This is a genomic window from Minwuia sp. IMCC3060, assembly GCF_029909435.1.
Classification (GTDB): Bacteria; Pseudomonadota; Alphaproteobacteria; order Minwuiales; family Minwuiaceae; genus Minwuia.
This window is the reverse complement of sequence record NZ_CP123782.1, coordinates 1,997,225-2,110,670: the sequence shown is the minus strand read 5'-3', so window position 1 is coordinate 2,110,670 and position 113,446 is coordinate 1,997,225. Positions and strand designations below refer to the sequence as shown.

General features: G+C 64.5%; 107 protein-coding genes, 3 tRNA genes and 2 pseudogenes (1 of these 112 only partly in view). 59 read left to right on the top strand and 53 right to left on the bottom strand.

The window, feature by feature from the left end; all coding sequences use genetic code 11:
* Positions 1-775, bottom strand: partial view of a zinc-binding dehydrogenase gene (locus tag QGV54_RS09915; RefSeq protein ID WP_281016996.1) — the 5' portion only. Its footprint begins 338 nt before the window's first position; the window shows 775 of its 1,113 coding nt (coding positions 1-775); it begins with the start codon at positions 773-775; its stop codon lies off the left edge, out of view.
* Between the two features lie 305 nt (positions 776-1,080).
* Here QGV54_RS09915 and QGV54_RS09910 point away from each other — a divergent pair, with 305 nt between their 5' ends.
* The gene (locus tag QGV54_RS09910; RefSeq protein ID WP_281016997.1) at positions 1,081-1,770 is read left to right on the top strand and encodes a hypothetical protein; all 690 of its coding nucleotides are present in this window, start codon (positions 1,081-1,083) and stop codon (positions 1,768-1,770) included.
* Between the two features lie 34 nt (positions 1,771-1,804).
* Complete coding sequence (locus QGV54_RS09905) at positions 1,805-2,938, top strand: Ldh family oxidoreductase (RefSeq protein ID WP_281016998.1); 1,134 nt, start codon at positions 1,805-1,807, stop codon at positions 2,936-2,938.
* 87 nt (positions 2,939-3,025) lie between these two features.
* Here QGV54_RS09905 and QGV54_RS09900 read toward each other — a convergent pair whose 3' ends face one another.
* The 17 genes from QGV54_RS09900 to QGV54_RS09820 all read right to left on the bottom strand — a co-directional run bounded on the left by QGV54_RS09900 (position 3,026) and on the right by QGV54_RS09820 (position 22,166).
* Positions 3,026-4,249, bottom strand: coding sequence for an alkyl sulfatase dimerization domain-containing protein (locus QGV54_RS09900; protein WP_281016999.1), 1,224 nt, complete (start codon positions 4,247-4,249; stop codon positions 3,026-3,028).
* Positions 4,250-4,397: 148 nt separating this feature from the next.
* Positions 4,398-5,462, bottom strand: a complete 1,065-nt coding sequence (locus QGV54_RS09895) for a TAXI family TRAP transporter solute-binding subunit (RefSeq protein ID WP_281017000.1) — start codon at positions 5,460-5,462, stop codon at positions 4,398-4,400.
* A gap of 302 nt (positions 5,463-5,764) precedes the next feature.
* Positions 5,765-6,481, bottom strand: coding sequence for a helix-turn-helix domain-containing protein (locus QGV54_RS09890; RefSeq protein ID WP_281017001.1), 717 nt, complete (start codon positions 6,479-6,481; stop codon positions 5,765-5,767).
* 96 nt (positions 6,482-6,577) lie between these two features.
* Positions 6,578-8,113 carry a carboxyl transferase domain-containing protein gene (locus QGV54_RS09885; RefSeq protein ID WP_281017002.1) on the bottom strand — a complete coding sequence of 512 codons (1,536 nt, stop codon included), beginning with the start codon at positions 8,111-8,113 and terminating at the stop codon, positions 6,578-6,580.
* 28 nt (positions 8,114-8,141) lie between these two features.
* The gene (locus tag QGV54_RS09880; protein ID WP_281017003.1) at positions 8,142-9,779 is read right to left on the bottom strand and encodes an AMP-binding protein; all 1,638 of its coding nucleotides are present in this window, start codon (positions 9,777-9,779) and stop codon (positions 8,142-8,144) included.
* Positions 9,780-9,873: 94 nt separating this feature from the next.
* Positions 9,874-11,421 (bottom strand): carboxyl transferase domain-containing protein, encoded by a 1,548-nt coding sequence (locus QGV54_RS09875; protein WP_281017004.1) that lies wholly within the window; start codon positions 11,419-11,421, stop codon positions 9,874-9,876.
* 6 nt (positions 11,422-11,427) lie between these two features.
* On the bottom strand, positions 11,428-11,640 hold the full coding sequence (locus QGV54_RS09870; RefSeq protein ID WP_281017005.1) for an acetyl-CoA carboxylase biotin carboxyl carrier protein subunit: 213 nt from the start codon (positions 11,638-11,640) through the stop codon (positions 11,428-11,430).
* A gap of 28 nt (positions 11,641-11,668) precedes the next feature.
* Positions 11,669-12,319: a TetR/AcrR family transcriptional regulator gene (locus tag QGV54_RS09865; RefSeq protein ID WP_281017006.1), complete on the bottom strand. Its 651-nt coding sequence runs from the start codon at positions 12,317-12,319 to the stop codon at positions 11,669-11,671.
* 94 nt (positions 12,320-12,413) lie between these two features.
* Positions 12,414-13,073 (bottom strand): TetR/AcrR family transcriptional regulator, encoded by a 660-nt coding sequence (locus QGV54_RS09860; RefSeq protein WP_281017007.1) that lies wholly within the window; start codon positions 13,071-13,073, stop codon positions 12,414-12,416.
* Between the two features lie 26 nt (positions 13,074-13,099).
* The gene (locus QGV54_RS09855; RefSeq protein ID WP_281017008.1) at positions 13,100-14,740 is read right to left on the bottom strand and encodes an AMP-binding protein; all 1,641 of its coding nucleotides are present in this window, start codon (positions 14,738-14,740) and stop codon (positions 13,100-13,102) included.
* A gap of 63 nt (positions 14,741-14,803) precedes the next feature.
* Positions 14,804-16,111 carry a TRAP transporter large permease gene (locus QGV54_RS09850; protein WP_281017009.1) on the bottom strand — a complete coding sequence of 436 codons (1,308 nt, stop codon included), beginning with the start codon at positions 16,109-16,111 and terminating at the stop codon, positions 14,804-14,806.
* Positions 16,112-16,681, bottom strand: a complete 570-nt coding sequence (locus QGV54_RS09845) for a TRAP transporter small permease (protein WP_281017010.1) — start codon at positions 16,679-16,681, stop codon at positions 16,112-16,114.
* A gap of 31 nt (positions 16,682-16,712) precedes the next feature.
* Positions 16,713-17,834, bottom strand: a complete 1,122-nt coding sequence (locus QGV54_RS09840; RefSeq protein ID WP_281017011.1) for a C4-dicarboxylate TRAP transporter substrate-binding protein — start codon at positions 17,832-17,834, stop codon at positions 16,713-16,715.
* A gap of 318 nt (positions 17,835-18,152) precedes the next feature.
* Entirely contained in the window at positions 18,153-19,313 is a 1,161-nt protein-coding gene (locus QGV54_RS09835) for a phytanoyl-CoA dioxygenase family protein (protein ID WP_281017012.1), read from the bottom strand.
* Positions 19,314-19,412: 99 nt separating this feature from the next.
* Positions 19,413-19,718 (bottom strand): SCP2 sterol-binding domain-containing protein, encoded by a 306-nt coding sequence (locus QGV54_RS09830; RefSeq protein ID WP_281017013.1) that lies wholly within the window; start codon positions 19,716-19,718, stop codon positions 19,413-19,415.
* Positions 19,719-19,805: 87 nt separating this feature from the next.
* Entirely contained in the window at positions 19,806-20,309 is a 504-nt protein-coding gene (locus QGV54_RS09825) for a L,D-transpeptidase family protein (protein WP_281017014.1), read from the bottom strand.
* A gap of 15 nt (positions 20,310-20,324) precedes the next feature.
* Complete coding sequence (locus tag QGV54_RS09820; protein ID WP_281017015.1) at positions 20,325-22,166, bottom strand: ABC transporter transmembrane domain-containing protein; 1,842 nt, start codon at positions 22,164-22,166, stop codon at positions 20,325-20,327.
* Positions 22,167-22,470: 304 nt separating this feature from the next.
* On the opposite strand from QGV54_RS09820, the gene QGV54_RS09815 reads away from it, so the two are divergent.
* Positions 22,471-22,674 carry a hypothetical protein gene (locus QGV54_RS09815; RefSeq protein ID WP_281017016.1) on the top strand — a complete coding sequence of 68 codons (204 nt, stop codon included), beginning with the start codon at positions 22,471-22,473 and terminating at the stop codon, positions 22,672-22,674.
* 42 nt (positions 22,675-22,716) lie between these two features.
* On the opposite strand, the gene QGV54_RS09810 is transcribed toward QGV54_RS09815, so the two are convergent.
* Positions 22,717-23,019 (bottom strand): acylphosphatase, encoded by a 303-nt coding sequence (locus QGV54_RS09810; RefSeq protein ID WP_281017017.1) that lies wholly within the window; start codon positions 23,017-23,019, stop codon positions 22,717-22,719.
* Positions 23,020-23,139: 120 nt separating this feature from the next.
* On the opposite strand from QGV54_RS09810, the gene dapF reads away from it, so the two are divergent.
* The 18 genes from dapF (at position 23,140) to QGV54_RS09720 (ending at position 39,025) form a co-directional block, all read left to right on the top strand.
* Entirely contained in the window at positions 23,140-23,979 is an 840-nt protein-coding gene (dapF, locus tag QGV54_RS09805; protein WP_281017018.1) for a diaminopimelate epimerase, read from the top strand.
* Positions 23,976-25,220 (top strand): tRNA (N(6)-L-threonylcarbamoyladenosine(37)-C(2))-methylthiotransferase MtaB, encoded by a 1,245-nt coding sequence (gene mtaB / locus QGV54_RS09800; RefSeq protein WP_281017019.1) that lies wholly within the window; start codon positions 23,976-23,978, stop codon positions 25,218-25,220. The genes dapF and mtaB overlap by 4 nt, the downstream gene beginning before the upstream one ends.
* On the top strand, positions 25,220-26,155 hold the full coding sequence (ftsY, locus tag QGV54_RS09795; RefSeq protein ID WP_281017020.1) for a signal recognition particle-docking protein FtsY: 936 nt from the start codon (positions 25,220-25,222) through the stop codon (positions 26,153-26,155). Before mtaB ends, ftsY begins: the two co-directional genes overlap by 1 nt.
* 5 nt (positions 26,156-26,160) lie before the next feature.
* Positions 26,161-26,610, top strand: coding sequence for an HPr kinase/phosphatase C-terminal domain-containing protein (locus QGV54_RS09790; protein WP_281017021.1), 450 nt, complete (start codon positions 26,161-26,163; stop codon positions 26,608-26,610).
* 8 nt (positions 26,611-26,618) lie between these two features.
* Positions 26,619-27,500, top strand: a complete 882-nt coding sequence (gene rapZ / locus QGV54_RS09785) for an RNase adapter RapZ (protein WP_281017022.1) — start codon at positions 26,619-26,621, stop codon at positions 27,498-27,500.
* Between the two features lie 40 nt (positions 27,501-27,540).
* Entirely contained in the window at positions 27,541-27,948 is a 408-nt protein-coding gene (locus tag QGV54_RS09780) for a PTS sugar transporter subunit IIA (protein ID WP_281017023.1), read from the top strand.
* On the top strand, positions 27,945-28,223 hold the full coding sequence (locus QGV54_RS09775) for an HPr family phosphocarrier protein (RefSeq protein WP_281017024.1): 279 nt from the start codon (positions 27,945-27,947) through the stop codon (positions 28,221-28,223). The genes QGV54_RS09780 and QGV54_RS09775 overlap by 4 nt, the downstream gene beginning before the upstream one ends.
* Positions 28,220-29,968 (top strand): phosphoenolpyruvate--protein phosphotransferase, encoded by a 1,749-nt coding sequence (ptsP, locus tag QGV54_RS09770; RefSeq protein ID WP_281017025.1) that lies wholly within the window; start codon positions 28,220-28,222, stop codon positions 29,966-29,968. Before QGV54_RS09775 ends, ptsP begins: the two co-directional genes overlap by 4 nt.
* Positions 29,955-30,899: a methylmalonyl Co-A mutase-associated GTPase MeaB gene (gene meaB, locus QGV54_RS09765; RefSeq protein WP_281017026.1), complete on the top strand. Its 945-nt coding sequence runs from the start codon at positions 29,955-29,957 to the stop codon at positions 30,897-30,899. The genes ptsP and meaB overlap by 14 nt, the downstream gene beginning before the upstream one ends.
* Entirely contained in the window at positions 30,896-32,062 is a 1,167-nt protein-coding gene (locus QGV54_RS09760; protein ID WP_281017027.1) for a pyridoxal phosphate-dependent aminotransferase, read from the top strand. Before meaB ends, QGV54_RS09760 begins: the two co-directional genes overlap by 4 nt.
* 117 nt (positions 32,063-32,179) lie before the next feature.
* The gene (locus QGV54_RS09755) at positions 32,180-33,622 is read left to right on the top strand and encodes a HAMP domain-containing sensor histidine kinase (protein WP_281020145.1); all 1,443 of its coding nucleotides are present in this window, start codon (positions 32,180-32,182) and stop codon (positions 33,620-33,622) included.
* Positions 33,623-33,700: 78 nt separating this feature from the next.
* On the top strand, positions 33,701-34,702 hold the full coding sequence (locus tag QGV54_RS09750; protein ID WP_281017029.1) for an NADP-dependent oxidoreductase: 1,002 nt from the start codon (positions 33,701-33,703) through the stop codon (positions 34,700-34,702).
* A gap of 5 nt (positions 34,703-34,707) precedes the next feature.
* Positions 34,708-35,349 (top strand): CoA pyrophosphatase, encoded by a 642-nt coding sequence (locus QGV54_RS09745; RefSeq protein WP_281017030.1) that lies wholly within the window; start codon positions 34,708-34,710, stop codon positions 35,347-35,349.
* A 217-nt stretch (positions 35,350-35,566) separates the two neighbouring features.
* Positions 35,567-35,643: transfer RNA gene (locus QGV54_RS09740), tRNA-Pro, on the top strand.
* A gap of 70 nt (positions 35,644-35,713) precedes the next feature.
* Positions 35,714-36,007, top strand: a complete 294-nt coding sequence (locus tag QGV54_RS09735) for an ETC complex I subunit (protein WP_281017032.1) — start codon at positions 35,714-35,716, stop codon at positions 36,005-36,007.
* A gap of 47 nt (positions 36,008-36,054) precedes the next feature.
* A tRNA-Arg gene (locus tag QGV54_RS09730) sits at positions 36,055-36,131 on the top strand.
* A 134-nt stretch (positions 36,132-36,265) separates the two neighbouring features.
* A complete protein-coding gene (locus tag QGV54_RS09725; protein ID WP_281017034.1) occupies positions 36,266-37,150 on the top strand; it encodes a MaoC/PaaZ C-terminal domain-containing protein in 885 nt (294 codons plus the stop codon).
* Positions 37,151-37,243: 93 nt separating this feature from the next.
* Complete coding sequence (locus tag QGV54_RS09720; protein WP_281017035.1) at positions 37,244-39,025, top strand: SLC13 family permease; 1,782 nt, start codon at positions 37,244-37,246, stop codon at positions 39,023-39,025.
* A 9-nt stretch (positions 39,026-39,034) separates the two neighbouring features.
* Here QGV54_RS09720 and QGV54_RS09715 read toward each other — a convergent pair whose 3' ends face one another.
* Positions 39,035-40,753, bottom strand: coding sequence for a D-aminoacylase (locus QGV54_RS09715; protein ID WP_281017036.1), 1,719 nt, complete (start codon positions 40,751-40,753; stop codon positions 39,035-39,037).
* 320 nt (positions 40,754-41,073) lie between these two features.
* Here QGV54_RS09715 and QGV54_RS09710 point away from each other — a divergent pair, with 320 nt between their 5' ends.
* The 4 genes from QGV54_RS09710 to QGV54_RS09695 all read left to right on the top strand — a co-directional run bounded on the left by QGV54_RS09710 (position 41,074) and on the right by QGV54_RS09695 (position 45,939).
* The gene (locus QGV54_RS09710) at positions 41,074-43,173 is read left to right on the top strand and encodes a DEAD/DEAH box helicase (protein WP_281017037.1); all 2,100 of its coding nucleotides are present in this window, start codon (positions 41,074-41,076) and stop codon (positions 43,171-43,173) included.
* A gap of 259 nt (positions 43,174-43,432) precedes the next feature.
* Positions 43,433-44,023 (top strand): MFS transporter, encoded by a 591-nt coding sequence (locus QGV54_RS09705; protein ID WP_281020144.1) that lies wholly within the window; start codon positions 43,433-43,435, stop codon positions 44,021-44,023.
* A 51-nt stretch (positions 44,024-44,074) separates the two neighbouring features.
* A protein-coding gene (locus QGV54_RS09700) for an IS3 family transposase (protein WP_281015974.1) occupies positions 44,075-45,213 on the top strand; the annotation gives its coding sequence in 2 pieces (ribosomal slippage) (positions 44,075-44,339 and positions 44,339-45,213; 1,140 coding nt in all).
* A 90-nt stretch (positions 45,214-45,303) separates the two neighbouring features.
* Positions 45,304-45,939 carry an MFS transporter gene (locus tag QGV54_RS09695; protein ID WP_281020143.1) on the top strand — a complete coding sequence of 212 codons (636 nt, stop codon included), beginning with the start codon at positions 45,304-45,306 and terminating at the stop codon, positions 45,937-45,939.
* Here QGV54_RS09695 and QGV54_RS09690 read toward each other — a convergent pair.
* Together QGV54_RS09690 and QGV54_RS09685 are read right to left on the bottom strand one after the other, a co-directional pair.
* Positions 45,936-46,775: a fumarylacetoacetate hydrolase family protein gene (locus QGV54_RS09690; protein WP_281017039.1), complete on the bottom strand. Its 840-nt coding sequence runs from the start codon at positions 46,773-46,775 to the stop codon at positions 45,936-45,938. The two genes, QGV54_RS09695 and QGV54_RS09690, sit on opposite strands and share 4 nt — an antisense overlap.
* A gap of 38 nt (positions 46,776-46,813) precedes the next feature.
* On the bottom strand, positions 46,814-47,248 hold the full coding sequence (locus QGV54_RS09685; RefSeq protein ID WP_281017040.1) for a nitroreductase family deazaflavin-dependent oxidoreductase: 435 nt from the start codon (positions 47,246-47,248) through the stop codon (positions 46,814-46,816).
* Between the two features lie 86 nt (positions 47,249-47,334).
* Between QGV54_RS09685 and QGV54_RS09680 the strand changes: the two genes are divergently transcribed.
* Positions 47,335-48,324 carry an aldo/keto reductase gene (locus tag QGV54_RS09680; protein WP_281017041.1) on the top strand — a complete coding sequence of 330 codons (990 nt, stop codon included), beginning with the start codon at positions 47,335-47,337 and terminating at the stop codon, positions 48,322-48,324.
* A 40-nt stretch (positions 48,325-48,364) separates the two neighbouring features.
* Here QGV54_RS09680 and QGV54_RS09675 read toward each other — a convergent pair.
* The 8 genes and pseudogenes from QGV54_RS09675 to QGV54_RS09640 all read right to left on the bottom strand — a co-directional run bounded on the left by QGV54_RS09675 (position 48,365) and on the right by QGV54_RS09640 (position 52,721).
* Positions 48,365-48,441 (bottom strand) — tRNA-Pro (locus tag QGV54_RS09675).
* Positions 48,442-48,616: 175 nt separating this feature from the next.
* Positions 48,617-48,841: pseudogene (locus tag QGV54_RS19830) on the bottom strand (MerR family transcriptional regulator); the annotation flags it as partial.
* Positions 48,842-48,911: 70 nt separating this feature from the next.
* Entirely contained in the window at positions 48,912-49,229 is a 318-nt protein-coding gene (locus QGV54_RS09665; protein WP_348638778.1) for an integration host factor subunit alpha, read from the bottom strand.
* Between the two features lie 122 nt (positions 49,230-49,351).
* Entirely contained in the window at positions 49,352-50,323 is a 972-nt protein-coding gene (locus tag QGV54_RS09660) for a beta-ketoacyl-ACP synthase III (protein WP_348637619.1), read from the bottom strand.
* Entirely contained in the window at positions 50,320-51,366 is a 1,047-nt protein-coding gene (plsX, locus tag QGV54_RS09655) for a phosphate acyltransferase PlsX (RefSeq protein ID WP_281017044.1), read from the bottom strand. The genes QGV54_RS09660 and plsX overlap by 4 nt, the downstream gene beginning before the upstream one ends.
* Positions 51,367-51,395: 29 nt before the next feature.
* Entirely contained in the window at positions 51,396-51,581 is a 186-nt protein-coding gene (gene rpmF / locus QGV54_RS09650) for a 50S ribosomal protein L32 (RefSeq protein ID WP_281017045.1), read from the bottom strand.
* A gap of 37 nt (positions 51,582-51,618) precedes the next feature.
* Positions 51,619-52,173: a DUF177 domain-containing protein gene (locus QGV54_RS09645; protein ID WP_281017046.1), complete on the bottom strand. Its 555-nt coding sequence runs from the start codon at positions 52,171-52,173 to the stop codon at positions 51,619-51,621.
* Positions 52,174-52,175: 2 nt separating this feature from the next.
* Positions 52,176-52,721 (bottom strand): ubiquinol-cytochrome C chaperone family protein, encoded by a 546-nt coding sequence (locus QGV54_RS09640; protein WP_281017047.1) that lies wholly within the window; start codon positions 52,719-52,721, stop codon positions 52,176-52,178.
* A 139-nt stretch (positions 52,722-52,860) separates the two neighbouring features.
* On the opposite strand from QGV54_RS09640, the gene bamE reads away from it, so the two are divergent.
* Complete coding sequence (gene bamE, locus QGV54_RS09635; RefSeq protein ID WP_281017048.1) at positions 52,861-53,304, top strand: outer membrane protein assembly factor BamE; 444 nt, start codon at positions 52,861-52,863, stop codon at positions 53,302-53,304.
* A gap of 6 nt (positions 53,305-53,310) precedes the next feature.
* On the opposite strand, the gene QGV54_RS09630 is transcribed toward bamE, so the two are convergent.
* The 8 genes from QGV54_RS09630 to QGV54_RS09595 form a co-directional block, all read right to left on the bottom strand.
* Positions 53,311-53,703, bottom strand: a complete 393-nt coding sequence (locus QGV54_RS09630; protein WP_281017049.1) for a helix-turn-helix domain-containing protein — start codon at positions 53,701-53,703, stop codon at positions 53,311-53,313.
* Positions 53,700-54,395 carry a Smr/MutS family protein gene (locus QGV54_RS09625; protein WP_281017050.1) on the bottom strand — a complete coding sequence of 232 codons (696 nt, stop codon included), beginning with the start codon at positions 54,393-54,395 and terminating at the stop codon, positions 53,700-53,702. Before QGV54_RS09625 ends, QGV54_RS09630 begins: the two co-directional genes overlap by 4 nt.
* 4 nt (positions 54,396-54,399) lie before the next feature.
* A complete protein-coding gene (locus QGV54_RS09620; protein ID WP_281017051.1) occupies positions 54,400-55,110 on the bottom strand; it encodes an LUD domain-containing protein in 711 nt (236 codons plus the stop codon).
* A gap of 121 nt (positions 55,111-55,231) precedes the next feature.
* Complete coding sequence (locus tag QGV54_RS09615; protein WP_281017052.1) at positions 55,232-57,478, bottom strand: response regulator; 2,247 nt, start codon at positions 57,476-57,478, stop codon at positions 55,232-55,234.
* 228 nt (positions 57,479-57,706) lie between these two features.
* The gene (locus QGV54_RS09610) at positions 57,707-58,264 is read right to left on the bottom strand and encodes a DUF2889 domain-containing protein (protein ID WP_281017053.1); all 558 of its coding nucleotides are present in this window, start codon (positions 58,262-58,264) and stop codon (positions 57,707-57,709) included.
* 154 nt (positions 58,265-58,418) lie between these two features.
* Complete coding sequence (locus QGV54_RS09605) at positions 58,419-59,645, bottom strand: cytochrome P450 (protein WP_281017054.1); 1,227 nt, start codon at positions 59,643-59,645, stop codon at positions 58,419-58,421.
* 60 nt (positions 59,646-59,705) lie between these two features.
* Positions 59,706-60,365, bottom strand: a complete 660-nt coding sequence (locus QGV54_RS09600) for an HAD family hydrolase (protein ID WP_281017056.1) — start codon at positions 60,363-60,365, stop codon at positions 59,706-59,708.
* A complete protein-coding gene (locus QGV54_RS09595; RefSeq protein ID WP_281017057.1) occupies positions 60,362-61,582 on the bottom strand; it encodes a hypothetical protein in 1,221 nt (406 codons plus the stop codon). The genes QGV54_RS09600 and QGV54_RS09595 overlap by 4 nt, the downstream gene beginning before the upstream one ends.
* A gap of 153 nt (positions 61,583-61,735) precedes the next feature.
* On the opposite strand from QGV54_RS09595, the gene QGV54_RS09590 reads away from it, so the two are divergent.
* The 10 genes from QGV54_RS09590 (at position 61,736) to QGV54_RS09545 (ending at position 72,021) form a co-directional block, all read left to right on the top strand.
* A complete protein-coding gene (locus tag QGV54_RS09590) occupies positions 61,736-63,253 on the top strand; it encodes a DHA2 family efflux MFS transporter permease subunit (RefSeq protein ID WP_281017058.1) in 1,518 nt (505 codons plus the stop codon).
* Between the two features lie 57 nt (positions 63,254-63,310).
* A complete protein-coding gene (locus QGV54_RS09585) occupies positions 63,311-63,997 on the top strand; it encodes a transglutaminase family protein (protein WP_281017059.1) in 687 nt (228 codons plus the stop codon).
* A 214-nt stretch (positions 63,998-64,211) separates the two neighbouring features.
* The gene (gene guaB, locus QGV54_RS09580) at positions 64,212-65,678 is read left to right on the top strand and encodes an IMP dehydrogenase (RefSeq protein ID WP_348637706.1); all 1,467 of its coding nucleotides are present in this window, start codon (positions 64,212-64,214) and stop codon (positions 65,676-65,678) included.
* A gap of 18 nt (positions 65,679-65,696) precedes the next feature.
* Positions 65,697-66,995: an RsmB/NOP family class I SAM-dependent RNA methyltransferase gene (locus QGV54_RS09575; RefSeq protein WP_281017061.1), complete on the top strand. Its 1,299-nt coding sequence runs from the start codon at positions 65,697-65,699 to the stop codon at positions 66,993-66,995.
* Between the two features lie 48 nt (positions 66,996-67,043).
* Positions 67,044-67,529: a tetratricopeptide repeat protein gene (locus QGV54_RS09570; RefSeq protein ID WP_281017062.1), complete on the top strand. Its 486-nt coding sequence runs from the start codon at positions 67,044-67,046 to the stop codon at positions 67,527-67,529.
* A gap of 67 nt (positions 67,530-67,596) precedes the next feature.
* Positions 67,597-69,144: a glutamine-hydrolyzing GMP synthase gene (gene guaA / locus QGV54_RS09565; RefSeq protein ID WP_281017063.1), complete on the top strand. Its 1,548-nt coding sequence runs from the start codon at positions 67,597-67,599 to the stop codon at positions 69,142-69,144.
* 485 nt (positions 69,145-69,629) lie between these two features.
* The gene (locus QGV54_RS09560; protein ID WP_281017064.1) at positions 69,630-70,067 is read left to right on the top strand and encodes a PAS domain-containing protein; all 438 of its coding nucleotides are present in this window, start codon (positions 69,630-69,632) and stop codon (positions 70,065-70,067) included.
* Positions 70,068-70,207: 140 nt separating this feature from the next.
* On the top strand, positions 70,208-70,786 hold the full coding sequence (locus QGV54_RS09555; protein WP_281017065.1) for a MarR family transcriptional regulator: 579 nt from the start codon (positions 70,208-70,210) through the stop codon (positions 70,784-70,786).
* Between the two features lie 57 nt (positions 70,787-70,843).
* The gene (locus QGV54_RS09550; RefSeq protein ID WP_281017066.1) at positions 70,844-71,557 is read left to right on the top strand and encodes a DUF4166 domain-containing protein; all 714 of its coding nucleotides are present in this window, start codon (positions 70,844-70,846) and stop codon (positions 71,555-71,557) included.
* A 95-nt stretch (positions 71,558-71,652) separates the two neighbouring features.
* Positions 71,653-72,021 (top strand): hypothetical protein, encoded by a 369-nt coding sequence (locus tag QGV54_RS09545; protein ID WP_281017067.1) that lies wholly within the window; start codon positions 71,653-71,655, stop codon positions 72,019-72,021.
* Here QGV54_RS09545 and QGV54_RS09540 read toward each other — a convergent pair.
* The 3 genes from QGV54_RS09540 to QGV54_RS09530 all read right to left on the bottom strand — a co-directional run bounded on the left by QGV54_RS09540 (position 71,990) and on the right by QGV54_RS09530 (position 74,547).
* The gene (locus QGV54_RS09540) at positions 71,990-72,898 is read right to left on the bottom strand and encodes a sigma-70 family RNA polymerase sigma factor (protein ID WP_281017068.1); all 909 of its coding nucleotides are present in this window, start codon (positions 72,896-72,898) and stop codon (positions 71,990-71,992) included. The two genes, QGV54_RS09545 and QGV54_RS09540, sit on opposite strands and share 32 nt — an antisense overlap.
* A gap of 4 nt (positions 72,899-72,902) precedes the next feature.
* Positions 72,903-73,448: a carboxymuconolactone decarboxylase family protein gene (locus QGV54_RS09535; protein WP_281017069.1), complete on the bottom strand. Its 546-nt coding sequence runs from the start codon at positions 73,446-73,448 to the stop codon at positions 72,903-72,905.
* A gap of 73 nt (positions 73,449-73,521) precedes the next feature.
* Positions 73,522-74,547 (bottom strand): amidohydrolase family protein, encoded by a 1,026-nt coding sequence (locus QGV54_RS09530; protein ID WP_281017070.1) that lies wholly within the window; start codon positions 74,545-74,547, stop codon positions 73,522-73,524.
* 113 nt (positions 74,548-74,660) lie between these two features.
* On the opposite strand from QGV54_RS09530, the gene QGV54_RS09525 reads away from it, so the two are divergent.
* The gene (locus QGV54_RS09525; RefSeq protein WP_281017071.1) at positions 74,661-75,416 is read left to right on the top strand and encodes a hypothetical protein; all 756 of its coding nucleotides are present in this window, start codon (positions 74,661-74,663) and stop codon (positions 75,414-75,416) included.
* A gap of 9 nt (positions 75,417-75,425) precedes the next feature.
* Here the strand turns inward: QGV54_RS09525 and QGV54_RS09520 are convergent, their stop codons facing one another.
* From QGV54_RS09520 to flbT, 3 genes are all read right to left on the bottom strand, one after another.
* A complete protein-coding gene (locus QGV54_RS09520) occupies positions 75,426-76,292 on the bottom strand; it encodes an NlpC/P60 family protein (RefSeq protein ID WP_281017072.1) in 867 nt (288 codons plus the stop codon).
* Positions 76,293-76,444: 152 nt separating this feature from the next.
* Positions 76,445-76,801, bottom strand: coding sequence for a flagellar biosynthesis regulator FlaF (flaF, locus tag QGV54_RS09515; protein ID WP_281017073.1), 357 nt, complete (start codon positions 76,799-76,801; stop codon positions 76,445-76,447).
* Positions 76,782-77,186 (bottom strand): flagellar biosynthesis repressor FlbT, encoded by a 405-nt coding sequence (gene flbT, locus QGV54_RS09510; protein WP_281017074.1) that lies wholly within the window; start codon positions 77,184-77,186, stop codon positions 76,782-76,784. The genes flaF and flbT overlap by 20 nt, the downstream gene beginning before the upstream one ends.
* Positions 77,187-77,415: 229 nt before the next feature.
* Here flbT and QGV54_RS09505 point away from each other — a divergent pair, with 229 nt between their 5' ends.
* From QGV54_RS09505 to QGV54_RS09455, 11 genes are read left to right on the top strand one after another with little or no spacing between them, the layout of a single operon-like run.
* Positions 77,416-79,224, top strand: a complete 1,809-nt coding sequence (locus tag QGV54_RS09505; RefSeq protein ID WP_281017075.1) for a tetratricopeptide repeat protein — start codon at positions 77,416-77,418, stop codon at positions 79,222-79,224.
* Complete coding sequence (locus tag QGV54_RS09500; protein ID WP_281017076.1) at positions 79,217-79,918, top strand: NTP transferase domain-containing protein; 702 nt, start codon at positions 79,217-79,219, stop codon at positions 79,916-79,918. Before QGV54_RS09505 ends, QGV54_RS09500 begins: the two co-directional genes overlap by 8 nt.
* Positions 79,915-80,913: a Gfo/Idh/MocA family oxidoreductase gene (locus QGV54_RS09495; protein WP_281017077.1), complete on the top strand. Its 999-nt coding sequence runs from the start codon at positions 79,915-79,917 to the stop codon at positions 80,911-80,913. The genes QGV54_RS09500 and QGV54_RS09495 overlap by 4 nt, the downstream gene beginning before the upstream one ends.
* Entirely contained in the window at positions 80,828-82,069 is a 1,242-nt protein-coding gene (locus QGV54_RS09490) for a DegT/DnrJ/EryC1/StrS family aminotransferase (protein WP_281017078.1), read from the top strand. The genes QGV54_RS09495 and QGV54_RS09490 overlap by 86 nt, the downstream gene beginning before the upstream one ends.
* Positions 82,059-83,174 (top strand): NAD-dependent epimerase/dehydratase family protein, encoded by a 1,116-nt coding sequence (locus QGV54_RS09485; protein WP_281017079.1) that lies wholly within the window; start codon positions 82,059-82,061, stop codon positions 83,172-83,174. Before QGV54_RS09490 ends, QGV54_RS09485 begins: the two co-directional genes overlap by 11 nt.
* A 14-nt stretch (positions 83,175-83,188) precedes the next feature.
* On the top strand, positions 83,189-83,869 hold the full coding sequence (locus tag QGV54_RS09480) for a GNAT family N-acetyltransferase (protein ID WP_281017080.1): 681 nt from the start codon (positions 83,189-83,191) through the stop codon (positions 83,867-83,869).
* Positions 83,870-83,874: 5 nt separating this feature from the next.
* Positions 83,875-84,888, top strand: a complete 1,014-nt coding sequence (locus QGV54_RS09475; protein ID WP_281017081.1) for an N-acetylneuraminate synthase family protein — start codon at positions 83,875-83,877, stop codon at positions 84,886-84,888.
* Between the two features lie 6 nt (positions 84,889-84,894).
* Positions 84,895-86,718 (top strand): asparagine synthase (glutamine-hydrolyzing), encoded by a 1,824-nt coding sequence (gene asnB, locus QGV54_RS09470; RefSeq protein ID WP_281017082.1) that lies wholly within the window; start codon positions 84,895-84,897, stop codon positions 86,716-86,718.
* Positions 86,715-87,866 (top strand): N-acetyl sugar amidotransferase, encoded by a 1,152-nt coding sequence (locus tag QGV54_RS09465; protein ID WP_281017083.1) that lies wholly within the window; start codon positions 86,715-86,717, stop codon positions 87,864-87,866. The genes asnB and QGV54_RS09465 overlap by 4 nt, the downstream gene beginning before the upstream one ends.
* Positions 87,863-88,207 carry a hypothetical protein gene (locus QGV54_RS09460; protein WP_281017084.1) on the top strand — a complete coding sequence of 115 codons (345 nt, stop codon included), beginning with the start codon at positions 87,863-87,865 and terminating at the stop codon, positions 88,205-88,207. The genes QGV54_RS09465 and QGV54_RS09460 overlap by 4 nt, the downstream gene beginning before the upstream one ends.
* Positions 88,188-90,830 (top strand): AMP-binding protein, encoded by a 2,643-nt coding sequence (locus QGV54_RS09455; protein WP_281017085.1) that lies wholly within the window; start codon positions 88,188-88,190, stop codon positions 90,828-90,830. The genes QGV54_RS09460 and QGV54_RS09455 overlap by 20 nt, the downstream gene beginning before the upstream one ends.
* 4 nt (positions 90,831-90,834) lie before the next feature.
* Here the strand turns inward: QGV54_RS09455 and QGV54_RS09450 are convergent, their stop codons facing one another.
* Together QGV54_RS09450 and QGV54_RS09445 are read right to left on the bottom strand one after the other, a co-directional pair.
* Positions 90,835-92,157 carry an MFS transporter gene (locus QGV54_RS09450; RefSeq protein ID WP_281017086.1) on the bottom strand — a complete coding sequence of 441 codons (1,323 nt, stop codon included), beginning with the start codon at positions 92,155-92,157 and terminating at the stop codon, positions 90,835-90,837.
* The gene (locus QGV54_RS09445; protein ID WP_281017087.1) at positions 92,150-92,962 is read right to left on the bottom strand and encodes an alpha/beta fold hydrolase; all 813 of its coding nucleotides are present in this window, start codon (positions 92,960-92,962) and stop codon (positions 92,150-92,152) included. The genes QGV54_RS09450 and QGV54_RS09445 overlap by 8 nt, the downstream gene beginning before the upstream one ends.
* A 191-nt stretch (positions 92,963-93,153) precedes the next feature.
* Here QGV54_RS09445 and QGV54_RS09440 point away from each other — a divergent pair, with 191 nt between their 5' ends.
* Positions 93,154-94,359: an acyl-CoA dehydrogenase family protein gene (locus QGV54_RS09440; protein ID WP_281017088.1), complete on the top strand. Its 1,206-nt coding sequence runs from the start codon at positions 93,154-93,156 to the stop codon at positions 94,357-94,359.
* A 104-nt stretch (positions 94,360-94,463) separates the two neighbouring features.
* Here QGV54_RS09440 and hisI read toward each other — a convergent pair whose 3' ends face one another.
* Positions 94,464-94,841 carry a phosphoribosyl-AMP cyclohydrolase gene (gene hisI, locus QGV54_RS09435; protein WP_281017089.1) on the bottom strand — a complete coding sequence of 126 codons (378 nt, stop codon included), beginning with the start codon at positions 94,839-94,841 and terminating at the stop codon, positions 94,464-94,466.
* A 100-nt stretch (positions 94,842-94,941) separates the two neighbouring features.
* On the opposite strand from hisI, the gene QGV54_RS09430 reads away from it, so the two are divergent.
* The 3 genes from QGV54_RS09430 (at position 94,942) to QGV54_RS09420 (ending at position 97,213) form a co-directional block, all read left to right on the top strand.
* On the top strand, positions 94,942-95,706 hold the full coding sequence (locus tag QGV54_RS09430; protein ID WP_281020142.1) for an N-formylglutamate amidohydrolase: 765 nt from the start codon (positions 94,942-94,944) through the stop codon (positions 95,704-95,706).
* On the top strand, positions 95,703-96,845 hold the full coding sequence (locus tag QGV54_RS09425) for a carboxylate-amine ligase (RefSeq protein WP_281017091.1): 1,143 nt from the start codon (positions 95,703-95,705) through the stop codon (positions 96,843-96,845). The genes QGV54_RS09430 and QGV54_RS09425 overlap by 4 nt, the downstream gene beginning before the upstream one ends.
* Before the next feature lie 65 nt (positions 96,846-96,910).
* Positions 96,911-97,213 carry a DUF1244 domain-containing protein gene (locus QGV54_RS09420; RefSeq protein WP_348637620.1) on the top strand — a complete coding sequence of 101 codons (303 nt, stop codon included), beginning with the start codon at positions 96,911-96,913 and terminating at the stop codon, positions 97,211-97,213.
* A 195-nt stretch (positions 97,214-97,408) separates the two neighbouring features.
* Here the strand turns inward: QGV54_RS09420 and QGV54_RS09415 are convergent, their stop codons facing one another.
* From QGV54_RS09415 to QGV54_RS09405, 3 genes and pseudogenes are all read right to left on the bottom strand, one after another.
* Positions 97,409-99,697 carry an NADP-dependent malic enzyme gene (locus QGV54_RS09415; protein ID WP_281017093.1) on the bottom strand — a complete coding sequence of 763 codons (2,289 nt, stop codon included), beginning with the start codon at positions 99,695-99,697 and terminating at the stop codon, positions 97,409-97,411.
* Positions 99,698-99,724: 27 nt separating this feature from the next.
* A complete protein-coding gene (locus QGV54_RS09410; protein WP_281017094.1) occupies positions 99,725-100,726 on the bottom strand; it encodes a C45 family peptidase in 1,002 nt (333 codons plus the stop codon).
* A 74-nt stretch (positions 100,727-100,800) separates the two neighbouring features.
* Positions 100,801-101,364: pseudogene (locus tag QGV54_RS09405) on the bottom strand (biotin carboxylase); the annotation flags it as partial.
* Positions 101,365-101,647: 283 nt separating this feature from the next.
* Here QGV54_RS09405 and QGV54_RS09400 point away from each other — a divergent pair.
* Together QGV54_RS09400 and QGV54_RS09395 are read left to right on the top strand one after the other, a co-directional pair.
* Complete coding sequence (locus QGV54_RS09400; RefSeq protein WP_281017096.1) at positions 101,648-102,982, top strand: aspartate aminotransferase family protein; 1,335 nt, start codon at positions 101,648-101,650, stop codon at positions 102,980-102,982.
* A gap of 64 nt (positions 102,983-103,046) precedes the next feature.
* The gene (locus QGV54_RS09395; protein ID WP_281017097.1) at positions 103,047-104,291 is read left to right on the top strand and encodes a thiolase family protein; all 1,245 of its coding nucleotides are present in this window, start codon (positions 103,047-103,049) and stop codon (positions 104,289-104,291) included.
* 1 nt (position 104,292) lies between these two features.
* On the opposite strand, the gene QGV54_RS09390 is transcribed toward QGV54_RS09395, so the two are convergent.
* Positions 104,293-104,820, bottom strand: a complete 528-nt coding sequence (locus tag QGV54_RS09390) for a gamma carbonic anhydrase family protein (RefSeq protein WP_281017098.1) — start codon at positions 104,818-104,820, stop codon at positions 104,293-104,295.
* A 121-nt stretch (positions 104,821-104,941) separates the two neighbouring features.
* On the opposite strand from QGV54_RS09390, the gene QGV54_RS09385 reads away from it, so the two are divergent.
* Positions 104,942-105,271: a multidrug efflux SMR transporter gene (locus QGV54_RS09385; RefSeq protein ID WP_281017099.1), complete on the top strand. Its 330-nt coding sequence runs from the start codon at positions 104,942-104,944 to the stop codon at positions 105,269-105,271.
* A 40-nt stretch (positions 105,272-105,311) separates the two neighbouring features.
* Here the strand turns inward: QGV54_RS09385 and QGV54_RS09380 are convergent, their stop codons facing one another.
* Both QGV54_RS09380 and QGV54_RS09375 read right to left on the bottom strand, forming a co-directional pair.
* The gene (locus QGV54_RS09380) at positions 105,312-106,013 is read right to left on the bottom strand and encodes a hypothetical protein (protein ID WP_281017100.1); all 702 of its coding nucleotides are present in this window, start codon (positions 106,011-106,013) and stop codon (positions 105,312-105,314) included.
* A 3-nt stretch (positions 106,014-106,016) separates the two neighbouring features.
* The gene (locus QGV54_RS09375; RefSeq protein WP_281020141.1) at positions 106,017-108,644 is read right to left on the bottom strand and encodes a valine--tRNA ligase; all 2,628 of its coding nucleotides are present in this window, start codon (positions 108,642-108,644) and stop codon (positions 106,017-106,019) included.
* Between the two features lie 150 nt (positions 108,645-108,794).
* Between QGV54_RS09375 and QGV54_RS09370 the strand changes: the two genes are divergently transcribed.
* The 3 genes from QGV54_RS09370 to QGV54_RS09360 all read left to right on the top strand — a co-directional run bounded on the left by QGV54_RS09370 (position 108,795) and on the right by QGV54_RS09360 (position 113,413).
* Positions 108,795-111,557 (top strand): ATP-dependent DNA helicase, encoded by a 2,763-nt coding sequence (locus tag QGV54_RS09370; protein WP_281017102.1) that lies wholly within the window; start codon positions 108,795-108,797, stop codon positions 111,555-111,557.
* A 40-nt stretch (positions 111,558-111,597) separates the two neighbouring features.
* Positions 111,598-112,014 carry a tellurite resistance TerB family protein gene (locus QGV54_RS09365; RefSeq protein ID WP_281017103.1) on the top strand — a complete coding sequence of 139 codons (417 nt, stop codon included), beginning with the start codon at positions 111,598-111,600 and terminating at the stop codon, positions 112,012-112,014.
* Positions 112,015-112,177: 163 nt separating this feature from the next.
* On the top strand, positions 112,178-113,413 hold the full coding sequence (locus tag QGV54_RS09360) for an AMP-binding protein (RefSeq protein ID WP_281017104.1): 1,236 nt from the start codon (positions 112,178-112,180) through the stop codon (positions 113,411-113,413).
* The last annotated feature ends 33 nt before the right edge of the window (positions 113,414-113,446 follow it).

Here is a 113,446-nt window from a genome sequence, read left to right as displayed (position 1 = left end):
CCTGTTCCATCGCCTTGAAGACCGTGTCGACCATCTTCCCGCCGCCGATGGGATCGAAGCCGTAGAAGGCGTCTGTCTCGTCGATGGCAGACCGCAACTGCTGCGTGAAATCGTCATCCGAGGAATTGACGACATGTGTGGACCCGAGCTTCTTCAGCAACGCGACCTGGTCGTCCTTGCGCACGATATTGACAAGCCCCAGGCCGTCTTCCTGGCAGATGCGGGTCAGCATCAGACCCAGGTTGGAGGCGCCAACCGTGTGCAGCATCGCGTTCTGCCTGTCCATCTTCGCATTCTCGACGAAGCCCAGCGCGGTCATCGGATTGACGAAGGCGCTTGCCCCGTCCTCCGACGTGTGATCGCCGAGCGGCAGGCACATGGCGGCATCGGCGAGGCAGTACTGGCTGTAGGCATTGCCCGGAACACAGGCGACCCGCTGCCCCATCAGCGCCTTCGCCGCATCGCTGTCACCCACCGCAACGACCGTCCCCGCGCCCTCATTGCCGGCGGGCAGCTTCAGCCCGTGACGGGCCTTCGATCCGGTGTTGAACGGCTCTGGCATGGTGGCGACGAACTTGCCGGGCGAATATTCCGCGTTCTCCAGGTCCGCCGCACTGGTCAGGATGGCGAGATCCGACGGATTGATCGGTGCCGCCTCCATCTTCACCAGAACCTTGTTCCCCGTCGGATCAGGAAAACTCACATCCTCGATCGCCACCGTGAGCGTGCCATTGCTCTCCAGCGTGGTGAAAAGCTGCTTGCCGGTCGTGCTCATGTCGGTCTCTCCCTGTGTGGTGTCTGGTGTGTGAAGCCCTAGTTAGGGTCCGGACCCCGGCACGGGAAGTGTGAATGTCGTTGGGGCGAGTCGCTGGGCCGCAGTATCTTTGAAAATCGAGGCTGCAATTGTGAACGAGCCACCAATCATTTCGTGTGGATCAATTCATTCGCACTACGACATGCCCACCAGCCATTCTCCACCCGGCAGTTGTCGCGTACGATGGATCCAGAGCAGCGACAGATTGCTTTCATCGCCGGGTGGTCATAGCTCCCCGGCGGCAGGTTTGAGGGAGAGAGAAACGCATGATTGATGACCCGCCGCTGATACGGCTGAAGCGCAACCCGCCGCGTCCGACCGATGCGCAGATCGAGGCGCTGCGTGGGGTGCCGACGGGCTTTGTGGTCGATGCCATGGATGGCCGGGGCGCCCTGTCGTTCACCATCAAGCCGGTCGATCCGGATGCAAGCAGCTTCTGCGGTGTGGCCGTGACCTGCCACGCCGGGCCTGCCGACAATCTGGCGGTCCTGGCCGCGCTGCCGCAGGTGGGGCCGGACGATGTGATCGTGGCGGCCACGGACGCGTTCCTGGAGACCGCGGTCATTGGTGATCTTGTGTTGCACATGGCGAAGAACCGGGGTGCCGTCGCGCTGGTCACCGATGGTGCCGTGCGGGACACACCGGGCATCCTTGATGTCGGACTGCCCTGTTTCTGCGCCGCGGTGACCCCCAACTCACCGGCGAAGAACGGCCCCGGTACGGTCAATATGCCCATCAACCTGGGCGGTGTTCAGGTCAATGCCGGTGACCTGCTGATCGGCGATGTGGACGGTGTCGTCGTGGTGCCCTTCGGCAGGATCGACGCGGTCATCGCCCGGCTTGTGGACATCCGGGCCAAGGAAGACGAGATGATGGCGGCGGTTGCGGGTGGGCTCGGCGTGCCGGGACACATCGAAGACCTTTATGCCAGCGGACGTGTCGAGAGCATCGACTGACGGTGACGGGAATCGGACAGCCGGGGAGGGCCGTGTGAGCAAGATCAGAGAAGAGGGTGACCGGGTATTCGTGCCGGTGGAGGTCATGCATGCGCTTGGTGCAGCGATCTTCGAAGCCGCCGGCAGTGAACCTGTCGAGGCCCGGACCATCGTCACCAGACTGGCGGGCGCGAACCTTCGCGGCCATGACAGTCATGGCGTGATCCGCATCCCGCGCTACGTGCAGTGGGCCAGGGAAGGCATACAGGTGCCGAACCAGAAGCTGCGCGTCCTGTCGGACCAGCCGGGCATCGCCATCGTCGACGGGCAATATGGCTTCGGCCAGACCATCGGCGAACAGGCGGTCGATATCGGTATCGAGAAGGCGCGGTCGCAGGGTGTCTCGATGGTCGCGCTGCGCAACTCCGGTCACATCGGCCGGATCGGCGACTGGGCCGAGCGGGCGGCTGACGCGGGGCTGGTCTCGGTGCACATGGTGAACGTGCGCGGCTCGCTGCTGGTGGCGCCGTTTGGCGGTGTCAGCCGTCGCAGCAGCACCAACCCGTTCTGCATTGGCGCACCCATCGAGGGCAGCGATCATATCGTGCTGGATTTCGCGACCTCGCTGGTTGCCGAGGGAAAGGCGCTCGTGGCGCTGAAGGGGGGCAAGCCGCTGCCGCCGGGTGCGCTGGTGGACAGTGACGGCACCATCACCTCGGACCCGCGCCCGCTCTATGGCGAGACCGGGGACAGCATCTATCCCGATCCGTCGCAGGGGCCGGGCGCATTGCGGGCCTTTGGCGATCACAAGGGCTTTGGCCTGAATTTCATGATGGAGGTCATGGCCGGTGCGCTGACCGGGTCGGGGACAGCGGGCAAGCTGGATGAACCGGAACGCCGCCGGTTCTGCAATGGCATGCTGTCGTTCTACATCGACCTGAAGGCAATGGACGGCGCGCCACGCGAAATGGGTGACAGCTTCGCGGCGGAGGTTCTGGACTATCTGGCCTTCGTGAAATCCGCCGTGCCGACCGAGCCCGGCGGGGAGGTCCTGGTTCCGGGCGAGCCGGAGCGGCGACTGATGGCCGAACGGCTCGCCAGCGGCCTGCCTCTGGCGCGTCAGGCATGGGACGACATTGTCGAGACCGCGCGCACTTCCGGCCTCGACCCGGATGCCTACATCGCCTGAATTGGGGCAGGGATAGGGGGGATGACGCGGCCCCGGAGGCGCTGACGGTTCGCTGTCAGCCGAGCGGGGGCGCGTCGTTGCCTCCACTTACCCCCGCAACCGCTTCGCCCCCGACCGGTAGATGTTTCGGCTGACCACGGACGGATGCTCCTGGCCGAAGCTCTCCAGCAGGTCGGCCTTCATCTCCCGTGCGGCGCGCACGTCGGCGTCCGCCACCGGACCCTGCGCCAGCAGATCAAGGACGTGCAGGGCCAGTTGGGGCTGGCCGCTGTCGCGCAGGCTCCGGGCGGTCTTCAGGACGGTTTCACGGTCGGAGATGGCGGCGAGCAGGGCGGCGGCGACGTCGTCGGGTTTGCCGGGATGCAGGTCGGTCGGGTTGCGGCTGGTCCACCAGCCGTTCTCTGCCCGGTAGATGTCGCGCACGATATATTCGGGGCAGCCGTAGATCGGTTTCATGGCCGGGTGTTCGAAGATCTCCGGCGGGTATTCCATGTCGTGGATGATCTCGTGGTCGGTCATGCCGGCGTTCATCCGCTCCACGACCGCCGTGCGCAGGTAGCGGAGCGACCGCGCGCCGACGCCCAGGACGTCGGCAATCTGTTCCTTGCCCTCCAGCGGCTGGCCCCATTCGGGGATCAGCAGGTCCGGTTCGCGGGCGATCATGGCCTCCAGCGTTTCGGCCCAGCGGATGGCGTCTCGGATGGTGCGCAGCGGCGTGCCGACATTGGGGCAGGACTGGATGACGGCCGAGCCGCCATAGAGCACGCGCTCCTCCGAGATCCAGAAGCCGATGGCGTCATCGGTCTCCGACGGGGCGTGAAACACCTCGATCTGTCGGTTGCCGCCGTCGATGGTCAGGCTGTCGGTGAAGGTCTCGGTGGGATAGCAGAACTGGTCGGCGGAGATGTTGTTGCCTAGGCCGCCATCGGGGAACTGCATCCGGTTCAGATGTTCCTGCAGGCCCGCAGTCTCGATGTAGCGGTCATAGCGGAGCACCAGATTGGCGTGGGCGATCAGGCGCGGGGGCGGGTCGCCGCGCTCCTCCGCGTGGGCCTGATAGGCGGGGATGCCGAAGTTGTAGCCCAGGTGACCGTGGCTGTAGAGGATGGCATGGACCGGCAGATCGGTGACGCTGCGCAGCTTCGCGATCATGCGGCCCGGCATGCGGCGACCGCCGCCGGTATCCACCTGTACCACGCCGTTGGTTGTCTCGACGGCGACGCTGTTGCCCATGGCGCCAATCAGGTGAATGCCGGGCGCGATGGTGGAGAAGAATTCGGAGGGTTTGACGACCTCCGTCTCGATGCTCATGGGTCTGTGCTCCGCCGGAAGATGGGGTGCGGCAGACAAGCCGGTTGCCCGTGCGGGACCAGAAACTGGCCCGCCGCACCTGAGTTTTGGGAGGGGTGGGGGCTGCCGCGGCGGCGACAGACCCCGGTCGTTCAGGAGGCGTCGGTGATCACATGGCCTCAGGCGGAACCAGCGCCGCCGGAATCTCGACGCCCTGTTCCTTGTAGTAACGGTAGGCGCCGATGTGCAGCGGCACGTTCATCTCGTTCAGCGCCGTCTGCAGCGTGATCGCCTTCATCCATGGTGCGGTGGCATGGATGTCGTCCAGATGCTCGAAGAACGCCTTCACCATGTCGTAGACGGTCTTCTCGTCCAGCCACTTCTGGGTCTGGATGCCGACCCAGGAACCGATGGTGTCGACTGCTTCCGTATTGACCTGGTTCTCGTAGGAACCCGGCGGAATCTGCCAGATGGTCCGGCCCGGATACTTCAGCGCCGCCTGGATCAGCTCGTGATCAAACGCGTTCTTGGGTATGCCGAGAATGCGGATGTCACGGACGAAGGCAAACTGCTGGATCTGGGCGCTGGGAATGCTGGTGGGCACCATGTAGACGTCCATCTGGCCATCCAGGAAGGCAACCTCGGCGGAGGACCAGTCATAGCGCATGGCCTCGTAGCCCTCGTCCGGCTTCAGCCCCGTCACGGCCTCCACGACGTCGGTCATGACCTTGGTCGCGGCACCGGCGGGGGGGCCGAGAAAGACCTTGCGGCCCTTGATGTCGGCCAGCGTCTCGATGCCGGAATCGGCGAAGGTGATGATCTGGTACGGGCCCAGCGGATAGTTGATCATGCCGCGCAGGTTGGCATTCATCTCCGGCGCGTTGTCGACCTTGGCGAACATCGCGGTCTTGTTCTGCATGTACCAGTTGATGGTGGGCGCACCGGTATAGAGGTCCACCTTCTGCAGCGCAGCGTCGATGGCCGACTTGGTTGCCGGCTTGCCGGTGGAGACCTGGATCTCGATCGGCAGGTTCTTCTGCACCACCTGGGCGAAAGCGATCATGAACTGACCCACCGTCGTGCCCGGCGGGTTGCTGGCCATGGTCAGGAATTTCTTGTCCTGCGCCTGGGCCGTGCCCGGCAACAGGGTCGCCTGGGCCGAGCCCAGTGCCAGTCCAAGGGTCGCAGCCGTCAGCATGCCTTTCGCTGACAGCAGGTGATTGAACGCTCCCATATTGTCCTCCCCGGAAGTGTCGCGTTTGTGTCGTCGAACGTCTCAACGATGCGCAGGGTATGCCCGCGTACGGAATTAACTCATACAGGTTATCCTGTCGTGCAGTATTCGCAAGCACGATTCTCTGCAGACTCGGCCCGCATGCGGATGACAGAGGGGTGATGATGTCTAATAATCAGAAATATATGGATATTTGCAATATCCGGAAAAAGACGACGGTTGTGCTGCCGAGCAGGGTCTAACCCATGTACATTAGATTGCCGTAGCGAGCTTCCGGTTGCCGTAGAGGCATCACCGCGATTTCAGAGACCGCCGGAGTCCCGCAGTGCGGCCACGACCGCTGGCGACGGTTGCGAGTCCAGGATCGCGACGATGGCGTCATCCAGGCTGAGGAACTCCAGCTCCGCGCGCCGTGCGTCCCAGCCCTCGGCGGACTCGGAGGCTGCGCGCTCGACCCGGGCCAGGGCATTCGCTGTCATCTGCAGGGCCAGGCTGTAGCGATGCCTGACAAGGCGTTCGGGCAGGAACGGCTTGGCCTCCAGCAGGGCATCGAGGATCAGTTTCAGCCCTTCGGTCCGCTCGTCCTTCTCGAACTGCTTCCAGATCGGCCGGTCGAGCCAGAGCATGCTCTGGAACCGCAGATACCAGGTGTCGTTCAGGTTCCGGAGCAGATGGTCGGTCAGCGGTCGTGTCATGGCTTCCGCTATGTCGCGGGATTCCAGGGGCAGGGTGCCGCGCCGCGCCCGCGCCTCCCGCACCAGCCTGACGCGGGCGGCATTGATCGGGGTGGTGCGCAGTTCCAGGATCGCCGCAACAAGGCCTTCGCGCGATCCGAAGTAATAGTGGATCGCGCTCTCGTTGCGCTGCCCCGCAGCCTGATTGATGCGGCGCAGAGAAGTGTTGGAGATGCCCTCCTCGGAGAATATCCGCTCCGCCGCCAGAATCAGCGCCAGACGGGTATCGATCCCGCCCTCACGCTCCTTCGACTCCGCCCGTCTGTTCCCATTGCTGGCCACCATTTCCCTGTCAGTTCCTCTTCTCGCATCAGCCGGGCTGTTCCCCTACATACCGCAAGGCGGCTCCGGATACATCACGGTACGGAACAGGACAGCAGCTCAGATCGGGGCGATGGTCAGCTTCTTGGTGGTGCGCTGTGGCGGGCTGGGGAAGGTGTCCATGGTGGCGGAAAGGATCTGGCGCGTGTCGACGGGGTCGATCACATCGTCGAAGCCGAAGCGTTCCCCTACCCGCAGGCTGGTATTGTAGGCCTTCAGCTCATCCGTGTAGGCACGATGGGCCTCCGCGCGTTCTGCCGGATCGGCGATGGCTTCGAGTTCTGCCTTGAAGATGATGCTTGCCGCACCCTCCAGACCCATGCCCCCGAACTCCGCGGTCGGCCAGGCCAGCAGGATGGCCGGGTGCAGCGGGCGGGAGCCCATGATGTAGTAGCCCAGACCATAGGCCTTGCGCAGCACCACGGTCATCAGCGGCACGGTCGCGTTGGCCAGCGCGGACAGCAGGCGCGCGCTGTGGCGAACCAGTGCGGTCTTCTCGATCTCCGGCCCGACCATCAGGCCCGGCGTGTCGCACAGCAGCAGGATGGGAATGTCATAGGCGTCGCAGAGTTCGACGAAGCGGGCCGACTTGGCACATGCCGGGCTGTCCATGGCACCGCCAAGAAACATCGGCTGGTTGGCAACGACACCCACGGTACGGCCGTCGATCCGGGCCAGCGCGGTCACCATGGCCCGGCCCCAGGCAGGTTTCAGCTCCAGCACGCTGTCCGTATCGGCCAGCCCCTCGATCACCTTGCGTACATCGTAGGCGCGGCGCGGGCTTTCCGGCACCAGATCGCGCAGCTTCTGCGGATCGGGGGCAGGGGCGGGTTCTGCGGGACCAGTGAAGTAGGAGAGGTAGCGGCGCGCCAGACGGCAGGCATCGGCATCATCTTCCGCCATCAGGTCGATGGAACCGGCCTTCATGTGCACCTCCGCCGGACCGATCTCCTCCGGCGTCAGCTTCATGCCCAGCGCGGCCTCCACCAGCGGCGGTCCCGCCATGCCCATGGATGCGTTCTTCGTGGCGATGGCGCAGTCGCTGAGACCCGCAAGGTTGGCGTGTCCGGCAAAGGCCCGGCCCGGCACGATGCCCACAGTCGGGGCGAGGCCGGAGAGGCGGGAGAAGGTGACGAAGGTCGTCGACATGCTCATCGACTGCACGAACATGTCGTGCGGTCGGGCACCGCCGCCATCCAGCCAGCACAGCACCGGCAGCCGCTGCCGCTCCGCATACTGGAACATGCGGCTGATCTTGCCGTGGTTCACCGCGCTCTGCGTCCCGGCATAGACGGTATAGTCATAGGCGACGATGACGACGGGGCGGCCATCGACCTTGCCGGTGCCCATGACAAGCCCGTCGGCGGCACCCTGCATGCCCTTGGTGGCCGGTTTGGCCAGGCCGCCGTACTCGACGAAGCTGCCTTCATCCAGAAGCTGCGCAACGCCTTCCCGGGCGGTGCAGCGGCCCCGCGCGTGCTGCTTGTCGACCGCTGCCTTGCGCGCCGCGTCGGTCGTTGCGGCATGGGCATCGAGCACTGCCTGCAGCCCCGCCCGCACCTGGGTGTCGGGTGACGTCTGTTCCGGTTTGTCCATGGTCATTTCCGTTCTCTGTCTGATGCTGTCAGGCGAGCGTGCCGAGCCTGTCGCGGCTGATCTTCACGCCGGCCCTGTCGCGGTCCCAGGTGTCGGCGGTGACGCCTTCGTCGCGCAGCAGGTGTTTCTGTACCTTCTGGGTCGGGGTCTTCGGCAGGTCCTGCAGGACACGGATGAAACGCGGGATCATGAAATGCGCCATGCGCGGGCGCAGGAACTCGAGCAGGTCGCGCGGGTCCACGGTGCGGCCCGGCACGGGGGCAATGACGACCAGCAGTTCGTCCTCCCCCAGTTCGCTGGCAACGCCCACCGCCGCGCTCTCGCGGACATCCGGGTGGGCATTGACCTCGTTCTCCACCTCGAAGGAGGAAATGTTCTCGCCCCGGCGGCGGATCGCATCCTTGGCGCGGTCAACGAAATAGAAGGTGCCGTCGGCGTCGCGGCGGAACAGGTCGCCGGTATGGAACCAGCCATTGCGCCAGGCCTTCGCCGTTGCCTCCGGGTTCCGGTTGTAGCCGTGGTTCAGGCCCCAGGGGCGTTCATCGCGCACGATCATCTCGCCGATCTCGCCCGTTGCGACCTCGCAGTCATTGTCATCGACCAGGCGGACGGATGCGCCGGCGCGGACCTTGCCACAGGAACCGGCCTTGGTCGGATTCCGCTCCGACATGAGCTGGCAACTGATCTCCGTCATGTTGAAGGTTGTGTAGATGTCGACGCCGAAGCGTTCGCTGAACGCTGCCGCATCCTCCGTCAGCGGGACCATGAAGGCGTTGCGCAGGGGGTGATCGCGATCCTGCGGACTTGGCGGGGCCTTCATCAGGAACGGTGTCATCGCACCCAGCAGGGTGAGGCAGGTCGAACCGGAACGGCGGATCGTGTCCCAGAAGGTGTCGGTCTTGAAGGAATCCACCAGCGCGATGGACGCCCCCTTCGCCAGCATGCCGTAGGTTCCGCTGGTGCCGCCCGCATGAAACAGGGGCAGGTTGACCAGGCGGCGGTCATCGGCACCCAGCCAGTCCCGCGCGCTGACCGACATGGTGTAGAGGTGCAGGTACGACGACAGCACACCCTTCGACGGACCGGTGGTTCCAGAGGTGTAGATGATCGACTGCAGCTCCCACGGATCGATGGGGCGTTCCAGGGGCGACGGCTCGTCACCCATGGCCCCCAGTGCATCGATCCCCTCCAAGGCCAGACGCGGAAATTCCGCCGCGCCGCCAACCACCACCAGCCGCTCCAGACGCGACAGGTCGATGTCGGACAGGCGGTCCAGCAGGTCCGCATGCACGATCATCAGCCGGGCATCGGCATTGCGGATCACATGCTCCAGCAGGCTGCCGCGATAGGCGGTGTTCACCGGCACATAGGTGGCGCCGATGTAGTTGATGCCGAACCAGCAGCGCAGCATCAGCGGGCTGTTGGGCAGCCATACCAGCACCCGCTCGCCACGCGCCACGCCCAGATGCTGCAGCCCGCTGCCTGTTCGCGCAGCCTCGGCCCGTGTCCGCGCAAAGGACCAGAGCGTGCCCCCGTCGAACCATGCGAAGGGACTGTCCGGCGTCTCCGTCGCCAGCCGGTCCAGCAGATGTCGCAGGACGCATTGGTCACGCGGCGGAATGCGCGGATCCGCAAACGCCGCGCTGACGGTCTCGTCGCCTTTCATCTGTCAGTCCCTCCCCATCCATGCTTCCCGCAACTCGCGGGGTACCCATCTCGCTGATCGTCCGCCCAATGCCCGTCGGCATCCTCCCCGGGCTTCAGATCGGCGAGATGGATCGGTATTTCGGTGGCATCGCGTTCTCACGCCGGGCCGGTGCCCGTTCCAGGATCTCGATCAGGCGGCGGCGGGTATCCTCGGGCTCGATGATGTCATCGACACCCAGCCCTTCGGCACCACGCAGGGCGCTGACACGCGCACGCATCTCCGCCACGATCTCCTTGCGACGTTCGTCCGGGTCCGGCGCACGCTCGATGTCCTTGCGATAGGCGACGTTGGCCGCCCCCTCCAGCGACATGGCGCAGATCTCGGAGGTCGGCCAGGCCAGGCTGGCGTCGGCATCGAAGCTGCGGCCACCGCACATGGCGATATAGCCGAGGCCGTATCCCTTGCGCAGGACAATGGAGACCCTGGGAACCGTGGCATGGCCAAGCTCGTAGACCATGCGGGCGCTGCGTCGTCCCAGCAGGCTCTTCTCCGCCGATGACCCGATGGAGAACCCGGGCACGTCGATCAGATAGACGAGCGGGACGCCGAACGCGTCACAGACCGCCACGAAGTGCGCGATCTTCTCGCAGGCGGGGGATGTCAGCATGCCGCCGAGCTGCATCGGCTGATTTGCAATGATGCCGACCGGTCGGCCATCCAGCCGGGCCAGGGCCGTGACCGCGTTCTTCGCAAAGGTCGGCTTGATCTCCAGCAGGCTGTCGGGATCGACCAGCCGGGCAATGACCTTGCGCACATCGTAGGCCTTGCGCGTGTCGGCGGGGACAAGCTTTGCCATCAGCGCCTGCCGGTCGTCATCGGGCGGAGGCGCGGTACAGGGCAGGGGCGCGCGGGCATTGGAGGGCAGCAGGCCGAGGTAGCTGCGCACGGCGCCGAGCGCCTCCGCCTCGCTGTCCACGCCCAGATGGGCGAGGCCGTGGGTATCGACCTGTGCGCCGGCACCACCCAGTGTCTGGATGTCGATCTCCTCCCCCGTGCCGGCCTTCACCAGTGCCGGTCCGGCAAGCCCCATGCAGGACTGACCCCGCACCATGACAACGAAATCGGACATGCCGGCATAGTTGGTCGGTCCGGCAAACCCGGCCCCCATCATCACTGAGACCACAGGCACCCATCCCGACAGTCGCGCAAAGTCGTGGAATGTGGGCGAGCCATTGGCGAAGTGGCGGGAGTCCTGGCCGTCCTGGATGCGGTGGCCACCCCCGTCCAGCAGCATGACAAGTGGTGCGCCGTCCCGCATTGCCTGCTGGATCGCGCGCCTGATCTTGGCACTGCCGAGCTTGCCGCTGGATCCGCCGTGCACCGTGAAATCCTGCGCCAGCACGACGGCGGGCCGGTTGCCGACAAGGGCGCAGCCCATGACGACGCCGTCGGCGGGACGCTCCTCCCGCGTGCCGTCATCGTCGCGCACCAGGCCGCCGATCTCCCGGAAGCTGTCGGGATCGCAAAGCATGGCGATCCGCTGCCGCGCCGTCATCTCGGCACGTTTCATCTGGCGTTCGACCGCCCGGGGCCGGGCACCATCTTCAAGCGCGGCACGGGCGTCCGCGATTTCCTGCCCGTCGGGGGATTGAGTGCTCATGTCCGGTCAGGTTCCGATGCGGGCGACGACCTGACCCTCCTGAACGCTTTCCGCCTCTTCGACAAGGATCTCGGTGATGCGCCCATTGCCGGGCGCGCCAACCGGGATTTCCATCTTCATCGATTCCAGGATCATGATCTCGTCCTCTTCCTCCACCGTGTCCCCCACGGCGGCGACGATCTTCCAGACCTTCCCGGCGATCTCTGATTTGACGTCCATGCTGCTTCTCCCCTCAAGTTTCTTGCGTTCACTCAGACGGCGTGATCGCCGTCGGTATGCCTGTAGAAAGCGCCTCCCTGAAAAGGCTGATCAGGTGCTTTCCAGCGGTTTCGAGATTGGTCGTGCCGTCATCGACGAGCGACTGGACGATCACGCCCCGGACCGCACCCAGGATGGTCGTTGCCGTCTGGTCGAGATCCGTGCCCGGCCGGAGTTCGCCCCGCTCCTCGGCTTCTGCCAGGTGGCGGCGGAACCCCTGTCGATAGGCCTCGCCATAGGCCCGCATGCGTGGGCGCAGCTCCGGCATCGCGCCGATCGATTCCATGTAGAGCTGATAGACGGTGATGGTGCCGGAGGCATCATCGCGCGCGCCCTGCAGGTGCGTGTTCATGCGGATGAACAGGGCGTCCAGCCCCTTCCTGTCGCCGATCTGCCGGGCGACGCGGCGCTCGAACCAGCGCTCCGAGGCATCGACGACTTCTTCCAGCAAGGCCAGTTTTGTTCCGAACCGCGCTGCGGGCAGGCCACGGCTGTAGCCGGCTTCCAGGCCGATCTGGGCCAGGCTGGTGGCGACTGACCCCTGCCGACCGATCAGCCGGATCGCCGCCGCCAGCATCTCGCGATCGGAATCGTTGCGGCGTTGGGACTGGGTACGGCGCGAGGGTGAGGAATCAGCCATGCCTCATAAACTTGTTTGTTGACCAGCAAATTAATAGCCTGGACCCGTTCCCGCCACAAGTGTGTTGCGCGCGGTGAAGCCATGTCCGTCTGCATCAGCCCGGTCGCGGGATTTCGTCAATCAATTCCCTGATGATGCTTTCGGCCGCGGTCATGATGTCATCGTCCCCAAGACCGATCAGCGCCTGGACAGCCACACCATGCATCGCGGAGAGGATCAGCGTCGCGTGCCTCTCCGTGTCCAGCTCGGCCGGCAAGGCACCGGCCGCTCTGGCCGTTTCGAGGTCGCGCAGGATCCCCTGGCGCCAGCGTTCGTTCAGCCGCTGCACCCTGGGGCGCAGTTCGGGCAAGGTCGCCGCAGAATCGATGATCAGCAGGAAGAGGGCGACAGTCGGTACCCTGGATTCCCGAACCGTCTCAAGGTGCGCGCGCACGCGCTCACGCAGGGACTCCAGTCCGGAATGGCCCTCCAGCCGTGCCGCCAGCCGCCGCTGAAACCAGGCATCCGAGGCATCGATCACGGCTTCGAGCAGATTGGATTTCGAACCGTAGCGCTCCGTGGGCAGGCCGCGGCTGTACCCGGCAGCCACCCCGATCTTCGCAAGACTGACCCCTGCGGAACCATGCTTCGCGATCAATTGTGTCGCTGCGCGAAGCATGCGGCTGTCGGACTCGGCCCTGCGTTCCGCCTGGGTTCGACGGCTGTCGCCATTGGCTTCGCCGACGATCTCGATCTGATCCAGATCCTGTTCCACCCGCGATCCGATCTCCCTTGTTGATGTCAGCCGCTCAGTTTCTCCCGCCGGACACGAATGCCAGCCTTGTCGCGATCCCAGGTGTCGCCGGTGACACCTTCGTCGCGCAGATTGACCTTCTGCACCTTCTCCGTGGGGGTCCGGGGCAAGCGGTCAACGATCCGAACATAGCGGGGCACCATGAAATGGGCCATCCGCGGGATCAGGAACTCGATCAATTCGGTGGGATCGATGGTCTTGCCGGCCGCAGGCGCAACCACGATCATCACTTCGTCTTCACTGACGTCACTCTTCACGGCAATGGCCGCGCATTCCTGGATTGCCGGATGCGCCAGCACCTCGGTCTCCACCTCGAAGGACGAGATGTTCTCGCCACGGCGACGGATCGCATCCTTCATGCGGTCGACGAAGTAGAAGTTGCCATCCGCGTCCTTGCGGAAGCCGTCACCGGTATGGAACCAGCCATTGCGCCAGGCCTTCGCCGTGGCTTCCGCGTTCTTGTAGTAGCCATGGTTCATCGTCCAGGGGCAGTCGGCACGGATGATCAGTTCCCCGACCGTACCGACGGGCACCTCGCAGTCGTTCTCGTCGACGACGCGACACTCCACCCCGTCGCGTGGTGTTCCCGCACTGTGCAGCAGTGTCGGGTTGACGGGGGAGATCAGCGGACAGGAGATCTCGGTCATGTTGAACAGGGTCATGGTCTGGACCCCGAAACGCGCCCGGAACTCGGTCGGGTCGAAGTCGAAGGGCACCAGCATGACCGTGCGCAGCGGGTTGTCCTTTTCCTCCGGTACTGGATCCTGCTTGGCGAGGAACTGTGCCATCACGCCCAGCAGGATGGCGAAGGTGACCTGGGTATCCTTGATCGTCTTCCAGAACGTGGCCGTATTGAAAGCATCCACGATGGAGATGGAGCCACCCATGGCCAGCATGATGTGGGCGGGCAGGGTGCCGCCGACATGAAACATCGGCAGGCTGAGCAGATAGCGGTCATCAGCCGAGATCAGGGCAGTGCCATCTTCCCCCGGCAGGTTCGAGTAGGCCGCACCTGTCATGTAGGCATGCAGGTAGGACGAGAGAACGCCTTTCGATGGTCCGGTCGTGCCGGAGGTATAGATGATGGACTGCGTGTCCCAGGGCATGATTTCCCGTGGGGGAGGGGAGGGTTCGGCATCGGCTGGCGCCAGAACATCCGCATCATGCACCGTCAGGTCCGCGCATGTGTCCAGCTTGCCGCCGATGATCACGACGGTATCCAGCCTGGCCCTGTCGATATCCACCAGCCTCGGTGCCAGTCCGGCATGGGCGATGATCAGGCTGGCGTCGGCGTTTGCCACCACATGGGCCAGGATGCCGCCCTTGTAGGATGTGTTGATCGGGACATAGACGGCGCCGAGGTAATTGATCGCGAACCAGACACGCAGCGCGTCCTGCCCGTTGGGCAGCCAGCTGACGACATGGTCGCCCTGCTTCACCCCCAGTTTTTCCAGCCCCGCAGCGGTGCGCCGAACCTGCTCCCGCAGTTCCCGGTACGTCCATTCGGTTCCGTCCGGAAAGACCGCATAGACCTTGTCCGGCGTCTGTGACGCGTTGCGGTCGATCAGGGGGCGGGTGACACAGATATCCGGTGCAGCCATCCGGCTGTCGATGAGAGCTTCGGTCATTGGGATGCTCCTGGGGTTTTCGTGCGGGTCAGGTCATGGGCTAGGGGCGTGCCGGACGCGCCCCTAGCCCATGAGTGTGGGCAGATAGGTGATGATGCCGGGGAAGATGATCAGCAGGGCAACGACAACCGCATCCGCCACCAGGAACCACATGATTCCACGGAAGATCGTCGACAGGCTGGCAAGATTGCCCACGACCCCCTTGATGACAAAGACGTTGAGCCCGATCGGTGGTGTGATCATCCCGATCTCCAGGAATTTCACCAGATAGACACCGAACCAGATGAGGTCGAAGTTGCTCTTCTCCAGCACCGGCAGCAGCACCGGCAGGGTCAGCAGCATCGCGCCCAGTGGATCGAGGAACATGCCCAGCACCAGATAGAGCAGGGAAATGCCCAGGATCAGCGTCAGCGGGTCGGCCTGCAGTCCCAGAATGGCGGAGGCAATCAGTTCCCCGCTGCCCGAGAGCGCCAGGAAACGGGTCAGCAGATTGGCGCCGACCGCGATCAGGAACAGGGCACCCGTCGTGGTCAGGGTCTCGATCACCGCATTCCAGAAGGCTTCCCGTGTCAGCGACCCCTTGAGGGCGGAGATCAGGATGGATGCGAAGGCACCGATGGCACCGGCTTCCGTTGCCGTGAACAGGCCGGCAAAGATACCGCCGATGACGACAACCAGGATAACGATCAGGGGCCAGGTCTTGCCGAGGTGTTCCAGACGCTCCGACAGGGGCGGAGTCTCGTCCAGGACCGGTGCAAGGGACGGGTTCAGCCTGGCCCGGATGTAGATCATCGCGACATAGGCAAAGGCCGTCAGCAGACCGGCGCCGACACCGCCGATGAACAGCTTGCCGATCGGCACTTCCGCAAAGACACCGAATAGGATCAGCAGGATGGAGGGTGGAATGAGTGCGCCCAGCGTGCCTGCAGCGGCAATCGTGCCGGTGGCGAGGGCGGCGTCATAACGCTTGGCGATCATCTCGGGCACCGCGATGCGGCCCATTGCGGCGGCGCAGGCGACCGAGGAACCGGTCACCGCCGCAAAGCCTGCGGATCCCACGACAGAGGCAATGGCGAGACCACCGGGGACCTTTGCCATCCAGCTTCGACAGGCGTCGAACAGGCTCTTGGTCAGTCCCGCGTGATAGCAGACGAAACCCATCATCAGGAACATGGGTACCGATGACAGGGTCCACTTCGCAGCGAAGTCGTAGGGTATGGCGGACAGGATTCCCCAGGCGGGGCGGCTGCCGATCATGATGTAGATGCCGCCGAAGCTGACCATGATCAGCGCGATCCCGATGGGGAACCGCACCAGCAGCAGGGTGACAAGGACGCCGAGGCCGATCAGGCCGATGATCTCGTTTTCCATTCAGCTCTCGTTCCGTTCGGCTTCGCGTGCGAGCGCCTGTTCGTGGGCTTCTGCGTCGAAGGCGGTCTCACCGAGGCCGCTGGCCAGTCCGGTCACGCTGTTGCAGAAGCGATAGAGAAGGATCAGGGCGAACAGCCCGAACCCTATCGGCAGGACGAAATAGCTCGGCCAGATGATGATCTTGAGGCCGCTCTCCAGGATGTTGGCATCGACGCTGAACTTCTTCAGGGACTCGAACCAGAGCCGGTGGGCAATACCGCCGGCCACCACCGCCGACACAAGCCAGACAGCGCCAATCACCAGCTTCTGCCAGCGTTCCGAGAACTGCCGGAAGATCACCTCGACGGAGATGTGACCGTTCAGTTTCTCGGACAGGGCTACGGGCAGGTAGGCGACGATCACCATGTAGTAGTGCGACACGATGAGCGAGGTCGCGGGAATCGGCCAGTTGAAGAGATTCTTCAGCAGCACGTCCGCCACGATCTGCAGCATCATCAGCATGACCGCCGCCGCCCCGATCATCGTCGAGGCGGCGACAAGCCATGACAGCACACGTCCCAGTGCTTTCATGGGGCGGACTTCCTTCCGGTAGCGGCTCGGATCAGAGCGTGGAGGGATCGATCTTCGCGAAGATTTCCTTCACGAACAGGTCCGAAACCGCCTTGGTATCCGAAACATCGACGTCGGCGGTCAGCTTGACCCACTTCTCGACCAGACCATTGATGATCTGCAGCTGCTCTTCCGCGTCCTGGATACCGAACTTTTCCCGGTTCAGCTTCGCCACCGCCTTCAGGTCATTGGCACGGAACTTCGCTGTCGCTTCAGCAGCTGCTGCCGAAGGCTCGACGATCTCGACACCAACGGTGCTCGGGTTCCGGAACAGGGCCTGGTTCTCGGCCAGATAGGTCACCGTCGTCCAGGCAACCGACGAACCGCCGGCCAGGATGAAGGACTTCTTGTCCGCATCCGACAGATCGTTCCAGACGTCGCGGTTCAGGTTGAACATGCTGTTGCCGATGTAGACGCCGATCGGGGCATCAAGGACATAATCGGTCACTTCACCGATGGAGAGGCTGCGCAGCACGTCGAGCGTGTGCGTGTTGCCGTCAAGCTGACCCTGGCTGATCGATTCATAGATATCGTTCGCACCCAGGACGACAGCCGTGGCACCCATGGCCTCGACCCAGCGACCGAAGGGGCCGAAACCGCGGATCTTCTTGCCCTTGAAATCTTCCGGCGTGGAGATCTTTTCGACGGACATCATGTAGTAGGGGCCGATCACGGACGTGCCGAGGAACACCTGATTCTGTGCCTTGTATTCGTTCAGGCACTTGCCGCAGTTGGCCAGGTACTCGTTGGCGGCACCGGCAATCGCAACCGGATTGACACCCGCCGTGGCCATGTCGACCAGCAGGTTGCCATAAGGGAATTCACCGCGGTGATAGGCCGGTACGACGTAGGCGACATCGGCGATGCCGTCACGCACACCGTTCATGGATTCGGCAAAGTTCAGCAGCGAGAGCTCGTACACCTTTCCCGTGTAGCGGCCTTCCGTGCGCTTCTCGATCTGTTCTGCGAACTGGTACATGCCGCGGACCAGGCCGCCGCTGCCGGTGTTGCCGATGGCAATGCGCAGTTCATCTGCCTGTGCGGGGGCCGATGCCATAGCGGCAGCAAGCCCCATGCAACCCGCAACGAGTGCGGACGTGATCTTGAGGGTCATCTGTTTCCTCCCCTGAACCTCTTTACCCTACGACAGTAATTTATTTGTTGGGCAACCAGCAAGTTTGTTTGGGGCGGAGGTGCTGTGCTGAAATTGCAGGCGTTCTGGCGGCCAGGCCCCTCTCATGTACCCGAAGCACCTGTCCGTCAGGCGGCTGCTGGGCTGGCAGGGCAGGTATCGTGGGCAGGGAACCGTCCTGTCGCCCGGGCAAGCGTCTTGTCCTTGCCGGCCTTGCGGCCGCGACGGAACTTGCCCGTCAGGGGCGGGGTTGCGGCAAGACGATGCTGGACATCGCAGCTGCCGCAACCGCCTGAAACCTCAGATGCTCAGGTCTTCCAGGTTGTAGTCGTGGACGTCGGCACGGGCCGCATCGTCCCAGGTCCAAGTCTCGCCACTCTCCACATGCGGCAGATAGGCGAAAGGAGTCTCGTCGGGGAAGCGCTGGCGGCGGGCATCGATGCCATAGCCGATCATGCGCGCGCGACGGCGGATGCGCTCGGCATCATAGATCGTGGGGGCGTTGTGGATGCCGCCGCCCGCGACGCCCAGCACCGACCGTCGGCGGTGGAACCCGAAGTTCACTGTCACGCGCCAGTCCGGGCTGGTATTGGCGAAGGACCCATGGACGACCTGGCGGTTGGTGATGACCACATCGCCCGGCGCACAGACCATCGGTACGGCATCGGGCAGGCGGTCCGAACCCGCCGCCGCGCACATGCCTGCAATATCGACCTTGTTCAGCTTGTGCGTGCCCGGCAGCACCCAGACACCGTTGGCCGGTGTGCAGCCATAGAGCTGGGCCATGAAGTTGAACCCGTGCGTGCCCTGATCCCACTCGGGGGCGTCCCAGTGCGTCACGCCATCCCGGTGCCATGCCACCGAAGCACCCAGTCCGGGCTCCTTCAGGAACAGGGCTTCGTTGAAGGGGACGAAGTCGTCGCCATTGATCGCGGCTGCAATCCCGAGGATTTCCGGGTGGCCATAGACCCTCAGGCAGGCCTCCGAGAACTGCAGCGACCCGAGCGACAGATAGACGATCTCCTCCGGCGCATCCGCGGCCGCCTTCGGCTCCGACATCTTGACCGGATGGCGCCCGGCAGCGGCATCGGTGCCGCCAAAGGGGTCACCCAGTGGTTTGGACCAGAACAGTGTAGGCGCCTTGTTCCCGACGCCCATGGCCGGACGGCCCTGTGCATCCAGCTCGGCACCCTTGTGGACGGGGAACCGCGACCGCAGGTGGTTCACGTCCGCTTCTATGTCGGCCAGCTCGTCGGGTTTCAGCACGCCTTCGAAGACGTAGAAGCCGCAGCGCCAGTAGGCCTCGACAATGTCCGGGTGCAGGGCACCCTTGCCGACGAAGCGAATGGGACCGCGGTTGCCGAGAGCCATCGCGCGTTCCAGACCTTCTGTCTGATAACGCTGCATCTCCGCCTCGTCGGCGCCGAAATCGACGCCCGTGGGGTGTCTGGGTGCATTCATGGTCCGGCCCTCCCGCTGCCGCAGTCCTGATTGCGGAAAGCGTAGCGGTGCGATGCCGCTACGTTAACCGCAAAGTCTGCAGGGGCCGGTTGCGCCGGTTCAGCCCCTCAGGACGCTCTGCAGCTTCATGGCGACGCCCATGTTCCCCTCGATCTTCAGCTTGCCCATCATGAAGGCCGTGGTGCCGTCTAGATCGCCGTTCACCATCGCCAGGAAGTTCTCCTTGGAGATCTTCATGGTGCAATCGGCGTCCTTGTCCTCGTTGGTGACCGTGTTCGGGGTGGAGGCGCCGTCCAGGAAGATCACGCCATCGTCGCCGAAATCGAACTTCAGCGTGGCATCCAGGCCCGAATCATCGCCGACGCGGTCGCGCATGCCTTCGGTGATTTCCTCGAGAGTAGCCATTTTCAGTCTCCGTACTGCTTTGCGTTTTACGTTGACGGAAACTCGACCACACCTGTGGGGAGCGCGCAAGCCTGACCCTACGTCAGTTCAGTGCGGCTGAATCCGGACCGCGTCGCCCGGCCTCAGCACCCGAAGCAGGTGCAGAAGATCCTCCGTGGCGAAAGCCACGCAGCCCTCCGTCGGGGTCATGGCCGGATGGGCAACATGAACGAAGACGGCGCTGCCGGCCGACGGGCGAACGGGGCGGTCGTTGTGGCCGATTGTCAGGATCAGGTCATAGAGGCCATCGGCACGCCACAACCGCTCATGACCGAACCGGCTCGGCAGCGTGACGGCGCGATTGTAGTGCGGACTCTCCGGATCATCGCACCAGCCCTGATGCAGCTGCACGGGTGTGGCCGGGATCGGTGTCCGGGGGCGACCCAGACGGTCGTGCCGGTAGAACAGCCGCCGCAGGGGGAAGAGACCGACAGGCGTGCCGCCGTCGCCCTCTGTCTTCGTGCTGACGATCCCGGCGCGACCCAATGCGCAGGCGAACGTCCATCGGCCGAATGTGGCGTAGCCTTCCGGATGCACGCGAAGCAGGGCCATGGTGGTCGCGGTGACTCAGTCTGCCGCTTCGATGCCCGAGAGCGCTGCCCGGTCCTGGTCGAACTGCAGCTTGGCGAGCCGGGCGTAGAGCCCGTCCTGTTTCATGAGCTCGGCATGGGTGCCGCTGGCCACGACGCAGCCACGGTCGATGACGACGATGCGGTCCGCCTTCAGCACGGTTGCCAGGCGATGCGCGATCACCAGTGTCGTGCGCCCGTGCATCAGCTTGTCCAGCGCCTGCTGCACCATGCGTTCGGATTCCGCATCCAGGGCCGATGTTGCCTCATCAAGCAGCAGGATCGCCGGATCGCGCAGGATCGCGCGGGCAATGGCAATGCGCTGGCGCTGGCCGCCGGAAAGGCGCTGGCCGCGTTCGCCCAGTTCGGTGGCATAGCCCTCCGGCAGGCGATCGAGGAACTCCGCCGCACCAGCCGCCTGCGCGGCGGCGTGAACCTCCGCATCCGTGGCTTCCGGGCGGCCATATCGGATGTTCTCCATCGCGGAGGTGCCGAACATGACTGCGTCCTGGGGCACCAGACCGAAGCGCTTGCGCACTTCGGAGGGGTCTGCGTTGGTGATATCGACGCCGTCCAGCGTGATGGTTCCGCTATTGGGATTGTAGAACCGCAGCAGCAACTGGAACACGGTCGACTTGCCGGCACCGCTAGGTCCGACCAGCGCCACCGTTTCGCCGGGCTTCACGTCCAGTCCGAAGCCGTCCAGGGCGGCAATCTCCGGGCGTGAGGGATAATTGAAATGAATGTCGGTGAGGCAGAGGCGTCCCTCCGGCGTGTCCGGCAGGGACACCGGATTGGCGGGGACGCCGATCTCCGGCACCACCTGTGACAGTTCGATCAGTCGTTCCGTCGCGCCAGCCGCGCGTTGCAGATCGCCCCACATCTCCGACAGGGTGCCGACCGATCCGGCGACGACGATGGCGTAGAACACGAAGGCGGTCAGTTCGCCGCTGGACATGGTGCCGTCGGCCACATCGGTTGCACCGAGCCAGAGCACGGCATCAATGGCGCCAAAGATCAGCAGGATGATGACCGCGGTCAGCCAGGCGCGCACGGCGATTCGTTTCCGCGCCACGGCGAAGGTCTCACCGACCGCATTGCTGAAGCGGTTCCTCTCGAACTCCTCCTGCGTGAAGGCCTGCACGGTCTGGACCGCGTTCAGGCTTTCCTCCGCCCTTGCATTGACCTCTGCGACCTTGTCCTGGCTCAGCCGCGACAGCTTCCGCAGCCGACGCCCGAAGAAGATGATCGGCACCACGACGATGGGCACCATGGCCAGCACCAGTCCGGCCAGCTTCGGGCTGGTGATGATCAGCATCGCCAGACCACCGATGAACATCAGCAGGTTGCGCAGTGCCATGGAGGCGCTGGAGCCGACGACCGTCTGGATCAGCTCGGTGTCCACGGTCAGGCGGCTCATCACCTCGCCCGTCTTGGTCTGTTCGTAGAAGTTCCGGTCCAGGCCGATGACGTGGCGATACACGGCCTTGCGAATGTCGGCGACAATCCGCTCCCCCAGCCAGGTGACCGTGTAGTAGCGGGCGAAGGTAAAGGCGGCGAGCAGGGTGAAGACGCCGAACAGGGCAATGAAGTATTCGTCCAGCAACTGTCCGTCGGCGGTACCGAACCCGTTGTCGACCATCCGTCGCACGGCCTGACCGATGGCCAGTGTCGCCGCAGCGGCACCGGTCAGGGCGATGATCGCGAAAATGATCTGCAGGCGATAGGGTCGTGCGAAAGGCATCAGGCCACGAAGGGCACTGATCTTCTTCGGCTTCGGGCGCCCGGATTTCTCGTCATTGGTCTGACCCTGGTCAGTCGAAACGGTTTCTTCCGTCATGTCGCCCCGCGCTGAATCCCTTGTTCCTCGCGCCTTTGCCGGTCGCGATGGCCGGACACTACTGCCGACACGCCTGAACGCCAAGGGGGGCGCGTGGTCGCGGCAGTGGCCTGCGTCACGCTCCCGCCAATCTGCGGCTTCGCTTTCGGTGAATCCGAAACTCGCGTGTACCGAGCATCGATTTGGCTGTGAAACGCGAAATCGTTACAGTTGCCGCAGAAGAAGGTGAAGCAAGATGACGCGTGGCTTGCCCCAGGGGTCGAGGCGCTGCGCGAAAGTCATCAGACAGTGGGGGGAGAGTGGCATGGCATTCCGGCAATGTGAGTCGTGTGAAGAGCTGATCGCAAGCCGTGCAACCAAATGCCCGCACTGTGATATCGTCCTGACCGAAACCGAACTCCTGATGCCGTCGCCAGATACGGTCTCTGGCGGCAGTAACTGGGCAGCATTGCTGTTTGTCATGATAGCAGCCGTCGCGCTCGCCGACGCGACAGGTCTCATGAACTGAACGGAATCTCTCCGTTCCCCGGCACGCGCCCATCCACCCTGTTCAGATCGTGTCGCGCTGGCGAAATCCGGTTGGCAAGGGGTCGGGCAGGGGACCGGGCTGGCCAATCGCCTGTTCCACCTTCGCCGCAGGCGGGCCCTTGCGGCAGCGGCGCAGCAGTTCGTTGATCTGACGGCCTTCGCCGACCATCTGGGCTTCGACAGTGCCGTCCAGGCGGTTGCGGACCCAGCCGGTGACGCCCAGTTCCGCCGCATTGCGACAGGTAAAACCACGAAACCAGACACCCTGAACACGTCCGTGAAACACCACATGCAGGGCGCTGAGGTCGGATGGTTCGCTGGTCATGGTCGGCTCCTCTGCAGGAGCGCTGTTCTGCAACATGGACAGAACAGGGTCGGGGACCATATAGAACGCTTCAAACCCCGCGTGACAACCGCCGGAAAGGCGCAATTGCGACTCTGAGACATGGAACCCCTGCCCTTCATAAAGATGCACGGTCTCGGCAATGATTTTGTCGTGCTGGATGCGCGTCGGCAGCCGATCGGGCTGACACCCGGCATCATCCGGGCGATCGGCGACCGTCGGCACGGCGTGGGGTTCGACCAGTTGCTGACCCTGATGCCGAGCGACAGTGCGGCCTGCTACATGCGCATCGACAATTCCGATGGCTCGCCGGCCGGGGCCTGTGGCAACGGCACCCGCTGCGTCGGACGTCTGTTGCTGGAGGAAAGTGGCGGAGAGACCGTCGATATCGACAGTCCGGGCGGGCTTCTGCAGGTGTCGGATGCCGGGCAGGGCCTGTTCACGGCACGCATGGGACAGCCCCGCTTCGGCTGGCAGGATGTTCCTCTGGCGCGGGAGATGGATACGCAGCACCTCGACCTCACTGTCGGTGACCTTTCCGATCCCGTGGCCGTGTCCATGGGCAATCCGCATGTCGTGTTCTTCGTGCCGGATGCGGAGGCCGTGCCGCTTGCCGACATCGGTCCGACAATCGAGAATCATGAACTGTTTCCCGACCGGGTGAATGTCTCGGTCGCAAGCCAGCGTGCGGACGGCAGTTTCCGGCTGCGTGTGTTCGAACGCGGTGCAGGCATCACCTCGGCCTGCGGGTCCGGCACCTGCGCGACCTATGCCGCGGCGCGGACGCGTGGCCTGATTGACGGGCCGGTGCGGATCGACCTCGACGGCGGACCGCTCTGGATGGACATGGATGCGGATGGGGCGGTGCTGATGACCGGTGCGGCCAGCCTGAGTTTCCACGGCATCATCGACCCGGGCGTGCTGGCGGGTGCCGCAGCATGAGCGGGCCGGAGATCGTCACTTTCGGTTGCCGCCTGAATGCCTGGGAGGCAGAGGTGATGCGGGGTCATGCCAGCATGGCGGACCGCGATGACGTCATCGTCGTCAATACCTGCGCCGTGACCGCCGAAGCCGAGCGTCAGGCGCGTCAGACGATCCGCCGCCTGCGCCGCGAGCGTCCGGAGGCGGAGATCGTGGTCACCGGCTGCGCGGCCCAGATCGCCCCTGCAACCTGGGGGGACATGCCGGAGGTCGACAGGGTCGTCGGCAATCGGGAGAAGCTGGATCCGGCGGCCTTCACCCGGGGCACCAATGACCCGGTGCTGGTGCAGGACATCATGCAGGTCAGCGAAACCGCCGGGCACCTGATCGAAGGCTTCGACGGGCGGGCGCGTGCCTTCCTGCAGGTCCAGAACGGCTGCGACCATCGCTGCACCTTCTGCATCATTCCCTTCGGACGCGGCAATTCCCGCTCCGTCCCCATCGGTGTCGTGGTCGATGAGGCGCGCAAGCTGGCGGCGCAGGGGGTACGGGAGATCGTGCTGACCGGTGTCGACATCACGTCCTATGGTCCGGACCTGCCGGGACAGCCGAGCCTCGGGCAATTGTGCCGTCGCCTGCTGGCCATGGTGCCGGAGATCGCGCGGCTGCGCCTGACCTCCATTGATCCGGTCGAGGTCGATGCGGACATCTGGCGTCTGATCGCGGAGGAACCGCGTCTGATGCCGCACCTGCATCTCTCGCTTCAGGCGGGGGATGACCTGGTGCTGAAACGCATGAAGCGCCGTCATGGTCGCGTTGATGCGATCCGGTTCTGCGCGGAGGCCCGGCGGCTGCGGCCCGACATCGTGTTCGGTGCGGATCTGATCGCCGGGTTCCCGACCGAATCCGAGGAGATGCATCGCAACTCCTGTCGTCTGGTGGAGGATTGCGATCTGACCTGGCTGCATGTGTTCCCCTATTCGGAGCGTCCGGGAACACCCGCCGCCCGCATGCCCGCCGTGCCGAAGCCGGTGCGGAAGGAACGCGCCGCGGCCTTGCGGGCACTCGGGTCGGCGGCCGCTGCGCGACATCTCGCTGCGCAGGTCGGCCGACCTGTCGAGGTGCTGGTGGAAACCGCCGGCAAGGGACATTCGGCCCATTTTGCCAGCGTGCAGCTGCTGGGGGAGGCGCTCCCCGGGAATATCGTCCGGGCCGAAGGTGTCGGTGTCGATGGTGAGACACTGCAGGCGAGGGCGGCCTGATGGCGGAGCAGGAACGCAAGGGCTGGTTCGGACGTCTGAAGGACGGGCTGAAACGCTCCACAGGCCAACTGACCGGCAGCATCAGCGCCGTCTTCACCCGCCGGAAACTGGATGACGAGGCGCTGGAGGATCTGGAGGAGATCCTGATCCGTGCCGACCTGGGGGTGCAGGCAGCGGCGCGGATCACCACGGAGATCGCGAAGGGGCGGTACGACAAGGACGTCACGGACGAGGAAGTGCGCGGCGCACTGGCCGACGCTGTCGCCAATACGCTGAAACCGGTGGCCCTGCCGCTGGAACTGGATGCGGCGCGGAAGCCGAACGTTGTCCTGGTGGTCGGCGTGAACGGTGTCGGCAAGACCACGACCATCGGCAAGATCGCCCATCATCAGCGGGAGATCGGGAACAGGGTCGTGCTTTGTGCCGGCGACACCTTTCGTGCGGCAGCCATCGACCAGCTCAAGATCTGGGGGGAGCGGACCGGGGCGGAAGTCGTGGCGCGCGACAGCGGGGCGGACTCCGCGGGTCTTGCCTTCGATGCCCTGAAACGCGCGCGGGATGTTTCGGCCGACCTGTTGCTGATCGACACGGCAGGACGGCTGCAGAACAAGGCCAACCTGATGGCCGAACTGGAAAAGATCGTCCGTGTCCTGAAGAAGCAGGACGAGAGCGCGCCGCACGCCGTGCTGCTGGTGCTGGATGCGACCACGGGTCAGAACGCGGTCAACCAGGTGGAGGTCTTTCGCGACGTCTGCCAGGTCACCGGTCTGGTGATGACCAAGCTGGACGGGTCCGCACGGGGCGGCGTGCTGGTTGCGGTGGCGGACAAGTTCGGCCTGCCTGTCCATTATGTAGGTGTCGGCGAACAGGCGGAGGATCTGCGCCCCTTCGATGCCGATGACTTCGCCCGTGCGCTCTGCGGCGTTGCTGACTGAAGGCCATGTCCGAAACCCTTCACGGAACGGCTGTCGCGCTCGATGGGGCCGCAGTCCTGCTGCGTGGCGGGTCCGGGGCGGGCAAGTCCGATCTGGCGCTGCGGCTGCTGGCTGAGGGCTGGCAGGTGATCGCCGACGACCGGGTTGTGTTGTCTGTCATGGGGACGGAGCTGCGGGCCACGGCTCCTGCCACGCTGGCGGGGCTGCTGGAAGTGCGCGGCATTGGCGTGGTCAGACTGGATGATGCCCAGCGACTGGAAGCTGCCCCCCTTCGGCTGGTGGTCGATCTTGTTCCGTCGCGCGAAGAAGTCCCCCGCATGCCGGAGCCGGAAATTTTCCGCCATGCGGGTATCGGGACGCTCCGCGTCCGGCTATACCCTTTCGACGCTGCCGCGACGGCCAGATTGGCCATGGCACTGGCTGTTGCACTGAACCCGCACAAGCGATTGGAATGAGCGAGAACATGACCGAACATGTTGAGAAGGATGAACTTCTTCTCGTGACCGGGCTCTCCGGCGCAGGCAAGAGTTCCGCGCTGAAGATGCTGGAAGACATGGGCTGGGAGGTTGTCGACAACCTGCCGCTGTTTCTGCTTCCGGCCCTGCTGGGGCGGGACGGGGGCACCCAGGACGACGGCAAGCGCCGTTGCCTTGCCATCGGGATCGACAGCCGCACCCGTGATTTCGACTCCGACCAGCTCGACGTACAGCTCACGGCGCTGCGCCAGACCGGTGAGATCAATGTCCGCTTCTGTTTCTTCACCTGCGATGCGGATGTGCTGCAGCACCGCTTCACGGAGACGCGGCGTCGCCATCCGATGGCATCCGACCGGACAGTGGCCGACGGCATCCGCATCGAGCAGGAGATGTTCGCCGGGCTGCAGGACCGGGTGGACTGTGTCGTGGACACCACCGCGCTGTCGCTGCCGGACCTCAGGGAACACATGCGGCGGCTTTTTGACCTGGGCGCGGAGCAGCACACACAGATCCATGTCATGTCATTCTCGTTCCGGCGCGGGCTGCCTCGGGCGGCGGATCTGGTGTTCGATGTCCGCTTTCTGGAAAATCCCTATTATGTCGCGGAACTGCGGGAGGGCACGGGCCTCGACACGCCGGTGCAGGATCACATCATGACGGATCCGGGCTGGCCGCCGTTCATCGAAAAGCTGGATGACATGCTTTCCTTTCTGTTGCCGCGCTACGCCAGAGAGGGAAAGTCGTATCTGACGATCGCGATCGGGTGCACAGGTGGCCGGCACAGGTCGGTCTTCACGGCGGAGCAGATTGCTGCACGCTTGCGTGGAGATGACACTCGTGTGACCGTTCGCCATCGTGATCTGCCCTGAGCGGCAGCATCGCCAACAGGGCAAACGGAGACAGGAACCGATGATTGGCATGGTTCTGGTAACGCATGGTCGATTGGCGGAGGAATTCATTGCCGCAACCGAGCATGTCGTGGGCGCGCAGGAAAATGTGCGCGCAATATCCATCGGACCGGACGACGACATGGAACAGCGCCGCAAGGACATCATGGAGGCTGTGTCGGCCGTCAATGATGGGGACGGCGTGGTTCTGCTCACCGACATGTTCGGGGGCACCCCCTCCAACCTCGCGATCTCGATGATGGACCAGGGGGAGGTCGAGGTGATTGCGGGCATGAACCTGCCGATGCTGATCAAGCTCGCGACGGTCCGGGAGAAGTCGAGCCTGCGGGAGGCGGCAGCCATCGCGCAGGAGGCAGGGCGGAAGTACATCAATGTCGCCTCGCAGGTGCTGAACGGGGGCGATCAGTGACAGCGCGGGTGGTCAGGCGGCTGACCATCTGCAACGAGAAGGGGCTGCATGCGCGCGCCGCGGCCAAGTTCGTGACCTGCGTTGCGGCCTGGGACGCGCATGTCACTGTCGAAAAGGACGGGACCTGCGTGACCGGCGATTCGATCATGGGTCTGATGATGCTCGCGGCATCAAAGGGGACGGAGATCTGCGTCACTGCCGAGGGGCAGGACGCGGAGGAGGCCGTCGGGGCGCTCGACGATCTTGTGTCGGGACGTTTCGACGAAGGCCGTTGACGGACCCCGCTGGCCAGGCATTCGGTGGACTTGGCGTTGCCGACGGGATTGCCATCGGCCCGGCGCATGTCGTTGACGGCGGGACCGACCGGGTTGTCGAATACCGGATACCGGCCAGTGAAGTCGCCGCGGAGATCCGGCGTTTCCGGGATGCCACGGCTGCCGCTTCGGTGCAGCTGTCGCACCTGCGCCAGCAATCGGAACACATCGGTGGCGCTGCCGGGGAGGAGATGGGTTATCTGCTCGCCGCACATGCCAGCATGCTGGAGGGGTCGCGCCTGACCCGGGGCGTTGAAGCGGCGATCCGGGACCGCCGCGTGAATGCCGAAGCCGCGGTCGAGGCCGAGATCTCGCGCATTGCCCGACAGTTCAGCGCCATTGCCGACCCCTATCTTGCCGCGCGGGGCGATGATGTGCGCGATCTCGGGCGGCGTCTGATCCGGACGCTGGGCGGCGCGCGGACGGAGCCCTTTGCCGGTGTCTCGCCCGGTTCCGTGGTGATCGCCCATGAAGTGACCCCGGCTGACACGGCCGCGATGGCGCCGGGCAAGGTCGCCGGGATCGTGGCGGAGATCGGCGGGGCGGATGGTCATACGGCGATCCTGGCCCGCGGCCTCGGGCTGCCGGCGGTTCTCGGCGTTCAGGATCTGCTGGAATCGGTGAGCCATGGCGACATGGTCATCGTTGATGGTCAGGCCGGTGTGGTGCATGTGCGTCCCGACAGGGAAACGGTCGAGAGATACCGCCGCCAGCGAACCGCGCTGCTGCGAAAGCGGCGTGCGCTGGCCAGGCTGACGGATTTGCCGTCGGAGACCCGCGACGGTGTCGCCGTGCATCTGCAGGCCAATATCGAACTGCCGATCGAGGCGGAGCAGGCCATCGGACTGGGGGCGGAGGGGATCGGTCTGCTGCGCAGTGAGTTCCTGTTCATGGCCGCCGAGACGGAACCCGACGAGGAAACCCAGTACCGCCAGCTCGCGTCGCTGGTGGAGGGAATGCAGGGGCGGACAGTGACCATCCGCACGCTGGACGTCGGCTTCGACAAGCTGCCGCAGTCGATGGCCGGTGACCTGCCGCCGGGTGACAATCCCGCGCTTGGCCTGCGCGGTATCCGGCTGTCGCTGATGCGTGCCACCTCGCTGGAGAACCAGCTGGCCGCGATCCTGCGCGCCGGGGCGCATGGCCCGGTTCGAATCCTGTTGCCCATGATCACGTCGGTCAGCGAGATCGAAGCGGTGCGCAGTCTGCTGGCCAAGGTGGCGCGGCGCCTGAAACGCCGGAAGGTGCGGATCGCCGATCCGCTGCCGCCGCTGGGCGTGATGATCGAGGTGCCGGCGGCGGCACTCTCGGCCGATGCCCTGGCGCGGGCGTGCGATTTCTTCTCCATTGGGACCAACGATCTGACCATGTACACACTGGCCCTGGACCGCACGAACGAGCAGGTGGCGACGCTCTACGATCCGCTGCATCCCGGGGTCCTGCGTCTGATGCAGTTCGCCGTTGCTGCTGCGCTGCGTGCCGGTATCCCGGTCAACGTCTGCGGCGAGATCGCCGGCGATCCACGCTTCTCTCCACTGCTGGTCGGACTCGGCATTCGCGACCTCTCCATGGCTGTGGGCAGCATTCCGCAGGTCAAGCAGCGCATCCGGCGCCTTGATACCGTCAGCGCCTCCGAGCACGCCGACAACGTCATGGCCCAGACCAACCCCCAGCGATCGGCGGAGGTTCTGGATGACTTCGCCTGACAGTGCGGGGGGCGACTGGCTGCAGGACCTGCTGGCCGGAGACCGGCGCGCGCTGGCGCGGGCGATCACGCTGGTGGAGAACGAGGGCGCTTCGGCGACAGAGGTCCTTGCCGCCATCCGGGGGCATCTGGGGCGGGCGATCACCGTCGGTTTCACCGGCCCGCCCGGCGCCGGAAAGTCGACCCTGGTCAACGCCTTCGTGCAGGTACAGCGGGCAAGGGGGCGGACGGTAGGTGTGGTTGCGGTCGATCCGTCGAGCCCGGTGACCGGTGGTGCGATCCTGGGCGACCGGATCCGGATGACGGGCCATTCCGGGGACAGGGGCGTCTTTGTGCGGTCGCTCGCCAGTCGGGGGCACCTGGGGGGACTGTCGCGCTCCGCCGTCCGGGTCATCGACTGCATGGATGCCGCGGGTCTGGATGTTGTCGTGATCGAGACCGTCGGCGCGGGGCAGTCCGAAGTCGAGATCGCCGAGGTCGCCGACATAAAGGTGGTCGTTGCGGCACCGGGCCTGGGGGACGACGTTCAGGCCATCAAGGCCGGTATTCTGGAGATCGCCGATGTTCTGGTCGTCAACAAGGGCGACCACCCGCTGAGTGCCCAGACCGCGCGCTATCTGAAGACGATGGTGGGCATGCAGGCGCGGGAACCGGCAACGGAAGTGCTGCGCACGGTCGCGACCACCGGCAAGGGGGTGGAGGCGCTGGCCGACGTCATCGATCGCCTCGGCCAGCACCGCCGTGCCCAGGCGCCGATGACACGGTCCCGGCGTCTGCTGATCCGTGCCGCGCAGGATCTGCTGCGCCAACGTCTTGCCCAGGCCTCCCCGGAGGAGATCGACGGGCTTGCCCGCGCCCTGCTGGCGGGCGAAAAGACTGTCGAGAGTGCCGCACTGGAACTGGTCCGGCGAATGCTGAAGGAACCGTCATGAGCCTGCTGCGCCCGCTTGTCCGCGATCTGATCCATACCTTGCCGGACTCGAAGATCCGGGAGGTTTCGCTGTTCGGGGAGGGGCGCGAGGGCCTCATTCCCCTCTGGTTCGGTGAGTCGGACGAACAGACCCCCGATTTCATCAAGGATGCGGCCCGCCGTGCGATGGACGAGGGCGCGACCTTCTACGCCCCGAACGCAGGTGTCGCCCCGTTGCGGGCGGAGATCCAGGCCTACATGACCCGGCTGTACAACCGGCCCTTCGACCTGGAGCGGTTCGTGGTCACGGCGTCGGGCATGAATGCGATCATCCTGACGTTCCAGGCGCTGGTGGATCCGGGTGACAATGTGCTGGTGGTGACGCCTGTCTGGCCCAACTGCCGGGAGACAATCGCCATCATGGGCGGGGAAGCGCGTGACGTTGCGCTGCAGGAAACGGACGGGCGCTGGCATCTGGATCTGGACCGCCTGTTCGATGCGGCCGACGACCGGACACGTGCGATCTTCATCAACAGTCCCGGTAATCCGACCGGCTGGATGATGCCGGAGGACCAGCGCGATGCGATCCTGGCCTGGGCGCGGCAGCGCGGCATCTGGATCGTTGCGGACGATGTCTACGCCCGACTGGTCTACGACCGGCCGCATGCGCCAGCCTTCGTGGAGGTGGCGGAGCCTGATGACCGGGTGATTGCGATCAACAGCTTTTCCAAGAGCTGGTCGATGACAGGCTGGCGACTTGGCTGGATCACGGCCCCGGCGTCGCTGCTCACCGATCTGTCGAAGCTGAATGAATACAATATCGCTGGTCCGACAACCTTCGTGCAGCACGCGGGGGCGGTGGCGCTGCGTGACGGCGATGGCTACGTGAATGATCTGGTGGAGCGGCTGCGCCGTCGCCGGGATCTGGTCGCCCAGGGGCTCAGCCAGTTCTCCCGCGTCCGCGTCGCATCCCCGGAAGCGGCCTTCTACGCCTTCTTTTCCGTTGATGGCGTAACGGACAGCCTCGCACTGGCCCGCCGACTGGTGGAGGAAGCCGGTGTCGGACTGGCCCCCGGTATTGCCTTCGGCCAGCAGGGTGAGGGGTATCTGAGGCTCTGCTTTGCGTCATCGGAGCAGGCGCTGTCGACTGCACTTGATCGGATGCGGCCGCTTCTCGACGGCTGAATCGTGGAAATTCCATCCCCCTGAACCTGTCTTCCCGGTATTGTTCACCGATTAGGTCCGGAAATTGCAAGAGCCTGTTAAGTCCCGTCTGCTAGGCAGACGAAGGAAGGCTTATCTATGGGTGTCAGCGCAGCAGAAGGCAGGAAGGGTGGCAAGGATCCGGTGATGGATGCCGTAACCCTGCGCTTCGGTGATGCCGAACTGGAGGGGTGCTTCCGTTCGAGCTGGCGCAGCGCGACACGATCACTGGGGTTCTGGTGGCGCGCCGGATCAACGGCCTATTACATCATCTTCTCTGTCCTGCTTGCCGTGTACGATCACGATTTCAGCCCGTTGCTGAATGGCATCCACCTGTTCGTCTGTCTGCCGATAGCCTTTGCAACGATCTTCGCGCCCTTTGTCTGGCCGCGCCTGGAACGATACTGCAATCCGGCTTTCCTCGGCCTGCTGATACTCGTCTTGCTGGTGGAGTGTCTCCAGTTGCGCGCTGCTGACACGCCGGTCGCCTATCTCTATCTGCTCAATGCGAGCGTCATCATGATCTTCACACAACAGTTTCCGAGCAATCGTCTTACCGGAACGATCCTGCTGTCGTTGCTCTTCGGGCTGATCGCGGCTCTGGCCATCTACACGTTCGGCGGCAGTCCATTCGGTCGGGAGATCCCCATGCTCCCGTTCTGCGGCATCCTGATCGCCTTCACGATCATCGGGATGTTCTCGGCCTACAACAAGGAACTGTTCGTCCGCCGCAACTACCACGCCATCCAGTCGCTGAAGCTGGAGAACGCGCGCTCCGAGAAGCTGGCGAACGATGCAGTTGCCGCGCTCGAGGCAAAGTCCCGCTTCCTCGCCATTGTGGGGCACGAGTTCAGGACTCCGTTGAATGCGATCCTCGGCTTTTCGGAATTGATGCTCTCCGGCGTCATCGGACAGGTGAGACCTGCCAGAGCCGGTGGCTATGTCGAAGGCATCTTTCAGAGCGGCACGCATCTGATGCAGCTGGTGGAAAGTGTGATCGACTACACCCGCTCAGGATCCGGCATGATCCGTATCACGGAGGAAGAGGTGCCGCCGGAGAAGCTGATCAACGATGTTCATGCAGGCATCGAGAGCACGCTCTCGACCCGTCACCAGACCCTGAACAAGATTGTTGCGGACGATGTTCCGGTTCTGCGCATTGATGCAAACCAGATCAGGCAGTGCCTGGCGAACCTGATCTCCAACGCCTCGAAATTCTCGCCGGTCGGCAGTGAGATCACCTGCAAGGCGCTGAAGACGGACGACGGCAGCGTGCAGATCGTCGTCATCGACAGGGGGTGTGGATTCGACGACAGGAAAGCCGAGCTGCTGTTCGACCCGTTCGCCCAGGCGGAAGACGACCTGAACAGGCGCACCGACGGACTTGGCATCGGCCTGCCGCTGACACGGGCCCTGATGCAGGCGCACGATGGGGAAGTCCGGCTCAGCAGCCGACCAGGTGTCGGCACCGAGGCAGCGCTGGTCTTTCCGGCCGCGAGATGCAGGCCGACCACCTCGGACGATGTAACCGAAGTCGCCTGATCCGGCATGCCCCCTTGCCAGTGGGGTCGCGGCAGGCAGAATGGCGGGCATTCAGATCACGCCCGGGGGAGGGGTTTCATGAACCGTCAGGTCATCATCCAGGAATTGCCGAAAGGCGAACTCACCACCGGGCATTTCGCCATTCAGGAGGGGCCGGCGCCGGACGTGGCCGAGGGGCAGGTACTGGTCCGCACCATCCTGATTTCCATCGATGCGGCCAATCGTGCCTGGATGCAGGGCGCCACCTATCGGGAGGCCGTGAAGGCCGGGGACATCATGCATGGCTACATCATCGGGCAGGTGATCCGTTCCGCCGATCCGGCCTTCGCGGAGGGGGATCTGGTCGGCGGGGAGGGACGCTGGGCGGAGCAGGTGCTCTGCAAGGGCAGTCTGCTGGAGAAGTTGCCCGATCATCGCCCGATCTCGCATCTCATCTCCCTGCTCGGCATTGCGGGCAAGACGGCCTATCACGGGCTGGTCAATGTCGGACTGCCCAAGCCGGGGGAGACGGTGGTGGTCTCGGCCGCCGCCGGTTCCGTCGGCATCTTCGTCGGCCAGATCGCCAAGGCGCTGGGCTGCCGCGCGGTAGGTATTGCGGGCGGTGCGGAGAAATGCGCCTGGCTGACCGAGGAACTGGGTTTCGACGCCGCCATCGACTATCGCGGCGGCAACCTGTTCCGGGAACTGCGCGCGGCCTGTCCGGACGGGGTCGATATCTACTTTGACAATGTCGGCGGCGAGATCCTGGAGACCGTGCTGTTCCAGATGAACATGAAGGGCCGCGTGGTCTGTTGCGGTGCCGTCAGCCAGTACAATGCCACAGCGCCCACGGGGCCGCGCAACCTGCCGGGCCTTGTGGTGGTCAAGCGGCTGCGGATGGAAGGCTTCATTGTCATGGACTTTGCCGATCAGGACGCCAGGGCGGTGGCCGACCTGAGCGGCTGGGCCGCCAACGGCCAGATCAAGGTGGTCGAGGACATCGTGGAGGGGCTGGAGAATGCGCCGGAGGCTCTGGTCGGCCTGCTGGCCGGCAGGAACCGGGGCAAGCGCATGGTGCGCGTCGCTGCCGACCCGGCGTGACCCGGATGAACCGGAACCATTGGCAGGACGCCCATGCGGCGGGTGCCCTGCGGGAGCACGTGCGTGACCGCCTGGACGCGTTCGAGCGCCATCCCCCTGAACGTACCCGCCTGAAGGAGGCGGCTGTCACCGTCATCGTGACGGAGAATGACGCCGGTGCCCCGGTCTTCGTCCTGACCCAGCGGGCGTCGAAAATGCGCAACCATGCGGGCCAGTGGGCCTTGCCCGGGGGCCGGATCGATGCGGGGGAGGATGCCGCCACCGCTGCCCGCCGGGAGATCGAGGAGGAGATCGGCATCACCATCGCGGAACACGACCTGTTCGGTCCGCTGGATGCCTATGTCACCCGTTCCGGCTACGCGATCACGCCCTTTGTCGCCTGGGCTGCACCGGGGGCCAGCTTCACCCTCAGCCCGGCGGAGGTCCAGGCGCTGCATCTGGTGCCGCTGACCGATCTGGACCGGCCGGACTCGCCGCAGTTCATCGATATCCCGGAGAGTGACCGCCCCGTGATCCGGCTGCCGATCATGGACCGCCACATCCATGCGCCGACCGCTGCGGTGCTGTACCAGTTCCGCGAAGTCGCCCTGCATGGCCGCGACACCCGCGTTGCGCATCTGGAACAGCCGGTCTTCGCCTGGAAGTAGGTAGGTCTCTGCGGCCGACTGGTTCCCTGAATCGTGTGTGGACCGTTCCACCCCTCTCCCCCTCCCGACCACCCACGGGAGTATCCTGAATGGGTGGTCGGGAGGGGGAGAGGGGTGGAACGGTCAGCCGCCGAATCCGCTGCGGCCAAAGCGGCGTTCGGCGCCAAGATGCTTGCAGGGGCAGGGGCACTCGGCTATCTCGTGCATGGTGCCGGATCGGGGCGTAGCGCAGTCTGGTAGCGCACCGGTTTTGGGAACCGGTGGTCGTTGGTTCGAATCCAATCGCCCCGACCATCCGGCCACCGAGAGCGATCCGTTTGGGGCATTACGCCCAGAACACCATCCACGACCGAAGGGTGATGACATGTCCGCGCGCATCTATCGTCCCGCCAAGAACGCCATGCAGTCCGGCAGGGCCAATACCCGCCGCTGGCGCCTGGAATTCCGGGCCGACGCGGCCAGACATGCCGACCCGCTGATGGGTTGGACCAGCATCGCCGACACCCAGTCCCAGGTCCGGCTGGAGTTCGACACGAAGGAACAGGCTGTCGCCTACGCCGAGAAGCACGGCATCGACGCCCGTGTTTACGAACCCCGCGAACGCAAGCTGAAGCTGCGCGCCTACGCCGACAATTTCGCCTACAACCGGGTGATCTGACAGCGGACTGCGCTTTCCGCCCGGTTTCCGCTATCCTGACCCCCGACGCGCCCTTAGCTCAGCTGGATAGAGCACGAGCCTTCTAAGCTTGGGGTCGCAGGTTCGAGTCCTGCAGGGCGCGCCAATTCTCCGCCGCAGGGCCCTCCCTCATCACATTCTGCCTCGCCGCCGCAGGGCTGCTCCGCGCCAGTGCCATGGCCCCGGCCCGGACGCTTGCTATAGTCGTGCGACAGATGAGCAACCGGGGAGGGAAGCCAGATGACTGCGCCGAAGATGCCGATTTCCAGTGCGCGCGTGGGTGAGGTGCTGGGGGAGTGTGAGACGGAGATGACGCCGCGGCGGTTGCTGGCCTATGCCTCGGGCCTGCTGCTGGGTGACGAGGTCTACCTGGATGACGCGCGGCCAGGCGGTGTCGAGATGATGCCGGCCATGTGCGCGGCGGTGGAATGGCCGCTGTCGGACGGGGCCGCGACTTCCGAATGCCTCGGCATCACGCTGCCGCAGTACCGCAGCGTCGGGGTGCATGCGGAGCAGGACAGTATCTTCCACCGGCCGCCCCGCATGGGGGAGCGGCTGAGGACCACCGGCGTGCTGGAAACCCTGAAGCAGACCCGTGCCGGGATCCTGATGACCTGCCGCTACGACACCGTGGACAGTGACGGTCAGCCGGTCTTCACCAGCTACAACAGCGGCATGTTCCGGGGCTGGCGGCTGGATTGCGATCACGCGGGCACCTCGACACGCGAAGTGCTGCCGTCTGTGGTGCTGGACGGCGAATCCGTTGCCAGCGAGGCAATCGCCGTGCCGCGCTACCTGCCGCATGTCTATTCGGAGGGCGGGCCGATCTGGAACCCGATCCATACGGAGCGGATCGTGGCACTGGCCGCCGACCTGCCTGACATCATCCTGCATGGTACCGCCACCTGGGCGCTGGCCATGGACAGTGTCATCCGCCGCTATGCGGACGGTGATCCGCGACGGCTGAAACGCTTCGCCTGCCGCTTCACCGGCATGGTGATCCCGGGGGAGACCATCACGGTCCGGCACCGGGACCTGGGCGACGGGCGGATCGAGGTGGATACCGTGGACGCGCGCGGCAAGCCGGTCCTGTCCAACGGCATCGCCGAGGTGCGCGCAGGCTGACAGGTCCCCGCCACAGCAGCCTGACAGCAGCCGTGTCCCATCCGTGTCATCATGCCCATGGAATCGGTATGCGGTTCGTGAGGGAGCCTGAGCATGAGCGTTGACCAGATGATCCTGTTCGCCCTGTTCGGCGGCGTCTTCGGGATGCTGCTGTGGGGGCGGTTCCGTTATGATCTGGTGGCATTCTCGGCACTGATGATCGCGGTGGTGCTGGGGGCTGTTCCGGCGGGGGAAGCCTTCGCGGGGTTCGGTCATCCGGCGACGCTGGTGGTGGCACTGGTGCTGATCGTTTCCGCCGGGCTGGTGAGGTCCGGTGCAGTCTTCCTGATCACCCGCACCCTGGTCGATCCCGAACGGGGCCTGGGCGCGCATATTGCCTTCATGGGCGGTATCGGCGGCGTGCTCTCCGCCTTCATGAACAATGTGGCCGCGCTTGCGCTGCTGATGCCGGTGGATATCCAGACGGCGCGAAAGGCGGCGCGGCAGGTGCGGCTGTCCCTGATGCCGCTGTCGTTCTGCACCATCCTGGGCGGCATGGTCACCCTGATCGGGACACCGCCGAACATCGTCATCGCCACGATCCGGAAGGATCAGCTGGGCGAGGGATACAGCATGTTCGACTTTGCCCCGGTCGGTGGCGTCACGGCCCTGGTCGGGCTGCTGTTCGTGGCGCTGGTCGGCTGGCGCTTCATCCCGAAGAAGACGGGCGAGGGGGCGCTGTCGGACGCGCGCCTCAGCGAGAAGGACTATATCGCCGAACTCTCGGTGCCCGAGAAATCGGACCTGATCGGCAAGCGCCTGTTCGAACTCTACGCCACGGCAGACAAGAACGATGTGGCGGTTCTGGGCCTGATCCGCAACGGCAGACGTCGCTATGGCACGCAGCGGGACACGGCGCTGGAGGCCGGGGATGCCATCGTGCTGGAGGCCCAGCCGGAATCACTCGACGAGTTTCGCGCGACCCTGTCGCTGGATTTCACCGATGGCTCGGACAAGGACCATCTGAGTGCGGCGGGCGAGGGGCTGGTGGTGATCGAGGTCGTTGTGCCGGAGGGGGCGCGTTTTGCCGGACAGACCGCACAGGGGCTGGGTCTGGCCTGGCGGCACAACACGGTGCTGCTGGGGCTCTCGCGGGAGGGGCGCCGGGTGGAGAAGGAAATCCGCCAGACGATGGTGCGCCCCGGCGACATCCTGCTGCTGCTGACGCCGGAGGGGGAGCGCGACAATGTCGTCGAATGGCTGGGGGTGCTGCCCCTGGCTGACAGGGGGCTGGCGGTCACGGACTCCGACAAGGTCTGGCTCGCGATCTCGGTCTTCGGTGCGGCGGTGGCCGCCGCCTCGGTTGGCCTGATCTATCTGCCGGTGGCGCTGGGCATTGTCGTGGTGATCTATCTGCTGACCGGCATCCTCTCGCTTTCCAACCTGTATGACCATGTCGAATGGCCGGTGGTCGTCCTGCTTGGCTCGATGATCCCGCTGGGGGCGGCGCTCGACAGCGCCGGGGGCACGGCGCTGATCGCGAATGGACTGGTCGGGCTGACCGCGGGCTGGCCCGCCTGGGCGGTGCTGACGGTGCTGATGGTGGTGACCATGACGCTGTCGGATGTGCTGAACAACACCGCGACAGCAATCGTGGCGGCCCCGGTCGGCATCCAGATGGCCGAATCCCTGGGCGTCAGCCCGGACCCGTTCCTGATGGCTGTCGCCGTCGCCGCCTCCTGCGCTTTCCTGACGCCCATCGGACACAAGAACAACACGCTGATCCTCGGCCCCGGCGGCTATGCCTTCGGCGATTACTGGCGCATGGGCCTGCCGCTGGAGATCATCGTCGTCGCCGTCTCGATCCCGATGATCCTGCTGGTCTGGCCGATGTAGGTTCGCCGGTCAGACCGACTGCGGCCCCCGGATCAGTCCGCCGGGCATTGCGCCCGTTTCCTGCCCGTTTTCCATGATCGGGACGCCGGACTTGATGGTCATCTGATAGCCGGTGGCCCGCTGGATCAGACGCCGCGCGCCTGTCGGCAGGTCGTAGGCCATGCGTGGCGCATCGATGCCCAGGCGGTCGAAGTCGATCAGGTTGATGTCGGCCAGGTATCCGGGGGCGATGACGCCCCGGTCATTCAGGCCGTGCAGGGATGCGGTGCTCTGTGTCTGGCGATGCACCAGCCATTCCAGCGGCATCAGCCCGCCCTTCTTCCGGTCGCGGCCCCAGTAGGCCATGTTGAAGGTCGGCAGACTGACATCGCAGATCACGCCGCAATGGGCGCCGCCGTCAGAGCCGCTGAAATGCGTGTGCGGTGCGGTCAGCATCTCCCGCACAGGTGCGAAGTCATAGTCGGAATAGTTCAGCAGGGGGAAGTAGATCAGGCCCCTGCCATCGAACTCCATCAGGGTGTCATAGGCGATGTCTTCCGGTCGGCGCCCCTCCGTTCGTGCCCGCTCGGCGAAGCATTCCGACCGGTCGGGTTCGTAGTTCGGGGGATCGCCCAGCCGGAACATCTTGTGCCAGCCCTTCAGGAAGAACTCCGCCATCTCGCCGCCCTTGCCACCGGACTCCTCGGTGATGATGGCTTCCCGGACCGCCGGGTCCTTCATCCGGGCGATCCGTTCCTCCCGCGAGAGGCCCAGCAGGGCACGGAAGCTGGGCTTGCCCTGGAAGGGATGCAGTGATCCCTCGAGGCACAGCAACAGGCCTGCCGTGCGACCGGAGACCTGGGCATAGACCTGTCCGCCCTCAGCATTGGCGCGTCCGATCTCCTGCAGCAGTTCGCGATACTTGCGCGGTGCGTCGTCATTCTGGAACAGCAGCAGGCTGACAGGCACGCCATAGCGGATGGAGAGATCACGGATCCAGTCGAGTTCCGGCTTGCCGGCCTTCAGCGTCAGGTCGGTGGCCATCTCCAGCACCCCGTGTCCCGCACGCTGCATCCCTGCCGCCAGGCCGAACATCTCCGCCGCGCCGGCATAGGTGCCGGGGACATATTCACCTTCCCGCGTCTTGTGGAAGATGGTGCGCGATGTGGAAAAGCCGAGCGCCCCGGCCTCCAGCCCCTCCTGCACGATATCGGCCATCTTGCGGATATCGTCTTCACCGGCCGTTTCCTCGTCAATGCAGCGGTCGCCCATGACGAAGGCCCGGACGGCGCAATGCGGCACCTGTGTGCCGATGTCGATGGCCCGCGGCTTCGCCTCCAGCGCGTCGAGATAACCGGGGAAGCTCTGCCATGACCAGTCGATGCCATCCGACAGGGCCGCGCCCGGAATATCCTCCACCGATTCCATCAGACTGATCAGCCAGTCCTCCTGATTCGGATGCACGGGCGCGAATCCGACGCCGCAATTGCCCATGACGACGGAGGTGCAGCCATGCCAGGACGAGGGCGTCAGATAGGGGTCCCAGAGCGCCTGACCGTCATAGTGGGTATGGATGTCGACCCAGCCCGGCGCGACCATCAGGCCGTCGGCATCGATCTCCCGCCGGGCGCGACCGTCAACCTTGCCGACGCCGACGATGCGGTCGCCGTCGATGGCCACATCGCCGGTGAATGAACTGCCACCGGTGCCATCGAATATGTTGCCGCCGCGAATGATGATGTCGTGCATGGCGCTGCCTCCCCGCAAAGCCGATTGCCGCCCGTTCGGTGACAGAAATGGGTGTCACGTGACGGGAAGCGGTCTGACGGGTGCATTCTGCCGTCTTTCCGGCATCGGCCACAAGGCAGGTCTGCCTGTGTGCTTCACCGGCGGGACACAGGGGCACACGACAGTACCCTGACGGCATAACACTTGTGTTGCGCTGCACAATGGCTACAACGCTGGCTTGATCTGATTGTCGCCGGGCATGAACCCGGCCGTCGATGTCCGGGGTGGTCGGTGACTGACTGCGTATCGGACCCTGGAACACCTGCACCGAAAGTATCACGTTGGCTCATTTTGACGGTGTCGTGCCGCCGCTTGCAGAAGCGCTGGCACGCAAGAACTACGAAACTCTGACCCCGGTTCAGCAGAATGTGCTGGACCCGGAACTGGCGAACTCCGACCTGCTGGTCTCGGCCCAGACCGGCTCGGGCAAGACGGTTGCCTTCGGCATCGCGCTGGCGCCGACCCTGCTGGCGGGGGAGGACCGGTTTTCCCGTGCCGAGAGGCCGCTGGCGCTGGTGGTGGCCCCGACGCGCGAACTGGCCTTGCAGGTGAAACGCGAACTGCAGTGGCTCTATGAGCTGACCGGCGCGTCCTTCGCGTCCTGCGTCGGCGGCATGGACATGCGGACGGAGCGGCAGGCGCTGTCGCGCGGGGCACATATCGTTGTCGGCACGCCGGGTCGGCTGCGCGATCATATCGAGCGTGGATCGCTGGACATGACCGGCATGCGGGCCGTCGTGCTCGACGAGGCCGACGAGATGCTCGACCTCGGGTTCCGGGAGGATCTGGAGTTCATCCTGGGGGCCGCGCCGGACGACCGCCGGACCCTGATGTTCTCTGCCACCGTGCCGAAGATGATTGTCAGTCTGGCCAAGCGGTTCCAGCGCGATGCGGTCCGCTTGGCGACGACCGCCGAGCAGCGCCAGCACGTCGATATCGAATACCGGGCCATGAAGGTCGCGCCGAGTGACCGCGAGAACGCGATCATCAATGTGCTGCGCTACTTCGAGGCAAAGAGCGCCATTGTCTTCTGCGCGACGCGGGAAAGCGTCAACCGCATGACCAGCCGTTTCACCAACCGGGGCTTCTCGGTCGTTGCGCTGTCCGGTGAACTGAGCCAGGGGCAGCGCACCCACGCGCTGCAGGCCATGCGTGACGGGCGGGCGCGGGTCTGCATCGCCACGGACGTGGCGGCCCGCGGACTGGACCTGCCGGACCTGGAACTGGTGATCCACGCCGACCTGCCGCAGAACAGCCAGGCGCTGCTGCACCGCAGTGGCCGCACGGGCCGCGCGGGGCGGAAGGGTGTCAGCGTCCTGATCGTTCCCTTCAATCAGCGCTTCAAGGCGGAGCGGCTGCTGCAGGGCGCGCGCATCGAAGCCAACTGGGGCAACCCGCCCTCGGTGGCGGAGATCACCGAGCGTGACGACCAGCGCCTGCTGCAGGACGAGACGCTGACGGAACCGGTGGCCGAAGCCGAGCAGGCATTCGTGGATCAGATCCTGGCGCAGCATTCCGCCGAACAGGTCGCCGCCGCCTTTGTCCGTCTTTACCGCTCCGGCCAGTCCGCGCCGGAGGAACTGCAGGATGATTCCCGGCCCGAGCGCGGGGAGAAGCGTGATCGCAAATCCCGGGAGAAGGCCGACTTCACTGACGGTACCTGGTTCTCGCTCTCCGTGGGGCGCAAGCAGAATGCGGAGCCGCGCTGGCTGCTGCCCATGCTCTACCGCACCGGCAATATTGCGCAGGGCGATGTCGGGGCGATCCGCATTCACGGTGGCGAGACCCATGTGCAGATCGCACCGGGCAGTGTCGACAGCTTCACCGCTGCCATCGGTCCGAACCGGACCATCGACAAGAACATCAACGTGACCCGCCTGGAAGGCACACCTGAAGCGCCGGACGAACAGTCCGACCGTACGCCCGAGCGGAAGCGCCCCTATGCGGGGAAGAACGCATCGCGCCGGGACTCTGGTGATGACGGTGACGATGATCGCGAGGGGCCGACGCCCGAAGCGACGGAGGAGTTGCGGGAGGAACGGCCTGACCGCGCGCCCGACCGGAAGCGTCCCTATGCGGGCAAGGGCAAGCCCCGCAAGTCGTTCGAGGTTCGCGGGGAGGGGCGCCTGGAAAGTGGATCGCCGGATGGCGCCGACAGGCCCCGCGCGAAGAAGTCCTACAAGCCCCGTTCCCCCAGGGCCGACAGCCCGGACAGGCCAGCGCCCGACGGTGCGGCCCAGACACGTCCGACAGGCAAGAAACCGTTCAGGTCCCGTGCCGCCGGGCCAGATGGACCGGGTGACAAGCCCCGCAAGGTGAAGAAGCACCGGAAGGGCAGCCCCCCACCAGCCGGTGCGCGCAAGCGCAAGGGGGCGGAGTAGGGCAGGCGCCACTGCCGCTCCGCTCCGGGTTTGACAAAATTCGGCGTCGGCAACAGCATGACGCTTCGGCGTGGGCAGGGTTTCCGCGCCTGAACACATGGGATCAGCAATGTACCTGTCGAACACGGCAGGGGTGGGAGCAAGGCGCCCGGGCCGGTAACGGAACCCGACAGGAAACTCCCATGCGCCTCCGTCATCAGCCGGGGGCGCTTTTTCTTGTCCGCAGCGGGCCGCAACGGCAATGCGGGAAGAGGGTTGAATGATGCGAGACACACAGCGCACGCCACCAGGCCTGCTGACCCTGATCCTGCTCAGCAGCCTGTCGATCGTATCCCTGAACCTGTTTCTGCCCTCACTGCCGAACATGGCGCGGGATCTCGACACCGACTATGCGACTGTCAGCCTGGCCATCGCGGGCTATTCGGCGGTGGCGGCGGTGCTGTTGCTGATCGTCGGCCCGGCCTCCGACCGCTACGGTCGGCGTCCGGTCATTCTGGGTGGACTGGCGATCTTCTGCGTCGCGTCGCTCGGCTGTCTGCTGGCGACCGATATCGTGACCTTCCTGTGCTTCCGGATGCTGCAGGCGGCCATCATCGCCGGGTTCGCGGTCTCCCGTGCCGCGATCAGTGATACCGCCGCCGCGGGCAAGGCCGCCAGCCTGATGGGCTATCTCGCCATGGCCTGGGCCATCGCGCCGATGCTGGGCCCGGTGGTCGGTGGCGTACTGGATGAACTCTTCGGCTGGCGCGCCAGTTTCCTGGCGTTCCTGACCCTCGGCTGCGCCCTGTTCGTGCTTTGCTGGTTCGATGTGGGGGAGAGGTGGCCCGACAAATCTGGACAGTTGAGTTAGGTGGATTTTCTGCTCCCAATCCGGCAGCGTTGCCGGGACGAAGGAGCGAAGATGACAAGACGACCCAGGCGGAACCACAGCCCTGCCTTCAAAGCGAAAGTCGCATTGGCGGCGCTGAAGGGCGACAGGACGATGAGCGAGCTGGCGACGCAGTTCGACCTGCATCCCAATCAGATCAAGCAGTGGAAGGATCAGCTGCTTGAGGGCGTAACGGGTGTCTTCGATGACACGCCAAAGGCCGCGAAAGAGCCGCAGATCGACGTAAAGTCCCTGCACGCGAAGATTGGCCAGCTGGCGCTGGAAAACGATTTTTTAGAGGGCGCGCTCGACAAGGCCGGTCTGTTGCCGAGCGCAAGGAAATGACGGGCCCGGACCACAGGCTGAGCCTGACACGGCAAGCCCGGCTTCTCGGGATCAGCCGGGGCAGCCTGTATTACGCGCCGCGCCCGACCAGTGCGGCGGACCTCAAGCTTATGCGCAGAATTGACGAGTTGCACATGGACTACCCGTTCGCGGGCAGCCGTATGATGAAAGGGTTGCTGCGGCAGGAAGGCTTCACGGCCGGGCGGCTGCACGTGGCAACCTGCATGAAAACGATGGGCATTGAGGCGCTCTATCGCAGACCGAACACCAGCAAGCCTGCGCCCGGTCACAGGATCTATCCCTACCTGCTGCGCAAGCTGGCCGTGACGCAGCCCAATCAGGTCTGGGCCATGGATATTACCTACATTCCCATGGCCCGAGGGTTCGTCTATCTGGTCGCCGTTCTGGACTGGTTCAGCCGCAAGGTTCTGGCCTGGCGGCTGTCGGTGACGCTGGAAACAGCGCCGTGTCTGGAGGCCTTGAATGATGCCCTGCGCAGATATGGCAAGCCGGAGATCATGAACTCGGACCAAGGATCACAGTTCACGTCCATTGACTTCATCAAGGCGCTGAAGGACGCCGACATCCAGATCAGCATGGATGGCAAGGGCGCTTGGCGCGATAACGTGTTTGTCGAACGGCTCTGGCGCAGCGTCAAATACGAGGAGGTCTATCTGCACGCCTATGAAAGCGTGTCAGCCGCCCGACAGGGCATCGACCGATACCTGGCCTTCTACAACACAAGGAGACCGCATTCATCGCTGGAAGGGCAAACGCCCGATCAGGCATATCACATCAAGTTGCAACCAATCCCGGTGGCGGCATAACCAAGCGGAAAATCCACCTAAGAAACGGCTCGAAACTGTTCAAACGAACCGAACCACCTCTGGGAGACCAACACCAGCCGCTCAACGTCGATGATGAACCAGATCCGGGCCTACCCGGAACTGCTCCGCTCCGGGCGGTTCTGGGGCTATTCGCTCTGCATCGCCTTCTCCACAGGTGCCTTCTACGCCTTCCTTGGGGGCGCACCGCTGGTCGCTGTCGCGGTCTTCGAGATCTCTCCCGCAAGGCTCGGGTTCTATATCGGCAGCATCACGGCGGGCTTCATGTTCGGCAGCTTCCTCGCCGGCCGGTTCTCCGCCCGCTACGAACTGACGACCGTGATGATCACCGGTCGCCTCATCGCCTGCGGCGGGCTTTCAGTCGGGCTGCTGCTTGTGGCCTCGGGGCAGGTGTATCAGCTCATCCTGTTCGGGGCCTGCGCCTGTGTCGGTATCGGCAACGGGATCACCATGCCCAGCGCCAACGCCGGTTGCATGGCCGTGCGTCCGGGACTGGCCGGCAGCGCCTCCGGTGTTTCCGCCGCCCTGACCAACGCCGGCGGCGGCGCACTGGCCGCGTTCACCGGCACTGTATTGAGCGCGGAGAACGCGGCCTGGGGCCTGATCACCATCATGCTGGCCGCATCGGCCCTGGGCCTTGCCGCTGCCGTCTACGTCCGCAGGGCAGAGCGGGTCAGTGCACCTTCATCCTTTCCCGGGGCAGTCTAGTTGTCGGCGACGAAGGTCTGGCGCTGGTCGCCCAGCCCTTCGATTCCCAGGGTCACCACGTCACCGGGCTTCAGATAGACCTGCGGATTCTGGCCCATGCCGACACCTGGCGGCGTGCCGGTGGAAATCACGTCGCCCGGGTGCAGGGTCATGAACCGGCTAAGGTATGACACAAGGTGTGCCACGCCATAGACCATGGTGGCGGTGGAACCGTCCTGATAGCGCTTGCCATTGACCTCCAGCCACATCGACAGGTTCTGCGGGTCAGGCACCTCGTCGCGCGTGGCCAGCCAGGGACCGATGGGGCCGAAGGTGTCGCAGGACTTGCCCTTGGTCCACTGGCCCTCGTGCTCGATCTGGAACTCGCGCTCCGACACGTCGTTGGTGACGCAATATCCGGCGACATGGTCCAGCGCATCCGCCTCCGACACGTATTTCGCGGATTTGCCGATGACGACGCCCAGTTCGACCTCCCAGTCGGTCTTCACCGAACCGCGCGGGATGATGATGTCGTCGTTCGGGCCGACAATGGTGGAGCTTGCCTTCATGAAGATCACGGGCTCGCTCGGCACGGGATTGCCGGTCTCCGCCGCATGGTCGGAATAGTTCAGGCCGATGCAGATGAACTTGCCCGTGCCCGTGACGCAGGGACCCAGGCGCGGGTTGCCGTTCACGACTGGCAGGCTGCTGACATCGACACCGTCCAGGACCGAAAGGTCGGCCAGCAGGGCAGGATTGATGTCCGCTACATGCGCCGAGAGGTCACGCAACTGCCCCTCGCTGTCGAAGACGCCGGGTTTCTCGGCGCCCGGCTGTCCGTATCGTGTCAGTTTCATGGTTCTTCCCCCTCAGGATTGTTCTTGTTTTCGCGTGTTCAGACAGGCTCCGCCAGGAAGACCGGGATCAGGCGCGGTGCCTTCCTGCGATAATCCTCGTAGCGGTCGAAGGCGGCAACGGCAGCTTCCCACAGCCGGTCCCGTTCCGGCCCGTCCGGCACTTCCCGGACACGCATCGGCCAGACTTCTGTCGCGTCGCGAATCTCGACATCCGGATTGGCACGCAGGTTGTGGACCCATACCGGATCCTTCTCCGCCCCGCCCTTGGAACCGACCAGCACGTAGTTGTTCCCTACCTTGACCCGCATCAGGGGGATCTTGCGGATACCACCTGTCTTGTTGCCCATGTGGGTCACCAGAATGCAGGGCAGGCCGGTATCCATCAGCGTCGTACCCCTGGTGCCGCCGCTGCTCTCGTAGAGTTCGACCTGCTCGCGCACCCAGTCGGCGGCGGGCGGAAGATATTCAGCCATGGTGTACTCCCCTGAAAATGCCTGTTGCGGTCGGACCGCAGCGACTATCGTGCAACAAATTCGCGGGCTTGGGGAGGAATCAACAGTTGAAGCAGCGTATTCTTGGGCAGAACGGACCGAAGGTCAGTGTCGTCGGCTATGGTGCCATGTCGTTCACCGATTTCTACGGCAAGGCGACCGACGAGGGATCGATGCAGGTTCTGGACGCCTGTCTGGAGTTCGGCATCGACCATGTGGACACCTCCAACGTCTACGGCATGGGGCGGTCGGAGACGGTCATCGGCGAATGGCTGAAGCGCCGGGGCGGCGAATGTCCGTTCACCATCGCCACCAAGGGCGGCATCACCCGCAGCCCCGACCGCCGCTTCAACAATGACCCGGAGCACCTGACGGAACAGCTGGAGGGCAGTCTGAAACGGCTGGGTGTCGAGGCGGTCGATCTCTACTACGTGCATCGCCGTGACAAGGCGCACGAGATCGAGGCAGTGACGGAGACCCTCGCGGGGCTGGTCAAGGCGGGCAAGTGCAAGGCCATCGGATATTCCGAGATTGCACCCGGTTCCCTGCGACGGGCGCAGGCGGTGCACCCGATTGCGGCCGTGCAGTCCGAATATTCGCTCTCGACCCGGTCGCCGGAGCTGGGACTGGTGCAGACCTGCGCCGAGTTCGGCACCACCCTGGTCGCCTTCTCGCCCGTGGGGCGGGCCTTGCTGACCGACACGCCACATGATCAGGCATCGGTACAGGACATTGCCTTCATGAAGGACAACCCGCGCTTCGTGGAGCCGAACCTGAGCGCGAATCTGGCAAAGAATGCGGAGTTCCGCGCGCTGGCCGCCGACATGGGCGTGGCTGCGGCGACACTGGCGATCGCCTGGCTGGTGCATCAGGGGGATCACATCGTGCCGATCCCCGGTACGCGTTCCATCGATCATCTGCGCGAAGTGGCGGCGGGTGGCAGTCTGGACCTGAGCGCGGAAGATCTGAAGCGCATAGAGGAGGTTCTGCCGGTCGGCTGGTGCCACGGCGACCGCTACACCGCGACCCAGTGGGAAGGGCCGGAGCGGTACTGCTGAAACAGAAATTCAGAGGTGAATTTCAGGGGGTGTCGGGAAATGGTCGGAGCGGCGGGATTTGAACCCACGACCCCCACACCCCCAGTATGGTGCGCTACCAGGCTGCGCTACGCTCCGACGCGGCGGACCATAGTCGTTCCGGCTGCCGTGATCAATCGCCAGTCGTCAGCGCAAGCAGACTTTTCCGAAGTTCGATCAGTTCGCCCCGCGCATCCTCGATGGCGCGTCGCTGCAATACGCTCAGGCTGTCGACAACAGGGGCCTTCTTTGCGGCTGAACCCTGGTCGCGAAACATCTGCTGCACGCCCTTGATCGTGTACTTCTCCTCGTAGAGCAGATGCCGGATCCGCTGCAGCAGGGCCACATCCTCGGGCCGGTAGTAGCGTCGGCCACCGCCGCGCTTCAGCGGCTTTATCTCGGGGAACTTGCTCTCCCAGAACCGCAGGACGTGCTGCTGCACATCCAGTTCGGTCGCTACTTCGCTGATGGTACGGAACGCTTCTGGTGACTTCGCCAAGGCTGGTATCCGGTAGAAGAAGTTGCAGGGGCAGGGCGTCTCGATCGGCCCATGTCAGGCCAACCGCATCTCAGGTCCTGGCAGGTCTGCCCAGCAGGCCCTGGTTGATCTCGTCCTTCAGGACATGACTGGCCCGGAAGACCAGCACCCGTCGGGGTTCGATCGGGACTTCCTCACCGGTCTTGGGGTTCCGCCCGATGCGGCCACCTTTCTCGCGGACCTGAAAACTTCCAAAGGAAGAAATCTTTACGGTTTCGCCACTTGCGAGGTGATCTGCAATCTCCATCAGAACTGCATCGACCAGTTCCGAAGACTCGTTACGCGACAGACCGACTTCCCTGTACACAGCTTCACTGAGATGCGCACGGGTCACTGTCGAACCGCTCATAATCGTCGCTCCCCACTGCCACGCCTGTTCGGACTGCCATTCGGCATTGTTTTGTTGTTACGGCACATTACGCGCGAAATCCAATCCGGAGTCAAAGCAGTTCGGCGCAATTGTGTCAGTCGTTACCAGCGAACCAGCGCCGAACCCCAGGTGAAGCCACCACCCATCGCCTCCAGCAGCAGCAACTGACCGCGCTGGATCCTACCGTCACGCACGGCCTCGGTCAGCGCCAGGGGAACTGACGCGGCAGAGGTATTGCCGTGGCGATCAACGGTGACCACAACCTTCGACGGATCGAGTTTCAGCTTGCGTGCCGTCCCGTCCAGAATGCGCTTGTTCGCCTGGTGCGGAATGACCCAGTCGATGTCCTCCGCCTGCAGTCCCGTGGCATCCAGCGCCTCGCTGATCACGGCGGACAGGTTCACGACCGCATGGCGGAAGACTTCCTTGCCCGACATGCGCAGATGCCCGACCGTCTGGGTGCTGGACGGGCCACCATCAACATACAGAAGGTCGTGATGGCAGCCATCGGCATGCAGGTGACTTGTCAGGATGCCCCGGTCGGCATTGGTGCCGTCGCCTTCCATCGCCTCCAGCACGATTGCACCGGCCCCGTCGCCGAACAGGACGCAGGTTGTGCGGTCTTCCCAGTCGAGGATGCGAGAGAAGGTCTCGGCACCGATCACCAGCGCGCGGCGGAACTGCCCCGCCTTCAGGAAATTGTCGGCAGTGGCGAGTGCATAGACGAAACCGCTGCATACGGCCTGGATGTCGAAGGCGGCACCGTGGCGAATGCCCAGACGGGACTGGACCACGGTTGCGGTGGCAGGAAAGGTGCTGTCCGGGGTGGCCGTGGCGAGAACGATAAGATCAATGTCATCGGGCTGCAGACCCGCGTGATCCAGCGCATCGCGGGCCGCTGCCACCGCCAGATCGCCGGTGGTCTCCCCCTCCGCCGCGATATGGCGCTGGCGGATACCACTGCGGGCGACAATCCACTCATCGGACGTGTCCACCATGCCGGCCAGTTCGGCATTGGTCATGACCCGTTCAGGCAGATAGCTGCCGCTTCCGATGATCACGGAACGTATCATGCGTTGCCCGCTTTCTGCATTTCCCCACCCAGAAGGTCGATAGTCTGGCAGTCCTGAGCGATTCGTTCGATCATTCCGTCCTGAACCATGTCGGCGGCGATGCGGATGGCACTGGCGACACCGGTGGCATTGGCACTGCCGTGGCTCTTCACCACGACCCCGTTCAGCCCCAGGAAGACGCCGCCATTGTAGCCGTTGGGGTCGAGCCGGTTCTGCAGCCGCCTGAAGGCGCCACGGGCGATCAGAAAGCCCAGCTGGGCGATCCAGGAGGCGTTGATGGCCTGGCGCATCGTGTAGGTGACCAGCCGCGCCGCCCCCTCGTGGCTCTTGAGTGCGACATTGCCGCTGAAGCCGTCAGTGATGACCACATCGACCACGCCGCGCGTGATGTCGTGGCCTTCGACAAAGCCGTGATAGTGGAAACCGGCATCCTTGATGTTGCGCAGCCGCTCCGCAGCGGCGCGAACGATCTCGTTGCCCTTCAGTTCTTCCTCGCCAATGTTCAGCAGACCGACCGTCGGATGCACCCGACCCAGCACCGCGCGACAGAACGTGGCCCCCATCAGGGCGAACTGGACCAGATTGTCTTCATCGCAGACGACATTGGCGCCGAGGTCGAGCATGACGCTCTCCCCGCACTCGGTCGGCATGAAGCCGGCGATTGCCGGACGGTCGATACCGGCCTGGGGCCGCAGGGAGAACAGTGCCATGGCCATCAGGGCACCGGTATTGCCACCGGAAACCACACCATCGGCGTCACCGTCGCGGACGGCGTCGATGGCCATGCGCATGCTGGTGTCGCCGCCACGTCGCAGCGCCTGGCTCGGCTTCTCGTTCGAGCCAACGGTGCGTGGCGCGTGACGGATCTCGACACAGTCCGCCAGGTCACCACGCACAAGCGGTCTCAGCTTCGCTTCGTCACCGAAGAGAAGGAAACGTATGCCAGGATACTGAAGGCGGACATGAGTGATCCCGTCGACAACCGCGCCAGGGGCGTGGTCACCGCCCATGGCATCCAGTGATAGTGTCAGGGGACGGCTCATGCTGCGTGTGCCTGTTCAGGCGACGGGGCTCAGATGGCCTCGTCAGCCTCGAACACCTCACGCTCCTTGTAGTGGCCACAGGCTGCGCAGACATGATGCGGCAGCTTCATCTCACCGCAGTTGGCGCACTCGTGCGAACCGGTCGCGACCAGGGAATCGTGGGCGCGCCTCTGGTTACGGCGGGACCGCGTTACTTTCTTCTTGGGGACAGCCATTTCTACTCCTTAAAACCCTTCCGCCCGTGCGGCAGGGTCATGTCTCATCTCGCTTCAGTCGTGCCAGCGCCGCAAAGGGGCCGGTTGCTTCGTGCTTTCCGTCCGTCGCGGACGGCGGCAGGACAGCGTCTGCTTTCCTCGGAAACGGATCAAGCGACAATGCCAGATGCTCGGCAACCGCGGCGCCGAGATCCAGCCGATCCCCGTCCAGAGGTTCCGGCGGATCATCGTCGTCGGCGATATCGACTACACGATGTGTCTCATCCAGAACAGCCCGTGGCGTGTAATGCAACGTGATCGTCTCGTCAACATCGCCCGGTACCGGTTCCAGGGTCACGACGCATTGCTGCACCACTTGTGCACGCAGGTGAAACCGCAGGGTGACACCTTCATCAGCCGGCCAGATCGTCGCCTGCGCGCTGACGGCGGGCAGATCAAGCAGGTCGAAGGCCTCCGCCAGTGTTGCGCGGGCGGATTCGTCGAGCGTCAGCGTCACTTCCAGGCCCTTCTGGTCGATATCGGACAGGTCGACCCAGTGACTGAACAAGGGCGGGATTTCCGCGACCGAATCCGTCGTGTCCCTGTGTTTCATCATCAGACCTCCCTGTCCGGCATCAGGAACGTGAAACGCTCGGCCGCCATGTCCGCGAAGGGCAGTGCTGAAAGCATGTCCCAGTTGGCCATGACATAGGCCGCGAGCGCCGGCAGGGTGGCGTCGTCATCGGGGTCCGCGCGATAGACGTTCCTGTGCAGCGCCTGCTGCAGGGCCATGGCGTCGCCTGCGTCCAGCGCCGCATCATAGGCTGTCGCGCGCCCGTAGTAGGCGTGCGACATCTTCTTGACCCTGTGCCCGATGCCGATGTCCCCGACGCCGGAGAGGCGCAGCCCCTGGTCCAGATCCTTCAGCATCACGTCGAACAGGTACTGCGCCAGCCGCGGGGCAGGCCGGGCCTCCTTGTTCGCGCGGCGGATCAGCAGATGGACGTGCAGCACCAGCAGGTCGAAGCGCCCGTCAAACGTGTCGTCGACGTTCCAGTCGGTGTAGAAGAAGGGCAGCCGTGCCTGTTCACCCGCCATGCTGTAGAGCGAGTGGGCGGTCTTTCGCATCGGGTCGGGCTTGATCAGATCGAACAGGGACATGATATCTGGGGTCTTCCGCAGCAGACTTCAGGGTTCCGCAGTTGACTCGGACGGTGCGGTTCGGGCAATCGGAAAGCAACAGCTAGGTCCGCGAGGGCCCGGCGTCAATGGCCGGACGGTCAGGGTGGATCGGAACGACATGTTTGGACGCAGGAATTTCATGGTTCTGGCCGTTGTTGCGGGCCTGCTCGCGGCCTGTACACCCGACACGCATGTCGAGGGCTATCACCTCGACCGGGAACGCATCGATCGCATCCAGCCCGGCATCACGACACAGCAACAGGTGGGCGACATTCTCGGCAGCCCGTCCAGCGTGGCGACGTTCCGGGAGAATGCGGATACCTGGTACTACATCTCGAAACAGATAGAGAGCATCACCGAACTGGATGCGGAGGTGGTGGGCCAGCAGGTCGTCGCCGTCGACTTCGACGAGGTGGGGCGTGTCGAGAAGATCAGGGAATATGACCTGAAGGACGCCAAGGATATCCGGGTCGCGTCACGGACAACGCCGACACAGGGTGAGAAGCTGGGCTTCTTCGAGCAACTGTTCGGCAACGGGCTGCTGGGCGTCGGTCAGCAGTAGAGGCCCTCAGGGCGGATCGCTGTCGGTTCCGGCACTGTCCGGCCGCTCGGCACGGTCCAGGACAGTCAGCATCTCGTCCAGGACACGCTCATCGGTCGCCGCGATCTCTGCCGCCAGGCGATTGGCCAGCAGTGTCGCCTTCGCGCTGAGACCGGCGGTATCTATCACGACGCGCGGGTGGGACATGCGGGCAAGCTCGCGCAGGTCGTCCGCGTCCTCCCAGATCAGATTGAAATAGTCGATGATCTGCTGCACCAGCGACCAGCTCGGGCGACTGCGGTGACCATGCTCCAGCGCCGAGAGATAGGCAGGCGTGAGCTGAAGGTCCGCCGCCATGCGGCTGAGTGTCAGTCCCTGACGCTCGCGCAGCGCCCTGACACGCGTGCCGAAGGGCGTCATCCGCTGTCATCCCGCCTGTCATCCCGACGCCGTCGCAGCAGGACATAAAGTGCGCCGCTGCCGCCGTCGCGCGGCACGGCCGGTGCCGTTGACAGGACCAGGGGGGCGAGGTCGCCGGCCGCAAGCCAACCCGGCACTTCACGTTTCAGACGACCGGGTGGCTCAGGATTGAAGTAGGGACTGTCGCTTTCCGTCCGGCCCCTGTTGCCCTTGCCGGTGATGACCAGCAGGCACCGCAGCCCAGCGGCATGACAGGCCCGCACCCGCTGGCGCAGGGCCGCATGAGCCTGTTCGCGGTTGAGGCCATGCAGGTCCAGCCTCGCGTCGATCTGGAAGGTGCCCTTGCGCAGCCGCTCCGCGGTTCGCCGATCCAGTCCCGCAACGCGTCCACGGGCGGCAGGTGACGGCTGTTCGGTGGGGGTCATCGGTCGTGGTGTGGCTGGCTGTACGGGCGCTGGTGTAGCAGCGGGAGGTGTCGTCGACTTCTTCCGGCTGCTGCCCCTGGATGCGACGGGTTTCGCGGTCTCCGTGCCTGCTGGAGGCTGAGCGGCCTCCGCGCGACGCCGCTCCAGATCCTTCAGCCGTTCCATGGTCGAGGGCAGGGGAGTCACGGTCTGCGCCACCCGTTGCCACAGGTCGGTGTCATCCCTGTCGCCGGTCTTGCCCTTCGGTCTGCGGGGCACGCGGGCCATGTCCTCAGTCCTCGCCGGCGGCATCCCGTCCGACACCGTCAGCCATGTCATCCACCATCACGACATGCAGGCGACGCGGGCCATGCGCGCCCATGACAATCTTCTGCTCCACGTCGCCGGTGCGGGATGGCCCGGAAACGAGATTGAGCGTGCGCGGCAGCACCCCGGCACCGAACCGCTCCCGTGCCATGCCGAAGGCGTCCTCCATGGCGCGCACGACCTGGCTGCGGCGCATGACGACGATATGGTTGTCGGGGACGAAGTTGAGGGTCGGCGGAGTCTCCGGACTGGAGGCGAAAACCAGCGTTCCGGTCTCCGCGATGCCGGCGAAAGCGGGCGTTACGCCTGTCTGGTCGGTAATCTCCGCGGCACCTGAGGAAACCTCCAGCAGCGGTGCGCTGTCCCAGGGCAGATCCGTCACATCGGGCGACGGCGACAGCTTCAGCCTGCCAGGCAGGTTCAGGCCCTTCAGGTAATCGGCAACCGCCTGCGGGACCGCTTCAGGGGCCGCAATCTCGTCAACGGTGATCGCCAGTTCGCGGCACTTCGCCAGGAACAGGGCATAGCGTTCCGGCTCGGGCCGGTCTGCGCGTGCGGGAATGAGATTGGCTTTCGGATCGGCGATCCGTGCCGCCAATTCCTCCGGTGATCTGCGCAGGGGGTTGCCCTGATTGGCCGCGCTGATCTTCGCCAGCAGAGCGTCCTTGCCTGACATGGTGCATCCCCTTCAGCAGATGATCGACATGATCATGTCCCAATGCTCTATCGGTAAAGTCGGGGGGCATGCAAGCATCCCCGGTCACCGGGCGTCCTTGCATGCTGCCGGGCAGGGGACGTCAGGTGCGCGGACCGGCACTGCGTCCGGCCCGCCAGTGTTCCATGGCCGCGTTCAGTTCCGCCTCGTTGATCGGCTTGGCCAGATAGTCGTCCATGCCGGCGTCGAGGCACATCTGCTTGTCCTCTGCCATCGCGTTGGCGGTCAGGGCGATGATCGGGATATCGAGCTTGTTGCCATCCAGTGCCCTGATGCGACGGGTGGCTTCCAGACCATCGACTTCAGGCATGTGAATATCCATCAGCACCAGGTCGAAGTCATTGTCACGAACCGCGATCTCGGCCTCCGCGCCGTTCTCGACCGCGGTCACCTTGTGGCCGTTCTTGCCCAGCAGGGCGAGAGCGAGCATCTGATTGATCTCGTTGTCCTCCGCCAGCAGGATCCGCAGCGGACCGGAACTGGCGGCCCTGACCGGCCTGGCGGCATCATCGTCGTCGTCATTCACATCGACCTGATCGTCCACTTCCAGTTCAGGTGTCAGCAGACGGTAGAGAGAGCGGCGGCGGATCGGCTTCGTCAGATAGCCATCGAAACCGGCATTCTTCAGCGGTTCGTTCTCGGCGCGGCGACTGACCGGCAGCATGACAATGGCGCGCGTCGATGCGAGCTTGGGGTCCGCCCGCAGCTGTTCGATGAATTCTGTCGCGGGAACGTCTTCCAGCGACCCGTCGAAGAGGACGGAATCGTAGGGTGTGCCCTTGGCAGCCGCGGCGCGCAGCAGTTCCAGTGCCTGCCCGCCGCTGGAGGTGCGCTTCGCAATCGCGCCGCCGTCGGTCAGTTGATCGGCCAGCGCCCAGCGGGCGATACGATTGGCTTCAGCCACCAGAATGCGTTTCTGGTCCAGACGCGCTTCGGCGCGGGGGGAAGTGCCGCCCTTGGCCTTCTTCAGTTCGATCTCGAACCAGAAGGTGCTGCCCTTTTCCTTTTCGCTGATCAGGCCGATCTCGCCGCCCATCTTCTCGACGATACGCCGGGTGATCGCCAGACCCAGGCCGGTACCGCCGTAACGCCGGGAGACCGAGGAATCGACCTGCGTGAATTCCTCGAACAACTGTGCCTGCTTGTCTTCGGGGATGCCGATGCCGCTGTCGATGATCTCCACGCGGATGGCCGCGGAATCGGGCCGGTCCTGCAAGAGGCGCAGCGCAATCACGACGCCGCCTTCGTGGGTGAATTTCACGGCGTTGCCAGCCAGGTTGACGATGGCCTGGCGCAGACGGCCCGGGTCACCGATCAGGTGCCGCGGAATGTCCGGGTCGGCCATGGCCATGACCTCGATGCCGCGCTCGAACGCCCGGGGCGCCAGCAGTTCGGCGATCTTCTCGCACAGTCCGGCAATATCGACATCAATGCTCTCGAACTCCAGATAGCCGGCTTCGATCTTGGAGAAGTCGAGAATGTCGTTGATCAGGGTCAGCAGCGACTGGCCGGATTCCTGAACCGCATCGGCGTAATTCTTCTGTTCTGCCGTCAGTTCGGTATCGAGCAGCAGGCTGGTCATGCCCAGAACACCGTTCATCGGGGTGCGGATCTCGTGGCTCATGGTGGCCAGGAAGCCGGACTTGGCGCGGTTCGCGGCCTCCGCCTCGTCGCGGGCTACGCCGAGCTCCCGCTCCGTCTCCTTGCGGTCCGTGATGTCGCGCCCGACCCGCTGGATCTCGGTGATGCGTCCGTCCGGGTCGCGCAGCGCCACATCTTCCCAGGCAATCCAGCGCCAGCCGTTGCTGGTCAGGACACGCTGGTCGTAGCTGGCGCGGTAGGGGGGGATGCTGATGCGTTGCAGGTCGAAGGGCTGCGATCCCTCCTCGACGGCCACATTGACCGTCAGGGGCTTGCCGATGGCGTCTTCGTTGCTGATCCCCAGGGTCCGGCCGAGTGCTTCATTGGCGAAGCTCAGGCGGCCGCGGGAGTCCAGTCGCACGATCAGGTCATGCTGGGTCTCGACCAGGCCGCGATAGCGTTCCTCGTTGGCGCGGAGGGTGGAGTTCATGTCGTTGAGCAGTTCGACCGTCTCAGACAGGCGGTCCGCCATCTCCGTCATGCGATGGTTCTGGCTGTTGAGCCGCATGTACTTACGCCGCGCATCCTCGATCAGGACACCGACGATCAGGACAATGATGATGACGAGGGCGCTGACGGACTTGGGGCCGATGGCGATCTTGCCTTCGCCCGCGAAAAGGTCGGCATTGAAGATCAGAACGACAGCAGCAACACCGGCAATGGCAATCAGCGGCGCTGCGTAACGCAACCACCCCTGGCCAATCCGTCCTGCCCGCCGTCCGGAACCTATGTCTGACACTCCCCGACTCCAAAACGCGAAGGTGACATGAAAAGATGTGCCAAATCGTTACCGATCCAGCATCTCAACTGTTAACCCTGGCGTCGATGCAAGAACCGTGCGATCACAGTACCAATCGCATCAGATGAGTGAAAGGGGTAGTCTGATACTTCATTTCTCCGGCGTTGGCGTCCGGGATCAGGCGTCGATCTTGCCCGCTTTCGGTTCCACGTAGTAATCCGGGAACTTCTCCTTCACCACGGGGCTGTAGTCTGCCCAGGCGTGGCAGGTGTTCAGGATTCCGGGGCGCCCGTCAGCTTTCTTGCCGCCCATGTTCTTGATCGGCCAGATGGTCTGCATGGTGGCCGTGGCCATCTGTGGCAGCAGTTCGACGATATGGGTGCAGCCCGCGGTGCCGCCGACCCTCTCGCGGGCCTTCCTGTTGAAGCCCGGTCCGATCCGCAGGCCGGCAAGCGCGGCGAAGTTCGGCGCGACTTCCTTGCACATGCTGTAGGGCGTGATTTCCGACCAGGCCTCGGCGGCATGGATCATCATGTCCTCATCGACGGTCAGGCGCAGCCACATCTTGTGAACCATGCCGTCGTCGCGCCGTTCCATCATGTTCCCGTAGGGCACCGGCTTGTGGTCGGAGATCATGCCTTCCATGTCCCACAAGCCATCTTCCCTCTCATATCCGCAGATCTCGATCTTGCGCGTATGGCGGTGGGCGCGTTGGGCCGGTTCGGACAGGGCCATCATGGTTCTCCAGCAATTGCACTAAGCGGGCGACGGCGGAAGATACCAGTGAAATGGCACAGGTCCAGACCGGTTCACGAATGGCGGGTATCTCCCGTGTCCCGATCCGCGGGTCCGGGCAGGAAGATCGCGGCAGCCCGGGACCGGCTGGCCGTCAGCCCCAGGCGATCGGCAGGGAGGTCAGGCCCCGCAAGGTGAATGTCGGACGCCAGTCCGGCTCGTCGGGCTTCTCCAGCCGCAGATCGGGCAGTCGCGCCAGCAGGCTGCGGAATGCGATATCGGCTTCCACCCGCGCAAGCTGGGCGCCGAGGCAGAAGTGAATGCCGCCACCGAAGGACATCGGTCGCACATCCTTGCGGTCAACGCGGAAGCTTTCCGGTGCGTCGAACGCGGCGCCGTCGCGATTGGCCGACCCCAGCAGATTGATGATGTGGTCGCCCTTCGGAATGGTGACGCCATTGACCTCGACATCTTCCATCGCGGTGCGGCCGGTCATCTGCACGGAGGAATCGAAGCGCAGCATCTCCTCGATCGCGCCCGGCACCAGATCGGGATTGTCACGCAGCTTGGCGTACTCGTCCGGGTTCTGCAGCAGGGCGAGGAGCCCGTTGCCCAGCAGGTTGACGGTCGTTTCGTGCCCGGCGCCGAACAGCAGGATCACGTTTCCGACCAGTTCCGCCTCCGTCAGCCGTTCGCCGGCTTCCTCCGCCTGCACCAGGACCGTCGTCAGATCGTCCTGCGGTTCGGCGCGGCGGCGGGAGAACAGGTCGCGGAAATAGGCCTCCTGCCGCGAAAAGCCGTCGCCGATCTCCTGCAGTTCCTCTGCGCTGACCGGGGTCGGGTCGATCAGCCGCCCGGAGATCTTGGAACCGAACTCGAAGTGGCTGCGATCCTCCGGCGGGATGCCGAGCATGTCGCAGATCACGTTCACCGGCAGCGGATAGGCAAAGTCCCGGATGAAGTCCATCCGGCCGCGCGGTGCCGCCCGGTCCAGCAACTCATCGACAAGCGTCTGGATCTGGGGACGCAATCCGTCGATGCGGCGTGCCGTGAAGGCCTTGGAGACGAGGCCGCGCAGGCGGCTGTGGTCCGGCGGGTCCTGGACCAGCATCCATGTGCGCATGTTGGCGTAGACCGGATTGTCGAAGACATCGTCACCGTTACGCATCTTCATGCGCTCGTCGAAACCCTTCCCGAAGCGGCGGTCCTTCAGGATCATCTGCACGTCGGCGTAGCGGGATGCGACCCAGAATCCCAGGGGCGTCTTCATCAGCGGCTGGTTTTCGCGCAGCAACTCGAATGACGGGTAGGGATTGCGCAGGAACTCCGGCGAGAACGGGTTGAAGAGCGGTGCGTCGGCGACCGGTGTCTGTTCGTTCATGCTGTGCCTCCCGGGCAATGTCGGCAGAATTGATGACCGCCGTTCATTTATCCGGGAAGGTTAAACGCGAACCACCAGTTCCGGCAAGTCATCCATGTGCTGAAAAACCCCCTCCGCACCCGCATCCAGCAGCATCTGCCGGTCACGATCGTGATCACGGTGACTGCCGCCGGTGAAGCCCAGCGCCCGCATGCCCGCCGCGCGCGCCGCCTGCAGGCCGAAGGGGCTGTCCTCCACGACGACGCAGGCGCGCGGATCGACATTCATCTCGCGGGCGGCATGCAGGAAGAGGTCGGGCGCGGGCTTGCCGCGTTTCACCATGGTGGCGGAGAACAGTCGTCCGGCGAACAGATCGATGATCCCGGTCGTGCCGAGGGTGAGGGTCATCTTGCTCACCTCGCCGGAGGATGCGACGCAGGTCAGGGCCGTGATCCGCTCCACCGCGCCGCGCACACCGGGAATGGCCTTCACTTCCCGCGCCAGCACCTCGGCGGTGCCGGTCCGGATGTCGCTGACGAAGCTGTCGGGCAGCCGGACGCCAAATCTTTCAAGCACAAGCTCCGCGCAACTGCTCAGCGACAGGCCGACGAACGTCGCCTCCGTCTCCTCGACCTCTATCGCGACGCCATGGTCGTTGAGATAGCGGGTGAGCAGCCGGTTTGCCGGGCGCTCGCTGTCCACCAGGACACCGTCGCAGTCGAAGATGACGAGGTGGCTCATTCCGCGCAGGCTGCCGGCTTCGCGGGCGCGCGGCAGAGCAGCAGGCCATCATCGGTGACAGACCCGGCAATCAGCATGCCATCGATCCGCAGAACCCCGGTGGCGCCGCTGACCGGGTCGCCGTCCGGGTCATCATGCAACAGGGTGCAGCTGTCCGGCCTGTCCGGGTCGAGGGAGATCAGCCGTGTCGGCGCACTGCTGAAGAACGGCCACTTCCGCATGTAGAAATACAGGTCCATCGTGTCGGGATGCACGGCGGTCAGCAGGTTTCCGTCCACATCCATGTCCAGGTTGTCCGGTCCGCCGGGCACGGGAATGGTCCTGGCCGGTCGTTTCAGGCGCCCGTCGATCAGTTCGTAGGCCCTGATCCGGTCGGCCTGCGTCTCCGCCACATAGACAGTCGGTTTCTCGCCTTGGTCGACAAGGACGCCGTTCGCGAATGCCAGACGGTCATCAAGGATCTCCGGCGCGTCGGCGCGTGTGAGATCGACCATGGCGATCTTCGAACGCTCCTGTCCCAGCAGCAGTTCGAAGAAGGCGCCGATCCCGCCACAGGCGCCGCGATCCAGACTGACGATGGCGGTGTTCCCGTCCAGGGCGTCCAGGTCATTGGCGGCGCATATGTCTGGATGCGAATAGGTGCCTTCATGATCCAGCGCGCCATTCGGGGCGACGAAGAAGACCTCGATCGAGGTTCCGGCCGTGCCGTCATCGCGCCGCGCGGTTCCCATCTCGCGATGGTTGATCACCATCAGGCGCCCGGTCTGCTTGCCGATGCGCTGGTCCAGAAAGCCCGCCTTCGGCAGTTCCGGTTCCCACAGCGCGAACCCGTGCGGGTGCAGGACCTGATCCTCCTGAAAGAGTTCGGTGAGGTTCGGAACCGGCAGGTCAATCGGGCGCGAGACCTCGATGAATTCCCGCTTCAGGCGCGGGAACGAGATGGCATAGATGCCGTTGGCGACCGGTTCGTCCGCATCCCCGTCGGCCCAGCGATCATGGGCGGACAGCAGGATCCGCTTGCTGGGGGCGTGCCATGCCAGGTCCTCGATGCCGCGCAGCACCGCACCGGTGCTCGCATCGGTCAGATGCACCTCCCGGCAATCGGCGGCGTCGGCCGTCCCTGCAGACGGCACAGCGGCGATCAGGGCCGTGGACAGTGCGATCAGGACGCGCCGCGCTGCCCCCACAATTCCGTGGTGCTGGTCTGTTCTGGACATGGTTGCGCCCGAAACCCTTTCTGACGACGATGGCCTCACAGCCAGAGGATGACGAGAAGCGTCATTCGGTCAACCACCATTCCCGCCGCAGGGCAGGCGCTTCCCGGTCGGCGGTCCTGGCCTTCCCGCGCTGCATCAGGAGCTGCCCCGAGCATGAGTGTCACCCCCTCAGTCGTCGCACCACCACAGACGACAATGGCGCAGGCGCTGCTGGTCGGGACACTGACCATGTCGACGATGCTCTACGCCATGACGGTGACGATCGCCAATGTCGCCCTGCCGAAGATGCAGGGGGAGTTCGGCGCGACGCAGGACCAGATTGCCTGGGTCGTGACCTTCAACATCGTGGCGACGGCGGTGATGACGCCGCTGACCGGCTGGCTGATCGCGCGGCTGGGCCAGCGCAAGGTCATGATGTACTCGGTGGCGGGCTTCGCGATCTCGACGATGCTCTGTGGCATGGCGTCGTCACTGACAGAAATCGTGATCTATCGCGTGTTTCAGGGCCTGTGCGGCGCACCCATGGTGCCGACCAGCCAGTCCATTGTCCTGCAGGCCTTCACCAAGGACAAGCAGGCGAGCGTCATGTCGATCTTCGGCATGGGCGTGGTGATGGGGCCGATCATCGCGCCGACCCTCGGCGGTTACCTGTCTGAGGAATATGGCTGGCGCTGGGTCTTCTTCATGATCGTGCCCTGCGCCGTGCTGGCCTTTGCCGGTATCCTGGTGATCGTCCGCGATCTGGCCACGCCGGGCCGGATCCGTCTCGACTGGACCGGGTTCATCAGCCTGTCGATTGCCGTGGCCGCAACCCAGCTGATGCTGGACCGCGGCGAGCGGGAGGACTGGTTCGAGTCCATGGAGATCATGCTGGAACTCGGCCTGGCCGCACTGGCGTTCTACATCTTCATCGTCCACAGCCTGACAGCGGACAAGCCGTTCCTGAACTTCAAGCTGTTCAAGGACCGGAACTATGCCTTCGGGATGCTGTTCATCCTGATCTTCGGCATGCTGAACTTCACGCCGATGGTGCTGTTTCCGCCGCTGCTGCAGCACCTGCGCGGCTTTCCGGACACCGACATCGGCTGGCTTCTGGCGATGCGCGGTGTCGGCACGCTGATCGCCTTCACGGCCATGGTCTGGCTGTCGAAATATGACCCCAGACGCTGGATGACCCTCGGCTTTCTGATGCAGGGCATTGCCGGTCTCTATATCGCAGGCTTCAACATCAACCTGACGGCCTTCGACGTGGCCTGGACCAGCATGCTGCAGGGCTTCGGAGTGGGCATGACCTGGGTGCCGACGACACAGATTGCCTTTGCCACACTTCATCCCCGGGACGCGGGGGAGGGCAGTGCGGTCTTTCACCTGATCCGCAATTTCGGCTCCAGCCTGTTCATTTCCATCAGCATTGCCGTCGTCATCCGGACCAGCAACATCAACTATTCCGACCTGACGACCCATGCCTCGCCCTTCAACGAGAACTTCCAGTATCCATCCTCGGCGGGGGCCTGGAATCTGGACAGTCTGCAGGGGGTGGCCGCTTTCGCCGGCGAGATCGGGCGGCAGTCATCGATGATCGGGTATCTGAACGCTTTCTGGCTGTTCGGCGTTGTCTCACTCGCCGTCATTCCATTCCTCTGGATGGTGCGGTGGGAAGGGAATCGCTGAGTTGACGCCGGAGATCGTACGCTGGATCATCAATTCACGTTTCAGGGGAGATAAAGCATGAACGACCGGAGCGAAGCCGACATTGCCGAATGTCTGCAGCCGACCGACCTGATCGATTCCGATCATCCGGGAATCGTTGCCTTCGCCAGGAAGGTGGTGGGATTGGAGACGGACCCGAAGGCGAAGGCGATCAAGCTCTATTACGCCGTTCGTGATGACTTCTATTACGACCCCTATGGCGTGCGCATGACGCAGGATCATTTCCGCGCCAGTGCCTGTCTGGAGCGCAACAGCGGTTTCTGCATCACCAAGGCCGGTCTGCTGGCCGCGGCGGCGCGGGGGCAGGGCATTCCGGCGCGGCTGGGATTTGCCGATGTGCGCAATCATGTCTCCACGAAGCGCATGAGCGACCAGATGGGCACCGATGTCTTCTACTATCACGGCTTCACGGAGCTGTTCATCGACGGCAAGTGGGTGAAGGCGACACCGGCGTTCAATATCGAACTTTGCGACAAGTTCCGGATCATGCCGCTCGACTTCGACGGTGAGAACGATTCCGTCTTCCATCCGTTTACAGCGGATGGCGACCGGCACATGGAGTATGTGCAGGAGCGCGGGCATCGCAATGACATGCCCTTTGAGGAGATTCGCGACTGCTTTCGCGAGTTCTACCCCTACATGTTTGATGACGGGACCGCGATCGACGGTGATTTCGCGGCCGAGGCGGAGGCGGAGAACGCCTGATTTCCAAGGGGTTGGTTCGACGGTCCGGGACTGCGGCGCTTGGTCCGGGGATTTCGTGAGTCGCGGAACTGGTTGCAAAGCCTGACTGATGGCATAAGTCGCACAACAATCAATCCAGCCCGCGTTTGCCGCGAACGGAATTTTCTCCGGTCTCGCGCCTGTTGGGCTACTCCGTTTCCGTCGCTGACGGAGCTGCCATAGGAGTTCCGACGTGATCACGATCCGTGAAGCCCTCACCTTCGATGATGTCCTGCTCGCCCCGCGCGAATCCGGTGTTCTGCCGGGGGAGGTCAGCACCGCCACCAACCTGACGCGGGAAATCGCGCTTGGCGTGCCCGTCCTGTCTGCCGCCATGGACACGGTGACGGAGGCCCCCATGGCGATTGCCATGGCGCGGCTGGGCGGTATCGGCGTCATCCACAAGAATTTCACGGTCGAGGAACAGGCGGAGGAGGTGCGCAAGGTCAAGCGCTACGAATCCGGCATGGTCGTCAATCCGGTCACAATCTTCCCTGACGAGCCGCTGGCCAATGCGCTGGCGCTGATGAATACCCGGTCGATCTCCGGCATTCCCGTCGTGGAACGCAAGACCCGGCGTCTGGTGGGCATCATCACCAACCGAGACGTCCGTTTCGCCACCGACAAGCGCCAGCCGGTTTCCGAACTGATGACGCGGGAAGGCCTGGTGGTGGTTCAGGACAGCGGCGTGAACCGTGAAGAGGCGAAGCGGCTGCTGCATCAGCATCGCATCGAGAAACTGCTGGTGGTGGACGAGGACTATCGCTGTGTCGGTCTCGTCACCGTGAAGGATATCGAGAAGGCGGAATCGCACCCGCATGCCTCGAAGGACGCCCAGGGGCGCCTGCGGGTCGCGGCAGCCACCGGCGTGGGGCCGGAGGGGCTGCGTCGCACCGAGGCACTGATCGAGGCCGGTGTCGATCTGGTCGTCGTCGATACTGCGCATGGCCACAGCCTGCGGGTGCTGGAGGCCGTGTCGGAGATCAAGAAGCGCTCGAACTACACCCAGGTGCTGGCCGGCAATGTCGCCACCGCCGACGGTGCCCGCGCCCTGGTCGATGCCGGGGCCGACGCCGTGAAGGTCGGTATCGGTCCGGGGTCCATCTGCACGACGCGGGTCGTTGCCGGTGTGGGCGTGCCGCAGCTCACCGCCATCATGGATGCGGTCAGTGTCTGTCGGGATGCCGGGATCCCGGTGATCGCGGACGGTGGCGTGAAGTTCTCAGGTGACCTGGCGAAGGCAATCGCCGCAGGCGCGTCCTGCGCCATGATCGGCTCCCTGCTGGCCGGCACCGACGAGTCGCCGGGCGAGGTGTTCCTGTATCAGGGCCGGTCCTACAAGTCCTATCGCGGCATGGGCTCGCTCGGCGCCATGGCGCGTGGTTCCGCCGACCGCTACTTCCAGGAAGACGTGAAGAACGAACTGAAGCTGGTCCCGGAAGGAATCGAGGGGCGCATCGGCTACAAGGGTGCGGTCAGCCAGGTGGTGCACCAGCTCGTCGGCGGCCTGCGGGCGGCCATGGGCTATACCGGTTGCGTCGACATCCCGACCATGCACCGGAGCTGCGAGTTCCTGCGCATCACCAACGCAGGCCTGCGGGAGAGCCATGTCCATGACGTGGAGATCAGCCGGGAGGCTCCCAACTATGGCGGCGGACACTGATCGCGTCGGCACCGGGACGTGACCCCCGCCGCCAGACTTCAGGCCGCCATCGAACTGCTTGACCGGATCGAGACCGAGGCACCGGCCGCCGACTGGATCATGCGCGACTATTTCCGGAAGCGGCGCTACGCGGGGTCCGGTGACCGTCGCGCTGTTGGCCAGATCGTGTTCACGGTGCTGCGCCAGCGCGGGCTGATTGACTGGCGTCTGGTGCAGGGAAATCTGCCAATCACCAATCGCTTGCGGGTATTTCTTTCCCTGTTGCTTGAAGAAGACGCCGCTGCGCTGCCCGCTGAATCCACGGCCCATGGACCGGTTCCGCCCACGGCGGACGAGACCACGGCCCTGGACCTGGCCCGGACGCAGGATGCTGCCGAAGCGCCCCTGCCGGACCGTGCCGGTTTCCCTGCGCATCTGCTGGCGGACCTGACGGAGACCTACGGAGAGGGCGTGGAGCAGGAACTGCTGGCGCAGCTCCAGGACGTGGCTGCCGTCGATATCCGGGTGAACAGCCAGAAGTCGGACCGGGACACGGTCCTGGCGCGTCTGGAAACCGATGGCATCGGTGCCACGGCGTGGGGCTGGACCGGAACGGCGGTCCGGCTGGCAGGACGGCCGAACCTGAATGCGCATCCACTGCTGGGCGACGGCACCATCGAGATTCAGGATGCGGGCAGTCAGCTCGTCTCCGCGCTGGTCGGGGTGGAGCCGGGCCAGCAGGTTGCTGACTTCTGTGCCGGGGCAGGGGGCAAGACCCTGGCTATGGGCGCGCGCATGGAGAACCGCGGCGAGCTGCATGCGCTGGACGTGGACGTGCGCCGGCTGGAGCGGCTGCGGGCCAGGGCAACCCGTGCCGGACTGCGCAATGTGCAGAGCCGACGGATCGATCCGGAGGGCGACCTGCCGCAGGAACTGGTCGGACGCATGGATCGCGTCCTCGTCGATGCGCCGTGCTCCGGCAGCGGCACCTGGCGTCGCCAGCCGGAACAGCGCTGGCGCCTGGACGCGGCGCGACTGGAGCAGCATCAGGTGCGCCAGATACAGATTGCCGGACGTGCCGCCACGTTGCTGCAGCCGGGCGGCCTGCTGATCTACGTCACCTGCTCCATCCTGCGTGCCGAGAATGAGAGCGTGATCACAGAACTGATGCGACAGCTTCCGCATCTTGTGCGTGTCGATTGCCGGGATATGGCTGAAAAGGCCGGAGTATCACTGCCCGAAGGGGCTGTTACAGAGGCAGGGGAACTGCGGCTGTCACCGTATTGTCACGGCGTGGACGGCTTTTTTGCGGCTGTCCTGCGCAGCGATATCCGGTAGTGTCTGCAGCAGCCCGGTCACGATCAAACCACGTGAAGGAGTTTAATGATGTCGAAGTTTACGCGCGGCGTTGCGGTGGCCCTCACCATGGGTGCGCTTGCCCTGACACCGGTTGCGGTTTCGGCCATGGGATCAAGTTCCAGCGACGATTCCTCCAGCAGCAAGGCAAAGCCCTCGAATGCTGCCTATGACCGCGGTGTCGCCGCGGTGGAGGCTCAGGACTGGAAGACGGCGATCACCAACCTGGAACTGGCCACGGCCAAGGACCCGGGGAACGCGGACGCCTTCAACTATCTCGGCTATGCCTATCGCAAGAGCGGCAATTATCTCGACGCCCTCTCGTCCTACCGCACGGCCCTGGACATCGATCCGGAGCACAAGGGTGCGCACGAGTATATCGGTCAGGCCTATCTGGAGATCGGCAACATGGCCGAGGCGGAGAAGCATCTGGCTGCGCTCGATTCGATCTGCACCTTCGGCTGCGCCGAATATACCTCGCTGAAGAATGCGGTGGCCCGGGTAAAGGGTTCCTGAGACCACGGTTTTTCCGTGACCTCTCTGCCCGCTGGACAAGTCATGGCCATCCGCGTATCGGGTGGCCATGACTGACAGCGTTCTGATCGTCGATTTCGGCTCCCAGGTGACCCAGCTGATCGCACGGCGTGTGCGAGAGGCCGGGGTATTCTGCGAGATCGTGCCTTTCGACAAGACCACCGAAGGGCTGGCGCGACTGCAGCCCAAGGGGATCATCCTTTCCGGCGGCCCCGCCTCCGTTACCTTTGACCACACGCCGCGTGCGCCCCAGGCCGTCTTTGATGCCGGTCTGCCGATCCTGGGCATATGCTATGGCCAGCAGACGCTGGCACAGCAGCTCGGCGGCGGTGTCTCGCCCAGCGAGGAAAAGGAATTCGGCCGCGCCGATATCGAGGTCGTGGACGGTTGCGCCCTGTTCGACGGCGTCTGGTCCACAGGCCACAAGTATCGGGTCTGGATGAGCCATGGTGACCATGTCACCAGGCTGCCGCCGGGTTTCCGCGTCGTCGCAAGCTCCGTCAACGCCCCCATCGCCGCCATCGCCAACGAGGCGCGGCAGATCTTCGGACTGCAGTTCCATCCGGAGGTGGCGCATACCCCCGACGGTGCCCGCCTGCTGGCGAATTTCTGCCTTGGCGTCTGCAACTGTGCCGGCGACTGGACCATGGCAGCCTTCCGCGACGACTCCATCCGGCGCATTCGGGAGCAGGTGGGCGACGGGCGCGTGATCTGCGGTCTTTCCGGTGGTGTCGATTCCGCCGTCACCGCCGTACTGGTGCATCAGGCAATCGGGGAGCAGCTGACCTGCGTCTTCGTCGATACCGGTCTGATGCGGATGGGGGAGGCGGACGAGGTCGTCAGCCTGTTCCGCGACCACTACAACATCCCGCTGGTGCACAAGAATGCGGAGCCCATGTTCATGGGCGCGCTGGCCGGGGTCAGCGACCCGGAGACCAAGCGCAAGATCATCGGCAAGCTGTTCATCGACGTGTTCGAGGAAGAGGCGAAGGCCATCGGCGGCGCCGATTTCCTGGCCCAGGGCACGCTCTATCCCGATGTCATCGAGTCGGTCTCCTTCGCGGGCGGTCCGAGCGTCACCATCAAGTCGCACCACAATGTCGGCGGCCTGCCGGAGCGGATGAACATGTCGCTGGTGGAGCCGCTGCGTGAACTGTTCAAGGATGAGGTTCGCGTCCTGGGCCGTGAACTCGGCCTGCCGGAGATCTTCGTCGGTCGCCACCCGTTCCCCGGACCCGGCCTCGCCATACGGCTGCCCGGCGAGATCACCAAGGAGAAGGCCGATACCCTGCGCAAGGCCGACGCGATCTACCTCGACGAGATCCGCAAGGCCGGGTTCTACGACGACATCTGGCAGGCCTTCTCCGTGCTGCTGCCGGTCAAGACGGTTGGCGTGATGGGGGATGAGCGGACCTACGAGAGTGTCCTCGCCCTGCGCGCGGTCAATTCCACCGATGGCATGACCGCCGATTTCTATCCGTTCCCCCACGATTTCCTGGGCCGCGTCGCCACCCGCATCATCAACGAGGTCCGCGGCGTCAACCGTGTCGTCTACGACGTGACCTCGAAGCCGCCGGGCACCATCGAATGGGAGTGATGGTCTTGCGCAGTCCCGCTCCGGCCACGCTTCATTCGGACGGCTGAGGGGAAGGGACCGTGAAGGTCTGCATCTCTGGCGCATCGGGAAAGTCGGATCGTTCCATGATCGGGCCTTGCCCTGCGCGCAGTCGGTTCCGCCGGTGGCGCGGGTGCCGGTCAGTATCCGTTCCCCTGGATTGCCTCCAAGTCCTGGTAGGGTCCGTCGACGAGAGGAGGCGGATGAATGAAGCGATCATGGTTGACGGAAAAGCAGATCATCGGGGTCTTGCCGCAAGGTCGGAGGTATCGCGAACTCAGAACCTGTCGCCACGGAACTGACCGGTCGAACAGGCGAGGCGACAGGATTGATCCACGGGATCCTTGGCTATGACCTCGCCGACAAATGATCAGATGATCAGATGACGAATGTCAGATAAGATATGAGCTGGATTGAGTCCGTTACTATGACCATGGTGTTCTTTAAGTGCGGAAGAATTGGCCAGAATGCACGAAATCATCAAGCAAGGTTTGTCATACTGGGGAAGTATTTGTCGGGGCCGAACCACGCCGTTGCGATCTGATTTCAATCCAATGCATATACCCGGGCTTCTGCCCAACATGATTTTGTTGGGTGTGGTCGATGGCGGGCGAGATTTCGAATATCGCGTGATAGGTGAGAATATCAAGTCGATACTATTTGAGAATTATACCGGTCGGTTTCTGAGCTCTCAGCCGCATGTGGAACCTGACGGACCGCTGATGACGCAACTCAGGGAAGCGGTTCAAACAGGCAGGCCGGTCAGGAGCCCGATCGAGTATATCGGACCACACAGCGATTTTCGCAAACTGGACGAGATCAACCTGCCACTCGCCAATGAGAGCGGTCAGGTCACCCATCTTTTGATATTCATAGTCCTGGTTGATAAGTTGAAATCTGAATAGCCCCGCGTTTTCGAAGCACTCCCGGTTCACGTTTTTTTCTGCCGTTCGCACGCGACAGGCGACAGCTTCCCGTTCCTCAGGTGCTTGCGCTTCGGGTCTTGTGCCTTGACAGTCATGCGTCAGTTTCCGATATTTCTGTCATGACAGAAAAAACGGAAAATACGAAAAACCTCCCCAAGGCCGTTGAGCAGTTCGTTCTGCAATGGGGCGATCTTGGCGGGCAGTGGGGGGTCAACCGGTCGGTGGCCCAGATCCATGCGCTGCTGTTTCTCGCCGATGGTCCGATGACGGCTGAGGACATCTCGGAGCAACTGGGACTTGCGCGTTCCAATGTCTCGAACAGCATTCGCGAGCTGATCGGCTGGAAGCTGATACGGCGTATCCCGGTCTTTGGTGACCGGCGCGACCACTACGAGGCCGAGGGGGATCTGTGGCAGGTCCTCACCTGCATTGCGCAGGGCCGGAAGGAGCGCGAGATCGACCCTGCCATCGCCTCATTGCGACAGGTGCTGGCATTGGCTGATGGCGATCCGAAAGTCAGCAGGGTCGCGCGCAACCGCCTGCATGAACTGAATGACTTCATGACGACCCTTGATACGTGGTTCGGGCAGATGATCACCATGCCGCCCAGCACTCTGATGCGGCTGATCCGGCTCGGCAGCCGGGTCGCGAACCTGCTGGGGGCGGGAAGGACCGCACGGAAGGCTGATTCAGATTAGTCAGAGTCGGTCCGGCCTCGGTCCGTGCAGGTGAGACGAAGGACAGGAGAGGGTGAGATGAGCGTGGCTCCCGATTGCTACCCGGTTCACGATGCGCGGCGCGACCAGGCGAATCATGACCATGCACCCACGCTGCCCGATATGCGGTTTCGTGCCCTGCTCGGGGCCGTGGTGTGGGCACGGCTGCCGGAGGCTGTGCGCGACAGGTTCAGCAAGCGTCTCCAGCCCGGTCAGGCGGTCACCTATGTCGGCAGTATCGTGGAGAGCCGCCGAAATCTTGCGGGACGACTGGTTGCCGAGGTTGCCCGACTGGTCGGCGCGCCACTGCCTCTCTCGGATGCTCTTGGGGTCCCGGCTGTCGTCTCGGTGACAGAGGATGCGGCCTCGAAGGGCCAGTTCTGGACCCGCATGTACGGTCGCGCGCAGGGGTTCCCGCAGGTCATCCACAGCAGCAAGCGTTTCGATGGTCCGACCGGGCTGGAGGAATATGTCGGCTGCGGGTTCGGCATCGCGCTCAGGGTCAGCGCGGACGACAAGGCACTGTACTTTCACAGTGATCACTGCTTCCTGAAGGCGGGGAAACGACGCTTGCGGATACCGGCAGAGCTGGCCCCCGGCGCACTGACCGTCAGCCATGTGGATCAGGGCAGCGGCCAGTTTGCGTTCGTCCTGTCGCTCCGCCACCCGCTGCTTGGCGACATGATCTTCCAGAAAGGAACCTTCCGGGAGGCCTCGGTGCGCGAGGCGTCGCAGGCCCTGACAGTGAACTGAAGGGCGATCAAGGGAACTTTGGCGTTTACAGACGGTTTACCAGCGTCCCATACCTTGCGTGTGAAACAAGAGCTGTTTGGGGGCAGGGCGAAATCATGGCGAGTGTCATTCCGCGGATGGATCTGGACGAATTCACCGATGCCGAGCGCTGGCAGGCGGATGATCTGGTGCGCCAGTACGGGGACGGTGCCGAGAGTGTCACCACCGAGCGGATCATCGCCGCGCTGGAGGAGGGGCAGATCGACCGTATCGTCTCCGCCGTCCGCGTGCGGCGCTGTGTGCGGACCGTGATGCAGAAAGAGCCTTACATGCGTCGCCTGTCGGACAAGATCGCTGCCGCGGTGGAACAGGCCATGGAGCAGGGCAGGGTGCAGCTCGCCCAGCGTCTGCAGCCCGCTTTCGCCGCCGCCCGCGACGCCGAGAAGCAGTTCGTCAGCGACCGCCGCCAGAAGGTCGCGAACTGACGACTGCCCGGAGTTTTTCCGGGTTCCGGACGCTGTAGACCCGACGGATCACTCCCTCCGACACCTCGATACCCAGTATCTGGTCCGGTTCGCCGTTCAGGTGAACCAGCAGGGCTGGCCGACCGTTCACCATCAAGGGGCGGAATTCCAGGCTGTCGCCGCGTTCCATGGCCTTGCGTGTGACGCCCACGTGGAACCTGGCAATCCTGTCCGGCCCCATGATCGGGCGCAGTGCCGAGATACGGACGCCGCCACCATCCGCATAGGCGATGGCATCTTCCGACAGCAGGGCCGTCAGAGCCGCCACGTCACCGTTGCCTGTGGCACTGACAAACCGTTGCAGCAGTGCCAGGTGCTGTTCGTTCGTTGCCGGTTGCTTCGGCTGATCCTGCCGTACGGCCTTGCGGGCCCGGCTGGCGAGCTGGCGGCAGGCAGCCTCCGACCGCTGCAGGGCACGCGCGATTTCGGGGAACGGCGTGTCGAAGACGTCGTGCAGCAGGAAGGCCGCCCGCTCCGCCGGTGACAGCCGTTCCAGCGTCAGCAGCAGCGCGAAGGAGAGGTCGTCGGCCAGAGCCGTTGCAGCCTCCGGCGACATCTGTTCCGCATCCGGCACAGGTTCCGGCAGCCAGGGCCCGACATAGAGTTCACGCTGCGCCCGCGCGCTCTTCAGCCGGTCCAGGCACAGGCGCGTGGCCACGGTGGTCAGCCAGGCATGCGGCGCACGCAGCGCCTGCGTGTCCGCGCCCTGCCACCGCAGCCAGGTGTCCTGCACGATATCCTCCGCGTCCGTGCGACTGCCCAGCATGCGGTAGGCCAGACCCAGCAGTCGCGGTCGCGCCGCCGAGAAGGTGGCCGACGAGGGGGCGCTGCGGTCCATCCGGTCAGGCCGCTTTCCGGTGCATGTCGACCACCCGTGACCCGAGCTGGATACGCTGACAGGCCTGCCCGAAGCCAAGCCCGGTCTTCACCATCGGGAAGATGCGCCCGATCTGTGTCGCGAATGTCAGATCGACGATGGCCTGGTCCCCATGGGCCGCCCGAACGGCCTCCCGCGCGGCATCCAGTTCGAGCGTCCGTCCGACCAGTGCCGCAGCGAAGCGATACCCGAGGGCCGTTGCGCCGCTCATGCGTGCCTCTGCCCCGGTCAGCACCGCGTCGATCTGGTCGTCCGTCATCCCGGCCTCCCGCGCCATGTCGGTCGTGATCTGCAGGCAGGGCCCGCAATCCTCATGCATCGCGCCAACCAGTTTCGCGGCACAGGCCGCATCGCGCGGTGCCGCTTCCCTGTGGCGGGCCAGCGCCATGACCGGACGAAAGCCGAAGAAGCCGCGCGGGCTGACCTTCAGCAGGTACTCCAGATAGCTGACATCATAGTCGTAGTGGCGGCCAAAGGCCCGCAGTGCCCGCCGGGCGAGGAAAGTGCGCATGTCCGTTCTCCTGCATCGTTTCATCTGTGACACGGACTTGACGATGCAGGGTCGCCGATTGTGACAGACGGCTTCAGATTTCCAGTCGGTAGACCCTCTTCGCGGTGTCATGAAACAGGTTCTGGCGCTCCGTATCCGAATAGGCGGCAGCGATCAGCTTGAAGGCATTCCAGAGCACGGGGTAGGAAACGGAGAGCTTGTCGACCGGGAAATTGCTTTCGAACATGCAGCGGTCAGGCCCGAAGCAGTCGATGGCATGGGCGTACCAGTCCCCGGTGGCCGCCACCAGCTCCCGTGCGGTGGGGGGCTTGTCGCGGTGGTGCCAGGCAAAGCCGTTGATGGCCATGTTGATGCCGCCAAGCTTGGCCACGACGTTGGGACAGGTTGCCAGTTCGGCGAAATCGCCTTTCCAGACCTCGAAGATCTCGTCGCGCTTGCCGGCATAGGGACCGATGCCGACAGGGCCGATGAAATGGTCGGCGATGATGGTGGTTTCCGGGAAGGCGCGGGCCAGGGCGGTGACTTCCCTGATCTGGTGGTGATAGGCCCAGGCTTCGAACGTCAGTCCACGCGGGGCCAGGCAGGCGAATCCTTCCCGGAAGGTCGGGTCGGCCAGCATGCCGGGGAACGGGTTGGTGTGGGAGTTGCGGACCGCGTCACTGGCGTCGAACCCGGCGGCGTGGCGAATGCCGCGAAAGCGGGCCGGGGCGGCACGCTGATGTGCCTCCAGCACCTCGTCCACCGCCGCGCCCAGGTTCAGATCGGCCAGGCTGACGATGCCCGCACAGGCGCGGATGGGACCATAGTTGCCGGACGCGCTTCTGGCCGCGACGCCATTGACGAATTCCGTCTCGCCAACCGGTTTCTGGGCCTCCGGTCCGTCGGCGCGGTACATCACGCCGCATTCGACGAACACGGTCGCGACAACATTATGACCGCTGCCGGTATCGGCCAGCAGTTCCTCGAACAGGTAGCGACTGCCGGGCAGCGCCTTCACTGCCGGCTTGTCCCAGAGGTGATGGTGCGGATCGATGATCGGCTGGCCGGGATCGATGATCTCTTCCTGAACCTGATCCAGCCATTCCTGATTGATTGCCATGCCATCATTCTCCCCGATCATCAGCATTCATCTTTTCAGCAGGATCGGGATCATGCCATGCTCCGCGCGGCGATGCATTGCATCTGCCCCCCCCTTCCAACTGGAGCGCCACTATGACCTATGGTCTTGGTCTGTATCTGAAGGACGGTATCGTCATCACGGCGGATACCCGCACCAATGCGGGCGTCGATCACGTGGCAACGGTACGCAAGCTCAACCTGTTCCAGCAGCCTGGACAGTCGATCATGGTTCTGGCCAGCGCGGGCAACCTGGCCACGACACAGGCGGTTGCCACGATCCTGGAGCAGCGCACCCGCCAGCCCGGACATGCAACCAACCTCTTCGAGGCGCCGACGATGTTCGATGCCGCCACCATGGTCGGCAACGTGTTGCGGGAAGTCATGACAGCCCATGCCAATCACGTGCAGGGATATGGCGACCCGAGTGCCAGCATGCTGTTCGGAGGCCAGGTCAGGGGGGAGGGCCATTGCCTGTTCCTGATCTACTCCGCCGGCAACTTCATTCAGGCGACGTCCGATACCTGCTTCCTGCAGATCGGGGAACTGAAGTACGGCAAGCCGATCCTGGACCGGGCCTTCCGCTTCTCCACCACCAGCATGGCCGACGCGGTGAAGCTTTCGCTGCTGTCCTTCGATGCCACGGTGCGTTCAAACCTGTCGGTGGCACCGCCGTTCGACATGATCTGCTATCGCGCCAATTCGCTGGAACCGCTGGAGATCAGGCGGTTCGAGAAGAATGATGCCTATTACTCCGACGTCCGGCGCAGCTACAGCCAGTCACTGCGGGAGACGGTGGCCAACCTGCCCGTCATCGACTGGCCGGGAATGATTCCGCCGAATGGTCAGTAAGGCGCGCTTTCAGACGGTGTAGCGCCGGACGTGGGTCACGGATCCATAGCCGCCGCGGGTGCGGGCAAAGACGGTTTCGACGGGTTCGCGGGTCACCATCATGTGGGTGGCGTTGGCATGGATCAGGTGGCCCGCGCCGTCCGCGATCATGCAATGGCCGGGGAAATACACCAGATCCCCGTGCTGCAGATCGTGCATGTCGGCGGGTTTCGCCACGTCCTGGCCGAGTTCGTCGCGCTGCATGTCCGAATCGCGCGGCGGCGTCCCGCCCAGTGCCTGCACGGCCACCTGAATCAGGCCGGAGCAATCGAGGCCCAGGCTGCTGCGTCCCCCCCAGAGATAGGGCGCGCCGAGGTTGCGCAGGGCCACGGCGACGACGTCAGCCTCCGGCGCATCAAGGGGCCGGATGTGGTTGGCCATGATGTGGCGACCGTCCGCCAGCACCGCAAACCGGCCTTCGACGGCGACGATGCTGATGCGCGCACCCAGCGTGACCCGGCCGACGGGCGGGTCCTTTATCGTCGGGTTCCGGAACAGATGACTGAGTCTGGCGCTGACCATGTGGGTCGGTGGGGCCGCGTCATCGAAGGAGAGGCCATCGAGCCGGACATGCCCGACATAGCCATCCAGGTGCCCCTGGACCCAGGCCCAGCCGTCGCGCTGTTCATAGACGGCCACATCCTCCCCGAACAGCAGCTCGGATATCTGCATGGCCTGCGGTTCAGGTCGCGCCTGGATCGACAGGGTTTCCCGAACGACACGTGCGGTGACCGGTTCCACGAAACGCGCGGCTTCTACCTGACCCCGAAGATATTCGGCGGCGAGGTCGTCGCGGTAGGGATGGCGGCGGTGATCAAGGGGGGTGGCGTTGCGCATGGCGGGGATTGTTCACTGCCCCGCGCTGCATCGCAAGTGCGGGTCGGTGATGGCGGGCAGAAGACGCGATTCCCTGGTGAAACGCAGTGCGCCGTCGCATCGGGAGGTCCCCCGCGCGACGGCGCAAACGCGTCCGGTTGTCGTTGAAGGTCTCAGGCAGCGGGGCGCTGGGCGAGGCCTTCCATGATCGTGCGGTTGATTTCGATCAGCGGCTCGATGCTCTCGCCGCCGCGCATCACGGCGCTGGAATACTTGTCCACCCACAGCGACAGGGAGATGACTGAGGCACGGATCGCATCCGGCAGGCCGTTCTCGTCGCGGCTGCAATCACTCAGCAGGGTGCTCCAGAGCCGGCGATTGCGGTACAGCGCATCGACGACGGCACGGTCGTGCCGGGGGGTGTCCTTCACCTGCATCAACTGACGCGTGATGTCGGCAAAGAGGCGGTATTCGGTGTCACGCGGGTTCTCGGCGACCCGCTGGGTCCGGCTATACGCTTGCAGGCTCATGATGCAGTCTCTCACTTTCGAAATCGAGCAGCTTCCGGCAGAGCGTCAGACCCTTGTAGTACTGACGATCCATGACGCACTGGCTGACGGCGACACAGGTGGAAAGGGCTTCGGGATCGGTCAGGACCCCCATGAACTCCGACATGCGCATGACGAATTCTTCGTAGAATCGCGGTCGGACCTTTTCGTCGAGATACATCGACATGATGGCGAAATAGATGCGCTTCGAGGGCGTATCGACATCGTCGGCCTTGAGGATATCCCGCTCCCGCAGGATCGAGGCCTTGTTGTGAAGGACCAGCGTGGCTCTGCGGTCGCCATTTGCAATGACGGCACCGTTGATCACGAATTTCTCCCCTGGTTTCAGGGTCAGCTTCAGGGCCATTCGTTTTTTCCGGCCGGACTACCGACCGCCTTCTGACGCGAACTGTTGACGGGTCCGTCTGCGGACCGTGAACGAACCTTGCCCCCGTGCTGGTTGAATTATCGTTAACGCTACCGGCAACCGGATTTCCGGGGGATCAGGATCATCTGACGGGCCGCCTTAAACGTTTCTTAAGCCTGACAGGGCTGAATGCGGGACTGTTGATCAATCCGGTACGAGAGGTTTCGGCATGGCCCGCAACGCCGCGCGCAAGAAGAACTCGGACGCCAGCCTGCGTCAGGACGCTCCGACCCTGGGTCGCAACATCATGCAGGCCGGGACCTATCAGATCATGGCGACGCTGCAGACGGTCGATGATGACCGGAAGCCTTCCCGCGCCGACCTCAAGCGCGCGGTTCAGCACCTCAGGCAGGGAAGCAGGTTCGCCGGGCAGGGCAGGTTCGACGACGCGGCGGTCGAATTCCTGCAGGCGCATGTGCTTGACCCGGCCAATGCCGACACGTTGCTGGTGCTGGGCAACAACCTGCGGCACGCAGGGCAGGTGCAGGCGGCGGTGCACGTGCTGGAGAAGGCACTGAAGGTGTCCGGCGAGGATCCCGAGATCATCTATGGCATCGGCCTGCTGGCGCAGGACCTCGGCATGCTGAAGGCGGCGGAGAACATGTTCGCGCTGGTCATGCAGCGCACACCCGACGACAGCCGTGGCCCGATTGCGATGGCGTCGGCGAAGCGCGCGGGCGGTGACTATGAGGCCGCCATCGATACCCTGAAGTTCGCGGTGCAGACGAAGGTCGAGGATCCGACACTCTGGCAGGCGCTGGCCGTCACGGTGGCGGAGGCGCAGGGTGCCGATCAGGCCCGCCCGTTCTTCGACGAGGCGCTGCGGCTCGCGCCGGAATTCGAGATCGCCTACGCCAACATCGGCCATGCCTATTCGGCGGAGGGGCGTTTCGCGGAATCGCTGCCATATCTGGAGAAGGCGGTGAGCATGCGTCCCGACGATGCCGATACCCGCTTCAACTATGCCTCGTCACTGCTCGGCACGGGCAACCTGGAGAAGGGCTGGGCCGAATACGAATGGCGGCTGGACCGTCGCCGCGGTGACTCCGTGGTCTTCGTCCATGACCTGCCGCGCTGGCACGGCGAGGACATTTCCGACAAGACCCTGCTGATCTCCGACGAACAGGGTATCGGCGACGCCATCATCTTCGCCAGTGCCTTCCAGGAAGTCATCGACCTGGCCGGTCACGTCATCATCGAATGCGACCGCCGCCTGGTGAGCTGGTTCCAGCGTTCCTTCCCGCAGGCAACGGTGCACCGGCATGTCACCTTCCGGTCCAACAACAAGATCCACCGTCACTATGGCTGGCTGAAGGACGAAGAGGTTCCGAAGCCGGACCTGTTCATTCCCTCCGGTTCCCTCTTCAGCATCTTGCGTCCGGACATGGAGAGCTTCCGGCGCGGCGACAGCTATCTGACGCCGGACCCGGAGCGCGTGGCCTTCTGGAAGGCGCGGTTCGATGCGCTGGGGGAGGGGCCGAAGGTCGGTCTCTGCTGGTCCGGCGGCTTCGTGACCCCGATCCGTTCCAAGGGCTACATGTCGCTGAGCGACTTTCAGCCGTTCTTCGATCTGGCGTCGAAGGGCGCGCACTTCATCGACGTCATGTACAAGGACGCCAGCGAGGATCGCGCCCGTCTGAAGACGGAATTCGGCATCGACCTGCATGACTGGGACGACATCGACCGCCGCAACGAACTCGACGAAGCAGCGGCCTATACGGTTGCGCTGGATTTCGTGGTGTCCATTTCGTCGTCGCCTGTCGCCATCGCGGGCGCGGTGGGCGTGCCGACAGTCACCCTGCTGCACAAGCCTGACCGGTTCCACTTCGGTGCGGGGATCGAGCCATGGTTCCCGAAGGCCGAGATATTCGTTGCCACCAACCGCGCCGAATGGCCGGCCGTCCCCTGCAAGGCGGCCCGCATCGCGACGGGTCGGCGGCTGGGTCTGGAACCGGCACTGGAACGCAGCGATGCATGACCTGGTCCCGATCATCGTCCAGGCCCGCACCGGATCGACCCGGTGTCCGGCCAAGGTGATGCGCCCCGTCGCAGGGCGTCGGCTGATCGACTACACGCTGGATGCGCTGGAGCGCTGTCGTGTTGCCCGCCCGCTGATCGTGGCAACGTCAGACGACGCGCTGGATGACGCGCTGGCAGCCCATTGCACCGCCCGCAACGTGCCCGTGATACGCGGGCCGCTCGACGATGTGGCCGGGCGCTTCCGGACCGTGCTGGAACGCTTCCCCGTCCGCGCGTTCGTCCGGGTCTCCGGCGACAGCCCGCTGATCGACCGGCGGCTGGTTGATGATGCGGTAACCCGGTTCCGCAACGGCGGTGCCGATGTCGTGACCAATGTATTCCCGCGCACCTTCCCCAAGGGGCAGTCGGTCGAGGTGGTGTCTTCGGACGCATTCCTGTCGGCAGAGGCGGAGATGACCGACGCGTCGGACCGTGAGCATGTGACCCCCTGGTTCTACCGCAGCCCGGATCGCTATCGCATCGTCAATATCACTTCCCGGTTCGACAGTGGCGAGACCTCCATGGTGGTGGATACGGAAGAGGACTTCGAGCGCTTTCGCGCCGTCGCCCGCGACCTGAATGCGCCGACATGGCGCTATCGCTGGGATGAACTCGCCGAACTGCCCCGGACCACGGGCCAGGTGGCGTCATGATCCAGGCGGGGATCATCGGCCTGGGCGTAGGTGAACGTCATATCGGTGGCTATGAACGTCATCCCGAATGCCGCGTCACGCGACTGGCCGATTTCTGTCCCACCAAGCGGGCTGACGTGCGCACACGTTTCCCGGACCGGGAAATCGCGGACAATGCGGATGCCGTGCTGGACGACCCGGACGTTTCCATCGTCTCCATCGCCTCCCACGATCAGGATCATTTCGCGCAGGTGATGCGGGCGCTGGACGCCGACAAGCATGTCTTTGTCGAGAAGCCGCTGGTGCTGGAAATCGACCATGCGCGCCAGATCCGGGCGAAACTGAACCAGAAGCCGCACCTGAAGATCTCCTCGAACCTGATCCTGCGCCGCTGTCCCCGTTTCCTGAAGCTCAGGGCTGACATCGCGGCAGGGGATTATGGCCGCCTGTTCCACATCGACGCCGATTACCAGTATGGCCGCATCCACAAGCTGCTGGGCGGCTGGCGCGGTGAATTGCCGGGCTACAGCCTGGTGCTGGGGGGCGCGGTCCACATGATCGACCTGGTGCTCTGGCTGACCGGTGACCGCGCGGTGGAAGTGACCGCCATGGGCAACCGCATCGCCACCGCCGACAGCGCCTTTGCCAACTTCGACCTGGTGCAGGCGCTGGTCCGTTTCGAGAGCGGCATGGTCGCGAAGATCGGCTGCAACGGCGGCTGCGTGCACCCGCATTTCCACAAGCTGGAGGTCTACGGCACGAACGCCAGTTTCGTTAACGGTTTGGAAAGTGCGTTTGTTTACCGTGATCGGCATCCCGGCAGAAGGCCGGAAACAATGAGGGAGGCCTATCCCGGTGTCGACAAGGGTGACCTGTTACATGATTTCGTGGACGCGGTGCTGCATGACCGCGCGCCGGAGGTGAGTGCAGATGACGTATTCCGCTCCCTCGCCGTCTGTTTCGCCATCGAACGCGCCGCTCACACCGGCAAGTCCATCGCTGTCGAGCAGCTCTGACAATTCCGCTTTCCGCCAGATCCATTTCGGCCGTCCGATCATCGGCGAGGCCGAGCGCCGTGCCGTGCTGGAGGTGCTGGAAAGCCCGATCCTGGTTCACGGTCCCCGTGCCCTGAAGTTCGAGGAGGATTTCGCCGCCTTCACCAATGGCGGGCAGGCGATCACCGTCTCCTCCTGCACCGCAGGGCTGCATCTCGGCTATTTCCAGCTTGGTCTGGGGGCCGGGGATGAGGTCATCGTGCCCGCACAGACCCACACCGCCACCGCGCACGCCGTCGAATATGTCGGCGCGAAGCCGGTGTTCGTGGATGCGGAACCGGAAACAGGCAATATCGACATCGACCGGATCGAGGCGGCGATCACCCCCGCCACGAAGGCAATCTCCATCGTCCATTACCTGGGCATGCCGGTCGACATGGTGCGCATCAACGCCATTGCCGCGAAGCATGGCCTGTTCGTCATGGAAGACGCGGCGCTGGCCGTCGGCACCTACCTGGACGGCATCCACGCCGGTCTGATGGGCGACATGGGCTGCTTCTCCTTCTACCCCGTCAAGCACATGACGACGGCGGAGGGGGGCATGGTCCTGACCCGTGACGACGCGCTGGCCGAACGCATCCGCCGCAAGAAGGCCTTCGGCCTGGACCGCACGGTGACGGAGCGCAAGGAACCCGGCGTCTATGACGTCACCCAGCTCGGCTTCAACTACCGCATGAACGAGATGCAGGCGGCGATGGGGATCGAGCAGCTGAAGCAGGTCCAGGGGTTCCTGGATGCGCGTCATGCCAACTATGAACGGCTGGAGGCCGGGCTGAAGGAACTGGACGGTCTGCACCTGTTCCAGTCCAGCAATGGCCGGTTCCAGAGCAGTCATTACTGCCTGTCGGTGGTGCTGAAGGGCGCCCGGGCATCGCGGCGTTCCGACGTTGCGGCGGCGCTGAACGCACAGGGCGTGGGCACCAGTGTCTACTACCCCGGCCCGGTCCCGGCACTGGCCTACTACAGCGACAAGTACGGCCTCCGCGCGGAGGACTTTCCCAATGCGACCGAGATCAGCCGGTGTTCCATCGCGCTGCCCGTCGGCCCGCATCTGAACCATGACGACATGGATTTCATCATTCACGCCATGAAGAAGGCTTTGCACGATGTCCGTTGAAACCAACTTTCACACAGAGCAGTCGGCACTGACCGGCAAGAAGGTCGTGATCATCGGCGGTGCCGGGTTCATTGGCCACAACATGGCGCTGAAGATGAAGTCGCTCGGCGTCGAAGTGGCCGTGATCGACAGTCTTGGCGTCAACAACTACTACGCCATCGAGCGGGAGCGTTACACGAACCCGAACGGCGAGATCTATCTGAACTTCATCAAGCAGCGGATGAACCTGCTGCATCAGGCCCAGGTGCCGTTCATCGAGGCGGATGCCCGTGACTACCATGCCCTGTCAGAGGCGCTGGAAGACCTGAACCCGGACTACATCGTGCATCTGGCTGCCGTTTCGCACGCCAACCGCTCGAACAAGGACCCGTACTCCACGTTCGACCATTCGCTGCGGACCCTGGAGAACGCGCTGGACGCTTCGCGCTCCACGCGCCTGAACGTGCAGCGGTTCGTCTATTTCTCGTCCTCCATGGTCTACGGCACCTTTGCCGACGGCATCGTGGACGAGGAGACCACCTGCAACCCGATGGGCATCTATGGCGCGCTGAAGTTCGCGGGCGAGAAGATGGTGATCGCCTACAATCAGGTCTTCGATCTGCCCTACACGATCGTGCGTCCCTCCGCGCTGTACGGGGAGCGCTGCGTCAGCCGCCGTGTCGGCCAGGCGCTGATCGAGAACGCGCTGCGCGGCAACACGCTGACCATCAATGGTGATGGTACCGACTGCCTGGACTTCACCTACATCCAGGATCTGGTTGGTGGTGTGATCGCGGCGCTGGCATCGCCCGACGCCGCCAACGAGATCTTCAACCTGACCTATGGCCAGGGCCGTTCGCTGAACGAGATGGTGGAGATCATCCGGGAGCATTTCCCCGGCGTCGAAGTGCGCCACAATGATCGCGACAGCCTGATGCCGGAACGCGGTACCCTGTCGGTGGACAAGGCCAGGAGCCTGATCGGTTACCGTCCGAGCCATCCGCTTGATGTCGGCTTCGTCGATTACATCAACTGGTACAAGGACAACTGGGCCAGCTTCATCGGGACGAACACCGCCCCGGATGACGGCCAGGTCGTCTATCTGAAGCGGCGTGCCTGGGCGTGAACGCGCATGCTCCCATGGCGCTGCGGCCGGATGACTGGCTGTCCGGCCTGCTGGGCAAGTCTGTCTGGCATCTGACACCGTCCGCCGAACCCGGACGGGCCATCGAACTGCCTGACGGCGAGCCGTGCTTTGTCGATGCACGCCTGCCTGTTTCCCGTACCGAAGTCTCACGTCGGCTGGAGGACAAGGGGTTCCGCCTGGTCGATACGGGCATGAACTTCGAACGCCCCGTCTGGGGCGCGGCCAACAGCCGGTTCAGCCGGGCGGCAAAGCCGAAGGATCGCGCGGCGGTGGAGAGCATCGCCGAACGCAGCTTTTCCTTCAGCCGGTTCCATCTGGATCCGATGGTGACGACGAATACCGCCAACGAGATCAAGCGCCAGTGGGCGGGCAACTGGTTCGAAGGCAAGCGCGGCGACGGCATGATCGTGGCCGAGGTCGATGGTGTGACGGCCGGGTTCCTGCAGTACCTGCGTTCGGGGGATGTGCTGACCATCGACCTGGTGGCGGTCGACAATCGCTACCGGGGCAGGGGACTGGCACGCGACATGATCGCCTGGTCCGAGTCCATGGTGCCGGGAATTGCCATCCTGCGGGTCGGCACACAACTCGCCAACGCCGCTTCGCTGCGCAGCTATATGGGCGACAACTTTCGCCTGATCGCCTCCAACTACGTCTTTCATTACCACGGGTGAGCGCCATGCAGATCGCAGGCAGGAACACGAACGACGCAACCTTCATCATCGCCGAGGTCGGCAACAATCACGAAGGTGACTTCGGGCTGGCCAGGGAAATGGTCCATCTGGCCGCTGACGCCGGTGTCGATGCAGTGAAATTCCAGACCTTCAGTACCGACCAGTTCATCGCGCCGGTCGATGCGGTACGGTTCCAGCGGATGAAGGGCTTCGAACTGACCCACGACCAGTTCGCCGAACTGGGAGAGCTGGCCCGGGCCGCTGGCCTCGCCTTCATCTCCACCCCGCTGGACATGGACAGTGCCGTCTTCCTGAACGATCACGTGGACGCCTTCAAGATCGCCAGTTCGGACAATACCTTCTGGCCGCTGATCGACTATGTCGCGGCCACGGCGAAGCCGACGATCATTTCCACCGGGCTGGCGGACATGGACTGCGTGCAGCAGTCCGTCTGTCGCATCAAGTCCCGTTGGGTCGCCGACGGTGTGGCGCCGGGTCTGGGCGTGCTGCATTGCGTGACGGCCTATCCGACCCCGCCGGAGCACGCCAATGTCGCCGCAGTCCGCACCATGATCGATGCGCTGCCGTCCTGCGATGTCGGCTACTCAGACCACACCAGCGGCAATGAAGCAGCCGTGGTCGCGGTCGCCCTGGGCGCGCGCATTGTCGAGAAGCATTTCACCATTGCCCACGACCACAGCGATTTCCGCGATCACCAGCTCTCGGCCGATCCGGCGGAGATGAAGGAACTCGTACAGCGCGTGCGCATGACCGAGACCCTGCTGGGGTCCGGCGAAGTGACCATGGCCGCCATCGAGCGGGATACCGCGCCGCTGGTGCGACGCTCCATCGCTGCCCGTCGTCCGCTTGCAGCGGGCCACCGGGTCGCCGACAGGGATCTCGTCTGGGTGCGCCCGGGCGACGGTCTGCCGCCGGGGCGGGAGCATGAGGTGATCGGTCGTACCCTGATGGCTCCGATGGCCATGGGTGATCGCTTCACCGCCGAGATGCTGGGCTGACCGGCCATGTGCGGGATCGCCGGACATTTTGGACCTGACCGGCCGCTGCCGCAGCGGGAAACCGCCTGTCTTGAGGCCATGGGGCGGCGTGGTCCCGATGCGTCGGGCCGCTTCAGCGTCGAGATGGGATCGAACTGGCTGACGTTGCTGCACACACGGCTTGCGATCATCGATCTGGATTCTCGCGCCGATCAGCCGTTTCGTCGCGATGGTCTGACCGTCGTCTTCAATGGCGAGATCTACAACTATGTCGAGGTGCGCCAGATCCTGCGGGCCAGGGGCGTGACCTTCACCACCGAGTCCGACACGGAGGTCCTGCTGGAGGCCTATCGCGCCTGGGGCGACCGGCTGGTGGATCACATCGAGGGCATGTGGGCCTTCGCGCTGCATGACGCCAACCGCCGTCGGCTGCTGATCTCCCGCGATCCGTTCGGGGAAAAGCCGCTCTACTGGCAGGACATGGGGCAGGGGTTCCGCTTCGCCTCCGAGATCAAGGCGCTGGCAGCACTCAATGGCGTGCGCCCCTCCGTGAACGAGGAGACCGTGCGCCGCTATCTCGTGAACGGCTACAAGTCGCTCTACAAGTCCGGCGATCTGTTCCATGCCGGTGTCCATGAACTGCCGCCGGGGCACAATCTGGTCGTGGGCGACAATCGTGGTGTCAGCATCGACGAATACTGGCGGCCCGAGTACCGCCCGGAAACCGGCATGTCCTTCGGTGCAGCGGTCGAGGGACTGCGGTTTCATCTCGAAGAGAGCATCCGCCTGCGCCTGCGCGCCGACGTGCCGATCGCCTTCTGCCTGTCAGGCGGTGTCGACAGTGCCGCGCTGGCGTCCTTTGCCGCGAAGCGCCATGGCGCGGATGTGGCGTCCTTTTCCATCATCGACCCTGACCCGCGCTATGACGAGAGCGCGAACATCGCCGCAACCGTGCGCGACCTGCGTTGCCGTCATCACGAGATCCGGCTGGAGCAGGCCAGCGATCTGGACCGTTTCGCCGACTTGGTCGCCTATCATGACAAGCCGGTCATCACCGCGTCCTACTATGTGCACAGCATGCTGTCGGAGGCGATGCGGGCGGAGGGTTTCCGTGTCTCGGTTTCTGGCACCGGTGCGGACGAGCTGGTCACCGGCTATTACGACCATTTCAACCTGCATCTGCAGGCCATGCAGGGACATCCGGACCGGGCGGAGCGGCGCGCCGACTGGCAGCGCCACGTGCAGCCCATCGTGCGGAACCCGCATCTGCAGGACCCTGACCTCTACAGCGCGCAGCCGCAGTTCCGTGACCATATCTACCTGAACCGCGACGTGTTCTCCGACTATCTGACGACGCCTTTCGACGAGCCATTCACGGAAAGCGCACTGTCCGACGATCTGCTGCGCAACCGGATGCTGAACGAGCTGCGGACGGAGGCGGTGCCGATCATCCTGCGGGAGGACGACCTGAACTCCATGCGCTCGTCGGTGGAGAACCGCAGTCCCTACCTGGACCGGAAGCTCTGCGACTTCGCCTACACGATCCCGCCGGAACACCTGATCCGCGACGGCCATGCCAAAGCACCGCTGCGTGCCGCGTCGCGTGGTGTGCTGAACGACAAGGTGCGGCTGGACCGGCACAAGAAGGGGTTCAACGCGGCCTTCCGCAGCCTGTTCGACCTGGATAACCCGAAGACCCGCGAGCGTATCCTGGATGACGGGCCAGTCTTCAATCTGGTGAAACGTGACCGGATCGAGGCGGCGATGCGTGAACCTGATCTGCCAAACAGTTTCTCCAAGTTCCTGTTTTCCTTCGTTTCCGCGAAACTCTTCATGGAGCAGTGGGCATGAATGTTCGTTTCTGCCAGTCCTGTGTCCTGCCTGACAGCCGTCCCGGCATCACCATCGGGTCCGATGGCGTCTGCAATGCCTGCAAGGGACACCGGCGCAACCGGGTGGAGATCGACTGGGCCGCGCGGGAGCAGCGCCTGAACGAGGTCGTGGGCTGGGCGAAGGCGCGCAATGCCGCCTATGACTGCATCGTGCCCGTCTCCGGCGGCAAGGACAGCTTCTGGCAGGTCGCGCGCTGTCTCGACATGGGTCTGAAGGTGCTGGCCGTGACCTGGAAGTCGCCGGGCCGCAATGCCTTGGGCCAGTCCAATCTGGATGCACTGGTGCGGCTGGGTGTCGATCATGTCGACTTCGCCATCGACCCGTCCGTCGAAGCGCGTTTCATGCGCCGGACCCTGATCGAGACCGGGTCCAGCGCGGTGCCGATGCATCTGGCGATCTTCGCCATTCCGATGCGCTTTGCCGCCCGTCTGGGTGTGCCGCTGATCGTCTGGGGCGAGAGCCCGTTCATGGAATATGGCGGCGATGCCGGTGACAGCGATCTCGACCTGCTGAACCATGCCTGGCTGAAACGCCATGGCATCCTGCAGGGGCGGGAGGCGCAGGACTGGATCGGTGACGAGCTCAGCCCGCGCGAGCTTGAACCCTTCACCCCCCCGACCGAGGCCGAGTTCGACGCGGCGGACATCCGCTCCATCTTCCTGGGCTACTACCTGCCCTGGGATCCTTCCGAGAGCCTGCGGGTGGCGGAGAAGCACGGGTTCCAGCGCCGGGCGGAGGGGCCGAAGGTCGGCCTGTATGACTATGCGGACATCGACTGCGACTTCATCTCGATCCATCACTGGTTCAAGTATCCGAAGTTCGGTTTCACCCGTCTGTTCGACAACCTTTCGCTGGAAATCCGCAACGGGCGCATCAGCCGTGATGCGGCACTGGCCACCATCGCGCGGCTGGGCGACCAGCGACCCGACGCCGACATTGCCCGCGCGCTTGCGTTCATGGACCTGTCGCCAGCGGTCTTCGCCGAGCTGGAGGAACGCTTTCGCGACCACGCGATCTGGCAGCAGCGGGACGGTCAGTGGGTCGTGCCGGGCTTCCCGGTTGCCGACTGGCGCTGGCCGCGGGCGGATCTGGAGCAGGCGGCATGAGGCTGGCCGAGAAATCACCCCCGCGCGTGTTTCAGCCCGCACCGGGCATCGCGATCTCCGATTGCGGTGACGTGCATCTGGCGACGGATGAGCAGGTCACGATGGTCACGGCCTCCGGTCGTCGCATGGACGTGGCGGCGAAGGACTTCGGGTTCTACGCCACACCGTCCGTCAATGGCCGCCTGAAGGGGGAAGGGTTCAAGACTGCCCTTGTCCGCAATGGTGCCGGCCAGATCTACGTGATGGTGGTCGAGCAGGACCGGATGGACCGTTTCGACGCCTATTGTGCCGCCGAAAGTCAGACAGTGCTGGAGTGGCTGGATGAACGCCCCCTGGGCTGACAACACCCTGCAGGGCGTGCTGTTCGCCAACCGGGCGCGGATGGGGAGCAGTGCGTTCCTGACCCTGGTCCAGGGTGACGGGACGGAGCAGAACTTCTCCTACGACGAGATATACGTCCGGGCGCATGCCTGGGCGGTGCGCTACCAGGACCAGGGCGTGGGACAGGGCGACCGGATTGTTGTGGTGCTGAGGCACGGCATCGACCTCTACACCGCCTATATCGGGGCGATCCTGATGGGGGCGGTGCCGGCCATGTTCGCCCATCCGTCACCGAAGCTGTCTGAGGATGTCTACTTCGAGACCGTGCGCAGCCTGCTGGAAGGCAGCCGCGCACGCGTGCTGGTCACCTACGGCGAACTGGCGCCGAAACTCTCCGGGCTGGTTGACGCACTGCCGACGTTCGATGCGTTGCTGATCGCGCGCGACGAGGAGACAGCGGCATCGACGCCGCCGAACGACGGCGACCCGATCCGGCTCTTCGCGCGGCCTGCGATGGATCCCGATGATCCGGCCTTCCTGCAGTATTCGTCCGGCACGACCGGGCTGAAGAAGGGCGTCACGATCAGCCACAGGGCGTTGCTGTGGCAGATCGCGGCTTATGGCGACATGATCCGGGCGAGCGAATCCGACGTGATCGTCAGCTGGTTGCCGCTCTATCACGACATGGGGTTGATCACCTGCTTCTTCCTGCCCCTGATCAAGCGCTGCCGTCTGGTGGCGATCTCGCCCTTCGATTGGGTGCAGAATCCGACACTCTGGCTGGATGCGGTGAAGCGTCATCGCGGCACACTGAGCTGGCTGCCGAACTTCGCCTACAGCTTCATGGCGCGCAATGCGCCTGCGGGAGACCATGACCTGTCGTCACTGCGCGGGTTGGTGAACTGCTCGGAGCCGATAACGGCGGCCGCGCACGGGGCCTTTCTGGACCGCTTCGCCGATGCCGGTTTCAACCCTGAAGCGTTCGCCGGTTCCTATGCGATGGCGGAGGCAACCTTTGCCGCTACATCGGGGGGGGTCGAGACAGCCCTGCGGACGGAGACGGTGGATATTGCCGCACTGACCGACCGACACGTGGCGGAACCGGCTGCGACGGGCCGGATGCTGGTGTCATCGGGTGTTGCGCTGCCGGCCACGCAACTGACAATCCTGGATGAGTCCGGGAAGCCGCTGCCGGAGCGCCATGTCGGCGAGATCGAGATCAGCGGCCCGTCCATGTTCACCGGCTACGACGGGCAACCGGAACGCACCGCCGAGGTGCTGCGGAACGGGCGCTATCGCAGCGGTGACCTTGGCTACCTCGCGGACGGGCACCTGTTCGTGGTCGGGCGCAAGCGCGACCTGATCATCATCGGCGGCAAGAACATTCACCCCCATGACGTGGAGGCACTGGCTTGTGGTGTGGACGGTGTGCTGCCCGGTCGCGCGGTTGCCCTGGGCGATCATGACGAGAGCGCAGGCACCGAACGTCTGGTGCTGATCGCGGAGAGCGAGCGACCGCAGGCCGAATGGCCCGCGATCGCCGCCGCGATCCGTGAAACGGTCGCGACCGGCACGGAGATCGTGCCCGGTGATGTGCGCATCGTGGAGCCGCGCTGGCTCAGGAAATCGACCTCCGGCAAGATGGCGCGCGGGGAAAATCTCAAGCGTTACCGTGCACTTCCGGCGATTGATTCGCATGCAACATCAGAAATGCCGACCGTCACGACACGTTCACTGATCGAGGATGTGCGGCGGGTGGTGATGGATGACGTCCTGTCCGGTCGCCGGGTTGACGATGATGCGTCCCTGATCCGGGGCGGGCTGGTGGACTCCTTTTCCACCGTGACCCTGATCCTGGCGCTGGAGCAGCGCTTTGGTGTTTCAGTCCCCGAGAATGTCACTGCCGATCCGACAGCACTGGACAGCATTCGCGCGATCTCGCGGACCATCGAGCGTCTGCGCGCCGAGCCGGTCGGGAGCGCTGAAACATGCGAACTGACCGCCGATCAGGTGCCGATGATCACGGACGAACCTGTGGCACTGCCAAAGGGGCGTGCCGGCTTCTGGACCTGGTACTACCGCTTCACCTTCCGCCGTCTGGGGATCGGCTATGGTCCCGGTCTGCGGGTGCTCGGCCCCATCCTGCTGCGGCCTGATGGCGACCCGCGCAACATCCGTCTCGGCCGCTCCGTGACCCTGATGCCCTGGGTCGATCTGAAGGTGCGGGAGAATGGGCGCATCATCCTGGGTGATGGCGCGGCGGTGGACACGACCGCGCGGCTGGTGGCGGCGCGGGACGGCACGATCCGGCTGGGGGACCGGGCGCAGGTCGCCTTCTCCTCCATCATCAACGCCGGGGCGGATGTCACCATAGGACGCGACAGCGCCACGGCGGGGCACTGCACCATCATTGCCTCCGAACACCGCTTCGACAGCCGGGAGCCGATCATGCGCCAGGGCTATATCCATGAGCCCGTGCTGATCGGCGCGGATGTCTGGCTTGCCTCCGGTGTCACGGTCACGCCGGGGTCGCGCATCGGCAACGGCGCGATCATCAGCGCCCGCTCCACGGTCTCCGGCGATATCCCCGGATACACCGTTGCCGCCGGTACGCCTGCACGGGTGATCAAGAGCCGCGGCTGATCACTCAGTCGGCGAGCTGCTTCGGGTCACGCAGGAACAGCACAACCAGCACCGCCGCCGCCACCGGCATCGCCGCGAAGGCGATCAGGGTCAGCGTGTAGTCGCCCGTGAGATCGTAGGCGATGCCCAGGGGCAGGGGGCCGAGTGAGGCACCCACGACCCCGATCATCTGTCCCGTGCCCTGGATCGAGCCGATGTGCTTGCGCCCGAAATAGCGCGGCCACATGAAGCCGAAGAAGGTCATCGACACCGCATTGTTGATGCCGAAGACGACGCCGTAGACCAGCCCCGACGTCAGGTCGGTGACATTGCCGGCCGCGACGAGGGCAGCAGCCATGACCAGCAGACCGCCGGCGAAGACCCACTCCGTGCGGAACCTGTCCAGCATGCGCCCCAGCAGCGGCATGCAGATCACCATCGCCACGGCGGACACGGGGAAGATGAGGGAGGCCAGTTCCCGGCCCAGGCCCTGCGCCTCGAAGATCGAGATCTGGAACAGGTGCAGCATGGTGACCAGCATGGCAAAGCAGAACAGTCCCAGGGCGACCAGATAGAACGTCGGTGTACGGGTTGCCTCCGCCAGCGTCAGGCCGAATTCCGGCTTCTTCTCGCTCTCGGTCGCGTCCGGCGCGGCCCTGGCACCGTCCGGCAGCAGGCCGAGATCCTCCGGCTTGTTGAAGACGAGAAACAGCAACCCGGGCAGCAGCAGCAGCGCGCTGAGAACACCCAGCCAGATAAAGGCAGAGCGCCAGTCGCCGCTGTCTATCAGCCACTGGGCCAGCGGCGGATGGATGGCCATGGAGGCGGCGAAACCCAGCATCACCAGCCCCATGGCAAAGCCGCGCTTGGCCGAGAACCACTGGGAGATCAGGTTGACCGCATTCAGCATCAGCGCGCCCTGACCGAGGAAGCGCAGGAGGCCGAAGCCGAGGGTCAGCCAGATCGCAATCTCGAAGACACCGAAGACACTGATGACCGTGCCTGTGACCTGGGAGAAGGCGACGCAGGCAAGGGCGAACAGGACCGTGATGACCAGCGCCGTCCTGCGCATGCCGTGGCGATCCACCTGCCGCCCGACGAAGGGCAGCAGGAATGCCGCGGCAAGGGTGGCAAAGCCGTAGGCGAAGGACACGGCCGTGGCCGAGATGCCCAGATCCTCCACCAGGATACTGACGAAGACGCTGATGGTATGGGACTGGCCGGGGCCGCTGGCCAGCAGCACGATGGCCGCCACGCCCAGCATGATCCAGCCGTAGAAGAAGTGGTTGTTGAGCCCCAGCGCGAAGCGTTCGCGAAATCCCTTCGGGGCCACCTGTTCGTCAGTCATGAAGGCTGCGCGCGAAGTCGAGCAGGTGACGCGTGAAGGTCGCAGGGCGCTCCGCCGGGATCAGGTGACCGGCGTCCTCCACGGTTACCGGACGGGCATCGGGGATCAGGGCGGTCAGTTCCTCGACATCTTCCGCCACCCGGAACACCCGGTCGTGCAGACCGGTCATGACCAGCGTCGGCAGGGTCAGGCGCGACCAGGGGAAGTCCCAGTCGGTGGCGACGGATCCTTCCATCAGGCGGAACAGGCCGTCATCGGGGGACATGGGCTCGTAGGGTGTGCCGGGGAACATGTCGGGCCGCATGGCGACAAGCTGATCGGGATTGACCAGCATCGGCAGATTGGCCTCCATCATCAGGCGTGAACCGCCGTGACGTGCCATGGCGACCATTGCCGTTCCCAGCCATTCGATGCGCGGGCCGGGCTTGCGCAGGGTGTTGATCAGCACCAGCCCTTCCGCCGCGACCCCGTCCAGCCAGGCCTCCGCCGCGAACAGGCCGCCGATCGACAGGCCGACGAGAATGGGCCGCGGCGGCTGCAGGTGTGCCATCAGCCGCTTCAGATCCTCCGCCACCAGTGTCGGGCGCAGATCGGTGTCAGGCCCGAACTCGGTCTCCACCTGTCCGCGGAAGTTGTAGCAGAGCGTGCCATAGCCGGCGTCGCGCAGCGCGGGGCCGATTTCCGCCTGCCAGGCCGCCGCGTTTCCGGTCAGTGCATTGACGAAAACGAATGTCTGCATGTCGCCGGTCGGCGGATCATACTCGAAGTAAAGGCTCTCGCCTGGCGCGATTTCAAAGCGTGACATGTGATCAATCCCCCCGGATATGCTGCATTCTGTTTTGCGCAATCTTCCATGATTCAGATGGCCTTGTGCAGTACCGGGAAGCACATGGCTGCGCCCCCCGTTTCACTTACCTTACGTAAAGGTAAATAGGTTGATCCAGCCCTGAAAATCAGCATCTAATGGATCCATCAGGATTCCGGGGAGTATTGATCATGGATGTCAGCTTTTCTGCCGAGGACATGGCGTTCCGCGACGAGGTTCGTGCGTTTCTGAACGAGGCCTTCGACGACGAACTGAAGGCTGCGATGAAGAAGACACGGGCCGGTTACATGCCGAAGCATCTGCATGTGCGCTGGCAGAAGGCGCTGCACAAGAAGGGCTGGGCCACGCCGCACTGGCCGGTGGAGCATGGCGGCTGCGGCTGGACCCCGACGCAGAAGTACATCTATGACGCCGAGATGTCGGCGGCTGGCGCCCCGATCGTCATTCCCTTCGGCCCGCGCATGCTGGCCCCGGTGCTGATGAAATTCGGTTCCGAGAAGCAGAAATCCGACTTCCTGCCGAAGATCCAGGCTGCTGACCTGATCATCTGCCAGGGCTATTCGGAGCCGGGCTCCGGTTCCGACCTCGCCAGCGTCAAGATGAAGTGCGAGGACAAGGGCGATCACTGGCTGCTGAACGGGTCCAAGATCTGGACCTCCGTCGCCCAGTATGCCGACTGGATCTTCTGCCTGGTCCGCACCTCCAACGAGGGCAAGCGCCAGGAAGGCATTTCCTTCATCCTGATCGACATGAAGTCGCCGGGTGTCACGGTTGATCCGATCATCACCATGGACATGCCGGAGAAGGATTATCAGGAGGTCAATCAGGTCTTCTTCGAGGATGTGAAGGTCCCGAAGGAGAACATGATCGGTGAGGTCAACAAGGGCTGGACCTACGCCAAGTACCTGCTGGAGTTCGAGCGTGGCGGAACCTACAGCCAGGGCCTGAAGCGCGGCATGGAGAAGGTGCGCCAGATCGCGTCGGAGGAGCAGGAGAACGGTGAGCGTGTCGCCGATGATCCGGTCTTCCAGAAGAAGATGGCGGATGCCGATACCCTGATCACCGCAATGGAATATACCGAACTGCGCGTGCTGGGCCGTCTGGCCGGTGGCCAGAATCCCGGGCCGGAAAGCTCGATGATCAAGTGCCGCGGTTCCGAACTGCAGCAGCTTGTGTCGGAACTGGCCTTCGAGGCGGCGGGCATCAAGCAGACGCCGTTCCAGCCGCTGAAGTGGGGCTCCAACGAGCCGCCGATCGGCCCCGACTGGGCCGCCGGTGTCGGGCCGAAGATGTACAACTACCGCAAGGTCTCGATCTATGCCGGATCGAACGAGATCCAGCGCAACATCATGGCGAAGCTGATCCTGGGTCTCTGATCCGGTTCACATGCTGAAACGGAAAGCCCCGGCCATCGCGGTCGGGGCTTTTTCGTTGGAGCACGGACAGGGCAGGTGTTGCGGCAGGGGCAGGCGTTCCTGACTCACGCCGGCTGCATGATCTCCTCCACCCCGTCGTCGCGCACGGCGCGGTAGAAGCAGCTTCTGCGGTTGGTGTGGCAGGCCGGGCCGGTCTGGTCCACCAGCAGCAGGATGGTGTCGCCGTCGCAGTCGTAGCGCATCTCCTGCAGGCGCTGGACGTGGCCGGAGCTTTCGCCCTTGCGCCAGAAGGCCTGGCGGGAGCGGGACCAGTAGCAGACCTGACCGGTCTGCAGGGTCTCGGCAATGGAGGCCCGGTTCATCCAGGCCATCATCAGCACCTCGCCCGTGTCATGCTGCTGGGCGATGGCTGGAATCAGCCCGTCGGCATTGAACAACAGGTCATTGTCGAGCTGCGGGGGCAGGGCGGTCTTCGCTGTCATGGATAGGCTCTTTCAGGTGTGCGGGTTTGTGGCGCAGGGTGGCCTTCTTTGCAGCCTCGGAAAAGCGTCTATTCTGCCGCCCATGTTTGATCCCTTCTCCTTGCGACCCACAGCCGACGTTCAGCCACCGGCCTTTCACCTGTTCAACGGGCAGGGGAAGGCAAGGGCATTGCTGATCTGCGACCATGCCTCCAACGCCCTGCCGCGAGGCTACGGCACCCTTGGCATCGACCCGGACAAGATGTTCGAACATATCGCCTGGGATGTCGGGGCCGCCGCCGTCACCCGTCATCTGGCGGAGATTCTGGATGCCACGGCCATCCTGGGCGGTACCTCCCGTCTGTTCGTTGACCTGAACCGCTATCCGGATGACCCGACGGCCATTGCCGCCTTCTCCGACGGGACGAAGGTGATCGGCAATGCGGACCTGTCGGAGGCGGAGCGGGCGCACCGGCTCTCCTGGCACAGCCAGTACCACAACGAGGTGGAGCGGCAGGTGCACGGGCTGACGGCAGAGACGCCCCCACCACTGCTGTTCATCCACAGCTTCACGCCCATCATTCGCGACATCCGGCGTCCGTGGCATCTGGGCGTGCTGCACGATCACGAGAGCCCGGAGAGCGACCGGCTGCTGCAGGTGCTGCGGCGCAACGGTGACATCACCGTCGGCGACAACCAGCCCTATGCCGTGAACGAGCCGCGATCCTATTCGATCTATCACCACGGGATCAGCGCAGGCCGGCCCTATGTCGCGCTGGAGATCCGCCAGGACCTGATCGAGACTGAGGCGGGCGCGGAGGAATGGGCCGTCCTGATCGGGGATGCCTTCCGGGAGATGCTGGAGCCGCTGGGAGTATTGCCATGAGTGACGACAGCCCGTCCTTCACCATCGGGATCGAGGAAGAATATCTGCTGATTGATCCCGTCACGGGCAATCTGGCGTCCCGCCCGCCCGACAGCATCCTGGAACATGCCCAGTCGCTGGCGCCGGACCAGATCGTGACGCCGGAATTCCTGCGGGCGCAGATCGAGGTCGGTACCCGCGTCTGCCGCACGATTTCGGAGGCCAAGTCGTCACTGATCGAACTGCGCCGGGCCGTTCGGACCGCCGTGACGGAGGAAGGACTGGCCTTCGCCGCCGCATCTTCCCACCCCTTCGCGGAGTGGAAGGAGCAGGAGCCGACGCAGAAGGACCGCTATCTCACGCTGGCCCGTGACCTGCAGACGGTCGTGCGTCGCCTGCTGATCTGCGGCATGCATGTCCATGTCTGCATCGAGGATCCGGAACTGCGGATCGACCTGATGAATCAGGTGCGCTATTTCCTGCCGCATCTGCTGGCGCTGACGACCTCCTCGCCCTTCTGGCAGGGGCAGCGTTCGGGGCTGCAGTCCTATCGCCTGACCGTGTTCGATGCCCTGCCGCGTACCGGCATGCCGGAGGCTTTCGCGAGCTGGGCCGAATATGAACGGCTGAAGACCCAGTTCATCCGTGCCGGCGTCATCGAGGATGCGACCAAGCTCTGGTGGGACATCCGCCCGTCCGACCGCTTTCCGACGCTGGAAATGCGGATGACCGACGTCTGTACCCGCGTCGAGGACACGATCGCCGTTGCTGCCATCTATGCCTGCCTGCTGCGCATGCTGTGGCGGCTGAAGAAGCGGAACCAGCGCTGGCGGGTCTATCCGGCCGCTCTGATCCGGGAGAACCGCTGGCTGGCCATGCGGCACGGTGTGACCGGCACGCTGGTGGACTTCGGGCGCGGTGCGCAGGTGCCCTATGCCGAACTGATCGAGGAGATCCTGGAGCTGATCGCGGAGGATGCGGAGGCGCTGGGCTGCACGGCCGAGGTGATGCATGCGCGGGAGATCGTGCGCCGCGGCACCTCCGCCGACCGCCAGATCGCCACCTTTGATGCGGCGATGAAGGATGCGGAGAATCCGAGGGCCGCGTTCAAGGCCGTGGTGGACGAGATCGTCGCCGACACCGTGCTGGGGCTGGACTGAGGCGCAGACTGGCCCACATGATGGGGAGGAGCGGCCCGCTCTGAACCGGATTCTGACACGGAGTGATGATCATGGATGACCAGACACGTACCGAACTCGAAGCCGCCGCGTTCCGCCGCCTTGTCAGCCATTTCAGGGAACGGACGGACGTACAGAACATCGACATGATGAATCTGGCCGGTTTCTGCCGCAACTGCCTGTCGAACTGGTACCGCGAAGCCGCCGACGACAAGGGCCTCGACCTCTCGAAGGAAGACGCGCGGGAGATCGTCTACGGCATGCCCTATGCGGACTGGAAGGCGAAGTACCAGACGGAGGCAACGCCTGAGCAGCAGCAGGCCTTCAGGGACCAGAACCCGGGCCACTGACGGGCTGGTTTTTGGCCGTCCGTCCTGTTCGGAGCATTCGGCTGCGCCGATTCACCCCCATCCCGACCTTCCCCCGTCGCGGGGGAAGGAGAGTTGGTGTGGGAGCATCGGTTCTTCCTCCTCCCCCTCGACGGGGGAGGATCGAGGAGGGGGTGAAGCCCAGAGTTGCCTGATGAGACCCTGAGAGCCGAACCGTCAGGCCTGTTCGCGGGCTCCGGCCTCGACGACGGCCAGGGCGGTCATGTTGACGATGCCGCGTGCCGTGACGGACGGGGTCAGGATGTGCGCCGGCTTGGCGGCACCCACCAGGATCGGGCCGACGGGCAGGGCGTCGCCCATGTACTTGATCAACTGGTAGGAGATATTGGCCGCGTCCAGATTGGGCATGATCAGGATGTTGGCCTGGCCATGCAGGGCGGCGAGCGGGAAGGCGCGCTTGCGATAGGCCTCGTCCAGGGCGGCGTCGCCATGCATCTCGCCCTCGACCTGCAGACCCGGAGCGCGTTCACGGATCAGTTGCACCGCGTGACGCATCTTCAGGGAACTCTCGGTCGGTCGGCTGCCGAAGGATGAGTGCGAGAGCAGGGCGACCTTCGGCGTGATCCCGAAGCGTTCCACCTGTCCGGCAGAGAGGATCGCCAGCTCCGCCAGTTCATCCGCCGTCGGGTCATAGGACACATAGGTGTCGGCCAGGAAATAGGCACCCTTCGACAGCAGGATCAGGCTGATGGTGGAGAAATCCCGCGCATTCTCGGCCAGTCCGATCACCGTGCGGATATGGTCCAGGTGGCGGTCGAAACGCCCCTCCAGCCCGCAGATCATGGCGTCGGCATCGCCGCGATGGACCGCCAGTGTCGCGATCACCGTCGGGCGGGTACGGACAAGGGTCCGTGCCCTGTCGGCGGTCACACCCTGCCGCCAGGCCCGCTCCAGATATGTATCGACATAGGACCGGTAGCGCGGATCGCTCTCCGGGTTCACCAGTTCGAAATCGGTTCCGGGCCTGATCGAGAGGCCGAAGCGCTCCAGCCGCTGGTTCACGACTTCAGGCCGCCCGATCAGGATCGGCGTGGCGATCCGTTCCTCAAGGGCCACCTGGGCAGCGCGCAGCACCCGCTCGTCCTCACCTTCCGCATAGATCACCCGGCGCGGGGCGGCCTTCGCCTGGGCGAAGATCGGTTTCATGATCAGGCCGGAGCGGAAGACGAAGCGTTCCAGGCGCTCCTCATAGGCTTCGTAGTCGCCAATGGGCAGGGTGGCGACACCGCTGGCCTCGGCGGCCCGGGCGACGGCGGGGGCAATCTTCAGGATCAGGCGCGGGTCGAACGGATTCGGGATCAGCGATCCGCGCCCGAACAGTTCGGCCTCGCCGCTGTAGGCCTTGGCCGCGACATCGGAGGGGGCGGCGTGTGCCAGTTCGGCAATGGCCTCGACCGCGGCCAGTTTCATGGCCTCGTTGATGGCTGTCGCACCGACGTCCAGGGCCCCGCGGAAGATATAGGGAAAGCACAGCACATTGTTGACCTGATTGGGAAAATCCGAACGGCCGGTGCAGATCATCATGTCCGGACGCACCTCGCGCGCGACGTCGGGCATGATCTCCGGCGTCGGGTTGGCCAGCGCCAGAACCAGCGGATCCTTCGCCATCTTCTTCAGCAGTTCCGGTTTCAGCACCCCGGCTGCGGACAGGCCGAGGAAGATGTCCGCCCCGTCGATCACGTCGGCCAGGGTCCGTGCGTCCGTTTCCTGTGCGAACACGGACTTCCAGCGGTCCATCAGCACCTCACGGCCCTTGTAGACAACACCTTCGATGTCGGTGACCCAGATGTTCTCCCGCTTCGCGCCGAGGGAGACGAGGATGTGCAGACAGGCAAGGGCCGCCGCCCCTGCGCCGGAGGCAACGATCTTCACATCTGCCAGGTTCTTGTTCGCGATCTGCATGGCGTTCAGCGCGGCGGCACCGACGATGATGGCCGTGCCGTGCTGGTCGTCATGGAACACGGGAATGCCCATGCGCTTCTTGAGCTGCTCCTCGACCTCGAAGCATTCCGGAGCCTTGATGTCCTCCAGATTGATGCCGCCGAACGTGGGCTCCAGCATGGCGATGGCGTCGATCAGCCGGTCCGGATCGTTGCAGTCCATCTCGATGTCGAAGACGTCGATGCCCGCGAACTTCTTGAACAGCACACCCTTGCCTTCCATCACCGGCTTGGCGGCGAGGGGGCCGATGGCACCAAGTCCCAGGACCGCGCTGCCGTTGGTGATCACGGCCACCAGATTGCCGCGGATCGTCATCTGCGCTGCGGCCCTGGGGTCGTCGACAATGGCCTCGCAGGCGGCGGCCACGCCGGGGCTGTAGGCCAGCGCCAGATCGCGCTGGTTGCCCAGCGGCTTGATCGGACTGACCTCGATCTTTCCGGGGCGCGGGACACTGTGATAGACCAGCGCGCCAGACCTCAGGTCATCGGAAATGTTGCTTGCCATGGTCGTGTTCCCCTTCGGCCTGTCGGCTCATGTGCTTCTAGTCGCGCCCGGCAAGGCAGCGTCCGGCAGGCGGACGGAGGCATTGCCCTCCTGAAAGTTGCGCATCTCCAGCTTCCAGGTCTTGCCGGGCCAGTGCAGGGTCAACCGCCGCTGCCGCCCCTCGTAGACAGCCGTATAGAGTGTGCCGAAACCCTGGTTGAAGGCGACGGAATAAAGTGGCGGTCGCAGGAAGGCGGATACAAAGCGGTTCGCCGATTCCACGTGCAGGGTCAGGCGCTGCAGCAGGAAGCGTTCGCGTTCCACGGTTGCGGTGAAACGGGCATGGCTGGCCCATTCGACCTTCTCCTGATGGTTCGTGGCGACGGCGGCATGGGTGACGATGGCCGGACGGTCGGGTGCCATGTGGACAGTGACGTAGTTCCGTTTCGCATCCATTGCAGTGACGTTGTAACTCATGTGCGTGGGGATGCGTGCCAGGGCCGCGCCTGCCTCGTCCGCCGTGTTGCAGGTCTGCAGGACGTAGCGCAGGATCAGCGGCACACCGAAGCCGTCGCCGACCACCTGCCGGCCGCCGAATGTCAGGGACAGGGCCAGTCCGGCGTCATTGATGCCATCAACCAGCCCGAACAGTCCGTCCGTCATGCCCATGACCGTCCGCCCCTGCCATTCCGTCCGCAGGATCGTGCCGTCGAAAGCATAGGGACTGTAGTCGTAGTTGCGCACCAGCACTGGCCGTCCGCCGGGCCAGATCGCCTGGCTGCAGCCGGAGAGATAGGGGGGAGGGCAGTAATAGCTGAGGAAACGGGCCTGGTCGTCCTTGCCGCCTGCCACCTCCACCAGTTCCTCGTACAGCGGCACGATCTCCGGCATGTGGGTGCGCATGGCATCCAGCCCTTCGAGCCATGTCGGGCGCGCAGCCGCACCCGACCCGGCCCACCACTTGCGGTAGTTCGGCCAGTATTCGCGGAAGAGGCCGCCCCAGACAGGGCCTGGTTGGGCCTCCGCCCGTGCCCGGAACGTCAGCAGCATGCCGTTGCATATCCTCCCGATATACGTCGTGAGCGCGCGGGCGCGGGGTCAGGGACACCGCGCCCGGACCGGTCCTACATGATCTTGAAGGCGGGGTCCGACAGCTCCGGTCCCGGCTCCGCCGCCGGCAGGGGCCTGGCGGAGAAGCTCGACTTGATGCCGTCGATCCACTGCTTCGACCGGGGCGTCAGCCGGAACCGGTTGTTCATCGACCGGCCACGGGTCACCAGGATGCCCAGGTCCGCGCCTTCGTAGCGATAGTCGCCCGGCTTCAGGATACGCAGGAAGAAGGCTTCCCGGTCGCTCTCCACCGCGCGGCGGTGATAGTCGAAGCGGTCGAAGACGACGGAACCGTCATCCAGCATCTTGTAGATGCCGGACTCCGGCGCCTCGGTCAGGATGTCGACCGTGTCCTCGGTGTGCTTGATGACCATCTGGCTCCAGGAATCGATCATGTCGGGATCGGAGGACCAGCGTGCGTTCAGCTCCTCCACATCCAGTTCGAACTCCTTGCCGGAGAATTCCAGCAGGTGGAACAGGAACAGCGGCGCATCCGCGTGGGCGAAGGCGGCGTAGTTGGTCATCGACGACGCACCGGTGATGCGCGGGTTCAGTTCGCCCAGATAGATCTCGCCGGTGCCGACGGTGACAAATTTCTCTTCCGCCATTGCCGTCGTGGCACAAACGGCAACTGCCGCTGCTGCTGCCAGCATCTTGATGGATTTCATCGCTTTTCGCTCCCTGTATTTGGATGAGCGCGATTATTTGCCCTGTCAATCATTCGTTGATTGCCACTGAGCTGGTTTCATTGTGACGAGAATGCGGGCATCCGCAAGGTGAGCCCCTGAATGCTGGAAAAACAGGCAATTGCGGCGCAAGGTGGCGCCTGTCGACAAGAGTTCCGAAACCTGGAGAGCTGTCATGAGTCATGTCTTCCCGCGCCATACGGCCTTCAGTCCCCCGGTCGCGGTTGCCGGCGACGGCTGCTGGATCATTGACCGGGACGGCAAGCGATACCTGGACGGGTCGGGCGGGGCGGCGGTTTCCTGCCTTGGCCATTCCGACGCGAAGGTGATCGAGGCTGTGCGGGCGCAGATGGGCGCATTGCCTTTTGCACACTCCGGTTTCTTCACCTCTGACGCTGCGGAGCGGGTGGCCGACCGACTGGCCGCCGAAGCACCCGGCGACCTGGATCACGTCTATCTGGTCTCCGGCGGGTCGGAAGCCGTCGAGGCCTCCATCAAGATGGCGCGGCAGTATTTCGTCGAGATCGGGCAACCGCAGCGCCATCACATCGTCGCCCGCTGGCAGAGCTATCACGGCAACACGCTGGGCGCGCTTTCTGCCGGGGGCAACCGCTGGCGGCGCGGGCTGTATGAGCCACTGCTGATCGGCATGTCCCATATCTCGCCCTGTTACGCCTATCGCGGGCAGGAAGCGGGGGAGAGCGAGACAGACTACGGCCTGCGCATCGCGGATGAACTGGAGGCGGAGATCCAGCGGCTGGGGCCGGAGACCGTCGCAGCCTTCATCGCGGAACCTGTCGTTGGCGCAACCATGGGAGCGGTCCCCGCTGTCGATGGCTACTTCCGCCGTATCCGTGAGATCTGCGACCGCCACGGCGTCCTGTTCATCGCCGATGAGGTCATGTGCGGCATGGGACGCTGCGGGGCGCTGTTCACGTCCGATCAGGAGGGGGTGGTGCCCGACATCATTGCCGTCGCCAAGGGGCTGGGGGCCGGTTATCAGCCGGTGGGGGCGGCAATCGTCAGCGCCCGTGTCTACCAGGCGTTCGTCGACGGGACAGGCTTCTTCCAGCATGGACACACCTACATGGGGCATCCGGCAGCATCCGCTGCGGCGGATGCGGTGCTCTCGCGGCTGATCGACGACGGGTTGGTCGATGGTGTCGCCGCGAAGGGCGAGAAGCTGGCCGACGCGCTGCATCAGGCCTTCGGCCAGCATCCGCATGTGGGCGATATCCGGGGACGGGGTCTGTTCCGCGCCATCGAGATCGTGCGGGACCGGGAAACGAAGGAACCGTTCGACCCGGCGCTTGGCCTCAATGGCCGTATCAAGCGGCTGGCGCAGGACGCGGGGCTGATCTGCTACCCCGGCGGCGGAACGATTGACGGGCGCAACGGGGACCACGTGCTGCTCGCGCCACCTTTCATCATTTCCGATGCCGAGATCGGGACACTGGTCGACCGGCTGGCGGCCTCCGTCGGGAAGGCACTGGCCGCGGTCAAAGCCTGACCCTTTTCGCGTTGCACTCTGATGCTATGCTTCTTCGGCAATCACCTGGGGAGGATGAACCGCAATGACCAATGTCCATGTTGTCGGTATCGGCATGACGCCGTTCGGGCGTTTTCTCGATACATCCGTCAAGCAACTGACCGCCATGGCCGTGAACGAGGCACTGGCCGACTGCGACCTGCAGCCCGGTGATGTGGAGGCCGCCTGGTTCTCCAATACGACGCAGGGGGTGCTGGAGGGGCAGTATCTGGTGCCGGGCGAGATCGCGCTCAGGGAAATGGGCTTCCAGGGCATTCCGATGTCCAACGTGGAGAACGCCTGCGCCAGTGCGTCGACCGCCTTCAACGCGGCCTACACGGCGATCAGGGCAGGACAGTGCGACATTGCTCTCGCGGTCGGGTCGGACAAGATGTACCACGCCGACAAGGCCCGCAGCTTCGAGATCTTCGACGGGGCCATCGACGTGCATGACCGGGAAGCCACGTTCGAGAGGCTGAACCGGCTGGGGCAGGGGGTGGAACCCCCCGCCGATGCCAACCTGCCGAACGGCCAGCGCAGTCCCTTCATGGATGTCTACGCAAGCTGGGCCAAGTTCCACATGAAGACATTCGGCACCACGCAAAGGCATCTGGCCGCCGTCGCCTCGAAGAACCACCAGCATTCCACCCTGAACCCGAAGTCGCAGTACCGCGACGCGGTGAGCATCGAGGAAGTGCTGGCCGCGCGTCCGGTCTCCTGGCCGCTGACCCTGCCCATGTGCTCCCCCATCTCCGACGGTGCGGCGGCGGCCATTCTGGTGTCCGATGCGGTGCTTGACCGTTTCACCCGCTCCCGTGCCGTGCGGGTCGCGGCCTCCGTGCTCGGCACCGGCATCGACCGGGAGCCGGAGGACATGGAGAACCACATCACCCGCCGCACCGCGAACCGCGCCTATGCGCAGGCCGGGTTCGGGCCGGAAGTGATCGACGTCGCCGAAGTCCATGATGCCACCGCCATGGGTGAGATCCAGCAGGTCGAGAACCTGGGGCTGGTGCCCTTCGGTGATGGCGGCCGGGCGGCGGAACGTGGCGACACGGCGCTTGGTGGCCGCATCCCGGTCAATCCCTCCGGCGGTCTGGAATCAAAGGGCCACCCGATCGGCGCTACCGGCCTCGGCCAGCTCGCCGAACTGGTCGCCCAGTTGCGCGGCGAAGCCGGTCCGCGCCAGGTCGAAGGCGCCCGTCACGCCATCGCCGAGAACGGCGGCGGCGTCTACAGGTTCGAGGAAGCCGTCTGCGCCGTGACCGTGCTGGCCGGGCCGGGGAACTGACCTAGTCCTGCTGCGTCCTGTATTCCGCCGCCAGCTCGGCATAATGCGCCGCGCCGCCTGCGATCATGGCGCGTTCGCGGTCGGTGAGGGTGCGGATGGGTTTGGCGGGCCAGCCGGCCCATAGTTCGTCCTTGCGGGCGATCTTGCCGGGCGGCAGGAAGGCGCCTGCGGCGACCATGGCGCCGGTCTCGATGACGCATTCGTCCATGATGACGGCGCTCATCCCGACGAAGGACCGGTCCTGGATCTCGCAGCCATGCAGCATGACCTTGTGGCCGACCAGCACATCCTCCCCCACCAGCGTGGGGAAGTCGCCGCTGTTCACATGGATCACCGTGCCGTCCTGGATGTTGGAGCGGGCGCCGATGCGGATGTGGCAGACGTCGCCCCGCAGCACGCAGTTGAACCAGACGCTGGCACGGTCCGCGACCTCCACATCGCCGATCAGCCGGGCGCCGGGCGCAATGAAGGCCGTGTCGGCGATCTTCGGGCTCTTGCCCCGAAAGGGATAGCTGCTGCCACGCTCCATCACGCAATTCCTTCTGTGGTCATCTGATGCCCGGTTCCGCAAGCGGACCCTTGCCACAGGGGTAGTTCAGGCGCACACCGGCAGGCAACCGCAAATCTGCGGGGCAGCAGAGAGGTCAGCCATGCATTACCTGTATCTGGTCATCGCGATCGTCGGGGAGGTTGCGGGCACCAGCACGCTGAAGGCGACGGAGGGATTCACGAAGCTCGGCCCCACGGTGCTGACGCTCGGCTTCTACGGGCTGGCCTTCTTCATGCTCAGTCTGGCGCTGGACCGCTTTCCGATCGGGGTGCTCTATGCTGTCTGGTCAGGCCTCGGGATCGTGCTGATCGCCGGATTCGGCTGGATCGTGCATGGGGAACGGCTGGACCTGCCCGCATTGCTCGGTCTGGGGCTGATCCTGGCCGGTGTGCTGACGATTCACCTGTTCTCCGACACCGCGACCCACTGAACGGGACGTGGCCTGCCGGGACCTGTTCGGCCAGCCCGGGCTACTCGATCAGATCGGTGCTGTGGGTGAAGCCGCCCTTGCCGTCGGGCTGAAAGTCGACCTGAACCGTCAGGTACTTCGCGCAGAGCCGTACCAGCCAGTATTCGCGCCATTTCTGCCGGGCGATGGGCTCCTTTTCCGTGCCATCGAGAAATCCAACGACGACGGTATCGACAATGTCACGCTGACCCGAGGGGCATTCCTTGCCCATCCGGGCGTTGGCAATGTCCACGACCGGCCGGCTGGCGGCGATCTGCATTTCCACGCTTGCCCGCGTGTTGCCGGGCAGCAGGGATGTCAGTTGGGGGGCGCCGTCCGGTCGTGCCGTGACCAGAACGTTGTGAATCACGGGTTCATTGCAGCGTTCGATGCTGATCTGTTCCCGCCATTCTCCCCAGATGGGCCAGAGTGTACCGGCCTTGAAGACCGGCTTCACGCGCACGCGCAGTTCGCGGCGATTGGCATTCTTCAGCACCTGGATGCATTCGGGCGCGATCTGCTGTTCGACCAGGTCGATCTGCTCACCCAGTGCATTCACGTAGTCGGGGTCTGCCAGAAAGACCCGGAACGGCTCCTGCCACTCATCGGCACCCTGTGCCTGATTGCCCGGTGCCTGACTGTCCTGTGCCTGAGCGACCGCCCCTGAGAGCAGCACCGCGACCGTGATTGCGACAGCAGTTGCAACGCGCGACAGGAGCGGCATGGCTCAGGCTGCGGGCAGGCGGCCCAGTGCCGCCTCCAGCTTGGTCTTTGCCGCCTCGGCCTCGGCCTGGCGTTCCCGCTCCTGCTCCACCACATGCTCTGGCGCACGGGAAACGAATTTCTCGTTCGCCAGCTTCTTCGCAATACGGTCGATCTCCGCGTCCAGCTTCCCGATTTCCTTGTTCAGCCGCGTCCTCTCGGCATCGACGTCGATGGCGCCGGTCAGCGGCAGCACGACCCGCGCCCCGTCGACGACGATCTCCGACGCGCCGCCCGGCATGGTCTCGCTGATGCCTGACAGGCGCGCGAGACGGGACACCAGTTCCCAGTTGCTGTCGATCCAGCCTCTGCGGGTGGCGTCCAGGTCCGGGAAATGTGCCTCCAGCTCGGCCTTTGGCGGCACGTTGGTCTCTGCGCGTGCGGAGCGGATCTCGGAGATCAGTTCGATGACGAAACCGAATTCCTTCGCGGCGTCGGCGTTCTGCAGGTCCTGCTGCGGCCAGGCGGTGGTGGAAATGGAGCCTTCGCCGCCCATCTGCTGAAACAGTTCCTCCGACACGAAAGGCGCGAAGGGGTGCAGCATCGTCAGGATGCGCTGCAGGACCCAGGCGGCAGTTGCGCGGGTCTCACCGGCAACATCGGGGTCGTTGGCCCGCAGCAGGGGCTTCGCGAACTCCAGATACCAGTCGCAGAACAGGTTCCAGGTGAAACGATAGATACCGTTTGCCGCCTCGTTGAAACGAAAGGCCTCCAGTTCCCGGTCGATGGTGGCCGCCGCTTCCGACAGCGCCCCGACGATCCAGCGGTTCACCGGCTGCTGCAGGTTCGACGGATCATAGTCCGGCGCAACCGCGCATTCGTTCATCTCGCAGAATCGCGCGGCATTCCAGATCTTCGTGGTGAAGTTGCGGTAGCCCGCGACACGCTGTTCGGACAGCTTGATGTCGCGCCCCTGCGCCGCCATCGCCGCCAGCGTGAACCGCAGCGCGTCCGCGCCATATTCCTCGATCAGTTCCAGCGGATCGATGACGTTGCCCTTCGACTTCGACATCTTCTGGCCCTTCTCGTCGCGGACCAGAGCGTGGATATAGACCGTGTGGAACGGCACTTCCTTCATGAAGTGCATGCCGAACATCATCATCCGGGCAACCCAGAAGAAGATGATGTCGAAGCCGGTGATCAGGACGTCCGTCGGATAGTGCCTGGCCAGTTCCGGTGTCTCCTCCGGCCAGCCGAGGGTCGAGAACGGCCAGAGCGCGGAGCTGAACCAGGTGTCGAGCACATCCTCGTCACGGGTCAGTTCGACCGTCTTGCCATAATGCGCATCGGCAAGCGTCTGCGCCTCCGCCGCGTCATAGGCGACGAAGACCTCGCCATCCGGGCCGTACCAGGCCGGGATCTGGTGTCCCCACCAGAGCTGGCGGGAGATGCACCAGGGGCGGATGTTGCGCATCCACTCGAAGTAGGTGTTCTCCCAGTTCTTCGGCACGAACTGGACGCGCCCGTCCTCCACGGCCTCGATGGCCGGGCGGGCGAGGGTCTCGGCATCCGCGTACCACTGGTCGGTCAGCCATGGCTCGATGACCACACCGGAGCGGTCGCCGAAGGGAACCGTGTGCGTGATCTCCTCGATCCGCTCCAGCAGGCCCAGCGCGTCCAGGTCGGCAATGACCTTCGCCCGCGCCGCGAAACGTTCCATGCCCTGATAGGCTTCCGGCACGTTCTCGTTCAGGTGCGCATGGGCATCCAGGATGTTGATCATCTCCAGATCGCAGCGCTTGCCGACCTCGAAGTCATTGAAGTCATGCGCCGGGGTGATCTTGACCGCGCCGGAACCCTGTTCGGGGTCGGCATATTCGTCGGCAACGATGGGGATGCGGCGACCGACCAGCGGCAGGATGACGAACTTGCCGACCAGGTCCCTGTAGCGTTCGTCGTCCGGGTGAACCGCGACGCCTGTATCCCCCAGCATGGTCTCCGGACGCGTGGTGGCGACGGTGATGAAGGTGCCTTCCTGACCCTCGACCGGATAGCGGAAGTGCCACATGTGCCCCTTCTGCTCGGCGCTCTCGACCTCCAGGTCGGAGATCGCCGTCAGCAGTTTCGGGTCCCAGTTGACCAGCCGCTTGTCGCGGTAGATCAGATTGTCGCGGTACAGCTCGACAAAGACCTTGGTGACGGCGGCGGACAGCCCTTCATCCATGGTGAAGCGCTCACGGCTCCAGTCACAGGACGCGCCGAGGCGGCGAAGCTGGTTGGTGATGGTGCCCCCGGATTCCGCCTTCCATTCCCAGACCTTGTCGACGAAGGTCTCGCGGCCCAGGTCGTGGCGGCTGATGCCATCAGCGCCCAGCATCCGCTCCACCACCATCTGCGTGGCGATGCCTGCATGGTCGGTGCCCGGCTGCCAGAGCGCGTCGCGGCCCTTCATCCGGTGCCAGCGCATCAGGATGTCCTGCAACGTGTTGTTCAGCGCATGGCCCATGTGCAGGCTGCCGGTCACGTTCGGCGGCGGAATCACGATGGTGAAGGGCGCGCCGTCATTGCGTCCCGCCTGGAACAGGCCACCCTGTTCCCAACTCTCGTAAAGCCGCTGCTCGACCTCCTGGGGCCGATATGTCTTGTCCAGCATTGCCGAACCTTATGTCTGAAACGTTGAATCCGTTGATTGACCTCCCGACGGGAGGCCACGCGCGGGCTAGCTCTAGGCACGGTCGCGGGACAGGTCAAGCGCAGCCGCTTGCGCGTCCCCCTGCAGGCCCGGCGTGGATATAGTCCAGCGATGAACACGCGCGATTCGGAAATCATGATGCCGGACTGTCCCGCCGTCGCCCTGAGTGGCCGCGGGATCGTGCGTGTCAGCCCCGACGGGGAGATCGAGACGCTGGATTCCCGTGCCGCTGGTGCCGCGCTGACCGGCGATGCGCCGATGCTGGTGAACATGCCCGCCGTGGCGCGCAGGCTGGGGGTCGCGACCTTCGCGGCCTATGACCTGCTGGAACTCTTCGCCTTTGCCCGGCCCGGCACCTTCTGCCTGCCCACGGCGGACGGGCTGATGCGCGCGCTGGACCTGCCCGCACTCGGGATGCCGCCCGACCCGTCGCAACTGTTCGAGGCGGCGGCACTTATGCTGCACGATCTCTCCCTGACCCCTGATGCGCGCCGCGACACCACCGCGATGCTGGCACAGGCCATGGCCGATGGCGGCTGGTCTTGGGCGCAGCCGGTCCTGCGCGCGCTGGGTGTCACGGCGGGGAAGGGGCGGTTCCGGGGACTGGACGCCTGGTCGCGGGTGGCCGACTTCCCCGATCTGGCACCTCTGCCGCCCGCGGGACATGCGCCGGTCGAACCCGTCGAGGCGCTGGACCGCCTGCGCCAGATGCTGGACGTGGGCGCGGAGGACCGGCAGTCGCAACAGCAGTATGCCACCCGCGCCACCATGGCCTTCGCGCCGCGCGAACGCATCGATGAGCCGCATGTGGTGCTGGCGGAGGCCGGGACAGGCACCGGCAAGACGCTCGGTTACGTGGCCCCGGCATCGGTCTGGGCGGAGAAGAATGGCGGCACCGTCTGGCTGTCGACCTATACCAAGAACCTGCAGCGCCAACTGGATCAGGAACTGGACCGGCTCTACACCGATCCGAATGTCAAGGCGGAGAAGGCGGTGATCCGCAAGGGCCGGGAGAACTATCTCTGCCTGCTGAATTTCCAGGAAGCCGTGCAGGGCGGCGCGGCGCGGCGGGCCGACATCGTGCCGCTGGCCCTGATGGCGCGCTGGATCGAGGTGACACGTGACGGTGACCTGGGGGGCGGCGACTTTCCGGCCTGGCTGGTCACCCTGTTCGGCACGCAGCGCACCGTGGCGCTGGCGGACCGGCGCGGGGAGTGTGTGTTCTCTGCCTGTGACCACTATCGGCGCTGTTTCATCGAGAATTCGCGCAGACGCTCGGAACGGGCGGAGATCGTCATCGCCAACCACGCGCTGGTACTGATCCGCGCCGTGCAGCAGGCGGCGGAGGAACAGCGGGCAGGGCGCTATGTCTTCGATGAGGGGCATCACCTGTTCGACGCCGCCGACAGCGCCTTCGCTGCCGAGCTGTCGGGGCAGGAGGCGGCGGAGTTGCGCCGCTGGATCCGGGGGGCGGAGGATGGTGCGCGTGGCCGCGCGCGCGGCCTGACCCGCCGCATCCAGGATCTGATCGTCGGCGACGACGCGGCCGTTGCGGCACTGGATCATGCCACCCACGCCGCGCGTGTCCTGCCGGCCTTCGACTGGCAGACGCGGCTGCGGGGCGAGAACCCGAGCGGTCCGACGGAGCAGTTCCTTGCCGTGGTCCGCCAGCAGGTCAGGGCGCGGGCGGCGCACCCCGACGATGTCTATGGCCTGGAATGCGAGACCGACCCGCCGGTCGACGGACTGGTCGAGGCCTCGGCCCGGCTGGTGCGGGCGCTGGAGGAGCTGCGGGCACCGCTGAAGGAACTGCGCCAGATCCTGCTCGACCGGCTGGATGACGAGGCGGATGAACTGCCGAGCGGGGAGAGGATGCGGATCGAGGCGGCGGTAAGCGGCCTGGATTATCGTGCGGGCAACCTGCTGACGGCCTGGATCTCCATGCTGCAGGGGCTGGGCGGTCCACGGCCGGAGGGCTTTGTCGACTGGTTCGCCCTGCGCCGTATTGCGGGGCGGGAGGCGGATGTGGCCTATCACCGGCATCTGGTCGATCCGATGCAGGCCTTTGCGGAGGTGGTGCTGAAACCGGCCCATGGTGTGGTGATCACCTCGGCAAGCCTGCGGGACCGCTCGGAGGGCGATGACTGGGCCACGGCAGAGGCACGGACGGGGCTGCGCCACCTGGTGCAACCGGCGGAGCGGATCAGTGTCCCGTCGCCGTTCGACTATGCCAGGCAGACACGCATCCTGGTGGTGCGCGATGTGCGCCGTGACCGGGTGGACGAGATCTCCGCCGCCTATCGGGAACTGTTCCTGGCGGCGGGCGGTGGCGCGCTGGGCCTGTTCACCGCGATCCGGCGGCTGCGAGCGGTGCATGAACGGTTGCTGGACCCGCTGGAGGATCAAGGCATCCCGCTCTATGCCCAGCATGTCGATCCCATCGACACACCGACGCTGGTCGACATCTTCCGCGCCGAGCAGGATTCCTGTCTGCTGGGGACCGATGCGGTGCGCGACGGCGTGGATGTTCCGGGGCGGTCACTGCGTCTGATCGTCTTCGACCGTGTGCCCTGGCCGCGTCCCGACATCATGCACAAGGCCCGGCGGGAGGCGTTCGGCAAGGGCGCGCATGACGACATGCTGACCCGTCTGAAGCTGAAACAGGCGTTCGGGCGGCTGTTGCGTCAGCGCGGTGACCGGGGTGTCTTCGTCATGCTGGACCCGCGCCTGCCGACGCGGCTGTGCGACGCCTTTCCCTCCGATGTCGAGGTGTCGCGTGTCGGACTGGCAGAGGCGGTGGCTGAAACACGTGACTTCCTGGCCGCCGAGCGGGAAAGACACGCGCGGGCCATGGACGACGGCAGCCTGACCTGACAGATTACCGGCTCAGAACATTCCATGGAGCCTGCAGCCGATGTCCGAAAAGATGAGCCCCCACAGCGCCCTGATTCACGTGATGGTGCTGGTGGCCTGCGCCGACAAGGAAATGGCGGAGCAGGAGGTCATCCTGATGAGCGAGATGATCCGTATCCTGCCGATCTTCCGCAATTACAGCGTGGATGACGCACTGGCCCGCGATGCGGAAAGCTGCCTTGGCTACCTGGAGAAGGAAGATGGTGTCGATCTGCTGATGCAGGACGTCGCCGCCGCGCTGCCGCCGCGTCTGGGCGAGACGGCCTATGCGCTGGCCTGTGATGTGGCGGCGGCCGACGGGGAGGTCAGCCAGGTCGAACTGGAGATCCTGATGATCATTCGCCAGACCCTTGGCGTCGGACGTCTGCCCGCCGCCGCCATCGAACGCGGCGCCCGCGCCCGCGCCATGACGCTGTAGAGACTGTTTGCTGACTGTTCCGTCCCTCTCCCCCACCCGGCCACCCACGGGAGTATCCTTATCAGGTGGGGCCGGGTGGGGGAGAGGGACGGAACAGTCAGAGGACAAACCGACAGAACGGTGGCACAGTCCGCAATTGGAACGCATTCCTGGGGAGGGAACCATGGCTGAGCATTTCGACGAACTGGAAACCCGCGATCCGGAGCAGCGGGAAACCGAACTGATGGCTGCATTGCCGGGGCAGGTGGCGCTGGCCAAGACCAACAGCAGCTTCTTCGGCAAGCTCTATGCGGACATCGATCCGATGGCCATCACCTCGCGGGAGGCCCTGCAGCAGCTTCCGGTGATCCGCAAGCCGGACGTGCAGGATGCCCAGAACGCGGAACCCCCCTTCGGTGGGCTGAATGCCGTGCCGGTCGGCGACATGGCGCATGTCTACATGTCACCGGGACCGATCTTCGAACCGGACGGGGTGCAGCGCGACCACTGGCGCTATGCCCGCGCGCTCTATGCCGCCGGATTCCGTCGCGGCGACATTGTCCACAATACCCTGTCGTATCACCTGACCCCTGCGGGCATGCTGGTGGAGACCGGTTGCCGGGCCATTGGCTGCGCCGTCTTTCCGGGCGGTGTCGGCAATACGGAGATGCAGGTGGATGCCATCGAACGGCTGAAGCCCACCGCCTATGCCGGCACGCCGTCGTTCCTGCGCATCCTGCTGGAAAAGGCCGACGAGATGGGCCGCGACAGTTCCTCCTACCGCAAGGCGTCGGTGGGCGCGGAGCCGCTGCCGCCGTCGCTGCGGCAATGGTTCGAGGACCGGGGCATCCAGACCACCCAGGGCTATGGCACCGCCGATGTCGGCCTGATTGCCTATGAGTCGCTGCCCGTCGAGGGGATGCTGCTGGACGAGGGACTGATCCTGGAGATCTGCCGCCCCGGCACCGGGGAGCCTGTCGCGGAAGGCGAGGTGGGCGAGATCGTCGTCACCACCTTCAACCCGATCTATCCGCTGATCCGCTACGGCACCGGCGACATGACCGCCATCCTGCCCGGCACCAGCCCCTGTGGCCGCACCGCGACCCGCATCAAGGGCTGGATGGGCCGCGCCGACCAGTCCTGCAAGGTCCGGGGCATGTTCGTCCATGCCAAGCTGGTGGGGGAGATCGTCGGACGCCATGCTGAGGTGACCAAGGCCCGCTTCGTCATCACCAACCCCGACAACCGCGATCAGATGACCCTGATGGTGGAAGCGGAGAAGGGTGATGCCACGCTGCTGGATGCCGTGAAGCAGTCGGTCACCACCGTGACCAAGCTGCGCGGCGAGGTCGAGATCGTGGCACCGGGCAGCCTGCCCAATGACGGCATCGTCGTGGAGGACGCCCGCACGTTCGACTGACCGTACTGGCGGGGAGAGTGCAACTCTCCCTTT

Bases quoted from the DNA above. Each gene is read 5' to 3' on its own strand.
- QGV54_RS09910 (WP_281016997.1), top strand. From the start codon at position 1,081: ATGATTGATGACCCGCCGCTGATACGGCTGAAGCGCAACCCGCCGCGT.
- QGV54_RS09900 (WP_281016999.1), bottom strand. From the start codon at position 4,249: ATGAGCATCGAGACGGAGGTCGTCAAACCCTCCGAATTCTTCTCCACC.
- QGV54_RS09895 (WP_281017000.1), bottom strand. From the start codon at position 5,462: ATGGGAGCGTTCAATCACCTGCTGTCAGCGAAAGGCATGCTGACGGCT.
- QGV54_RS09890 (WP_281017001.1), bottom strand. From the start codon at position 6,481: ATGGTGGCCAGCAATGGGAACAGACGGGCGGAGTCGAAGGAGCGTGAG.
- QGV54_RS09885 (WP_281017002.1), bottom strand. From the start codon at position 8,113: ATGGACAAACCGGAACAGACGTCACCCGACACCCAGGTGCGGGCGGGG.
- QGV54_RS09880 (WP_281017003.1), bottom strand. From the start codon at position 9,779: ATGAAAGGCGACGAGACCGTCAGCGCGGCGTTTGCGGATCCGCGCATT.
- QGV54_RS09875 (WP_281017004.1), bottom strand. From the start codon at position 11,421: ATGAGCACTCAATCCCCCGACGGGCAGGAAATCGCGGACGCCCGTGCC.
- QGV54_RS09870 (WP_281017005.1), bottom strand. From the start codon at position 11,640: ATGGACGTCAAATCAGAGATCGCCGGGAAGGTCTGGAAGATCGTCGCC.
- QGV54_RS09865 (WP_281017006.1), bottom strand. From the start codon at position 12,319: ATGGCTGATTCCTCACCCTCGCGCCGTACCCAGTCCCAACGCCGCAAC.
- QGV54_RS09855 (WP_281017008.1), bottom strand. From the start codon at position 14,740: ATGACCGAAGCTCTCATCGACAGCCGGATGGCTGCACCGGATATCTGT.
- QGV54_RS09850 (WP_281017009.1), bottom strand. From the start codon at position 16,111: ATGGAAAACGAGATCATCGGCCTGATCGGCCTCGGCGTCCTTGTCACC.
- QGV54_RS09845 (WP_281017010.1), bottom strand. From the start codon at position 16,681: ATGAAAGCACTGGGACGTGTGCTGTCATGGCTTGTCGCCGCCTCGACG.
- QGV54_RS09840 (WP_281017011.1), bottom strand. From the start codon at position 17,834: ATGACCCTCAAGATCACGTCCGCACTCGTTGCGGGTTGCATGGGGCTT.
- QGV54_RS09835 (WP_281017012.1), bottom strand. From the start codon at position 19,313: ATGAATGCACCCAGACACCCCACGGGCGTCGATTTCGGCGCCGACGAG.
- QGV54_RS09830 (WP_281017013.1), bottom strand. From the start codon at position 19,718: ATGGCTACTCTCGAGGAAATCACCGAAGGCATGCGCGACCGCGTCGGC.
- QGV54_RS09825 (WP_281017014.1), bottom strand. From the start codon at position 20,309: ATGGCCCTGCTTCGCGTGCATCCGGAAGGCTACGCCACATTCGGCCGA.
- QGV54_RS09820 (WP_281017015.1), bottom strand. From the start codon at position 22,166: ATGACGGAAGAAACCGTTTCGACTGACCAGGGTCAGACCAATGACGAG.
- QGV54_RS09815 (WP_281017016.1), top strand. From the start codon at position 22,471: ATGGCATTCCGGCAATGTGAGTCGTGTGAAGAGCTGATCGCAAGCCGT.
- QGV54_RS09810 (WP_281017017.1), bottom strand. From the start codon at position 23,019: ATGACCAGCGAACCATCCGACCTCAGCGCCCTGCATGTGGTGTTTCAC.
- dapF (WP_281017018.1), top strand. From the start codon at position 23,140: ATGGAACCCCTGCCCTTCATAAAGATGCACGGTCTCGGCAATGATTTT.
- mtaB (WP_281017019.1), top strand. From the start codon at position 23,976: ATGAGCGGGCCGGAGATCGTCACTTTCGGTTGCCGCCTGAATGCCTGG.
- ftsY (WP_281017020.1), top strand. From the start codon at position 25,220: ATGGCGGAGCAGGAACGCAAGGGCTGGTTCGGACGTCTGAAGGACGGG.
- QGV54_RS09790 (WP_281017021.1), top strand. From the start codon at position 26,161: ATGTCCGAAACCCTTCACGGAACGGCTGTCGCGCTCGATGGGGCCGCA.
- rapZ (WP_281017022.1), top strand. From the start codon at position 26,619: ATGACCGAACATGTTGAGAAGGATGAACTTCTTCTCGTGACCGGGCTC.
- QGV54_RS09780 (WP_281017023.1), top strand. From the start codon at position 27,541: ATGATTGGCATGGTTCTGGTAACGCATGGTCGATTGGCGGAGGAATTC.
- meaB (WP_281017026.1), top strand. From the start codon at position 29,955: ATGACTTCGCCTGACAGTGCGGGGGGCGACTGGCTGCAGGACCTGCTG.
- QGV54_RS09760 (WP_281017027.1), top strand. From the start codon at position 30,896: ATGAGCCTGCTGCGCCCGCTTGTCCGCGATCTGATCCATACCTTGCCG.
- QGV54_RS09755 (WP_281020145.1), top strand. From the start codon at position 32,180: ATGGGTGTCAGCGCAGCAGAAGGCAGGAAGGGTGGCAAGGATCCGGTG.
- QGV54_RS09750 (WP_281017029.1), top strand. From the start codon at position 33,701: ATGAACCGTCAGGTCATCATCCAGGAATTGCCGAAAGGCGAACTCACC.
- QGV54_RS09745 (WP_281017030.1), top strand. From the start codon at position 34,708: ATGAACCGGAACCATTGGCAGGACGCCCATGCGGCGGGTGCCCTGCGG.
- QGV54_RS09735 (WP_281017032.1), top strand. From the start codon at position 35,714: ATGTCCGCGCGCATCTATCGTCCCGCCAAGAACGCCATGCAGTCCGGC.
- QGV54_RS09725 (WP_281017034.1), top strand. From the start codon at position 36,266: ATGACTGCGCCGAAGATGCCGATTTCCAGTGCGCGCGTGGGTGAGGTG.
- QGV54_RS09720 (WP_281017035.1), top strand. From the start codon at position 37,244: ATGAGCGTTGACCAGATGATCCTGTTCGCCCTGTTCGGCGGCGTCTTC.
- QGV54_RS09715 (WP_281017036.1), bottom strand. From the start codon at position 40,753: ATGCACGACATCATCATTCGCGGCGGCAACATATTCGATGGCACCGGT.
- QGV54_RS09705 (WP_281020144.1), top strand. From the start codon at position 43,433: ATGATGCGAGACACACAGCGCACGCCACCAGGCCTGCTGACCCTGATC.
- QGV54_RS09695 (WP_281020143.1), top strand. From the start codon at position 45,304: ATGATGAACCAGATCCGGGCCTACCCGGAACTGCTCCGCTCCGGGCGG.
- QGV54_RS09690 (WP_281017039.1), bottom strand. From the start codon at position 46,775: ATGAAACTGACACGATACGGACAGCCGGGCGCCGAGAAACCCGGCGTC.
- QGV54_RS09685 (WP_281017040.1), bottom strand. From the start codon at position 47,248: ATGGCTGAATATCTTCCGCCCGCCGCCGACTGGGTGCGCGAGCAGGTC.
- QGV54_RS09665 (WP_348638778.1), bottom strand. From the start codon at position 49,229: ATGAGCGGTTCGACAGTGACCCGTGCGCATCTCAGTGAAGCTGTGTAC.
- QGV54_RS09660 (WP_348637619.1), bottom strand. From the start codon at position 50,323: ATGATACGTTCCGTGATCATCGGAAGCGGCAGCTATCTGCCTGAACGG.
- plsX (WP_281017044.1), bottom strand. From the start codon at position 51,366: ATGAGCCGTCCCCTGACACTATCACTGGATGCCATGGGCGGTGACCAC.
- rpmF (WP_281017045.1), bottom strand. From the start codon at position 51,581: ATGGCTGTCCCCAAGAAGAAAGTAACGCGGTCCCGCCGTAACCAGAGG.
- QGV54_RS09645 (WP_281017046.1), bottom strand. From the start codon at position 52,173: ATGAAACACAGGGACACGACGGATTCGGTCGCGGAAATCCCGCCCTTG.
- QGV54_RS09640 (WP_281017047.1), bottom strand. From the start codon at position 52,721: ATGTCCCTGTTCGATCTGATCAAGCCCGACCCGATGCGAAAGACCGCC.
- bamE (WP_281017048.1), top strand. From the start codon at position 52,861: ATGTTTGGACGCAGGAATTTCATGGTTCTGGCCGTTGTTGCGGGCCTG.
- QGV54_RS09630 (WP_281017049.1), bottom strand. From the start codon at position 53,703: ATGACGCCCTTCGGCACGCGTGTCAGGGCGCTGCGCGAGCGTCAGGGA.
- QGV54_RS09625 (WP_281017050.1), bottom strand. From the start codon at position 54,395: ATGGCCCGCGTGCCCCGCAGACCGAAGGGCAAGACCGGCGACAGGGAT.
- QGV54_RS09620 (WP_281017051.1), bottom strand. From the start codon at position 55,110: ATGTCAGGCAAGGACGCTCTGCTGGCGAAGATCAGCGCGGCCAATCAG.
- QGV54_RS09610 (WP_281017053.1), bottom strand. From the start codon at position 58,264: ATGGCCCTGTCCGAACCGGCCCAACGCGCCCACCGCCATACGCGCAAG.
- QGV54_RS09605 (WP_281017054.1), bottom strand. From the start codon at position 59,645: ATGAACGAACAGACACCGGTCGCCGACGCACCGCTCTTCAACCCGTTC.
- QGV54_RS09600 (WP_281017056.1), bottom strand. From the start codon at position 60,365: ATGAGCCACCTCGTCATCTTCGACTGCGACGGTGTCCTGGTGGACAGC.
- QGV54_RS09595 (WP_281017057.1), bottom strand. From the start codon at position 61,582: ATGTCCAGAACAGACCAGCACCACGGAATTGTGGGGGCAGCGCGGCGC.
- QGV54_RS09590 (WP_281017058.1), top strand. From the start codon at position 61,736: ATGAGTGTCACCCCCTCAGTCGTCGCACCACCACAGACGACAATGGCG.
- QGV54_RS09585 (WP_281017059.1), top strand. From the start codon at position 63,311: ATGAACGACCGGAGCGAAGCCGACATTGCCGAATGTCTGCAGCCGACC.
- QGV54_RS09570 (WP_281017062.1), top strand. From the start codon at position 67,044: ATGTCGAAGTTTACGCGCGGCGTTGCGGTGGCCCTCACCATGGGTGCG.
- guaA (WP_281017063.1), top strand. From the start codon at position 67,597: ATGACTGACAGCGTTCTGATCGTCGATTTCGGCTCCCAGGTGACCCAG.
- QGV54_RS09560 (WP_281017064.1), top strand. From the start codon at position 69,630: ATGCACGAAATCATCAAGCAAGGTTTGTCATACTGGGGAAGTATTTGT.
- QGV54_RS09555 (WP_281017065.1), top strand. From the start codon at position 70,208: ATGACAGAAAAAACGGAAAATACGAAAAACCTCCCCAAGGCCGTTGAG.
- QGV54_RS09550 (WP_281017066.1), top strand. From the start codon at position 70,844: ATGAGCGTGGCTCCCGATTGCTACCCGGTTCACGATGCGCGGCGCGAC.
- QGV54_RS09545 (WP_281017067.1), top strand. From the start codon at position 71,653: ATGGCGAGTGTCATTCCGCGGATGGATCTGGACGAATTCACCGATGCC.
- QGV54_RS09540 (WP_281017068.1), bottom strand. From the start codon at position 72,898: ATGGACCGCAGCGCCCCCTCGTCGGCCACCTTCTCGGCGGCGCGACCG.
- QGV54_RS09535 (WP_281017069.1), bottom strand. From the start codon at position 73,448: ATGCGCACTTTCCTCGCCCGGCGGGCACTGCGGGCCTTTGGCCGCCAC.
- QGV54_RS09530 (WP_281017070.1), bottom strand. From the start codon at position 74,547: ATGGCAATCAATCAGGAATGGCTGGATCAGGTTCAGGAAGAGATCATC.
- QGV54_RS09525 (WP_281017071.1), top strand. From the start codon at position 74,661: ATGACCTATGGTCTTGGTCTGTATCTGAAGGACGGTATCGTCATCACG.
- QGV54_RS09520 (WP_281017072.1), bottom strand. From the start codon at position 76,292: ATGCGCAACGCCACCCCCCTTGATCACCGCCGCCATCCCTACCGCGAC.
- flaF (WP_281017073.1), bottom strand. From the start codon at position 76,801: ATGAGCCTGCAAGCGTATAGCCGGACCCAGCGGGTCGCCGAGAACCCG.
- flbT (WP_281017074.1), bottom strand. From the start codon at position 77,186: ATGGCCCTGAAGCTGACCCTGAAACCAGGGGAGAAATTCGTGATCAAC.
- QGV54_RS09505 (WP_281017075.1), top strand. From the start codon at position 77,416: ATGGCCCGCAACGCCGCGCGCAAGAAGAACTCGGACGCCAGCCTGCGT.
- QGV54_RS09500 (WP_281017076.1), top strand. From the start codon at position 79,217: ATGCATGACCTGGTCCCGATCATCGTCCAGGCCCGCACCGGATCGACC.
- QGV54_RS09495 (WP_281017077.1), top strand. From the start codon at position 79,915: ATGATCCAGGCGGGGATCATCGGCCTGGGCGTAGGTGAACGTCATATC.
- QGV54_RS09490 (WP_281017078.1), top strand. From the start codon at position 80,828: ATGACGTATTCCGCTCCCTCGCCGTCTGTTTCGCCATCGAACGCGCCG.
- QGV54_RS09485 (WP_281017079.1), top strand. From the start codon at position 82,059: ATGTCCGTTGAAACCAACTTTCACACAGAGCAGTCGGCACTGACCGGC.
- QGV54_RS09480 (WP_281017080.1), top strand. From the start codon at position 83,189: ATGGCGCTGCGGCCGGATGACTGGCTGTCCGGCCTGCTGGGCAAGTCT.
- QGV54_RS09475 (WP_281017081.1), top strand. From the start codon at position 83,875: ATGCAGATCGCAGGCAGGAACACGAACGACGCAACCTTCATCATCGCC.
- asnB (WP_281017082.1), top strand. From the start codon at position 84,895: ATGTGCGGGATCGCCGGACATTTTGGACCTGACCGGCCGCTGCCGCAG.
- QGV54_RS09465 (WP_281017083.1), top strand. From the start codon at position 86,715: ATGAATGTTCGTTTCTGCCAGTCCTGTGTCCTGCCTGACAGCCGTCCC.
- QGV54_RS09460 (WP_281017084.1), top strand. From the start codon at position 87,863: ATGAGGCTGGCCGAGAAATCACCCCCGCGCGTGTTTCAGCCCGCACCG.
- QGV54_RS09455 (WP_281017085.1), top strand. From the start codon at position 88,188: ATGAACGCCCCCTGGGCTGACAACACCCTGCAGGGCGTGCTGTTCGCC.
- QGV54_RS09450 (WP_281017086.1), bottom strand. From the start codon at position 92,157: ATGACTGACGAACAGGTGGCCCCGAAGGGATTTCGCGAACGCTTCGCG.
- QGV54_RS09445 (WP_281017087.1), bottom strand. From the start codon at position 92,962: ATGTCACGCTTTGAAATCGCGCCAGGCGAGAGCCTTTACTTCGAGTAT.
- QGV54_RS09440 (WP_281017088.1), top strand. From the start codon at position 93,154: ATGGATGTCAGCTTTTCTGCCGAGGACATGGCGTTCCGCGACGAGGTT.
- hisI (WP_281017089.1), bottom strand. From the start codon at position 94,841: ATGACAGCGAAGACCGCCCTGCCCCCGCAGCTCGACAATGACCTGTTG.
- QGV54_RS09425 (WP_281017091.1), top strand. From the start codon at position 95,703: ATGAGTGACGACAGCCCGTCCTTCACCATCGGGATCGAGGAAGAATAT.
- QGV54_RS09420 (WP_348637620.1), top strand. From the start codon at position 96,911: ATGATCATGGATGACCAGACACGTACCGAACTCGAAGCCGCCGCGTTC.
- QGV54_RS09415 (WP_281017093.1), bottom strand. From the start codon at position 99,697: ATGGCAAGCAACATTTCCGATGACCTGAGGTCTGGCGCGCTGGTCTAT.
- QGV54_RS09410 (WP_281017094.1), bottom strand. From the start codon at position 100,726: ATGCTGCTGACGTTCCGGGCACGGGCGGAGGCCCAACCAGGCCCTGTC.
- QGV54_RS09400 (WP_281017096.1), top strand. From the start codon at position 101,648: ATGAGTCATGTCTTCCCGCGCCATACGGCCTTCAGTCCCCCGGTCGCG.
- QGV54_RS09395 (WP_281017097.1), top strand. From the start codon at position 103,047: ATGACCAATGTCCATGTTGTCGGTATCGGCATGACGCCGTTCGGGCGT.
- QGV54_RS09390 (WP_281017098.1), bottom strand. From the start codon at position 104,820: ATGGAGCGTGGCAGCAGCTATCCCTTTCGGGGCAAGAGCCCGAAGATC.
- QGV54_RS09385 (WP_281017099.1), top strand. From the start codon at position 104,942: ATGCATTACCTGTATCTGGTCATCGCGATCGTCGGGGAGGTTGCGGGC.
- QGV54_RS09380 (WP_281017100.1), bottom strand. From the start codon at position 106,013: ATGCCGCTCCTGTCGCGCGTTGCAACTGCTGTCGCAATCACGGTCGCG.
- QGV54_RS09375 (WP_281020141.1), bottom strand. From the start codon at position 108,644: ATGCTGGACAAGACATATCGGCCCCAGGAGGTCGAGCAGCGGCTTTAC.
- QGV54_RS09370 (WP_281017102.1), top strand. From the start codon at position 108,795: ATGAACACGCGCGATTCGGAAATCATGATGCCGGACTGTCCCGCCGTC.
- QGV54_RS09365 (WP_281017103.1), top strand. From the start codon at position 111,598: ATGTCCGAAAAGATGAGCCCCCACAGCGCCCTGATTCACGTGATGGTG.
- QGV54_RS09360 (WP_281017104.1), top strand. From the start codon at position 112,178: ATGGCTGAGCATTTCGACGAACTGGAAACCCGCGATCCGGAGCAGCGG.